Source organism: Burkholderiales bacterium, from assembly GCA_023511995.1.
In the GTDB taxonomy this organism is placed as follows: Bacteria; Pseudomonadota; Gammaproteobacteria; order Burkholderiales; family Thiobacteraceae; genus Thiobacter.
Genome location: JAIMAL010000012.1, coordinates 1 through 83,507, shown reverse-complemented (window position 1 = coordinate 83,507; position 83,507 = coordinate 1). Strand labels below are relative to the sequence as shown.

Below are 83,507 nucleotides of genomic sequence, written 5' to 3'. Positions count from 1 at the left end.
GCAGATCTGCCGCTCGAGGTAGGCGAGGGTGTCGCGGTGCTCGGTGAAGAGCACCAGCTTCTGGTGCGGCGAAGGCACGGGCCTGGGGATGGAGCCGGCGCCGTAGGGCGGCGCAGGGGGTTCTCCCGTGGTAAGCGTGCCGGGCGCGAAGAGCTCGCCGAGCAGTTGCGACAGCTCGCGCCACTTGGTGTCCTGGCCGCTGCGGCGCACGTCGGCGGCGAGCGCCTCCAGACGCGCGAGTGTCTCGATCTCGAGCTTGAGCTCGGCGATGGTGCTCGCGGCCGTGGCCTGGTCGAGGATCTCTTCCTCGGCGGCCTCGACCTCGTTCTCGGGCGCCTCCTCGAGGTCTTCCACGTCCTCCTCGTCGAGCAGCGGGCCCGCCGCCACAGGCGCCGGCGCCGTGGCACCCCGTTGCAGCAGCTCTAGCTCGCGCAGCCGCTTCTCGAGCCGCTCGCGGCGGCGGCGCAGCGACTGGTAGATCGCCTCCGGCGACGAGGCCAGCCTTCGCTGCAGGATGGTCAGCGCGAAGCCGACCGTTCTGGCGCGCTTGTCGTTGGCGAGCGCCTCGGCGCGGTTGAATTCCTCGCGCACGTAGTCGGTGACTTCCCGGTACAGGCGCGCCTCGGCCGGGGAGAGCTTGTACGGCACCGTGTAGGCGATGCGCTCCGGGAAGAGCGGCGTGCCGTCGAACTTGAGCAGGCTTTCCTTGACCATGCGTCGCATCAGGTCGCTGACGTCGACCTGGTGCACGCCGTCGCGAAAGCGCCCTTCGAAGCGGTCGCCGTCGAGCAGCGCCAGGAACAGCTGGAAGTCCTCTTCCTTGCCGTTGTGCGGCGTGGCCGTCAGCAGCAGGAAGTGGCGTGTGAGGCCCGAGACGAGCTGGCCCAGGCGGTAGCGCTTGGTGTACTTGACTTCGCCGCCGAAGAAGGTGGCCGAGAGCTTGTGCGCCTCGTCGCAGACGACGAGGTCGTAGCGGTTGTCGGGCGCGGCGAGCTTGCGCTGCACGTCCTCGTTACGCGCGAGCTTGTCCAGCCGCGCGATCACCAGGTCGTTTTCGAGAAACCAGTTGCCGGTGCGCGCGGCTTCGAGCTTGTCGTTGGTGAGGATCTCGAAGGGTAGCTGGAACTTGCGGGCAAGCTCGTCCTGCCACTGCTCGGTAAGGCTGCCGGGGCAGATGATGAGGCAGCGTTTCAAATCGCCGCGGGCGATCAGCTCCTTGATGAGGAGTCCCGCCATGATCGTCTTGCCGGCGCCTGGGTCGTCGGCGAGCAGAAAACGTAACGGCTGGCGCGGCAGCATCGCCTCATAGACGGCCGTGATCTGGTGCGGCAGCGGCTCGACGAGCGAGGTGTGCACGGCGAGCACCGGGTCGAACAGGTGCGCCAGGCGAATGCGGTGCGCCTCGGCGACCAGGCGGAACATCGCGCCGTCACCGTCGAAGCTCCACGGGCGGCCGTGCGCGGCGATCGCGAGACGCGGCTCGTCGTGGCGGTAGAGGATTTCGTCGGCCACCTTGCCTCCTGGGTCGCGGTAGACGAGCGTCAGCGCGTCCGGGCCATGCCACTCTACGCTGACCACGCTGACCGCGGCATCAGGAAGGATACCGCGCACGCTTGCACCGGGGGTGAGGTCTTCGAGTTTCATGTCTTGCCGAAAGTCCTCGCCATTCGCTCGTCACCCCGTGCCTGTCCGCACGCCGGAGGCAGGGGTGCCGGTATGAACGCCGGTATCCGTGGGCTGGGTGATGGAGCGTCCCGCTCGGGCCGGGGCTTCGCCGAAGGTCGCCATTCAGATGGCTACCTTTCGGATGGGGCGCGAATGGCGCCATATGATAGGCGGTCTCCAACACCGACGGAAGGTGGATGCCCCCTCTTTGTTTGCGGAGGATTCGCGGTCGAGGTGGGCCGCCGGCCTCGAATTGGCCAGCTCGAGTGCGTCATCCACCCGGCGCGGCAGCGTCGTCACGGCGTGCATGGGCAAGCCGTTGGTGGCGTCGAGGAGATTCTGCAAGCGCTTCAGCACGATGGGTCTGCGCCTTCGCGGCGAGGGTGAGTGTGATCTGGCAGAATAGTGGCATGACTTCAAAAAGTGTGCCCAAGATTGTGCCCATGTTCCAGACTGGAACCCGAACAACCAAGGAACGGCGCGCCTTTGCGCCTGTTCGCTAGCTTCTGTATCGGAGGAAAGCCCTCGGCGCAGCGGGGACGAAGGCCGAGGGAACGGAGGAGGCCGATGCGCGCTCACTCCAATGCAGGGTGCTGGGATGCCCGTGGCGAATCGACTGTTCCCGCGCGCTGGCGGCGTTGACGGCGTCTAGCGGCAGGGCGAGTTCGCTAAGCTTTTTTCACAGCCCGCTCCACCACGGCGCGGCGAACACCGGTTGGGTCAGCGGAAAGACTTCATCACCGCCGTACAGCAGAAGCCCGCCGTCACATCTGTCCCCCTATCCATCCAGAAAGTTTTCCAGGCCCCTGGCATCCGCCGGCTCCGCCCGGGTGGTTGTTTTGACCTCGATGGGCGGGTGCCGCCTGGGCGTCTCGGTGACGAAATCCACCTCCACCCTCCCCGCCGTTCGCCGGCCGGTCTGACGGGCGCCGAGCAACCCCACCGGCATGACACCCAGGGCCCGATCCAGCACCCGGCTGCGCGGGGGAGCCGATGCCGGCGCGGCGTCGTTTCGGCGGCAAGCCAGCCTGCAGCAGCACCTGGCCGAGGCCGAGGAGCTGGGCCGCGACATCAAGCAGCGCGAAGAGCGCATCCGCGCGGCGCTGCAGCAACTGCCGCAGGTGCAGGCGGTCAAGCAGCGCAATGGTGAGCAGCCCGAGCACGCGCGCGTGAGCACCACGGATGCCCACGCGCGGGTGATGATGAAGATGGGCGACGGCAGCTTCAGGCCGGCGTTCAACGTGCAGCTGGCCAGTACCTGCGAAGAGCAGGTCATCGAACGTACCGGCTGCACACCCGGGCAATGGCTGGTCGACGGCGGATTCCCCGCGCACGAGCAGATCGACGCGGTGCACGCGCACACCCAGGGCAACACCCAGGTCATCGCACCGGTGCCCGAGCCCCGGCGCAAGCGCGGTGATGACGACACCCCGCCCGTGGACAAGCACCAGCGCAAGGAGGGTGACAGCGAGGCGGTGGCGCAGTGGCGCAGCCGCATGGCCGGGGGCGAGATCAAGGGGCTATACAGAGCGTTTTGTGGCGCTTTTCGGCAACACCACGCGTGCGCCTCGACCGCTCTTCGGCGTATGCCGGATTTCGTGTTCCTTGGCACGGACACCCTTCGCGCCGAGGCCTGTGGCATGAGGGATGTGCAGCCTACCGGTTTTTTCGCATAATTCACGCCACGCTACGGTCGGGAGAGCCGGAACGCGTGTGCTGGCCGCCTAAAGTTTTGGGCGGCGGAAAAAGGGGAGGAACCCGATGGATAAAAGCCAACTCATCGCCACGATCCTGAGCGAAGTGAAGGATCCGGCTCTGCGCGAACGCCTGCTGCGGCAGGTTGCCGAGGAAGAGAAGACGTCTGACCACTCGCCGTCGATCGTTCTGTCCGAACTGCAAAAGCTGGGCATCGACCCGGATGCTGCGAAGTCGCTTGCGGGATTTCATCTCACGGCGGGCGTCGTCGTGGGGTATCTGGTCGGTGGGCTGTTCTTTGTCGGCGGCACGATCAGCGCGCTTGCCCAGCTATTCGGCGGCGATCTCTTTACCGCCCTGTTCGCAGGATTTTTCGCCGCCATGGGCGCCTATGCCCTGGCATCGACCCGTAAACTGTCACGTCTGAAATCGCAACGCAAGGAGAACCGATGAAGCGCTTCGCAATCGCCCTCGTTACGCTCATCCTGCCCTGGCTTGCCTGGGGTGCCAACGTCGCCCCGCTGGGACTGGAAGTCGGGGTCGCGGATTACGCCGCAGTGAAGGCGAAACTCTCCGGCCAGACGCGCCTCAAGGACGGCGGCATCAACAAATGGACGCAGGGGCCGATGCTCGAAGGCGACGGCGAGGGGCTGGATATCGACGGCCTGCAGAAGATCACCTTTATCTTCGGCCAGGACAAAAAGCTCGACGGCGTCATCATGACCCTCGACAAGGGGCGCTTGCGCGAGGTCACCGCGGCGCTGCGCCAGAAATACAAGACCGTGCGCGAGAACATCCCCTTCGTCGGCGACGCCACGGCGCTCTACCGTCAGGGCGACAGCATCGTCCGCATCGAGGCGCCGCACCTGTCGTTTTCGATGGAAGTGCTCTACCTCACCAACCGTCTGCACGAGGCGTTCAACAAAGGCTCGACGGCCGAAGAAGCCGAGCGCCGCCGCCGGCAAGCCGAAAAGTTCTGAACAGGAGGCGATGCAACCATGAAAAAGACGACCCTGGCCATGCTCATTCTGTGCGCCAGCCTGGCCCTGCCCGCGCGGGCAGGGTTCGAGGAAGGCTTGGCCGCTTACAATCGCGGCGACTATGCCACTGCCCTCAAGGAATGGCGGCCGCTGGCGGAAGCTGGCAATGCAACTGCGCAATTAGGCCTAGGCGTGATGTATGCCAACGGTCAAGGCGTGCCGCAGGACTTCAAGGAAGCGGTCAAGTGGTATCGCCTGGCCGCCGAGCAGGGGCATGCCGTTGCGCAAAACGACCTGGGCGTGATGTATGAAAGGGGCCTAGGCGTTCCGCAGGATTACAGGGAGGCGGTGAAGTGGTATCGCCTGGCCGCCGAGCAGGGGTATGCCACCGCGCAAAGCAACCTGGGCCTGAGGTATGCCACTGGCCAAGGCGTGCCGCAGGACTACAAGGAAGCGGTGAAGTGGTATCGCCTGGCCGCTGAACAGGGGTATGCCTTCGCGCAAAACGACCTGGGCGTGATGTATGAAAGGGGCCAAGGCGTGCCGCAGGATTACAAAGAAGCGGTGAAGTGGTATCGCCTGGCCGCCGAGCAGGGGGTTGTTCTTGCGCAAAACAACCTGGGCCTTATGTATGCCAAAGGCCAAGGCGTGCCGCAGGACTTCAAGGAAGCGGTGAAGTGGTTCCGCCTGGCCGCCGAGCAGGGGAATGCCTCGGCGCAATACAACCTGGGCGTGATGTATGCCAACGGCCAAGGCGTGCCGCAGGACTTCAAGGAAGCGGTCAAGTGGTATCGCCTGGCCGCCGAGCAGGGGCATGCCGACGCGCAGAACAACCTGGGCTGGATGTATGCCAACGGCCAAGGCGTGCCGCAGGACAAGGTGCTGGCCTATGCGCTCTATAACCTTTCCGCTGCCGGCGACCCTTCCTCCAACAACAAGGCGACGCGCAATCGCGACGCCATCGTGAAAGAGATGAGCCCGCGCGAGATCGAAGCCGGCCAGGCGCTGACGAGGGCGCTGGCGCAGCCGGGCAACTTCGGCAAGGCGCTCGATGCCTATCTGAAGAAAGCCGAGGCGCCCCAGCCCGCCGCGCCGACCCCGAAGGCCGACAAGGCGTCCGCGCCGAAAGCCGAGAAGGTCGCCAAGGCGCCCACCACCTCGGCTGCAGACGACCCTTTCCCGCCTGCACCCGCCAAGACGCCTGGCCGCGTGTCTTGCAGCACCCGCTGCATCAACGCCGACTGCTGGCGCACCTATGACGACGGGCGCAAGGTCAAGTTACGCGCCAAGAGCAAGTGGAACCCCTTCGAGAACCGCTTCGAATGGGACGCGGGGCCGTGTTGATTGTCATTCGAAAAAGGAGGAAACCGCATGGGAGGTTTGACATTCTGGCATTTAGGGATCGGCATCGCTCCGCTGCTCGGTCTGGCGGCGCTGGCAGGCGCTGTCTGGTTCGGGGTGCGCGCGGCGCGCAAGACGCCGCTGCTGCCGGCGTCGGAGTCCGGATCGGCCGATGCCGAGAAACTGCGTCCGCTCAAGACCATGACGCACATCGCCTATGGGCTGTATGCAGCAGCGCTGCTTTTCCCCGTGACCGCCATCGCCGCGCTCATCCTCGACTACATCAAACGCGATGAAGCGCGCGGCACCTGGCTGGAAAGCCACTTCGCCTGGCAGATTCGCACTTTCTGGTTCATGCTGCTGTGGGTCGTCGTGGGCATGGCCGCCTTTTTCATCCTGATTGGCTGGCTGGTTCTCGTCGCCGCGGGCATCTGGTTCATCTACCGGGTGGTGTTCGGCTGGGTGTCGCTCAATGACGGCCGGCCGATGCCGATGAAATCTTAAGGAGCAAACGATGCGTAAAGTGAAGACGGCGGTCGCCGTCCTTCTCGTTGCGGCCGCGGCCCCCGCTGCGGCCATCAGCGTCAAAACCACCGTGGCCAATGCCGAGGTGGTGATTCCCGACGTTCCCCCGATGCAGGCGATTGAGGTCGTGCAGGATGCGCTCTCCGGCTGGATCGGTTCGGCGCCGCTAAGCCTCAAGCCCATCCCTGAGGCATTGCCGCTCCGACCGGGCAAGCCGGGCACCCTGCGCGGCGCGCTGGCGGGGACGCCGACGGAAATCCTCGATTGCGGCGAGGCGGTGGCCGAAGTGCGCAAGGAATCGGGCGGCGTGCGCAACCAGATGGCCTTCAACGGTGATCTCTTCCAGGCCTGCGTCTATCCGTTCAGTAAAGGTGTGAAGGTTTATCTGCGCGCCGTCAACATTGACGCGGCGGAGAGTAGTTTCACGCATGGCCTTTTCTCCGGCATCGCCAAGGCCATCCGCGGCACGCCGGGCGAGTGGCTCACGCGCCGGCTCAACGACTTCATCGAGGCGATGAAGAAAAAGCTGCCTGTCGTGCTCGTCGAGCGTATCGAGGCGCCCGGGCTGCCGGTGCAATCGCCAGACAAGGAAGCCGTCGCCGCGCTGCTACCGCCTGAAGCGCCGCAGCCGGCATCGGTCGCCGCCCCGGCGCCCGCTGCTGCGAACGTGGTCGTTACGCCGCCCGCTGGCCCGGCGGACAAAACGGCGCAGATGATCGATGCGCGCAAGAACCTGACCGCGATGGGGCTGACCTACCACAATCAGACGCAGTTTTTCGATGCCGTGCGGCGCAAGGATGCGCTGGCGGTGAAGCTCTTCCTCGATGGCGGCGGTATCGATCCCGCTGCCAAGGGCGCCGACGGCAAATCCGCGCTGGAGATCGCACAAGAAGCGAATGCGGCCGAGATCATCGCACTGCTCGAAACGCAGGGGGCAAGCAAGCCTGCATCGCCAGCCGTGGCGCAACCTACGACGACAGCAGGCCCGCGCCAGCCGCCGGGTGCCCTGCCCGCCAATGCGCTGCTGCCCTTCATGACGCCCGAACAACAGGCGCAGATCCGCCAGCGCGTGCAGGAAGTCATGCAGCAGCGGCAGCAGTAAAGTCCGGCGCAAAGCGGGAAAGTGGAGCGGTCCGACGCCGGACCGGCGGGAGCCCCGATTCGCCACCCGCACCTCCGCCCTCCGACGACACGCACCATTCGTCGACCTTGCGAGGGGGATACTACGCGGCGAGCTGCTTATGGATCGTCTCGACCGCCGGCGGGTTCTTCGCATGGGGCCCGAAGCGCGCTGGGCCCAAGCCGCCGGTGGACGCCTTGCTCTACGGTCCAGTAGCACGATAAGAACGCCATCGTGACGGATGTCACGAACGGCTTCCGCGAAAGAGTTTTCACCAGGCGGTCACGGTCGTGCCGATGGCGATGATTGCCCCGACGAAGATCAGCCCCCAGCCGGCGCGGAGTTCCCGCCAGCAGGAATGGAAACGCGTCGCCCTTAGCATGGTTTTTCAGTCTTCCGGATGACTCGCAGACCGAGCGCGTTGCGCCGCGCGAGGATTTTACCGAGGCGGTCGGCTTCGCGGCGATCGCCTTCGATCACGGCCAGCAGATATTTGGCCTCGATGTTGCCGCGCGCTTTGTGACGCAGACGCACGAGCATCAAGTCGAATTCCTCCGCCCGGCTCAGGCCGCATAGACGAACCATTTCTTCAAATTCATCGAGGGTGAGCCGCCAAGGCTGGTTGAGGAGCAGCCATCGCTTGCGCGCAAAGCTTCCGCCGCCGTCGATGACGGCGAGGGTGGGGGTGTTCTCACTGGCAGTCATGGCGAGCGAAATTTTGACAGAATCAGGCTGAATCCGGTGGCCTGCATCGAAACAGTGTGGATTTGTCTTCGCCCCCGTCTTGAAGAACGTAGCGCGAATGGAGACCGAGGGAAAGGGGCAGGCCGCCCCCCTCACCAGAGGCGGAGGGGGCTGGGATAGGCGTGGCGAATCGACTTTTCTCGCGCGCTGGCGGCGTTGACGGCGTCTAGCGGCAGGGCGACTTCGCTAAGCTTTACCGCCGTACAGCAGAAGCCCGCCGTCACATCTGTCCCCCTATCCATCCAGAAAGTTTTCCAGGCCCCTGGCATCCGCCGGCTCCGCCCGGGTGGTTGTTTTGACCACGATGGGCAGGTGCCGCCTGGGCGTCTCGGTGACGAAATCCACCTCCACCCCGACCGCCGCGCGCCGGCCGGTCTGACGGGCGCCGAGCAACACCCTGGTGCACTCGCACGATCAGCCTTTACCTTGGCTCATCGGCTCGACCGAAGCTCAAGCCCCCGCCTCTTCGTCGCAGGCGATGTGTTGGACGCCGTGGCGGCCCAGCCAGGTGCGGGCTGCCTGGACAAGGAGCGGGGGCCCGGCGACGTAGGCATCCAGGGTGGGAAGCTCGGCGAGGGGCGCCAGATGCGCCTCCAGCACGCGGAAGACAGCCTCCTGCTGCCGGCTTGCGGTGGCGGTGAGATCGCCCCCGGCGATCACCGGGGTGAAGTGGACGTGATCCAGCGCGTCCGCCCAGGCCCGTCCCAGATTGGCGGCGTAGAGGGCACTTGCCCGGGGGGCGACCCAGAGGAGATGGATGGCGGGCGCGTTGTCCAAGGCGAGGGCGTGTTCCATGAGGCTCTTGATGGGGGCAAAGCCGGTGGAAAAGGCAAGGAAGAGGAGAGGCCGGGTGGAGCGGCGGTCCAGGACAAAATCGCCAAAGGGTCCTTCCACCGTCACCTCCTCGCCAGGGGCCAGGGCTTCGAAGACGTGGTCGGCAAAGGGATTGCCGTTCAGCCGGCGGACGTGAAATTCCAGATGGCGGTCCTCACAGGGGCAGCTTGCCACCGGCAACTCCGCGCCAAGGGTCTGGCCGAAGGTGAGGCGAACCCGCTGACCGGCGAGGAAGCGCAGGCGGTGCCGGCGGGGGGTGCGCAGGTGCAGCGCGGCCACCTCCGGCGTGGGGCGCTCGATGCTTCTCACCTGGGCGCGCAGGGTTTGCACGGGGATGTCGGCAGGCGACTGTGCCACCGAGGCCTCCAGCACCAGATCGGTGACCGCCGTGCAGGAGCAGAGCAGCACCTCGCCCCGCTCCCGCGCGCCGGCGGGAAAGCGGTATTGGATGGGGCGCACCTGTTTCACCTCGCCGGAGAGCACCCGCGCTCGGCAGGTGCCGCATTCCCCGCTGGAACAGCCATAGGCGAGCGGAATGCCGGCGCGCAGGGCCGATTCCAGGATAGTGTCGCCCCCTTCGACGAAAAATTCCTCGTTGGTCCCGGCGATTCTCACCTGGGCGGCCAAAACCTTGAGCAGGCTGTCCCGCAGCAGCAGTCCCCAGGCAGCGTTGTCGCTGGGGGGGCCGGCCAGCATCCGGTTGTGCAGCCACCCCTGCAGTTCCCGGGCCAATGCCCCCGCCTCCCCCGCCGCGCTGGCATGCTCGCCCAGCATCCTGTTGAGCTGCTCCAGCACCTCCGTCGTGTGGCCCAGCAGGGCCTTGGTTTCCACCAGTTCCCGGCCGATCTCCTGCAGCCTCGCCGCCAGCACCTCCGCGCTGGGCAGGACCCGCTCGGCGATGCGGCGGCCGAAGGCCTTTTCCTTGATCCCCTCGATGTTTTCGAGAACGGTGTTGTCTTCCAGTGCCGCCTGGGGAAAGACGCGCTGGAGCTCTTCCACGCTCACCTGGCCGTCGTGGGAGGTGAGCTCGCCGGACTGGATTTTCTGTTGCAGGACACCACGGGAAATGCCCACCAGCCGGGCGGCGCGGGCAAGGTTCAACAGCCTGGGCATGGGGGAACTTTCAGAAGCGACAGGGCTCAAGCTTAACCCAGCCGCAGGGTGCGGCGAAGCCCCCCGCGCGGGCTGACGGAGGCGGTGGCTTCACGTATCATAAAACCCTTTTTTGGACCCTTGGGCCATGGATTTTCCCCAGGTTTTCGGTGTAATTGTCGTCGGCGGTGGCCATGCGGGCACCGAGGCGGCGCTCGCCTCCGCCCGCATGGGGGTGGATACCCTCCTTATCACCCACAACATCGAGACCCTGGGCCAGATGTCCTGCAACCCCTCCATCGGCGGCATCGGTAAGGGACATCTGGTCAAGGAGGTGGATGCGCTGGGGGGCGCCATGGCGGCGGCCACCGACGAGGCCGGCATCCAGTTTCGCATCCTCAATTCCCGCAAGGGGCCCGCCGTGCGCGCCACCCGTGCCCAGGCCGACCGCGTGCTCTACAAGCAGGCCATCCGCCGTCGCCTGGAAAACCAGCCCCATCTGTGGCTCGTGCAGCAGGCGGTGGACGATCTGCTGCTGGACGGCGAGCACGTGGCGGGGGTGGTCACCCAACTGGGCATCCGCTACCGCGCCCGGGCGGTGGTGCTCACCACCGGTACCTTCCTCGGTGGCCTGGTGCATGTGGGACTGTCCCATTACCGCGCCGGTCGCGCCGGAGATCCGGCATCCGTAAGCCTCGCCGCCCGCCTGCGGGAGCTCAAGCTGCCGGTGGGGCGGCTTAAGACCGGCACCCCGCCCCGCATCGATGGCCGCACCATCGACTATTCGGTGATGACGGAACAGCCCGGCGATGAGCCGGTGCCTGTGTTTTCCTTCCTTGGCGAGGCGAGCCAGCATCCGCGCCAGGTCTCCTGCTGGATCACCCACACCAACCCGCGCACCCACGAGATCATCCGCGCCGGGCTCGACCGTTCGCCCCTCTATACCGGCGTCATCGAGGGCGTCGGGCCCCGCTACTGTCCCTCCATCGAGGACAAGATCCACCGCTTCGCCGACAAGGAAAGCCATCAGGTCTTCGTCGAGCCGGAGGGCCTCGGCACCCACGAAATCTATCCCAACGGTATCTCCACAAGCCTCCCCTTCGATGTGCAGCTTGCCATGGTGCGCTCCATCCGCGGCTTCGAGCGAGCCCACATCACCCGGCCGGGCTACGCCATCGAATACGATTACTTCGACCCCCGGGGCCTCAAGCGTTCCCTGGAGACCAAGGCCATCCGCGGCCTTTTCTTCGCCGGCCAGATCAACGGCACCACGGGTTACGAGGAGGCCGCCGCCCAGGGCATCCTCGCCGGCATCAATGCCGGTCTCTACGTGCAGGAAAAGGAACCCTGGTGCCCGGAACGCAGCGAGGCCTACTTGGGGGTCATGGTGGATGATCTCACCACCCGCGGCGTCATGGAGCCTTACCGCATGTTCACCAGCCGCGCGGAATACCGCCTATCGCTCCGGGAAGACAACGCCGATCTGCGCCTGACGGAGATCGGCCGCCGTCTGGGGGTGGTGGACGACGTGCGCTGGGAGCGATTCAACCGCAAGCGGGATGCCATCGCCCGCGAAGCGGAGCGCCTCAAGGATACCTGGGTGGGCCCGCGCAACGTTTCCGAGGCGGAGGCGGTGCGGGTGCTGGGCCAGCCACTGGAGCGGGAATACACCCTCTTCGATCTCCTGCGTCGTCCCGGGGTGACTTATGAAGCCCTCATGACCCTGCCCGGCGCAGCACCGGCCTCCGGCGCCGTCACCGACCGCCAGGTGGTGGAGCAGGTGGAAATCCAGGCCAAGTACCAGGGCTACATCGAGCGCCAGAAGGAAGAAGTGGAACGTCACCGGGCCACCGAGCATCTGCGGCTGCCCCCTGATCTGGACTACCGGGAGGTGCGGGGGCTTTCCATCGAGGTGCAGCAGAAGCTCAATGCCCACCGGCCGGAGACCCTGGGCCAGGCGGCGCGGATTTCGGGCGTCACCCCGGCCGCCATTTCCCTCCTCCTCGTCCACCTCAAACGGCGGGAGAAAAAGACCGCATGAAGCCCGCGCTTAAGCCGGTGGCGCTGCGCGAGCCGCTGCACGCCGGCCTCACCGCCTTGGGGCTTGAACTCGAAGCGGCGCAGGAGGAAAAACTCCTCGCCTTTCTCGCGCTCCTTTCCAAGTGGAATCGCGTCTACAATCTCACCGCGGTGCGGGAGCCGGCGGCCATGGTGACCCAGCATCTTTTGGACAGCCTCGCCGTGCTGCCTCACCTTGGGGAGGTGGGCACCCTGGTGGATGTGGGGTCCGGCGCGGGCCTGCCGGGCATTCCCCTGGCCATCGCCCGCCCGGAGCTTGCGCTCACCCTGGTGGAGGCGAGCCACAAGAAGGCGAGTTTCCTTAAGCAGGCTTGTCTCGAGCTCACGCTGCGCGGGGTCACGGTGGTCTGCGAGCGGGTGGAGCGGTTCGTGCCCGCCCAGCCGGTGGAGGCGGTGATTTCCCGTGCCTTTGCCGAGTTGCGGGAATTCGTGCGCCTGGCGCGCCATCTGGTGGCACCGGGCGGTCGGCTGTTGGCCATGAAGGGGGTCTATCCCGACGAGGAGCTGGCGCAGCTTCCCCCGGAAGTCACGGTGCGGGCGGTGGTTCCCCTCAAGGTGCCGGGTCTTCCCGCGCAACGGCATCTGGTGGTGATGGAGGTGGCGTAGTGGCAAGGATACTGGCGATCGCAAACCAAAAGGGGGGTGTGGGCAAAACCACCACCAGTGTCAACCTCGCCGCTGGCCTTGCGGCGGCAAGGCGCCGAGTGTTGCTGGTGGACCTCGATCCCCAGGGCAATGCCACCACCGGTAGCGGGTTCACCAAGACGGGGCTGACGAAGACCGTCTATCACGTGCTCCTTGGCGAGTCCCCTGTGGCGCAGGCGCGCCTCCATGCCCCGCAGGCGAAATACGATCTTCTGCCCGCCAACCGGGAGCTTGCCGGCGCCGAGGTGGAGCTCGTCGATGAGCCCAGGCGGGAGCGGCGACTGCGGGATGCCCTGGCGGCGGTTGCCGGCGAATACGATTACATCTTCATCGACTGTCCGCCGGCGCTCAACCTGCTTACCCTGAACGGCCTGGTCGCCGCCCATTCCGTGATGATTCCCATGCAGTGTGAGTATTACGCGCTGGAGGGCCTCACCGATCTGGTGAACACGGTGAAGAAGGTTCGCGCCCACCTCAACCCCGAGCTGGAAATCGAAGGCCTGCTGCGCACGATGTTCGACCCCCGCAATGCCTTGGCGCAGCAGGTCTCCCAGCAGTTGCAGCAGCACTTTGGGGAGAAGGTCTACAGCACCATCATCCCCCGTAATGTGCGTCTGGCCGAAGCGCCCAGTTACGGCCTGCCGGTGATGTACCACGACCGCAGTTCCAAAGGGGCGCTCGCCTATCTCGCCCTCACCGGCGAATTTCTGCGCCGGCGGGAGGGGGTGGGGGTGCCCGCATGAAAGGGGAGCCGCGATGGCAAAGATGAAAGGCCTGGGGCGGGGGCTGGATGCCCTGCTGGGAGCCGATCTGCCCACCACCGCGGACCGGCCCGATGAGCTCGAGGTGGGCCTGCTGCAACCCGGCCGCTACCAGCCCCGGGCGAAGATGGATGCGGCATCGCTGGCGGAGCTTGCCGCTTCCATCAAGGCGCAGGGCATCATGCAGCCCATCCTGGTGCGGCCCCTTAGCTCGGGCCGTTACGAAATCATCGCCGGTGAGCGCCGCTGGCGGGCGGCGCAGCTGGCGGGGCTCGAGCGGGTGCCGGTGCTGGTGCGCGAGGTGCCGGATCAGGCGGCGCTTGCCATGGCCCTCATCGAAAACATCCAGCGGGAGGACCTCAACCCCATCGAGGAGGCCCATGGCATCCAGCGCCTCATCGACGAATTCGGCATGACCCACGAGGGAGCCGCGGAGGCGGTGGGGCGCTCCCGTTCCGCGGTGACCAATCTCCTCCGCCTGCGCCAACTGCCGCAGCAGGTGCAGGACATGGTGCTCGCCGGACAACTGGATATGGGCCATGCGCGCGCCCTTCTGGCCCTTTCCCCCGCCCAGCAGCTCACCGTCGCCCACGAGGTGGCGGCAAGGCAACTTTCGGTGCGGGAGACGGAGCGCCTGGTGGCGCGCCTGAACCGCCCGCCGGCACCGTCGAAACGCCAGACCGACCGCGACACGGAACGGCTGGCCGAGGAGCTCTCCCAAGTTTTGGGCACCCGGGTGCGCATCCGTCACACGCGCAAAGGCTCGGGAAGCCTCATCATCGATTACGCCAATCTGGAAGCGCTCGACGCGCTGCTGGCGCGCCTTGCCGGCAAAAGGGACACAAAGGGCGGCATTTGACGCTTTTATGGGCGCATCGGTATAATCGCGGTCATTTCTCGGTCAGCCGCCCATGAACCACGTCGGGGAAGGGACGACCCGCTCCCTGGAATATCCGGGGCAGGTCATGCGGGTGCAGCTTGCCCTGCTCGTCCCGGTCGTGGCGGTGGCGTATGCCTGGGGAGGCGGGGCGGCGGCCGGGGCGGCCTTGTACGGCGTGCTGATCGCCCTCGCGAACACCGGTTTGCTGATGTGGCGGCTGCGCCGGGGCGCAGGGGAGGCCCGGGGTGAGGGTGCGGTCGCGCCGCGCCGACTGCCCGCGGGGGCGTTGCGGTCGAGTCTGGAGCGTTTCCTGCTCGTCATCCTCCTCTTTGGTCTGGGCCTGGGGGTGATGGCTTTGCATCCCCTTGCCCTGACCCTGGCTTTCGTGGTTGGCCAGTTGGGCTGGTTTCTCGCCCCGCTGCTGCCCGCAATGTAGCTCGGCAAGAAAGCGAACATGTCCTCGGAAAACCTGACCTCGTCGGCTTACATCAAGCATCACCTGCAGAACCTCACCTTCGGCAAACTGCCCGCCGGCACCGAACGGCACCTCGAGGGGCAGACGGTGGTGTTGCAGGAGGACACCTGGACCTTCGCCCGCTCCGCGGAAGAAGCCAAGCAGATGGGCTTCTGGGCGATCCATGTGGATTCCATGTTCTGGTCCCTCAGCCTGGGGCTCCTCTTCCTCTGGTTTTTCCGCAGGGTGGCGCGCCGCGTCACCTCCGGCGTGCCCGGGGCGGCGCAGAACTTCGCCGAGTGGATTTGCGAATTCGTGGATACCAACGTGCGCGGCTCCTTTGCCGGCCGCAATGATCTGGTGGCACCGCTTGCCATCACCATTTTCGTCTGGGTTTTCCTCCTCAACCTCATGGACCTGTTACCGGTGGACTGGCTGCCCTTCCTCGCCGGCCAGCTCGGACAGGCGCTTTTGGGTGTGGACCCGCACCATGTGTATTTCAAGGTGGTCCCCACCACCGACCCCAACATCACCTTCGGCTTGTCCCTGGCCGTCTTCGTTCTGATGCTCTTCTACAGCATCAAGATCAAGGGCGTGGGCGGTTTCGTCGGTGAGCTTACCCTGCACCCTTTCAGCGCCAGGAATCCGCTTCTGCAGGCGCTGTTCATCCCCATCAACTTCCTGCTGGAATTCGTCTCGCTTTTGGCCAAACCCTTATCCCTTTCGCTGCGGCTTTACGGCAACATGTATGCGGGGGAGATGATCTTCATCCTCATTGCGCTGATGTACGGTGGCTTTGTGCTTGGCCTCTTCGGGGGTCTGCTGCAACTGGGGTGGGCCATCTTCCACATCCTCATCATCACGCTGCAGGCGTTCATCTTCATGACCCTGACCATCGTCTACATGGACATGGCGCACACCGTGCCGGAGCACCACTGAAAGTTTCTGGTTTGATTTTTTGATTCTGCAAACAGGAGAGTGCAATGACTGAAATCCAAGCAATGCTGATCATCGCCGGTGCCATCATGATGGGCCTGGGCGCGTTGGGTGCGGCCATCGGTATCGGTGTGCTGGGCGGGCGTTTCCTCGAGGGGGCGGCCCGGCAGCCGGAGCTGATCCCCATGCTGCGCACCCAGTTCTTCATCATGATGGGTCTGACCGACGCGGTGCCCATGATCGCGGTGGGTGTGTCCTTCTACGTCATCTTCGCCCTGGCCGGCTAAGCCTGTTTGCCCCAGGCCCTCTCAAAGGGTAGACGCATGAACATCAATCTCACCTTGATCGGGCAGTCGATCACGTTCGCCGTCTTCGTCTGGTTCTGCATGAAGTACGTGTGGCCGCCCATCATGGCTGCGCTGGCCGAGCGGAAAAAGACCATCGCCGACGGCCTGGCCGCCGGTGAGCGGGGCCGGCACGAGCTGGAGCTTGCCGCCAAGCGGGCCGCCGACGTGCTGCGGGAGGCCAAGCAGCAGGCGGCGGAGGTGATCGCCCAGGCCGAGAAGCGCGGCGTGGAGATCGTCGAGGAGGCGAAGAACGCTGCCAAGCTGGAGGGGGAGCGCATGCTCGCCGCCGCCCGTGCTGAGATCGAACAGGAAGCCAACCGCGCCCGGGAAATGCTGCGGGAACAGGTGGCGGCGCTGGCGGTGGCCGGCGCCGAGCGCATCCTGCGCCGTGAGATCGACGCCAAAGCCCACGCCGACCTCCTGGAAGCCCTCAAGAAGGAACTCTGATGGCCGAACCCGTCACCATCGCCCGACCCTATGCCGAGGCGGTGTTTCGCGTCGCCCGGGATACCCATGCCTTCGGCGAATGGTCGGACCTGCTTGCACTTTGTTCCGCGGTGGCGCAGGAACCGCAGGTGGCGGCCCTGATCAATGATCCCAATGTCAAGCCGGCCGATCTTGCCCGCGTCTTCTTCGGCGTGTGTGGTGACAGGCTGAGTGATGCCGGGCGGAAGTTCATCGAACTTCTCATCGAAAACGACCGCGTAAGCCTCCTGCCCAACATCCATGCCCTCTACGAGGGCTTGCGCCGGGATCATGAAAACGAACTGGAAGCGGTGATCACCTCCGCCTATCCCTTGAGCGAAGAGCAGGTGCGCGACCTCGTCGCCCGGCTGGAAAAACGCTTCGCGCGGCGCGTCAAGGCCAGCGTCGAGGTGGACCCGACCCTGATCGGTGGCGCCCGCATCCGCGTCGGGGATGTGGTGATCGATGGCTCGGTCGCCGGCCAGCTCGGCAAGATGGCATCCGCGCTCAAATCTTAGGAGTAGCTATGCAACTCAATCCTTCCGAAATCAGCGAACTGATCAAGAACAAGATCCAGGGCCTGGAAACCGGCGCGGATACCCGTACCCAGGGCACGGTGGTGTCCGTGACCGATGGCATCGTGCGCATCCACGGCCTGTCGGACGTCATGGCCATGGAGATGCTGGAGTTTCCCGGCAACACCTATGGCCTGGCCCTTAACCTGGAGCGGGACTCCGTGGGTGCGGTGGTGTTGGGGGATTACGAGCACATCACCGAAGGCGATACCGTCAAGTGCACCGGGCGCATCCTGGAAGTCCCGGTGGGCCCCGAGCTCCTGGGCCGGGTGGTGAACGCCCTGGGACAGCCCATCGACGGCAAGGGCCCCATCAATGCCAAACTCACTTCGCCCGTGGAAAAGATCGCCCCTGGCGTCATCTCCCGCAAATCGGTGTCGCAGCCGGTGCAGACGGGCCTGAAAGCCATTGACTCCATGGTGCCCATCGGCCGCGGCCAGCGGGAGCTCATCATCGGCGACCGCCAGACCGGCAAGACCGCGGTGGCGGTGGACACCATCATCAACCAGAAGGGTCAGAACATGACCTGCATCTACGTGGCGATCGGCCAGAAGGCCTCCACCATCGCCAACGTGGTGCGCAAACTGGAGCAGTACGGGGCCATGGAATACACCATCGTGGTGGCGGCCTCGGCGTCCGATTCGGCGGCCATGCAGTACATCGCCCCCTATGCCGGCTGTGCCATGGGCGAGTATTTCCGCGACCGCGGCCAGGATGCGCTGATCGTCTATGACGACCTCACCAAGCAGGCCTGGGCCTATCGGCAGATTTCCCTGCTGCTGCGCCGTCCCCCCGGCCGCGAAGCCTATCCCGGCGACGTCTTCTACCTGCACAGCCGGCTTCTGGAGCGGGCGGCGCGGGTGAACGAGGAATACGTGGAGAAGTTCACCAACGGTGAGGTCAAGGGCCGCACCGGCTCCCTCACCGCGCTTCCCATCATCGAAACCCAGGCCGGTGACGTCACCGCCTTCGTGCCCACCAACGTGATTTCCATCACCGACGGCCAGATTTTCCTGGAGACCGACCTCTTCAACGCCGGCATCCGGCCGGCCATCAACGCCGGTATTTCCGTCTCCCGCGTCGGTGGAGCGGCCCAGACCAAGGTGATCAAGAAGCTGGGGGGCGGCGTGCGGCTGGCCCTTGCCCAATACCGTGAGCTGGCGGCGTTCGCCCAGTTCGCCTCCGATCTGGACGAAGCCACGCGCAAACAGCTCGAGCGGGGCAAGCGCGTCACCGAGCTCATGAAACAACCCCAGTTCAGCCCGATGAGTGTGGCGCAGATGGCGGTCTCCCTCTTCGCTGTCAACCGGGGCTATCTGGACGACGTGGAGGTGAACAAGGTGCTGGCTTTTGAGGCGGCGCTGCAGGCCCACATCAAGAGCAAGTATCCCCACATCCTGGACAGAATCAGTGCCACCCTCGACCTCGACGAGGCGACGGAGAAGGAACTCGCCGCCGCCTGCGAGGATTTCAAGAAGACGGGTACCTATTGACGTGGCAACAGGAAAGCCCCCGAGCTTTCCACCCTTTGAGGATAGACGATGGCTAGCAGCCGCGAAATTCGGGCCAAGATCAACAGCGTCAAGAACACGCGCAAGATCACCAAGGCCATGGAAATGGTGGCCGCCTCCAAGATGCGCAAGGCGCAGGAACGCATGCGCGCCGCCCGCCCCTATGGCGCGAAAATCCGTGCCGTCATGCGCCGCATGAGCTATGCGCGGACCGAGTACCGGCATCCCCTGCTTTCCAAGCGGGAACAGGTGAGGGCCGTGGGCCTCATCGTCGTCACCTCGGACAAGGGCTTGTGCGGCGGCCTCAACACCAACGTCCTGCGTCTTGCCGTGGCCAGGATGCGCGAGTGGGATGCCGAGGGCAAGCGGGTGGAGGTGTGCGCCATCGGCAACAAGGGCTTTGGCTTCATGCAGCGCATGAATGCCAACATCGTCTCCTATCTCACCCACATGGGGGATACGCCCCACCTGGAAAAGCTCCTGCCACCCGTGACGGTGATGCTGGACAAATACATCGCCGGCGAGATCGATGAAATCCACCTCTGCTCCACGGTGTTCATCAACACCATGAAGCAGGAGCCGGTCATGATGCAGCTCGCCCCCATCGTCGATCAGCCGGATCAGCTCTCCCGCCTGGAGGGGGGCGAGGACCGGGGCATCTTCGAGCACCATTGGGACTACATCTATGAGCCGGATGCCAAGTTGGTGGTGGACACCCTGCTCAAGCGCTATGTGGAGTACACGGTCTATCAGGCCGTCGCCGAACACATGGCTTCCGAGCAGAGCGCGCGCATGGTGGCGATGAAGGCGGCGAGCGACAATGCCGGCAACCTCATCGACGAGCTCACGCTGGTGTACAACAAAACCCGGCAGGCGGCCATCACCAAGGAGCTGTCGGAAATCGTGGGCGGCGCATCGGCGGTGTAGGAGCGATTGAAGCCAAAGGCGCAAGGCGCAAATTCCGCCGCTGCCGCCTTTGCCGGGAAAGACACGAAAAGATTTTGAATCTGACCATCAGGAAACGACCATGAGCCAAGGAACTATCGTTCAGTGTATCGGCGCGGTGATCGACGTTCAGTTCGATCGCGCCTCGATGCCCAAGGTTTACGATGCGCTGAAGGTGACGGGTACCGACCTCACCCTCGAGGTGCAGCAGCAGCTGGGTGACGGTGTGGTGCGCACCATCGCCCTCGGTTCCACCGACGGCCTGCGCCGCGGCCTCAAGGTGGAGAACACCGGCGCCCCCATTTCCGTGCCCGTCGGTCCCAAGACCCTGGGCCGCATCATGGACGTGCTGGGCCGGCCCATCGACGAGAAGGGGCCCATCGGCGCCGAGGAGACCCGCTCCATCCACCGTCATGCACCCAAGTTCGATGAGCTCACTGCCTCCACTGAATTGCTGGAGACCGGGATCAAGGTGATCGACCTCATCTGCCCCTTCGCCAAGGGGGGCAAGGTGGGCCTGTTCGGCGGCGCCGGCGTGGGCAAGACCGTGAACATGATGGAGCTCATCCGCAACATCGCCGTGGAGCATTCCGGCTATTCCGTGTTCGCCGGCGTCGGGGAGCGCACCCGTGAGGGCAACGACTTCTATCACGAGATGAAGGAAGGGGGCGTGCTGGACAAGGTGGCCCTGGTCTATGGCCAGATGAACGAGCCGCCGGGCAACCGCCTGCGGGTGGCGCTGACCGGCCTCACCATCGCCGAGTACTTCCGCGACGAAGGGCGCGACGTGCTGCTCTTCATCGACAACATTTACCGCTACACCCTGGCGGGGACCGAGGTCTCGGCGCTTTTGGGCCGCATGCCCTCGGCGGTGGGTTATCAGCCCACCCTGGCGGAAGAGATGGGCAAACTCCAGGAACGCATCACCTCCACCAAGGTGGGCTCCATCACTTCCATCCAGGCCGTGTACGTGCCCGCCGACGACCTGACCGACCCCAGCCCCGCCACCACCTTCGGCCATCTGGACGCCACCGTGGTGCTGTCGCGGGACATCGCCGCGCTGGGTATCTATCCCGCGGTGGACCCGCTGGATTCCACCTCCCGCCAGCTGGATCCCCTGGTGGTGGGTGAGGAACACTACACCGTGGCCCGGCAGGTGCAGGCCACCCTGCAGCGATACAAGGAATTGCGCGACATCATCGCCATTCTCGGCATGGACGAGCTCTCTCCCGAGGACAAGCTGGTGGTGGCACGGGCGCGCAAGATCCAGCGTTTCCTCTCCCAGCCCTTCTTCGTGGCGGAGGTGTTCACTGGCCAGCCGGGCAAGTACGTGCCCCTCAAGGAGACCATCAAGGGCTTCAAGGCCATCGTCAACGGCGAGTACGATCATCTGCCGGAGCAGGCCTTCTACATGGTGGGCACCATCGAGGAAGCGGTGGAGAAAGCCAAGACCATGCAATAAGCGCCGGCCTTTGGGGGTGACGAAGTCGCACCCCCAGCGGAAACCCGGATTGCAACCCCAGATTGGGATCAAGGTATGGCGATGACGATTCATGTGGATGTGGTGAGCGCCGAGCAGCTCCTTTATTCCGGCCCAGCGGAGTATGTCATCCTGCCGGGCGAGGCGGGGGAGCTGGGCGTCTATCCCCGCCATGCGCCGCTGCTCACCCGGCTGAAACCGGGTTCCGTGCGGGTGAAGGTGCCGGATCAGGAAGAGGAAGAGCTGATCTGGGTCAACGGCGGGCTGCTCGAAGTGCAACCCGACGTCGTCACCGTGCTCTCCGACACCGCGGTGCGGGGCAAGGATCTGGACGAGGCCAAGGCCCTGGAGGCCAAGCGCGCCGCGGAAGAGGCGATGAAGAATCGCACCGGCGCCATGGAAATCGCCAAGGCCCAGGCGGAACTCGCCGAGGCGGTGGCGCAGCTGGCGGCCATCCAGAAGTTGCGCCGGCGCAAGTAGGCCGGCCCCCTTTCCGTCCCCACGCCTGCGGGGCGGCCTTTGGCGTCTACCCCTCATCGTCGCAAAGCCCCTTGGCTCCCCTGCCAGGTGCCTCCTGCCTTAAGAGAGCGCAAAGACGCGGGATCGCTGGGGGTTTATAATCCCGGGGCATGGCTTTGCCTTTGAACATCGTCATCCTCGCCGCGGGCAAGGGCACCCGCATGCTCTCCGAGCGGCCCAAGGTCCTCCACCGTCTGGCGGGCAAACCTTTGCTCGAGCACGTGGTGGCCACCGCGCGGCAGCTGGCGCCGGCGCGCCTTGTCGTGGTCTATGGCCATGGCGGCGAGGCGGTGCCGGCCGCCATCCCCGGTGACGACATCCAGTGGGTGTTGCAGGCGCAGCAACTTGGCACCGGCCACGCCGTCGCCCAGGCGCTGCCGGCGCTCCCCTCTGAAGGGCTCACCCTGGTGCTCTATGGGGATGTGCCCCTCACCCCGCCGGCTACGCTCACGCGGCTTTTGCAGCACGCCGGTGCCGATCGCCTCGCCCTCGTCACCGTCCATTTGCCGAACCCCACCGGCTACGGCCGCATCCTGCGGGATGAGGCCGGACGGGTCGTGCGCATCGTGGAAGAGAAAGATGCGAGCAGCCGGGAGAAGGCCATCACCGAGGTCAACACCGGCATCCTGGTGGCGCCCACCCCGCGCCTGCAGGCCTGGCTTGGGCGTCTATCCAATGCCAATGCACAGGGCGAATACTACCTGACCGATGTCATCGCCATGGCGGTGGCGGAGGGCCTGCCGGTGGTGACCGTGCATCCCCACCACGAATGGGAGGTGCAGGGGGTGAACAGCAAGCTGGAACTCGCCACCCTGGAACGCATTTACCAACGCAACCACGCCCGCGCGCTGGCCGGCACCGGCACCCAGATCATGGACCTCGATCGCATCGATGTGCGCGGCGAGCTCACCTGCGGTCGGGATGTCGTCATCGATGTCAATTGCGTCTTCGAAGGCCGCGTCCACCTGGAGGATGGCGTCGAGGTGGGGCCGCACTGCGTGCTGAAGGAGGTCACCGTGGGAAAAGGCACGCGCATTCATGCCTTTAGCCACATCGAGGGAGCCCGCATCGGCCCCGGCTGCCGGGTGGGGCCCTTCGCCCGCATCCGCCCTGGCACGGTTCTCGCTCAGGAAGTCCACGTGGGCAACTTCGTCGAAGTGAAGGCCAGCGAGATCGGCGAAGGCAGCAAGGTGAATCACTTGAGCTACGTGGGCGATGCCACCGTGGGCCGGCGGGTGAACATCGGCGCGGGGACCATCACCTGCAATTACGATGGTGCCAATAAACACCGCACGGTGATTGAGGACGATGCCTTCATCGGCTCCGACAGCCAGCTGGTGGCGCCGGTGACCGTGGGGGCGGGGGCCACGCTGGGCGCCGGCACTACCCTCACCCGGGATGCGCCGCCGGGCCAGCTCACCCTGTCACGGGTGAGGCAGACCACCATCCCCGGCTGGCAGCGGCCCCGGAAGAAAGCCAACCCCGATGCCTGAAGGCCTCCCCCGGAAAAGAACACAAGGCGGCCCCGCCCCTTTTTCCGCTTGCCAGGGGGGAAACTGACCATGTGTGGCATCGTCGGCGCCATCGCAGGGCGCAACGTCGTGCCCCTCCTCATCGAGGGTTTGACGCGTCTGGAATACCGCGGCTACGACTCCGCCGGGCTGGCGGTGGTCAACGGGGAAATCCGCCGGGTGCGGCGGGTGGGACGGGTGGCGCAGTTGGAAGCGGCCGCCCGGGAAAGCGGGCTGGCCGGCAACCTCGGCATCGGCCACACCCGCTGGGCGACCCACGGCGGGGTGACCGAACCCAATGCCCATCCCCATGTTTCCCACGGCCTCATCGCCGTGGTGCACAACGGTATCATCGAGAATCACGAAGCCAAGCGCGCGGAGCTGTCGGCGCTGGGCTACACCTTCGAGTCCCAGACCGATACCGAGGTCATCGCCCACCTCGTTCACCATCACTATCTGCGGGAACGCAACCTCTATCGCGCCGTGCGCGCGGCGGTGGCCGAGCTCACGGGCGCCTACGCCATCGCCGTGGTGGCGCTCGACGATGCGGATGAAATGGTGGTGGCCCGCATGGGCTGCCCCCTTCTCATCGGCCTGGGCGAGGGGGAGAACTTCATCGCCTCCGATGTCTCCGCCGTACTCGCCCAGACCCGCCGGGTGATTTATCTCGAGGAGGGGGATGTAGCCATCGTGCGCCGGGACGGCGTGGAGATTTACGATCGCGCCGGGCGGCTGGTGGAGCCCAAAATCCACGTCAGCGACGTCTCCCTGGCCTCGCTGGAGCTGGGGCCCTACAGCCACTTCATGCAGAAGGAAATCCACGAGCAGCCCAAGGCCCTGGCCGATACCATCGAGCCGGTGCTGGAAGCGGGCTTCACCCCGGCCCTCTTTGGCGCCGAGGCGGAGGACCTTGCCGCCGTGGAAGGGGTGCAAATCCTCGCCTGTGGCACCAGCTTCTATGCCGGTTGTGTGGCCCGCTACTGGCTGGAGGCCATCGCGGGTCTCCCTTGTGCGGTGGAGATTGCCAGCGAATACCGCTACCGCCCGGTGGTGGCCCATCCCCGCAACCTGGTGGTGACCATCTCCCAGTCCGGGGAGACCCTGGATACCTTGGAAGCCCTCAAATATGCCCAGTCCCTGGGCCAGGAGATGACCCTTGCCATCTGCAACGTCCGGGAATCGGCGATCCCCCGCGCCTCGCGCATGGTCTTCTACACCCGCGCCGGCGCCGAGATCGGGGTGGCCTCCACCAAGGCCTTCACCACCCAGCTCGTCGCCCTTTTTGCCCTGACCGTGACCCTGGCCCGCCTGCGGGGGCGCGTGGGGGCAAAGGAGGAAGCGGCCTATCTGGAAGCCCTGCGCCAATTGCCGGCAAGTGTGCAGCATGCCCTCAATCTCGAGCCGCAAATCCAGGTCTGGGGGGAGCGCTTCGCCAGCCGGCAGCATGCCCTTTTCCTCGGCCGCGGCGTGCACTATCCCATTGCCCTCGAAGGCGCCCTCAAGCTCAAGGAAATCTCCTATATCCACGCCGAGGCTTATCCGGCGGGGGAACTCAAGCACGGGCCGTTGGCCCTCGTGGATCGGGAAATGCCGGTGGTGGTCATCGCCCCCAACGATGCGCTGCTGGAAAAACTCAAATCCAATATGCAGGAAGTGCGCGCCCGGGGCGGCGAGCTTTATGTCTTTGCCGATCTGGACAGCCATTTCACGGAATCGGAGGGTGTGCACGTGATTCGCACACCGCGCCACGTGGGCGTGCTTTCCCCCGTCATGCACGCCATTCCGGTGCAATTGCTCGCCTATCACGCCGCGCTCGCGCGGGGCACCGACGTCGATAAACCGCGCAATCTGGCCAAATCCGTCACCGTGGAATGAGGGCTGCAGCCCTTGGTTGGGCGCGGTACAATGGCGCCTTGCAAGCAAGCAAAAGCCCGCCACGTTTTTGCCGAAAGGAGCAAAAAATGGATTTGAAAACACTTTCCCTGAAGGAATTGAAATCCCTAAAAACCCGGGTGGAAAAGGAAATTGCCCGGCGGGCGGTGACGGAAAAGAAAAAAGCGCTCAAGGAATTGCAGGCCATTGCCCAGGCGCGGGGTTTCCAGCTCGAGGAATTGCTGGGCGCAGGCGGCAGGCGCAAAGCGCGGGTGGTGCGCCGCCGCCCGGCGCGGGGCAAGACGGTGGTCAAATACCGCGATCCCCAGGATCCGAAACGCACCTGGAGCGGCCGCGGCCGCAAGCCGAAATGGGTGCAGGATTGGCTTGCCGCGGGCAATTCCCTGGACGCCCTCAAGGCCTGAATTTCCGGCCCCTTTTCTGGTGAGCCGTCCGGCAAAAGGGGAAGGCGGCGCCGCGGCTTTGGCGTTTCTCCTGGTTTAGGAGTGGGGTTTGGCGGTCATCGCCGTGTTCAATCAGAAAGGGGGGGTGGGCAAGACCACCACCACCCTGAACGTGGCCGCGGCGCTTGCCCGCATGGGCAAGGACCCCATCGCCATCGATCTCGATCCCCAAGCCCATCTCACCCTTGCCCTGGGCCTCAATGGGGTGGCGGCGCATGATTCGGTGGCGGCTTTTTTCCGCGAGGAAAAACCCCTTGCCGCCCTGGTGCGGGAAATGCCCAACGGCGTGCGCCTCATTCCCGCGCACATGGAGCTCGCCAAGATCGAGGCCCTGCATGGGCGCAGCGCGGCGGCGGCCCGCCGCCTGCAACAGGGTCTTGGCGAAACCCTGGCGGGGGAGGGTGCCCCCATCCTCATCGACTGCTGTCCCATGCTGGGGGTGCTCTCCCTCAACGCCATCCTCGCCGCCGACCGCGTGCTGGTGCCGGTTTCCGCCGATTTCCTCTCCCTGCAGGGCGTGCACCGACTGGATCTCGCCTTGCGCGCGCTGGAGGGGCCCCTCAACCGCCGCATCGCCAAACGCATCGTACTTACCCGCTTCGATGCCCGCCGCAAGCTTGCCTTCGAGATTTACGACAAGCTGCAAGAGCGCTTCGGCGAGGAACTGTGTGATACCCGCATCGCGGAGAACGTGGCCCTTGCCGCCAGCCCCACGGTGGGCAAGGACGTGCTGGCCTTCGCCCCGGCAAGCCCCGGGGCGCGGGACTACATGCGCCTTGCGCTGGAGCTCTTGGACAAGGGGTTCTTCACCTGAGGGACGGCAGCCTCAGATGGGGCAGACCATCTCCCCCAGTTTCTGGGTAAGGCGCAGGTTCTCTCGGTAATCCACCGGACAGTCGATGATGGCCACGGTATCGAGGGCAAGCGCCTCCCGCAGGGTGGGCAGCAGTTCCTCGGTGTGGCGGATGCGATAGCCCCTGGCGCCGAAGGCGTCGGCAAGGCGCACGAAATCCGGATTGGTGAATTTCACGTGAGCGGTGCGCCCGAACTGGATCTGCTGCTTCCATTCGATGAGCCCGTAGGAGGCGTCATTCCAGACGAGGATCACCAGGGGCAGCGCGAGACGCACGGCGGTTTCGATTTCCTGGCAATTCATGAGGAAGCCGCCATCACCGGTGACCGCCACCACCTTTTGCCGGGGGAAATTGAGTTTCGCCGCCACCGCCCCCGGCACGGCGATGCCCATGCTGGCAAAGCCATTGGAAATGATGCAGGTGTTGGGCCGCTCGCAGGGATACATGCGCGCCATCCACATTTTGTGTGCCCCCACATCGCAAATGACGATGTCATCACGAGCCAGGGCGCGGCGCAGGTCGGCGACGATGCGCTGGGGCTTGAGGGGGAAGGCGAGGTCGTCGTCCTCCGCGTGCAGCTCGCGCAGGATGGCCTCGTGCAGCCGCTCGTGCAGATGGCCGTGGTGGGGGCGGGCGCGTCCCGCGACCTCGGCCAGGGTGACGCGGAAATCCCCCAGGGCGCCGTCGGTTACCGGGTAGAAGGCATCCACCTCGGCGGGGTGGGTGTCGATGTGGATGATTTTGCGATCCCCCGAGCGGTGCCAAAGCCGCGGCGGGTATTCCACCAGGTCGTAACCCACGCAGATGATCACGTCCGCCCGATCGAAGCCGCAGGACACATAGTCGTGGGCCTGCAGCCCCACGGTGCCCAGGGAAAGGGGGTGGGTGTCGGGAATGGCCCCCTTGGCCATGAAGGTGGTGGCCACGGGGATGTTGAGCTTCTCGGCGAAGGCCACCAGCGCATCGCAGCAGCCCGCGCGCACCAGGCCGTTGCCGGCCAGGATCAGGGGGAATTCCGCCTCGCTGATGATCTCTGCCACCGCCGCGACCCGCTCCGGCGAGGGGTGGGGGATGGTCACCGGCACGGGCTTGAGGGGCCGTGCCTGCACGTCCGCCATGCGCGCGATGTTCTCCGGAAACTCGATGAAACAGGCCCCCTGTTTTGGGCTTTGGGCGGTCTTGAAGGCCTTGCGCACCACTTCCGGGATGATCTCCGGATTGAGAATCTGCGTGGCGTATTTGGTGATGGGCTGGAAGAGGTTGGTGAGGTCCAGCACCTGGTGGGATTCCTTGTGCAGGCGGTTGGTGGCGGCCTGGCCGGCGATGGCCACCAGCGGGGCGTGATCCAGGTTGGCGTCGGCCACGCCGGTGACCAGATTGGTGGCGCCAGGGCCGAGGGTGGCGAGACACACCCCGGCGCGCCCGGTGAGGCGTCCCTCCACATCGGCCATGAAGGCTGCGCCCTGTTCGTGGCGGGTGGTGATGAAACGGATGGAGGAATCGAGCAGGGCATCCATGATGTCCAGGTTTTCCTCCCCCGGCACGCCGTAGATGAAGCGCACGCCTTCGGCTTCAAGACACCGGACGAAAAGCTCGGCGGCCTTCATGACAGCGCCTCCCCGGCGGGCAAAAAAAAGCCCCGAGGGGTCTCGGGGCCGAACAGCACTAGTTGAACAGAAACAAGCATCACACTTGCCCTTTCACTATAACACACAGACCAGGAATGTCTAGTCCTTTTCGACCAACCCGTGCTCAGGACTTCTTCGCGTCGCCTTCCGCCCGCCGGACGAGACCCAATTCCAGGGCCAGGGTGGCCACCTGCACCCGGTTGGCCAGCTTGAGCTTATCGAGGATGTTGCGCAGGTGGTTGCGCACGGTGTTCTCGGAAAGATTCAGGGCCTGGCCGATGGCGCGGTTGCTCATGCCCCGGGCGACGTGGGCGACGATTTCCAGCTCCCGTGGGGAGAGCTTGTCAAAGGGGCTGCCGGCGAGCTCCCCCCGTGCCATTTTCTGCATGATCTCGGCGGGCAGCATGCTGTTGCCCGCATGGACGGAGCGGATGGCCTGCAGGATCTGCTCCGGCTCGCTGGACTTGAGGATGTAGCCGTCCACCCCGCGCTCGATGGCATCGCGGATTTCATACTCCGCATCGGCGATGGTGAGCATGACCACCCGGATGTTGGCCTGTTTGAGGTCCGGCACCAGGGACAGGCCCTCCTCCCCCGGCAGTCGCCGGTCGAGGAGGGCGACGTCGGCGGTTCCCCCCGCCTTCAGCCACGCCCGCGTTTCCTCGACGCTGGCAAACTGGCCGACCAGGGCAAGACCCGGCTCGTTGGCGACGAGATGCTCCAGGCCCTTACGGAAGAGGGGGTGATCGTCCACGAGAATGACGCGGATGGTCATGGGCTTGGCCTCAGGAAGCGCGTTTGCCCGACCGCTCCCGCCAGGCCAGGGCGATGAGCTCGTCCAGCACGGGGAAGAGTCTTTCGTGGCCTCCGGTCTGGCTGCTCGAGGTGCGGTAACGGCCATCGACGATCATCGAGGGTACACCCTGGATGCCATAGGCGCTGGTGAGCTCCCTCGCCTGCTGGACCTTGGTCTGCACGGCAAAGGAGTCGTAGGCGGCGCCGAAGCGGGCCGCATCCACACCCTGCGCGGCGATGAAGCGCAGCAGATTCTCCCGCTTGTTGAGGTTTGCCCCCTGGAGGTGGATGGCATCGAAGATCGCAGCATGGAGTTTGTCCACAAGCCCCAGCGCTTCCAGCGCATAGTAGGCCTTGGCCAGGGGCACCCAGCCGTCGTGAAAGACCGCCGGCATGCGGCGGAAATAGGCATGCCGCGGCAGGGTCTTCAGCCATTTGGTGAGCAGCGGCTCCAACTCGAAACAATGGGGGCAGCCGTAAAAGAAGAGCTCCAGCACCTCCACCCGCTTCGGATCGAGGGTGGGCTGGGGAAATTCCACCAGCGCATAGTCGCGGCCCGCGACCAGGGCGGCGCGGGACAAGGCGAAGGGTGAAAGCGCCAGGGTGGCGGCGGCAAGGCCCAGGAAGCGGCGGCGTGTCGGCATGGAAGATCCCTATTCCTTGACTTTGATCAGCGTTGCCTGGATGCCGTTCTGCGCCAGGGTTGCCCGCACCCGGGACATTTCGTCCACACTGGCGAAAGGCCCGATGCGCACCCGGTGCCACACCCCCTTGTCCCCCAGGCTTGCGCTCTGCACGGTGGCTTCCACGCCCATCAGGGCGAGCTGGGCTTTCAGGTTGTCGGCATCGGCCTGGTTCTGGAAGGCTCCTGCCTGGAGGAAGAACTGCTCTTTGCTGCCGGCGGCGGGTTCCTTGATGGCGCGATCCGGTACCGCCTCCTCCGTGCCGGGCAGGATGTTGTAGAAATCGAAGCGGGGCTTCTTCGCTTCCGCGCCGGCGGCAGGCGGGCTGGGCGGCTTTTCTGCGGCCTCCTTGGGCGCGGGCGGCGGTTCCGGCTGGCGCAGACCCCGGGTGAGCGAAGGCACATACCAGGCCACGGCGATGGCGGCGGCAAGGCCGATGATGATGCCGATGAGGATGCCGGTGAGCATGGGATTGCCAGCCGGCGAACGGGGGGCGGTGCGGGGTTTGTAGTCCTTGCTCATGGGCTGATTCGGGTCAAAGGCGGGGTCACATTTTCTCCGGCGCGGAAACGCCCAGCAAAGCGAGGCCATTGCGGATCACCTGGCCGGTGGCGGCCACCAGCGCCAGGCGTGCCAGGCGCACCGATTCCTCCTCCACCAGGAACTGTTCCGCATTGTAGTAGGTGTGGAAGTCGCCGGCGAGATCGCGCAGATAATGGGCAATGTGGTGGGGCGCGAGTTCCCGCGCGGCGGTTTCCACCATCTCGGGGTAGGCCGCGAGCGTCTTGAGGAGTGCCAGCTCCGGCTCCTTCACCAGCGGCGAGACATCCACCTCGCGCAGCATGGCCGCATCCCCGCCCCATTTCGCCAGCACGCTGGCACAGCGCGCGTGGGCGTACTGGATGTAATAGACCGGGTTTTCGTTGCTCTGCGCCTTGGCGAGTTCCAGGTCGAATTCCAGATGCTGGTCCGACTTGCGCAGCACGTAGAAAAACCGCGCCGCATCATTGCCCACCTCGTTGCGCAGCTCCCGCAGGGTGACGAATTCGCCGGCGCGGGTGGACATGGGCACCTTCTCCTTGCCGCGGTAGAGGACGGCGAACTGTACCAGCGCCACGGTGAGCCGCTCCGCATCGAGCCCCAGGGCGCTCAAGGCGCCCTTGACGCGGGCGATGTAGCCGTGATGGTCGGCCCCCCAGACATCGATGACGCGGTCGAAGCCCCGTTCGAATTTGTTCAGGTGGTAGGCGATGTCGGAGGCGAAATAGGTGTACTGGCCGTTTTCCCGCTGCACCACGCGGTCCTTTTCGTCACCGAAGGCGGTGGAGCGGAACCACAGCGCGCCGTCCTGGCGGTAGAGGTGGCCGCGCTCATCGAGGAGGCCTACAGCCCGTTCCACCAGACCGTTTTCGTACAGGGAGCGCTCGGAAAACCAGTTGTCGAACACCACACCGAACTCGGTGAGATCATTGCGGCAGTCCCCGAGCTGCTCGGTGAGGGCGAGGTCATGCACATAGGCGTAGTCTTCGCCCAGAAGCCGCTTGGCGTTGAGGATGAGCTGGTCGAGATGGCCCTCCGGGTCCTCCTCCACGGAGGGTGCGCCATCGAGCACCCGCCACGGCTCGTGGACATAGCGGTCCCCGTGCTGCGTGTAGATGATGCGCGCCATGTCGCGCACGTATTCGCCCTGATAGGCGTTGGGGGGGAAGGGCACGTTGATGCCGTTGAGCTCCAGATAGCGCAGCCACGTGGACAGGGCAAGGATGTCCATCTGCCGCCCTGCATCGTTGACGTAGAACTCGCGGGTGACCTCGTGTCCCGCCGCCGCCAGCACGTTGGCGAGCGACGCCCCGTAGGCCGCACCGCGCCCATGGCCCACGTGCAACGGCCCGGTGGGATTGGCGGAGACGAATTCCACCTGCACCTTGAGCCCCGTGGGCCGGCCACGGCCGAAGGCCTCGCCCTCGCTGAGGATCAAGGGCACGATGCGCTGTTTGGCGGCGTGGTTGAAAAAGAAATTGATGAAACCGGCACCGGCGATTTCCACTTTTTCCAGCCAGGGGGAGAGGGGCAGCGCATCGACGATGTCCCGCGCCACCTCCCGCGGCGGGCGCTTGAGGGCGCGGGCAAGCTGGAGGGCCACGTTGCAGGCGATATCGCCATGGGCACTCTGGCGGGTGGGCAGCAGTTCAAGGGTGACCTGCGCCTCGGGCGCCACCACGGCGACGGCGTCGGACAAAAGTTCGGTCAAATGGGATTTCAGGAAGGACATGGTGAGCGAGAAGAAAACGTGATTATAGCGGCACAGCGGCAATTTGCCCGTGTCATTGTCAGGGTTCCACAGGATCCACATCCAGCGCCCAGCGCACCTGCCGCGCCCGCAGGGCGTTGAGGCTTACCAGCCACGGCCCGAGGAAAGCCTGCAGGGCGCTGCGCGAGTCGGCTTCCACGAGAAGCTGCGCGCGCGCCTTGCCGGCCTTGCGGGCAAGGGGCGCGGGCACGGGATCATAAAGGGTGACCCCCTCGGGCCTGGCGCAGGCGCGGGCGGCGCGGAGGAACGCCATCACCGCTTCCATGCTGTGGGCCTCGGCGCGCAGCCACGCCTGGAAGGAGAAGGGCGGAAGATGAAGCGCTTCCCGCTCCGCAGCCAAGGTGGTGGCGAACGCCTCGTAATCCCCCTGCGCCAGAGCGGCGAAGAGGGGGTGGCCCGGCAGGCTGGTCTGGATCAGCACCTCGCCGTCGGCGCTCGCGCGCCCGGCGCGGCCGGCCACCTGCAGGAGCTGGGCAAAGAGCCGCTCCGAGGCGCGGAAATCGGCACTGTAGAGGCCGCCATCTGCATTGAGGATGCCCACCAGGGTGAGTCGCGGAAAGTCGTGCCCCTTGGTCAGCATCTGGGTGCCCAGCAGGATGTCCACCTCGCCGGCGGCCACTTTCTCCAGCATGTCCGGCAGGGCAGCGCGGCGGCGGGTGCTGTCGCGGTCGATGCGCAGCAGGCGCGCCTCTGGCAGCAGCCGGCGCAGGGCCTGTTCCACCCGCTGCGTGCCCTGGCCGAGGGGGTTGAGTTCCAGGGCACCGCAGTCGGGGCAGTGGCGGGGGATGGCTTCCTCATGGCCGCAGTGGTGGCAGCGCAGGCGCCGGTCGGCAAGGTGCACCACCAGTTTCACCGCGCAGCGGGGGCAGCCGGCAAGCCAACCGCAGGCGCTGCAGTGGAGCACGGGGGCAAAGCCCCGGCGGTTGAGGAAGAGCAGGCTCTGCTCGCCGCGGCGCAGCCGCTCCTTGAGGGCAAGGATGAGGCGGGCGCTGAGTCCCTCGGTGAGGGCTTCGCGCCGGATGTCGATGAGGCCGAGGCGCGGCGGTCGGGCCCCCTCCACTGCGCGACGGGGCAGCCGCAGCAGATGGTAGCGGTTAAGGCAGGCGTTGTGCCAGCTTTCCAGGGAAGGGGTGGCGGAGCCCAGGACGATGGGCACGCCCCGCTGCCGGGCGCGATAGACGGCGAGGTCGCGGGCGGAGTAGCGCAGCCCCTCCTGCTGCTTGAAGGAGATGTCGTGTTCCTCGTCGACGACGATGAGCCCTAGGCGGGGCAGCGGGGTGAATACCGCAAGCCGCGTGCCGAGGACGATGTCCGCCTTTGCCTCCTGCGCCAGGCGCCAGCGCTTCAAGCGCTCCCCCTCGGCCAGATGGCTGTGCAGGCTGATGATGGTCGCCTGGGGGAAGCGGCGGCGGAAGCGGGCCTCGGTCTGCGGCGTGAGGTTGATTTCCGGCACCAGCACCAGGCTCTGGCGGCCCTTTGCCAGGGTGTGGGCGATCAGGCGGGAATAGACCTCGGTCTTGCCGCTGCCCGTCACCCCCAGAAGGAGCCAGGCGCTGAAACCCTCCCCGGCTGCGCATACCGCCGCCACCGCCGCCTCCTGGTCGGGATTGAGAACCGGCGGCGTTTCCAGGGGATAGGGCGTGGCGGGGGCTTCCACCCGTGGGGTAGCCGTGCCCCGTTCCACCCAACCCAGGGCCAGGAATTCCTGCATCACCCGGCCGGCGCCGGGAAAGACAGCGCGCAACTCCTCTGCGCTCAATTCGCCCCGCTCCTTGAGGGTGGCCAGCAGCCGCCGACGCCGGACCGCCCGCTGCGGCAGGCTGCCTGGTTCGACTGCGCGTCCCGCGGAAGAGAGTCGCCACACCGGCTCTTCGGCGCGGGCGGGGGGCATGCGGCGCAGGCGTTGGGGCAGCAGGGTGGCGAGCACCTGGCCCAGGGGATGGTGGTAGTAGGTGGCGCAGAAGCGGGCGAGTTCCAGGATGTCCGCCGGCAGCGCCGGCAGCTCCCGCAGAACGCGGGTCACGGGCTTGAGCCGGCCCGCTTCCACCGTGGGCGTCTCGGCGAAGCCCACGATCACCCCCACCCGCCTGCCGCGGCCGAAGGGCACCAGGGCAAGCCGCCCCACGTCTTCTGCCTGCGCCCCCACGGCCGTGTACTCAAAGAGGGTGTCCAGGGGAACGTCGAGGGCGATGTGCGCAATGGGCATGGCTTCTCACGGGCGGCAAGGGCCTATTTTAGCGGCGGGACGGCCTGTGGATAACTCTGTGCATAGTCACCGGCCGTGGAGCGCGCATTCACCCCATTGTCAACGGAGAGTGGCACGCGACCGCCGGCGGTCCGGTAAAACTTTGGCCAAATCAGTGCCTTGCAAGCCAATCTTGAAGCCGCTTCCAGCCTGGGCCGCTGGCCCGCTTCTCCGTCCCGGCTGTGTATAAGTCAGTCCTGAAATAGCCGCGAAGGAGCCTTGTTGCGGGCTTTACGGGCCGGGGAAAAGGGGCTATAAGGGCGCATTGACTTTGTCATTTTCCGCCCATGTCCCCCGACCCCATCGCCCGGCGTTGCCAAGCCGTCGTTGAAGCCTGGGCGCGCTACCGGGCCGCGCCCAGCATGGAATCCTTCGTGGAGCTGGCCGTCTCCGTCAACAGCTTCACCGAATTCCTGCGGGAGACGAAGAACGTGGGCCTTGCCCATGCGAGTCACGACCTGGAACAGGCGATCCTCGCCCTCTTCCAGCCCGAGCTCGCCCATCCCCTGCCGGAGGCGACCGTAAACGCCCTCGATGGGCGCATCCAAACCCTCTGCGCCATGGTCAAGGCCCAGACCGCCCTGGCGGCGGCCCGCTTCGACCGCCGCCAGGGGGTGGCTCGGCTTCCGGCGGCTGCCACCGCGCCCCGCGGCTTTCTCATCGGCCATGAGGCGGAGCGTTGGCGGGCGCTTACTGACCAGCTTGCCCATTTCGGCGCGCCCGTGCGCTTTTTGACCTGGGACGAGGCGGTGCCGGAGACGGTGGCCGCGCCGCTTTTGCTTCTGGATTTACGCAGCCTCCCCTGGGGTGAGTGGCGCGCCCGGGTGCAGGGGCTGCGCGCCCGCCATGGCCTGGCCCAGATTTTCTGTTTGGGCCTGCGCTCGGATTTCGACGAGCTCTACGAACCCCTGGCGGGGGGCGCCGATCACTGTCTGCTGGAAGGGACGCCGGTGCACGCCCTGGTGGAGCGCATCCTGGAGCTCACCCAGAGCCAGGAGCCCGAGCCCGGCCGGGTGCTCATCGTGGAGGATTCCAAGACCGCAAGCCACCTCATCCGGCGCACCCTGGAGGAGAACCAGATCGCCTGCGAGATTGTCAACGACCCGCGCCAGGCCCTCGCCGCGGTGAAGCAGTTCCACCCGGACCTGGTGTTGATGGACATGTACATGCCCGGCTGCACGGGCGTGGAGCTCACCCGCCTTCTCCGCCAGCACCCCGAGTTCATCAGCGTGCCCATCGTCTATCTCTCGGCGGAGACCGATGTGGCCCTGCAGGTGGACGCCATGCGCCTCGGCGGGGACCATTTCCTCACCAAGCCCTTCAACCCGGTCTATCTCAACGCCGTGGTGCGCACCAAGATCGAGCGCTACCGGGCACTTCGCCGCACCATGTACCACGACAGCCTCACCGGGCTGCTCAACCACACCAGCGGCAAGAACACCCTCGACCTCCTCCTGGAAAGTCTGCGGGCGGAAGGGGGCCAGGCGGCAGTGGTGATGATGGACATCGACCGCTTCAAACAGGTGAACGACACCTACGGCCATCCGGTGGGGGATCAGGTGATCCGCAGCCTCTCCTGGCTTCTGAAACAGCGGCTACGCCGCGGTGATCTCCTTTGCCGTTACGGGGGCGAGGAGTTTCTCATCGCCCTGCCCCACGTGGACGGCGAGCAGGCGCTCGCCATCATCGACCGCATCCGCGACGATTTCAGCGGTGTGTGCCATCCCACTGGCGAAGGCGGGTTTTACGCCACCGCCAGCGCCGGCATTGCCCTCTTTCCCCACCATGGCACCAGCCAGGCCCTGATCGAGGCGGCCGATGCGGCCCTCTACGAGGCCAAGCGCACCGGGCGCAACCGGGTGTGTGTCGCGCCTTAGTGAAAGGCGCGGGAGAGCTCGTGCACGGCCTCCACCAGGGCGGCCACGCTCTCCGGGGGCGTGAACTGGGACACGCCATGGCCCAGGTTGAAAACGTGGCCGGAGCCCTGGCCGTAGGCTTGCAGGATACGCTTCGCCTCCTCCCGCACGACCTCCGGGCCGGCAAAGAGCACCATGGGGTCCATGTTGCCCTGCAGGGCGACCCGGTCCCCCACCCGCCGGCGTGCCTCGCCGATGTCGCAGGTCCAGTCCAGGCCCACCGCTTCGCAGCCGATGCCGGCGATTTTCTCCAGCCACACCCCGCCGCCCTTGGTGAAGACAATGGAGGGCACCCGCATGCCCTCGTGTTCCTTGATGAGCCCGGCGACCACCTGGCGGAGATAGGCCAGGGAGAATTCCTCGTAGGCGCGGGCGGAGAGCATGCCGCCCCAGGTGTCGAAAATCTGCACCGCCTGGGCGCCGGCGCGGATCTGGGCGTTGAGATAGTCGGTGACCGCCCGGGTGTTCACCTCCAGAATGCGGTGTAGGAGGTCGGGCCGGCGGTAGAGCATCGTCTTCGTGGTGCGGAAATCGTCCGAACCGCCCCCCTCCACCATATAGCAGGCCAGGGTGAAGGGGCTGCCGGAAAAACCGATGAGGGGCACTTCATTGTCCAGGGCCTTGCGAATCTGGCGCACGGCATCCAGCACATAGCCCAGGTGGAGTTCCGGATCGGGGGGGGTGAGATCCCGGATTTCCCATTCCTCGCGCAGGGGACGCTCGAATTTCGGGCCTTCCCCGTCGGCGAAGTACAACCCCAGCCCCATGGCATCGGGGATGGTGAGGATGTCGGAGAAGAGGATGGCGGCATCCAGTCCGAAGCGGGCGATGGGTTGCAGGGTGACCTCGGTGCAGTAGTCCGGGTTTTTGCACAGGTCGAGGAAGGAGCCGGCGCGCGCCCGGGTTTCGTTGTATTCCGGCAAGTAGCGCCCCGCTTGGCGCATGATCCAGATGGGGGTGTAGGGCACCGGCTCCTTGAAAAGGGCGCGCAGGAAAGTGTCGTTTTTGGGTTTCATCCGGGCACCGTTGCCACCGGCTTAGGCGAGGGGTGACGGGGTTCTTCGGCGTGCTAGACGTTGAGATAGGCGAGGATGCCTTCCGCCGCCTGGCGGCCCTCCCACACCGCGGTCACCACCAGATCGGAGCCGCGCACCATGTCGCCCCCGGCAAACACCTTGGGGTTCGCCGTCTGGTAAGGGTACTGATGGCCCCGCGCCACCACCCGGCCCATCTGGTCGGTGGTGATGCCATACTCGGCAAACCAGGGTTGCGGGTTGGGGCGGAAGCCGAAGGCGATGATCACCCGATCGCAGGGGACGATTTCCTCGGAACCCGGCACCACCTGGGGGATGCGCCGCCCGCGGGCATCGGGGGCGCCCAGCTCCGTGGTGACGAGCTTCACCCCTTCCACCCTGCCGTTGCCGACGATTTCCACCGGCTGGCGGTTCCAGAGGAACTGCACGCCCTCCTCCTTGGCGTTGGCCACTTCCCGCCGGGAGCCCGGCATGTTGACCTCATCCCGGCGATAGGCGCAGGTCACGGATTTCGCGCCCTGGCGAATGGCGGTGCGGTTACAGTCCATGGCGGTATCGCCCCCGCCCAGGACCACCACCCGCTGGCCCTCCATGGAAATGTAGCCGGGGGGCCTCGGCGGCAGCCCCAGACAGTGGCGCACGTTGGAGATGAGGAAGGGCAGGGCCTCGTAAACGCCGGGCAGGTCCTCACCGGGGAAGCCGCCTTTCATGTAGGTGTAGGTGCCCATGCCGAGGAAGACCGCATCGTACTCGGCAAGCAGGCGCTCGAAGGGCAGGTCGCGGCCGATCTCCGTGTTGAGGCGGAACTCGATCCCCATTTCCTCCATGATCTTGCGGCGCCGGCGCACCACTTCCTTTTCTAGCTTGAACTCGGGGATGCCGAACGTGAGCAGGCCGCCGATTTCATCGTAGCGGTCGAAGACCACGGGGCTGACCCCATTGCGCACCAGGACGTCGGCGCAGGCAAGCCCCGCCGGCCCCGCGCCCACCACCGCCACCCGCCGGCCGGTGGGGCGCACGTCCGACAGATCGGGCCGCCAGCCCAGCCGGAAGGCTTCATCGGAGATGTATTTTTCCACCGCGCCGATGGTCACCGCGCCAAAGCCCCCTTGGTTCAGGGTGCAGGCGCCTTCACACAGACGGTCCTGGGGACAGACGCGGCCGCAGATTTCCGGCAGGGAGTTGGTCTTGTGGGACAGCTCCGCCGCCTCCAAGAGATTGCCCTCCGCCACCAGCTTGAGCCAGTTGGGGATGTAGTTGTGCACCGGGCATTTCCACTCGCAGTATGGATTACCGCAGCCCAGGCAGCGCGCCGACTGCTCCGCCGCCTGGTTTGCATCGAAGGGCGCATAGATTTCCCGGAACTGCCGGATGCGTACTTCCACCGGCGTCTTGTTGCCGTCCCGGCGCGGAACGTTGAGAAACTGAAAAACGTCACCCATTGTCTTCTTTCGTAGCCGTATGCCGCCCGATTTCAGTCCTTGAGCAGGCTGTCCAGCGTGAGGGCCTTGGGCTTGACCAGGTAGAACCGGGCCACCGCGCTGTCGAAATCGGCAAGCAGCGCCTTACCCCGGGGGCTGTCGGTGAGCCGCACGTGCTCCTCGATCTGCTCCCGCAGGAACTGCCGGTATTCCTCCGTGGATTCATTGGTGATGCGGTGGATGTCGATGAGCTCGTTGTTGTAGCGGCGGCTGAAACCACCATCCTCGTCATAGACGAGGGCGAACCCACCGGTCATGCCGGCACCGAAATTGAGGCCGGTGTTGCCCAAAACGATGATGCAGCCGCCTGTCATGTATTCACAGCAGTGGTCCCCGGCGCCTTCCACCACGGCGATGGCGCCGGAATTGCGCACACCGAAGCGCTCGCCGGCAATCCCGGCGGCGTTCAACCGGCCGCCGGTGGCGCCATAAAGGCAGGTATTGCCCATGATGGCCGCCTCGTGGGGCAGGAAGGTGGAATTGCGCGGCGGATAGATGATGATGCGGCCGCCCGCCATGCCCTTGCCCACATAGTCGTTGGCCTCGCCCTCCAGCTCCAGGGTGAGGCCCTTGTGGTTCCAGACACCGAAGCTTTGCCCTGCCGCCCCCGTGAGCTTGATGTGCACGCAGTCATCGGGCAGCCCCTCCGCGCCATGGATGCGGGCGATCTCCCCGGAAAGCCGGGCGCCGATGGAACGGTGGGTGTTCTGGATGGGGTAGGCAAGGCGGATCGGCTTTTTGTGGAGGATGGCCTCGCGGGCATCGCAGAGCATGCGTTCCGCAAGTTCGCCCTTGTCGAAGGAAGGATTGCGTTCCGCCACGCAGAACTGGGGCTCCTCGGGCGGAATGTTGCCTTGGCTCAGGAGGATGTTGAGCTTGAGCCGTTTCTGTTTCGTCGTCTCCCCTTCCAGCAGTTCGATGAGGTCGACGCGGCCGATCAGCTCCTCCAGGGTGCGCACCCCCAGCGCCGCCATCAGTTCCCGCGTTTCCATGGCGATGAAGGTGAAGTAATTCATGACCATCTGCGGCAGGCCGATGAAATATTTCTGCCGCAGACGCGCATCCTGGGTCGCCACGCCGGTGGCGCAGTTGTTGAGGTGGCAGATGCGCAGATATTTGCAGCCCAGGGCCACCATGGGGCCGGTGCCGAAGCCGAAGGATTCGGCACCGAGAATGGCGGCCTTCACCACATCCATGCCGGTCTTGAGGCCACCATCGGTCTGGATGCGCACCCGTCCGCGCAGGCCGTTGGCGCGCAGCACCTGTTGCGTTTCGGTAAGCCCCAGCTCCCAGGGAGTGCCGGCATATTTCACGCTGGTCAAGGGGCTTGCACCGGTGCCGCCATCGTAGCCGGAGATGGTGATGATGTCGGCATAGGCCTTGGCCACGCCGGCAGCGACAGTGCCCACTCCCGGTTCCGCCACCAGCTTCACCGATACCAGCGCCTCCGGATTCACCTGCTTGAGGTCGAAGATGAGCTGCGCCAGGTCCTCGATGGAATAGATGTCGTGATGGGGCGGAGGCGAGATGAGGGAGATGCCGGGCTTGGAGCAGCGCAGCTTCGCGATCATGGGCGAGACTTTGTCCCCCGGTAACTGGCCGCCTTCGCCGGGTTTTGCGCCCTGGGCGATCTTGATCTGCAGCACCTCCGCATTCACCAGGTAATGGGGCGTGACACCGAAGCGTCCGGAGGCCACCTGCTTGATCTTGGACATCTTGATGGTGCCGTAGCGGGCGGGATCCTCGCCGCCCTCGCCGGAATTGGAACGTCCACCCAGCCGGTTCATGCCCTCGGCCAGGGCCTCGTGCGCCTCCGGCGACAGGGCACCCAGGGACATGCCAGCCGAGTCGAAACGCTTGAGAATTTTCTCGATGGGCTCGACCTCTTCCAGCGGAATGGGGTTGATGCCGGTCTTCAGCTTCATGAGATCGCGCAGCATCGCCACCGGGCGGTTGTTCACCAGCTCGGCGTATTTCTTGTATTCCTCATAATCACCGTTTTGCACCGCTTTCTGCAGTTGCATGACCACGTCCGGGTTGTAGGCGTGGTACTCGCCGCCAAAAATGAACTTGAGCAGTCCACCCTGGGCGAGCGGCTTGCGCGGATCGAAGGCATGACGGGCGAGCTGCTTCTGGTCCGCTTCGAAATCCTCGAAGTTGGCGCCGGAGATGCGGCTCACCGTGCCGGTAAGACAGAGGTCCACCACTTCCTCGTGCATTCCCACCGCCTCGAAGAGCTGGGCGCCGCGGTAGCTGGCAATGGTGGAGATGCCCATCTTGGAGATGATCTTCAGCAGCCCCTTGTTGATGCCCTTCACGTAATGGGCGATCGCCTTCTCCAGGGGCAGCTTGATCTCCTGGCTTCGGATCAGGTCATGGATCACCTGATAGGCGAGGTAAGGGTAGACGGCGGTGGCGCCGTAGCCGATGAGGCAGCCGAAATGATGGGGATCGCGCGCGGTGCCGGTCTCGACGATGATGTTGCAGTCGCAGCGCAGACCAGCGCGGATCAGCGCATGGTGCACCGCCCCCACGGCGAAGAGGGCGTGGATGGGAAGCTTATCCTGGGCGATGCGGCGGTCGGAGAGCACCACGATCACGGCGCCGGCTTTCACTTCCTCCACTGCCCGTTGCGCCAGCTGCTCGATCGCCGCTTTCAGATGCGTCTGCGTCGGATCGTAGTTGAGATCGAGGGTCACCGCGCGGTATTCCGGCCCCGCCTGCTCGGTGAGATAGACGAATTTCTCGTGGGTGAGCACCGGTGAATGCACCTCGATGCGGCGCGCGTGTTCCGCCGTTTCCTCGAAGAGATTGCGCTCGGGACCGAAGCAGGTCTTGAGCGACATGACGATGGCTTCGCGGATGGGATCGATGGGCGGATTGGTCACCTGCGCAAACTGCTGACGCAGATAGTCGAAAGGCGAGCGCACCATGCGCGACAGCACCGCCATCGGCGTGTCATCGCCCATGGACCCCACCGCCTCCTGGGCGTCCTCGGCCAGCACGCGGATCACCTGATCGCGCTCCTCGAAGGTGACGTTGAACAGCTTCTGGTGGACGAGCACCTCATGGGCGTCCATGAGGGGCATGGTCTGCGGCTGATCGAGGGCGGATTCCAGGTAGCGGACGTTTTCCTTCAGCCACTGGCGGTAGGGCCGTGCCCCCTTGAGGGTCTCGTCGATGTCCCGGGGCGTAAGCAGGCGCCCGTCAGCGAGGTCCACGGCGACGATTTCGCCCGGCTTGATGCGTCCCTTGATGGCGACATTCTCCGGCGCATAGCCCCATACCCCCACTTCGGAGGCGATGGTGAGGTAACGGTCCTTGGTCACGATGTAGCGCGCGGGGCGCAGACCGTTGCGGTCCAGGGCGCAGACGCCGAAGCGGCCGTCGGTGAGGACGATGCCGGCGGGACCGTCCCACGGCTCCATGTGCATGGAGTTGTACTCGTAGAAGGCGCGCAGGTCTGCATCCATGTCGTCCACGTTCTGCCAGGCCGGGGGAATGAGCAGGCGCAGGGCGCGGAACAGGGGCACGCCGCCCATGACCAACCCTTCCAGCATGTTGTCGAGGCTCATGGAGTCGGAGCCGGTGGTGCTCACCAGGGGGCGCACGTCGTCCATGTTGGGAATGAGGGGCGAGGCAAGCTTCATCTCGCGGGCGCGCGACCAGTTGCGGTTACCCTGCAGGGTGTTGATCTCGCCGTTGTGGGCGAGGTAGCGGAAGGGCTGGGCAAGCCGCCACTCGGGCCAGGTGTTGGTGGAAAAGCGCTGGTGATAGACGGCGAGACTGGAAGCGAAGCGCTCATCCCGCAGATCGGGGTAGAACACCGGCAGGTTGGCGGGCATGACCAGGCCCTTGTAAGCGATCACCCGCGAGGACAGGGTGGGCACGTAAAAGGTCGGGTCGGCCTGAAGCGACTTCTCCGCCCGCCGGCGGGCGATGAAGAGGCGGCGCTCGAAGGTGTCCTCGTCCATGCCGTCGGGGCAGTTGACGAACACCTGCTCGATCAGGGGCAGGGTGGCAAGGGCATAGTCGCCGCAGGCTTCGGGGTTGACGGGCACCCTGCGCAAACCCGCCACCTCCAGACCCTGCTCCACAAGTTCCCGCCGCAGGGTGTCGCGGGCGCGGGCGGCGAGCCCCGCATCGGTGTTGAGAAACACAAGCCCCGCCGCATAGCGGGGCTTGAGGGCAAAACCCGCCTCCTCCGCCACCGCGCGCAGGAAGGCATCCGGCTTCTTGAAGAGCAGACCACAGCCATCGCCGGATTTGCCGTCAGCGGCCACGGCGCCGCGATGGGTGAGGCGAGCGAGGGAATCGATCGCGGTTTGCACCAGCCAATGGCTTGGCTTATCATCCATTTGCGCCATCAAGCCGAAACCGCAGCTATCCTGCTCGAATTCCGGGCGGTAGAGGGTGCCGTCAAGAAAGCCCTGGTCGCTCATTGCCAAACCCTGCAAAATTCAGTGAAAAGTTCACGATTCTAACCGGGAAACGCGCCCCCGGGCAATGCGGCGCAGGCAGTGCCAAGACCCTTTCGACGCAAAGGCTGTAGGAAACCACCCCACCGCAACAACGCTTTCCCGCAAGGGGTGGGGAAGGGACACCGGCGCCGGCCTTTGCGGTTTGTCCGGCACAAGTTTGAGGTTCCCCCATGACCGACAAAACCAACCCTGCCGCCCCCCAGCGGGGTGCCGCCAAGACCGCCCGCATCCCGGTCAGGATCGTGCCCGCGCCGGTGGCGCGCAAACCGGCCTGGATCCGCGCCAAATCCCCCAACAGCCCCCGCTTCTTCGAGATGAAGGCGATCCTGCGCCGGCAGCGTCTGCACACGGTGTGCGAGGAAGCCTCCTGTCCCAACATCGGCGAGTGTTTCTCCCATGGCACGGCCACTTTCATGATTCTGGGTGAGGTGTGCACCCGGCGCTGTCCCTTCTGCGACGTGGCCCATGGCCGGCCGCAGCCCCCCGACCCCGAGGAGCCCCAGCACCTTGCGCAAACCGTCGCCGCCCTCGGCCTGCGTTACGTGGTCATCACCAGCGTGGACCGGGATGATCTGCGGGATGGCGGCGCGCAGCATTTCGTCGATTGTATCCGCGCCGTGCGGCAGATCTCGCCGCAGACCCGCATCGAAATCCTGGTGCCGGATTTCCGCGGCCGGCTGGAAACCGCCTTGGACATTCTCGATGCGGCACCGCCGGATGTGTTCAACCACAACCTGGAGACCGTGCCGCGGCTATACCGCGCGGCGCGCCCGGGGGCCGACTACGCCCATTCGCTTAGGTTGCTGCAAGCCTTCAAGGTTCGCCATCCCGGTGTGCCCACCAAGTCCGGCCTGATGCTGGGTCTGGGCGAGACCGATGAGGAAATCCTCGAAGTCATGCGGGATCTGCGCGCCCACGACGTGGACATGCTCACCCTCGGCCAGTATCTGCAACCCTCGCCGCATCACCTGCCCGTGCAGCGCTTCGTCACCCCCGAAGCCTTCGAGGCCTTCGCCGAGGTGGCGCAGCAGATGGGCTTCAGCAATGCCGCCTGCGGGCCCATGGTGCGCAGCTCCTACCACGCCGACAGCCAGGCGGCGGGGCTTACGGGCTGAATCAAAGCGAAAAGCGCTGCGGTTTGCCGGCGCGGCGCCGTGGTGGCTTTCGACTGACCTTCAGCGCAGCAGCCGTCGGCGGGTGAGGCCAAGCCCCAGCCAGAATCCCACGCTCCCATAGGCGATCAGCACCAGCACGTGCAGGAGGATGTCCTCCGGGAGCCGGCCCAGCACCAGCGGCCGCACCAGGTCGATGGCGTGGGAAAGGGGCAGGAAGCGGGAAACCCTCTGCAGCGCCGCGGGCAGTTGGGAGACGGGATAGAACACCCCGCACAACAGCACCATGGGGGTGATGACCAGGGTGAAGTAGTAGAGAAAGAAATCATAGTTGGGGGAGACCGCGTTCATCACCAGCCCCATGCCGGCAAAACACAGGCCGGTGAGGATCACCACCGGGATGATCCAGAGGGAAAGCCAGAAGGAAGCCTCCAGGTCCAGCACCCAGATGATGGCAAGAATCGCCAGCCCCGACAGCAGGGCCTTGGAGGCCGCCCAAACCCATTCGCCCAGGAGCACATCGTCCAGGGTGAGGGGGGTGTTGAGGATGGCATCCCAGGTCTTCTGCACATGCATGCGGGAAAAGCCTGAGTAGAGGGTCTCGAAGGTGGCGCTGTTCATGGTGGAATAGGCCACCGTGCCGGCGGCAAGAAAGGTGAGATAGGGCACCCCCGCGACGTCGGGCAGCAGGGCCCCGAGCCCAAAGCCCAGGCCCAGCATGTAGAGCATGGGATCGGCGAGATTCCCCAGCATCGAGGGAATGGCCAGTTTCCGCCACACCAGGAAATTGCGCCGCCAGACCGGCACGAAGCGCAGGCTCAGACGGGGAGGCGTGAAATACCGCATCAGTCGCGCAGCTCCCGGCCGGTGAGTTTGAGGAACACGTCTTCCAGGTTGGCGGGCCGGTGGGTGACCTTGAGCGCAGGCTGTGCCCGCAGGTTGTTGAGGAGCGCCTCGCCATCGTCCGTGTAGCAAAAGACGCTCTCGCCGGCCTTTTCCACACGCCGGCAGAGCAAGGCGCCGAAGGCGTCCGCCCAGCGGCCCGCCTCCTCGCCATAGATTTCCACCACGAAGGGTTCGATGTGCTCCGCGATGAGGGCGCGGGGATTGCCCTCGGCGATGATGCGACCCTGGTCCATGATGGCCAGACGATCACACAGCCGTTCCGCCTCCTCCATGAAGTGGGTGGTGAGGATCAAAGTCTTGCCCTGGCTGGTGAGGCGGCGCAGCCCCTGCCACAGCAGATGTCGCGCCTGGGGATCCAGCCCCGTGGTGGGCTCGTCGAGGAAAATGAGTTCGGGATCGTTGACCAACGCCCGCGCTAGGGTCAACCGCCTTTTCATGCCGCCAGAGAGGGTGGGGATGCGCGCTTCGGCGCGATGGGCAAGCCCGGCGAAGGCGAGCAGCCCAGGGATACGCGCCCGGATCTCGCCATCGCGCAGGCCGAAATAACGGCCATAGACGAGGAGGTTTTCCTCCACGGTGAAATCGGGATCGAGATTGTCCACCTGGGGCACCACCCCCACCCGCTGCCGGGCATGGCGGGCGCGACGCGGCACCGGCTCGCCGAGAAGCTCGATTTGGCCGTCATCCGGCTCGACGAGCCCCAGCAGCAGACGCAGGGTGGTGGTCTTGCCCGCGCCATTGGGGCCCAGCAGGCCGAAGCACTCGCCGCGGGCCACCGCCAGGCTGACGCCCGCCACCACCTCCACGCCCCCATAGCGCTTGATAAGCCCGCTTGCCTTCAGCACGGACATAGCGCTTCGATGTGTTCCCGCAGCGCGGAAAGCTTCCTGTGGAAGAAATGATCCGCCCCGGCCACCAGGGCGAAAGTGGCGCCGTGGCTTTGCGCCCACTGGCGCGCCGCCTCCGCCGGCACCAGCTCATCCCGTTCGCCGTGAATGACGATGGTTCCGGGCACCGCGCGGCCCATGCGGAAGAGGTTCACCGCCGGGCCGACCAGCAGAACATGCGCGGGGGAAACCCGCTCGGCCACCACGCTCTGCACATAGGCACCGAAGGAAAAACCGGCCAGAATCACGGGGCACTCGGGATAGCGGGGCCGCACGAAATCGTGCACCGCCAGCATATCCTCCACCTCGCCGCGGCCGCCGTCGTACTCGCCGCTGCTCGCCCCCACGCCACGGAAATTGGGCCGCACCGCCACATAGCCCAGATCGAAAAGCGCAGTGGCGATGGTCTTGACTACCTTGTTCTCGAAACTCCCGCCATGCAGCGGATGGGGATGGGCAATAAAGGCAAGGCCCTTGCGCGGGGTACCCGGATCGTCGATGACGGTCTCGATGCGGCCCGCCGGACCCGCTATGCGAAGCTTGAACCGGGGCACGCCGTTATATCCGCAGCCGCTCCACCACGCGGCCGTGCATCAGATGTTCGTCGATGATCTCGTCGATGTCCGCCTGGTCCACATAGGTGTACCAGACCCCTTCGGGATAGACCACCACCACCGGCCCTTCGGCGCAGCGGTCCATGCACCCGGCGCTGTTGATGCGGCACTTGCCCGGCCCGTTGAGTCCCAGCGCCTTGATGCGGCCTTTGGCGTAATCGCGCAGGGCCTGGGCGTCGTGGTCGCCGCAGCAGGCGCCGCCGTCCTCGCGTTGATTGGTGCAGAAAAAGACGTGGTAGCGATAGTATTGCGCCATGGGGTGATTATACCGTGCGCGCAGTTTCCCGCCGCAGTGGCCGCGCGCTACAAGCGGTCGTATTTGCGGCTTGTGCCCCGCGCTTTGTCCACCGGGTATTTGCGCGCATTGATTTCCAGTTTGGCGGCGGCGGCCTGCAGGGGGTCGATGCCCAGCACGTCGGCCAGGCGGGTGAGGTAGATCAGCACATCACCGATTTCCTCCGCCACCGCCTGGCGGCTGGCTTCAGTAAGCGCCCGGCTTTCCGCTTCGCTCAACCACTGGAAGGGCTCCACCAGTTCCGCGGCCTCGACGATCAGGGCCATGGCCAGGTTCTTCGGGCTGTGGAACTGTTCCCAGTCACGTTCCCGGGCGAAGGCGCGCACGCGCTCGCGCAGGATGTCAAGGCTTACGGTCTCGCTCACGGGCATCTCCTGTAGAAGGGGAAGGCTCCATTTTGTCAGAAGCTCGTCATAAGCGTCGGCGGCCAGGGCTTCCTTCCCCCCCCGGCGGAGGCGGCCGCTGCCATCGGACGGTCATTTGCGGCCTATAACCTTTGGCCGATTGTATGGCCCGAAACTTGCATGTTTCCATAAGCGTTTGCGCAGGGGCGCCAAAATGCGCCCCGCCAGCCGAAAACCCTTTCAAAAAACGGGGTTGCGTGCCATAGTTGAAGCCAAAAACGACGTCGGCAGGGCCCGCCCGTCGCGGCAAAAGGGAGAGATACGCCCCTGGCGGGCCCGGATTTCACAGGCGGATATCACGACCAAGACCATTCAGGAGGGGAAAATGAAGCGATCCATCACCCTTGTTCCGGCTGCCTTCCGGGGCGTTGTCGCGGGCGCGCTGGTGCTTTTTGCCGGTTGCGCAAGCCACGGCGATTTTCCGCCGGCGCCCGCCAGGGCTGACATCAGCGGTGCGCCGGATTATCTGATCGGCCCGGGGGATGGGCTCAACATCCAGGTCTGGCGCAATCCCGAGGTTTCCACCAGCGTGACCGTGCGGCCCGACGGCAAGATCAACACGCCGCTCGTGGATGACATGGTGGCCGCCAACAAGACCCCCACCCAGCTTGAGCGGGACCTGGAAAAACATCTGGCCAAATTCATCCAGGATCCCATCGTCACCGTCATCGTCACCGGCTTCAACGGCCCCTACAGCCAGCAGGTGCGCGTCATCGGCCAGGCGGCCAAACCCCAGGCCCTCCAGTATCGCGAGAAGATGACCCTGATGGACGTGATGATCGCGGTGGGGGGCATCACCGATTTCGCCGCCGGCAACAAGGCCACCATCGTGCGCACCTGGGGCGGCAAACAGCAGCAGTTCAGCGTGCGTCTGGAGGACCTCATGCGCGGCGGCGATATCTCCGCCAATGTGGAAATGATGCCCGGCGATGTGCTGATCATTCCCGAAAGCTTCTTCTGATGACGGCTTCCGGCAGCCGCCGGGACGGAAAGAGGGTGCGCCATGCATGAGGTCCTCGCCAAACTGATGTCTTATCTGCGTGCCATGTGGCTGCGCCGCTGGTACGCCGTCATCGTCGCCTGGCTGGTGGCCATCGCCGGCTGGACCTGGGTCTATCTGACCCCTAACCGCTACGAGGCGACGGCGCGGGTATATATCGACACCCAGTCCATCCTCAAGCCCCTCATGTCCGGGCTCACCGTCGCGCCCAACATGGACCAGATCGTCACCATGATGACGCGCACCCTCATTTCCCGGCCCAACATGGAAAAGGTGGCGCGCATGACCGACCTCGACGTCACCGCCAAGACGCCCAAGGAACTGGAGGTCCTCCTCGACGGGCTGGCCAGCGACATCAAGCTCGAGGCGGCGCGGGGCGACAATCTCTACGTCATCCGCTACCAGCACCGGGATCCGGAGACCGCCAAACGGGTCGTGCAGTCCCTGCTCACCATCCTGGTGGAAAGCAGTCTGGGCACCAAGCGCAAGGACACCGACACCGCCAAGCGCTTCATCGAGGATCAACTCAAAAGCTACGAGGAGAAACTCCTGGCCGCGGAGCAGGCGCTCAAGGAATTCAAACAGAAACACGTGGGGCTGATGCCGGGCGAAGGCGGGGATTACTTCACCAAACTCGCGGCGGCCCAGCAGGCTCTGGCCGAGGCCCAGCTTGCCCTGCGCGAGGCGGAATCCCGGCGCGACCAGCTCAAGCGGCAGCTCGCCGACGAGCGGCCGGAACTGGACAAGGAGGCGCCCGCAGCAGCGCTGAGCAATCCCGAGCTGGATGCCCGCATCCAGGAACAGCAGCGCCGCCTGGATCAGCTGCGCCTCGTCTATACCGAACAGCACCCTGACGTGGTGGCGACCAAGCGGCTCATCGAGAAACTGGAACAGCAGAAGCTCGCCGAGGCGAAAAACCGCAAACCCACCGCTGCCTCCGCCGGCAGCGTGGTGAACCCCTACTACCAGCAGCTTGCCATTTCCCTTTCCGAGGCGGAAGCCAACGTGGCTTCCCTACGGGCGCGGGTGAATGAGCTTGCCGCCCGTCATGCCCAGCTCAAGCATGCGGTGAACATGGTGCCGGAGGTGGAAGCCCAGCTCACCCAGCTCACCCGCGATTACGAAGTGAACAAGGCCAACTACGAGGCGCTCCTCAAGCGGCGCGAATCTGCGGAAATCTCCGAGCAGATGGAAGCGAAGACGGAGGTCATCGACTTCCGGGTGGTGGATCCGCCACGGGTGCCTTCCAAGCCCGTCTTCCCCAACCGACCCCTCCTCGTTTCCCTGGTGCTGCTGGTGGCGCTGGGGGCGGGCGTGGCGGTGGCCTTCCTCATCAGCCAGATCATCCCCGTCATTCCCGACCGCACTGCGCTGCGGGAAGTGGCGCCCTATCCGATTCTCGGCTCGGTCTCCATGGTCTGGAACCCCGCCCAGAAAAGACAGCGGCGGCGCGGCCTGGCGGCCTTCGCCGCTTCCGTGGCCGGCCTCGTTGGCGCCTATGGCGTACTCATTTCCGCACTGGCCCTGCTTGGCCGCAGCGCCTGACCCTGAAGGGAGTCACCCATGAGTCTCATCGAAAAAGCCGTGGACAAGCTGAGCCGCAGTGACACGGCCAGCCCGCCCTCCGCCGAGCCGGGGGCCGCGGCGGACAGCGGCGCCGGCCTGATCGCAAAGGCGATGGAGAAAAAGGCGGAGCCGCCCGCCGCGCCGGCCACGGCGGAAGCCCCGGCGGTCACCACCCACAGCGTCACCATCAACCTGGCCCGCCTCAAGGCCACCGGTTTCGTCACCCCGGATGCGGACCGCACCGAGATCGCCGAAGAGTTCCGCCTCATCAAGCGGCCGCTTCTCATCAATGCCACGGGGCAGGGGGGCGAGGCGGTGCCCCGGGGCAACATGATCATGGTGACAAGCGCCCTGCCCGGCGAGGGCAAGACCTTCTGCGCCGTCAACCTGGCCATCTCCATCGCCATGGAGCTCGACCGTACCGTATTGCTGGTGGATGCAGACGTGGCCAAGCCCAAGCTTCTCGAATACCTGGGCGTCAAAGCGGAGCATGGGCTGCTCGACGTGCTGCGGGACCCGCGGCTGTCGCTGGCCGACGTCCTGCTCAAGACCAACGTGGAAAAGCTCACCCTGTTGCCGGCGGGGACGCCCTACAAACGGGCCACGGAACTGCTCGCCAGTGAGGTGATGAACCGTCTCGTCGATGACATGGCAAGTCGCTATGCCGACCGGATCGTCATCTTCGATTCGCCGCCGCTGTTGTCCACCTCCGAGGCCAGCGTGCTCGCCGCCCACATGGGGCAGATCGTGATGGTGGTGGAGGCGGACCATACGCCGCAAAGCGCGGTGCGGGAGGCGCTCGCCCTCATCGAGGATTGCGGTGCGGCCATCAGCATGGTGCTCAACAAAACCACCAGTCCCCAGAGCGCGGGGGGCTATTACGGCTACGGCTATGGCTATGGCCGCTATGGAACCTGAGGGGTGGCCAAGGGGAGGAAGCAAGCAACCATGGGGGGAAGATTCCACAAGGCCGCCTTCGCGGTGCTGAGCGTGCTGGGTATCGCCATGCCCGCGGCGCAGGCCGCGGACTGGAAACTTTCCGCAGGACTCACCGCCAAGGAAACCTACACCGACAACGCCCGCCTTTCGGCGACCGACCGCAAAAGCGACCTCATCACTGAACTGACGCCCTACTTCTCCGCGCAGAAGAAAGGCGCGCGGCTGGAGGTGGATTTCACCTACCGGATGCAAAACCTCTTCTATGCGGACGACTCCAGCCGCAGCCGCACCTATCACCACCTTGCCGCGCGCAGCAAGGCAGAGCTCATCGAGGATGAGGTGTTTGTCGATGCCACGGCCGCCATCAGCCAGCAGATCACTTCCCTGCTTGGGCCTGTCGGCGCCGATACGGCCACCACCGCCGGCAATCTCACCAACGTGAGCCAGATCACCATCAGCCCCTACTGGCAGCACCGCTTCGGTTCCACCGCCAACGGACTTTTGCGTTACACCCACAGCGAGGTACGCTCCGGCAGTGGCGTTGCCGACAGCAGCACCGATGGCGTGCAGTTGAGCCTCACCAGCGGCAGCGCCTTCCGCGACTTGAACTGGGGGCTTTCCTACACGAGCAGCGCCATCGATTACCAGACGCGCCCCGATGTGCGCCTATCCACGGTGTCGGGGACAGTGGGTTACCGCATCCTGCCCCGGCTGCGGCTCTATGGCACGGCGGGTTTCGATGACAACAACTACGTGGCCCTCACCGGCCGGAAAAACAGCGGCAGCTTCTGGCAGTTCGGGGCCACCTGGACCCCCACCGTGCGCACCCAGCTCGATGCCTTCACCGGCGAGCGCTATTTCGGCAAAACCTACGGCCTGAAACTGGACCACCGCATGCGCCGTACCAACTGGCACCTGGGATACGGCCGCAACGTGACCACCTTCGTCTCCCAGTTTACCGTGCCAGCCACGTTGTCGACGGCGGCCTTCCTCGATGCGCTGTACAGGGACAGCATCCCCGATGCCGCCACCCGCGCCCAGTTCGTGCAGGCCTTGATGACACTCCTCAATCTGCCGGCGACGGTGACCGATCCCTTGCACGTCCTCTCCCAGCTCGTCTACTTGGAAAAACGTTTCGATGCCTCGGTGGCCTTCAGCACCGCCAAGACCACCAGCGTGCTGGCCTTCTATGATCTGTCGCGGGAAGCCCTGGAATCGGGCACGGCGGCGGGGGCGCTCATCAACGCCGGGCCTTTCGCCAGTACCAACGTGGTCAAGCAGCGGGGCCTCAATCTGGGCATCGCCTGGCGGCTTTCGCCACGGCTCACCGCCACCGGCAATCTCGGCTGGACACGCATCCGCTTCGTGGCGCTCGACCGCACGGACGAGCTCAAGCTCATCAACCTCGGCATCACCCGGGCCTTCAGCCCCCAGCTCACCGGCAGCCTGAATCTGCGCCATCAGCAGCGTGACAGCGACGTCTCTGCCGCGGGTTTCCGCGAAAACGCCCTCATCGGCACCGTCAACTATCAGTTCTGACGAGGACTGCTGTGTACGAAGCGTTTTACCACCTGCGTGCCAAACCTTTCTCCCTCAATCCCGATCCCCGCTTCTTCTTCGCCAGCAAGGTGCACAAGCGGGCCATGGCCTACCTGGAATATGGCTTGAGCCTCAAGGAGGGCTTCATCGTCATCACCGGCGAGATCGGTGCCGGCAAGACCATGCTGGTGCGCAATCTCTTCAAAAAACTGGAACACGAGGACGTGGTCGCGGCGCAGATCGTCTCCACCCAGCTCGACGCCGACGACATGCTGCGCGCGGTGGCGGCGGCCTTCGGCCTGGAACAGGAGGGCTTGAGCAAGGCCTCCCTCCTCAAGAAACTGGAAAGCTATCTCCTTTCCGTGCACCGCCAGGGCAAGCGGGCGCTGTTGGTGGTGGACGAGGCGCAGAATCTTTCGCCGCGGGCGGTGGAGGAATTGCGTATGCTGTCCAACTTCCAGCATGGCAATGAACCCCTTTTGCAAAGCTTTCTGCTGGGGCAGCCGGAATTCCGCATCACCCTGCAAAGCGAGGAGCTGCAACAGCTCAAGCAGCGGGTGATTGCCTCCTATCATCTCTCCGCCATGGACGCGGCGGAGACCCGCGCCTACATCCAGCACCGGCTGGAGTTGGTGGGCTGGCAGAACGACCCCTCCATCAGCGATGGCGCCTTTGCCCTGATCCATGAATTCACGGGCGGCATCCCGCGGCGCATCAACACCCTCTGCGACCGCCTCATGCTCCTTGGCTTTCTCGCCGAGAAACACCACTTCGAACGCGCCGATGTGGAGGAGGTCATTGCCGATCTCTCCCAGGAGGTGGCCTACAGCGGGGCGCCGACGAAGACGAAGACAGCGGCCGCCCCCGCCCCCGATGCGGCGCTGCTGGTGGAACGCCTGGAGGGCATCGAGCGTTCCCTCAACCGGCTGCTTGCCATGATGCGCAAACTCCTCTACGTCCAGGGTGGCGAGCGGGGCGAGGAGAAGGTCTCCCATGGCTGAAGCGCTCACCGGTGGCGTGCTCTGTGTAGTGGGGGCGCGTCCCAATTTCATGAAAATCGCTCCCATCATGGCGGCGCTGGCGGAAGCCGCGATCCCCGCCCGGCTGCTCCATACCGGGCAGCACTACGACGAGGCGATGAACCGCCGTTTCTTCGCCGAGCTGGGCATTCCCGAGCCCGACATCAACCTGGAGGTGGGCTCCGCCAGCCACGCAGTGCAGACGGCGGAAATCATGCGCCGCTTCGAGCCCGTGCTGGATGCCCTCACGCCGGCGGCGGTGCTGGTGGTGGGGGATGTGAATTCCACCATCGCCTGCGCCCTGGTGGCGGCAAAAAAAGGCGTGGGGGTGATCCACGTGGAGGCGGGTCTGCGCAGTTTCGATCGCAGCATGCCGGAGGAGATCAACCGGGTGCTCACCGACCAGATTTCCGATCTCCTCTACACCACCGAGCGGCAGGCGGAAGCCAATCTGCGACGCGAAGGCATCGATTCCGGGCGCATTCACTTCGTCGGCAACGTGATGATCGACACCCTGCGCCACAATCTGCCCCGTGCCGTGCCCGCGGCGCACACCCTCGTTCGCGCCGGCCTTGTCGCCGAGGCCGCGCGGGAAGGGTTTGCCGTGCTGACTCTGCACCGGCCTTCCAATGTGGACGAGCCGGCGGTGCTGGATGGGCTGCTCGCCACCGTGGGCGAGGTGGCGCAGCGTCTGCCGGTGGTGTTTCCCCTCCACCCGCGCACGCTGGGTCGCATCGAGGCCTTCGGTCTCAAATCGCGGCTGGGCTTGCCGGGGCTTTACCTCTTGCCGCCCTTGGGTTATCTGGAGATGCTGGGGCTTTTGCGCGAGGCGCGCCTGGTGCTCACCGATTCCGGCGGCATCCAGGAGGAGACCACCGCCCTGGGTGTGCCCTGTCTCACCTTGCGCGAAAACACCGAGCGGCCCATCACCATCGAGGAAGGCACCAATACCCTGGTGGGCCGGTCGCGGGAAGCGATTCTCGCCGCGGTGGACGACATCCTCGCCACCGGCGGCAAGGCGGGACGCATCCCCGAATACTGGGATGGCCAGGCCGCGCGGCGCATCGCCCGCCACCTGGCCGGCTGGCTCGGTGTGGGCGTAACAAGGACGGTGGCGGCATGAAAAACGCCATGACCATCGACGTGGAGGATTATTTCCACGTCTCCGCCTTTGCCCACCACATCCCGCGGGAGCATTGGGATCATCTGCCCTGCCGCGTGGAGCGCAACGTGGAGCGTATCCTCGAGCTGCTTGCCCGCTACGGGGCGCGGGCGACCTTCTTCACCCTGGGCTGGGTGGCGGAGCGTTATCCCCGCATCGTGCGCGCCATCGTGGAGAACGGTCATGAGCTCGCCAGCCATGGCTACGGCCACCGGCGCGTCGCCGAGCAGTCCCCCGCCGAATTCCGCGCCGATGTGACGCGCGCCAAGGCCATCCTGGAGGACATTGCCGGCGTGGCGGTGAAGGGCTATCGCGCCCCCAGCTTTTCCATCAACGGTGACAATCTGTGGGCGCTGGAGGCGCTGGCGGAAGCCGGCTATCGCTACAGCTCCAGCATCTATCCCGTGCGCCACGATCACTACGGCATGCCGGAGGCGCCCCGCTTTGCCCATCGTCCCCGCCAGGGGGGCGTGTTGGAGCTTCCGGCCACGACGGTGCAATTGTTCGGGCGCAATCTTCCCGCGGCGGGGGGCGGTTATTTCCGTCTGCTGCCCTATGCCGTGTCCCGCTGGATGCTGGCCCGGGTCAACCGCCATGACGGCCAGCCCGGCATTTTCTATTTCCACCCCTGGGAAATCGACCCGCAGCAGCCGCGACAGAAGGGGGTGGGGGCGAAGGCCCGTTTCCGGCATTACCTCAACCTGTCGCGCATGGAAGGACGACTGATCCGCCTGCTCGAGGATTTCCAATGGGACCGGATGGACCGCATCTTCTTGAACGAAACCCGGTGATCCGCGTGCGCCCCATGGCGTCCGACGACCGGGCACGCTGGGATGCCTTCGTCGCCGCCTGTCCCGAGGCCACCTTCTTCCACCGCGCCGGCTGGCGGGAGGTGCTGGAACGCGCCTTCGGCCACCGCACCCATTATCTGCTGGCGGAGCGGGGCGGCGAAATCGTTGGCGTGCTGCCCCTTACCGAAATCCGCAGCCGTCTTTTCGGTCATGCCCTGATCAGCAACGCTTTCTGTGTCTATGGCGGCATCGCCACCACCGACGAGGCCGCCCGCGCCGCCCTCGACAGCGAGGCGCGCAAGCTCGCCCGTGCGCTCCAAGTGGGGTACCTCGAATACCGAAACCTGCGGCCCCGGCATCCCGACTGGCCAACCCAGGACCTCTACTGCACCTTCCGCAAGCCGCTGGAGCTCGACGTGGAGGCGAACCTCAAAGCCATTCCCCGCAAGCAGCGCGCCATGGTGCGCAAGGGGATGAAAAACGGTCTGAAGGCGGAATTCGACGCCGATGTGGACCGCTTCTATGCCCTTTTTGCCGATAACGTGCACCGCCATGGCACGCCGGTGTTGCCCCGCCATTATTTCGTCCTGCTCAAGGAGGTGTTCGGTGCCGATTGTGATGTGCTCACCGTCACCCACCAGGGGCGAGCGGTGAGCAGTGTGCTCACCTTCTGGTTCCGCGACGAGGTGCTCCCCTATTACGCGGGAGATGTGCCGGCGGCACGGGAGCTTGCGGCAAACGATTTCAAGTACTGGGAGCTCATGCGCCATGCCTGCGAGCGGGGCTGCCGCGTCTTCGACTACGGGCGTAGCAAGCGTGGCACCGGGCAGTTCGATTTCAAGAAAAACTGGGGCTTCACGCCGCAGCCCCTCTATTACGAATACGACCTGGTGCGCTTGTCCCACATCCCCCAGCACAATCCCGCCAATCCCAAATACCGGCTTTTCATCGCCCTGTGGAAACGCCTGCCGCGGGCGGTGGTGAACACCCTGGGGCCGCATCTGGTGAAGTCTCTCGGATGAGGAACCCGGACGCGCCGTTGCTTTCCCCCTCCCCCTTGGGGTCCCGCGCCACGCGGCCGGAGCTGCTCTACCTCGTGCACCGCATTCCCTACCCCCCCAACAAGGGCGACAAAATCCGCTCCTTCCATCTGTTGCGCCATCTGGCCCAACGCTACCGCATCCACCTCGGCGCCTTCGTCGACGATCCCGCGGATTGGGCCCATGGGGAAACCCTGCGCCGCTGGGTGGAGGGGGAGATTTGTCTGCTGCCGCTCTCCCGCCGCCGTGCGCTTTTGCGCAGTCTCACCGGCCTGGTGACCGGCCGCCCCCTCACCCTACCCTATTACCGCGACCGGCGCATGGAGCGCTGGGTGAAGGCGCGCCTTTCCCAGGGGGTGCGGCGGGCCCTCGTCTATTCCTCGTCGATGGCGCAATACCTGCTTCCCTACCAGGAGGTGCACCGCATCATCGACTTCGTGGACATGGATTCGGACAAGTGGCGCCAGTATGCGGGCAGCCACCCTTTTCCCCTCTCCCTCCTCTACCGGCGGGAGGCAGCGCGCCTCTTCGCCTTCGAGCGCAGTGTGGCGCGGGCCTTTGCCGCTTCCCTTTTCGTCTCCCCGGCGGAAGCCGAGCTCTTCCGCCGTCAGGCCCCGGAGAGTGCGGCGCGGATCTTCGCCATCAGCAACGGCGTGGATACGGAATATTTCTCGCCGCAGGCCAGCCTTCCCAGTCCCTACCCGCCGGGGGAGCAGGCCGTGGTCTTCACCGGCGCCATGGATTACTGGGCCAATGTGGATGCCGTGTGCTGGTTTGCCGAGGCGGTGTGGCCGGCCCTCTCGGCGGCCCATCCGGCAGCGGTGTTCTACATCGTCGGTGCCCGTCCCGAGGCGCGGGTGCGGGCCCTGGCTGGGCTTCCCCGCGTGGTGGTCACCGGCGCCGTCGCCGACGTGCGCCCCTATCTCGCCCATGCCCGCCTGGCGGTTGCCCCCTTGCGCATCGCCCGGGGCATCCAGAACAAGGTGCTGGAGGCCATGGCCATGGCGCGCGCCACGGTGGTCTCGCCCCAGGCGTTGGAAGGCATTGCCGCCCGCCCCGGGGAGGAGGTGGCGGTGGCCGATGGCGCGGGGGAATTCTTAAGCCGCTGCGCCGCGCTGCTTGCTGACCCCGCGCGGGCGGAAGTCCTGGGCCGGCGCGCCCGGGCCCGGGTGCTGGCCGATTACGGCTGGGATGCTCACCTCGCCCGGCTCGATGGTCTCCTCGAACCGGCGCCCTCCCCGGGGGTGGAGCCATGAATCGCCTGTCCTGGCCCCGCGCCGCCTGGCTCACCATCGCCGGCGTGGTGGCGCTCCTTGCCCTCTACTGGCCCACGGTGTCCTCCACCGTCGCCATCTGGAGCCGCTCCGAGACCTTCGCCCATGGCTTTCTCATCTTTCCCATTTCCGCCTGGCTGATCTGGACGCGGCGCAAGAACCTCGCCACCCTGCCACCGGTGCCCGACTGGCGGGGCTTGGTGGTGCTTGTCCTGTTGGGGCTTATCTGGCTTGCGGCGGAGCTCGCGCGGGTGTTGGTGGTCAAGCAGCTCGCCTTGGTGGCCATGATCCCCGCTTTGGTGTTCACCGTGCTGGGCGGGCAGGTGGTGCGGGCCATGGCCTTCCCCCTGGCCTTTCTGCTCCTGGCCGTGCCCATGGGGGAATTCCTCATCCCGCCCCTCATGAACTTCACCGCCGACTTCACCGTCGCCGCCCTGCGCCTGACCGGCATTCCCGTCTACCGGGAAGGTACCTTCTTTTCCATCCCCAGCGGCAACTGGTCGGTGGTGGAGGGCTGCAGCGGGCTGCGTTACCTCATCGCCTCCTTCACCCTGGGTACCCTCTACGGGTACCTCACCTACCGCAGCCTGAAAAAGCGCCTGCTATTCGCCGCTGCCTCCATCGTCGTGCCCATCATCGCCAACGGCCTGCGCGCCTACATGATCGTCATGATCGCCCATCTTTCCGACATGAAGCTTGCTCTGGGCGTGGATCACTACATCTACGGCTGGGTGTTCTTTGGCCTCGTGATGCTGCTCCTCTTCTGGATCGGCGCCTTCTTCCGGGAGGACGGGGAAGGCGTTCCGGCAAACCTGCCCAGCGGGCAGACTGCGGTGGCTTCAGTGCCCGGTGCCGCGGCGTTTCTGCTGGCGGGGCTCGCGGTGGCGGCAATCTGGCCGGCTTATGCGGCTTATCTGGAAACCCTCGCCCCCAACGGCTTTGCGGTGAATCTGGTGCCGCCGGCGGGACGCAACGGCTGGCAGCAGGATGTCGCCTTCACCGACTGGCAGCCGGAATACAAGGGCATGGATGCAAAGCTTTCCGCAGCCTATCGCAAGGAGGGCCGCAGCGTGGGCGTGTTCATCGCCTATTACCGTTACCAGCGGCAGGATGCGGAGCTCATCAACAGCCAGAACGTGATGGTGCGGCAGAAACACCCGGTGTGGCGCAACGTGGGTGAGGCATTACGGGAAGTGGCCCTTGCCGGGCAAAGGGTGACGGTGCAGGAAACGCGCCTGAGCTCCACGCCCCAGCGGCTTCTCGTCTGGCATTGGAACTGGCTCAACGGTCCCTTCACCATCAATCCCTACTGGGCCAAGTTCTACGAGGCCCGCGGCCGCCTGTTGGGGCACTGGGACGACGCGGCGGCGGTCATCGTCTATACCCCCTACGACGAACGGCCGGAGGAAGCCGCTTCCATCCTCGAGGCCTTCCTGCGGGACATGCTGCCCGCCCTCACGGCCACCCTGGAACAGGCGGCGGAAACGTGAGCGCCCCTCCCCTCATCGCCCACGTGGTGCACCACTTCGACACCGGCGGGCTGGAAAACGGCATGGTCAACCTCTTGAACCGCATCCCGCCGGAACGCTACCGGCATGCCGTGATCTGTCTCGACGGCTTCAGCGACTACCGGTTGCGCATCACCAATCCGGCGGTGGAATTTTTCGCCCTGGGCAAGCGCCCCGGCCAGGATTTTGGCCTCTACCTGCGCCTGGCGCGTCTTTTGCGCCGTCTTCAACCCGACCTCGTGCACACTCGCAACCTCTCCGCACTGGAGGGCCAGTTCATCGCCGCCGCCTGTGGCGTCCGTGCCCGGGTGCATGGCGAGCATGGCCGGGATGTTTTCGACCTCGCCGGGCGCAACCGCAAGTACAATTTGCTGCGCCGCCTGGCGCGGCCCTTCGTTGACCGCTACATCACCGTCTCCCGGGACCTCGCCCGCTGGCTTGTCGACACCATTGGCGTGGCGCCGGCGCGCATCCGGCAAATCTACAACGGCGTGGATGTGGAACGTTTCCAGCCCCGCCTGGGGGCGCGGCCCGTCATCGGCCCGGCGGCCATTGCGCCGGAGGATCTCGTGGTGGGCAGTCTCGGCCGCATGGCGGAGGTGAAGGATTTTCCAAGCCTCATCAAGGCGTTCGCCCAGGTGCTCGCGCTCCGTCCCCCACTGCGGGGGCGTCTTTGGCTTTTCCTCATCGGTGAAGGTCCCACCCGGCAGACCTGCGCGCGGCTGGCGGCGGAGCTGGGTGTGGCCGACCGGGTCTGGCTGCCCGGCAACCGGACCGACACCCCCACCCTGCTCAAGGCCATGGATGTCTTCGTCCTGCCCTCCCTGGGCGAGGGCATTTCCAACACCATCCTCGAAGCCATGGCCAGCGCGCTGCCGGTGATCGCCACCCGCGTCGGCGGCAATCCGGAGCTGGTGGAGGAAGGTTTAACGGGCCGCCTGGTGGCCCCCGGCCGGCCGGAGGAATTGGCACGGGCATTGCTTGAATACCTCGACGATCCGGCACGCCGGGCGCGGGAGGGCGCCCAGGCACGGGCGCGGGTGCAGGCGCACTTCAGCCTGGAGGCGATGGTGCGCGGATATCTTGGCGTCTATGACGAGGTGCTGGCACGGCGTGCCTTCCTGCCCGCCGCCCGGGAGGCGGGTCGCGGCTGATCCCGTTTCCATTCATGTGTGGCATTGCAGGCATTTTCGATCTCCAGGGCAGCCGTCCCATCGACCGCGCGCTGCTTGAGCGCATGAACGAGCGCCAGCACCATCGTGGGCCCGATGAGACGGGGCTTCACCTGGAGCCGGGTCTGGGCCTTGCCCACAAGCGGCTTGCCATCATCGATCTCGCCGGGGGGCAGCAGCCCCTGTTCAACGAGGACGGCAGCGTGGTGGTGGTGTTTAACGGCGAGATTTACAACTTCAACGAACTTGCGCGGGCGCTTACCGCAGCGGGACATGTGTTCCGCACCCATTGCGACACCGAAGTCATCGTTCACGCCTGGGAGGAGTGGGGCGAGCAGTGCGTGGAGCGTTTCCGCGGCATGTTCGCCTTCGCCCTCTGGGATCGCAATCGACAGACCCTGTTCCTCGCCCGCGACCGGTTCGGGGTGAAGCCGCTCTTCTACGCCTTGCTTGCCGATGGTTGGTTTCTCTTCGGCTCCGAGCTCAAGGTGCTCACCGCCCACCCCGGGCTTGGGCGGCAGATGGACCCTTTCGCCGTCGAGGAGTATTTCGCCTACGGCTACATCCCCGAGCCGCGTACCATCTACAAAAGCGCGCGGAAACTGCCGCCCGGCCACACGCTCACTTTGAAGCGGGGAAGCCCGCTGCCCGCGCCACGCCAGTATTGGGACATGCCCTTCACACCGGTGGGGCCCATCACCCTGGCCGAAGCGCAGGAGGAACTCGTCGCGCGCCTGCGCGAAGCGGTGCGCATCCGCCTCGTTGCCGAAGTGCCCCTGGGCGCTTTCCTGTCTGGTGGCGTTGACTCGAGCGCCGTGGTGGCCATGATGGCGGAGCTGCAGAATGATCCGGTCAACACCTGTTCCATCGCCTTCGACGACCCCGCCTACAACGAGGCCGCGTTCGCCCATCAGGTGGCCCAACGTTACCGCACCCGCCATCACGTGGAGACGGTGGTCACCGACGATTACGATCTCATCGACCGTCTCGCCGCTGTCTATGACGAGCCCTTCGCCGACTCCTCCGCCCTGCCCACCTACCGGTTGTGCGAGCTGGCGCGCAAACATGTCACCGTGGCCCTCTCCGGCGACGGAGGCGATGAGAACTTCGCCGGCTACCGCCGTTACCGCTGGCATCTTTACGAAGAACGCCTGCGCGCCCTGTTGCCGGATGCGCTGCGCCGCCCCCTCTTCGGCTGGCTTGGGCGTGTCTATCCCAAGCTGGACTGGGCGCCCCGGGTGTTGCGCGCCAAGTCCACCTTTGAGGCGTTGGGGCGGGATGCGGTGGCGGGTTATTTCCATGGCGTTTCCGTCCTCGGTGATCCGTTGCGCTGCAGATTGTATAGCGACACTTTCAAGCGCGAGTTGCAGGGCTACGAGGCCGTCGAAGTGCTGCGCCGGCACGATGCCAGCGCACCGAAGGAAGATCCCGTCTCCCGCGTGCAGTACCTGGACATGAAGACCTATCTGGTGGGCGACATCAACACCAAGGTGGACCGTGCCAGCATGGCCCATGCGCTGGAAGTGCGCGAGCCCCTCATGGATCACGTGCTCATGGAATGGGTCTCCGGACTGCCGCGGGAATTCAAGCTGCACGGGCGCGAGGGCAAATACCTGCTGAAGAAGGCGATGGAACCCTATCTTCCGGCGGAGGTGCTCTACCGGCCGAAGATGGGGTTTTCCGTGCCCCTGGCGAGCTGGTTCCGCGGGCCGCTGCGGGAGCGGGTGCGGCAGGCGGTGCTGGGCGAACGGCTGGCGGACACCGGCTGGTTCGATCAGGGCTTCCTGCGCGAGATGGTAAAGGCCCACGAAAGCGGGCGGCGCGACTACAGCGCGCCCCTGTGGTCGCTGCTCATGTTCGAGGCTTTCCTGCGCTGCAATGATTCAGCCGGCGTGGCTACTGCGCCCTTGCCGCTCAAGGAATAGGGAAAGCGCATGCGCATCCTCCACGTCTTCGACCATTCCCTTCCCCTGCACAGCGGCTACACCTTCCGCAGTGCCGCCATTCTGCGGGAACAGCGGGCGCTGGGGTGGGAAACCTTCCACCTCACCGGGCCGCGGCAGACCGGCTGCACGTTGAGCGAGGAGGAGGTGGAGGGGCTGCATTTCTTCCGTACCGTGCCGCCGCGCGGAGTGCTGGGTCGCCTGCCCGTCTTCTGCCAGCTCGCCGACATGCAGGCCTTGGCGCGCCGGCTGGAGGAGGTGGTGGAGGCAGTGCGGCCGGATGTGGTGCACGCCCACTCGCCCCAGCTCAATGTTCTTCCCGCGCTGCGGGTGGCCCATCGGCGGGGACTCCCGGTGGTGTATGAAGTCCGCGCCTTCTGGGAAGACGCGGCAGTGGACCACGGTACCACCCGTGAGGGGAGCCTGCGTTATCGCCTTTCCCGCGCCCTGGATACCTATGCCTTCCGCCATGCGGATGCCATCACCTGCATTTGCGAAGGTTTGCGGGGCGACATCCTCCGCCGTGGCATTCCCGCGGAAAAAGTCACCGTCATCCCCAACGCCGTGGATATCCACCGCTTCCCCCTGGGCGGGCCGCCCGACGAGACGCTGAAAGCGCGGCTGGGGCTTGCCGGCAGCCAGGTGCTGGGTTTCATCGGCTCCTTCTACGCCTACGAGGGCTTGGACCTGTTGCTTGCCGCGCTGCCCCGCATCCTCGCGGAGGCGCCGGAGGTCAAGGTGCTCCTGGTGGGGGGTGGGCCCCAGGAGGCCAGACTGCGTGCCCAGGCAAAAAGCCTCGGGCTTTCGGAGCGCGTCGTCTTCGCCGGCCGCGTGCCCCACGATGAGGTCAACCGCTATTACGATCTCATCGATCTCCTCGTCTATGCGCGTCACCGCATGCGGCTGACCGAACTGGTCACCCCCCTCAAACCTTTGGAGGCCATGGCCCAGGGGCATCTTTTCGTCGCCTCCGACGTGGGCGGACACCGGGAATTGATCCGCCATGGGGAGACCGGCTGGCTGTTTCCCGCCGACGACGCAGACGCCCTCGCCCGCACCGTGCTTCACGCCCTTGCCCACCGCCACCGTTGGCACGAGATGCGCGCGCGGGGTCGCCGCTTCGTCGAGGAGGAACGCAACTGGAAAACCAGCGTGGCCCGCTATGCGGCGGTGTACGAACGGCTAGTCGGGCGGGGCCATGGCTGAAGGGCCGCGTCTTCTCGTGTTTTCCTCGCTGTTTCCCAGCGCGGTGCAGCCGGCGGCGGGGCTCTTCATCCGGGAGCGCATGTTCCGCGTCGCCCGGCATCTGCCCCTCACCGTGGTCGCGCCCGTACCCTGGTTTCCCCTGCAGAGTCTGATCCGCCTGTTTCGGCCGGGCTATCGGCCCATGCCGCCACGACGGGAAGTGCAGGATGGCATCGTCGTCTGGCATCCCCGTTTTCTTGCCGTGCCCGGTGTGCTGCGCACATTGGACGGTTTCGCCATGGCGGCAGGCTCGGTGCTGCTTCTTCGGCGGCTCAAGCGCGAATTCGGTTTTGAGGTGATCGATGCCCATTTCGCCTATCCCGATGGTTATGCCGCAAGCCTTCTCGGCCGTTGGTTCAAGGTGCCGGTCACCATCACCCTGCGCGGCACCGAAGTGCCCCACGCGCGGCATCCCGGCAAGCGACGCCGTATGCTGCGGGCGCTCGCCTCTGCGGCACGGGTGTTCAGTGTGGCCGAAGCCCTCAAACGTCACCTCGTAAGCCTCGGTGCCGAGGCCGGCAAAATCGAAGTGGTGGGCAATGGCGTGGATACGGAAATCTTCCGGCCCGAGGACAAACAGCAGGCCCGCGCGCGGCTGGGCATCCCCGCTGGGGCCAAGGTCCTCATTTCCGTGGGCGGCCTGGTGGAGCGCAAGGGGTTCCATCGCGTGATCGACGTGCTGCCCCGGCTTTGCCGGGAGTTTTCCGAACTTGTCTATCTCATCGTCGGCGGACCCTCACCGGAGGGTGACATGCGTGAGGCGCTGGAGCACCAGGTGGAGCGGCTGGGACTGGGTGGCCATGTCCGCTTTCTCGGTGTCGTAGCGCCGGCGGAGCTGCGCTGGCCCCTTTCCGCGGCCGACGTGTTCGTGCTCGCCACCCGCAACGAGGGCTGGGCGAATGTCTTTCTCGAGGCCATGGCCTGCGGTCTGCCCGTGATCACCACCGACGTGGGCGGCAACCGCGAGGTGGTGGCGCAGGATCACCTAGGCGAGATCGTTCCCTTCGGCGATGGGGCGGCCTTGGAGGCGGCGCTACGGCGCGGGCTCACGCGCCCATGGGACCGCGACCGGATCCGCCAATACGCGGTGCAGAATGGGTGGCAGGGCCGCATCGATCGCCTGGTGGAGGTTTACCGCGAGCTGACCGCATGACCGACCTCTACACCGCCTTCGCCTCCCGCGTCCTCTTCCCCCTCCACGAGCGGCTCAAGGGACATAACACCGTCGCCGTGCGGCGTGAACTGGAAAAGACCCAGTGGTGGTCCCGCGAGCAGCTGGAATCGCTGCGGCTTGCTCGTCTGCACCGGCTGCTTGATCGAGCCGCCCGCAGCGTGCCGTACTACCGCGACCTGTTCCGAAGAGAGGGCTTCGATCCCGGCGCTGTAAAGAGCCTCACGGATCTGGCACGGCTGCCGCTCCTCACCAAGGCGGACATCCGCGCCCATTCCGAGGCGCTGAAGGCCAGCGATGCGCAGCGACTTTCCCGCTTCAACACCGGCGGCTCCAGCGGTGAGCCGTTGATCTTCTACGTGGGCAGGGAAAGGATTTCCCACGATGTGGCGGCGAAATGGCGTGCCACCCGCTGGTGGGGGGTGGACATCGGTGATCCGGAGATCGTCGTCTGGGGGTCGCCCATCGAGCTCACCCGGCAGGACCGGCTGCGCGCCCTGCGCGACCGCCTGCTGCGCACCCATCTTCTGCCGGCCTTCGAAATGTCGGAAACGCGGCTCGACGAATTCCTTGTCACCATCCGCAGGGTGAGGCCGCGCATGCTCTTTGGCTATCCTTCTTCGCTTGCCCTCATCGCCCGCCATGCGGAGAAGCGGAAAGTGGCGATGGATGACCTGGGCATCCGGGTGGCCTTCGTTACTTCGGAACGTCTCTATGACGAGCAGCGGGCGATCATCTCCCGCGTCTTCGGCTGTCCCGTGGCCAATGGCTATGGCGGGCGCGATGCGGGGTTCATTGCCCACGAATGCCCGCAGGGCGGCATGCACATCATGGTGGAGGACATCATCGTGGAGATCGTATCCCCCGACGGGCGCGTGCTGCCGGCGGGAGAGGCGGGGGAGATCGTGGTCACGCATCTGGCCACCGGCGATTTCCCCTTCATCCGCTACCGCACCGGCGACGTCGGGGTGCTGGACGACCGGCCTTGCCCCTGTGGGCGGGGCCTGCCCCTCCTCCGGGAAATTCAGGGCCGCACCACCGACTTCGTCGTGGCACGGGATGGCACGGTGATGCACGGCCTTGCCCTCATCTATGTGGTGCGGGACGTGCCGGGGGTGGAGCAGTTCAAGATCGTCCAGGAAAGCCGTGAGCTTACCCGGGTGTTTCTCGTCACCGGTCCCAACTTCGCCGAAGGCGCGCTGGACACGATCCGCGCGGGCCTCGTGCGGCGGCTGGGCGAAGGGGTGACCATCGAAATCGAGCGGGTGCAGGAGATTCCCCGGGAAGCCTCGGGCAAATACCGTTACATCGTGAGCAAGGTGGCGCCATGAGGGATTTGTTGCTGGCGGGGGTGTTCTTTGGCGTGCTGCCTTTTGCCCTGTCGCGGCCCCACTGGGGCCTGTACCTCTATTCCTGGATCAGCTACATGAACCCCCACCGGCTGGCCTATGGCTTTGCCTTTTCCTTCCCCTGGGCCTATCTCGCCGCCCTGGCCACCCTCACCGGGGTGCTGTTCTCGAAGGAGCCCAAGCGCATGCCCTGGACGCGGGAGATGACCGTCCTGCTGCTGCTTGTCTTATGGATGACCTTCACCACCTTTTTCGCCTTCTATCCCCAGCTCGCCTGGACGCAGTGGGAGAAGGTGATGAAAATCATGCTGATGGTCTTCATCACGCCGCTCGTGATCAACGACCGGCACAAGCTGCGCCTGCTCGTCTGGGTGATCGTGCTCTCCTTGGGTTTCTACGGCATCAAGGGCGGCATTTTCACCATCCTCCATGGCGGCGTGTACCGGGTGCAGGGACCGGAGGGGTCCTTCATCGGTGGCAACAACGAGCTGGCCCTGGCCCTCCTCATGACCATCCCCCTGATGCGTTACCTGCAGCTCACCGAGCCGCGCCGCATCCTCCGCCTGGGTCTTGCGACGGGCATGGCTCTCACCGCACTGGCGGCGATCGGCAGCCAGTCCCGCGGGGCGTTGGTGGGGGCGGCGGTGATGGGCACCATTTTCTGGTGGAAGAGCCGCAACAAGTTCACCACGGCCTTCCTCGTGGTGCTGGCCGCCGGCCTTGTCTATCTCATCATGCCGCCCCAGTGGTACGAGCGCATGCAGACCATCCAAACCTATGAGGAGGATGCCTCCGCCCAGGGGCGCATCAATGCCTGGTGGACTGCCTACAACGTGGCCAAGGCCCGGCTGACCGGCGGCGGTTTCGAGATGTTTCAGCGCCCCACCTTCGCCCTTTACGCGCCGGAGCCGGACAACGTGCACGACGTGCACAGCATCTATTTCGAGCAACTGGGCGAGCATGGCTTCCCCGGCTTGGCGTTGTGGCTGCTGCTCGGGTTTCTTACCTGGCGGACGGGGTCATGGGTGATCCGGCGCGCAAAAAAAGATCCGCAAAGGAAATGGGCTGCCGATCTTGCCGCCATGGGCCAGGTGACCCTCATGGCCTACTATGCGGCGGGCGCCTTCCTGGGCTTGAGTTACTTCGACCTCTACTACCACGTGCTGATGCTCATCATCCTGAGCAAGGTGATCCTACTCAAGGAGGAGCATGCCACGGCGCCGGCCCCCGTGGCTCCTAGAGGGAGACAGGGTGCGCCTGCAGCCACTGTTCCAGCATCATGACCACCCAGATCATCACACCGTAATAGCCCGCGTGTTCGCTTTCATGCGCTGCAATCAGTCTGTCGAGATAAGCTTCGCGCAGAATGCCCCGCGCACGGAAGGCGTGCAGGCTGGCGAGCGCGAGCGCGTGGAGTTCCGGGTCTTCCCTCATCCACACGCCGAAGGGCAGGCCAAAGCCGTGTTTGGGCTTGGTGATGATCCCCGCGGGCAGGAAATCCCGCAGCGCCTCCTTGAAAAACCAGCGCAGGGTCTGGCCGCGCACCTTGTAGGCAGGGGGCAGGCTCGCGGCAAACTCCACCAGGCGTTCGTCCAGCATGGGATAGCGCACCTCCACGCCGGCCAGTTCCGTCATCCGGCCCACCTTGCGCAGATCGTTGTCGGCAAGGGTCTGCTTCCAGTCCAGATACAGCATGCGGTCGATGGGGTGGCGCGCAGGCGTGCGGAAATAGACCTCGCGCTGGATGGCAAGCGGCCGTTCCGCATCCACCCGGCGCAGGAAGTCGGGATCGAAGATTTCCGCGATGGGGTCCCGGTGCAGAAAATTGTAGGTCTCCAGCCGATCCGGCAGGGGCACCCGCGCCTGGGCCACATAGCTTTTGAGTTTGCGCAGGAGCGGGATGCCCTCCGGCAGGCGCTGCGCCAGGGGTTCGATGACACCCGCGCGCAGAGGGCGGGGCAGGTCCTGGTAGAGTTCGAATACCATCTGCTTGGCATAGCGCGCGTTGCCGCCGAAGATTTCATCGCCGCCATCACCGGCAAGCAGTACCGGCAGCCCCGCCTCCCGCGCGCGCAGGGCGCAGTAATAGGTGGGCACGGCGGAAGCGTTGCCGAAAGGCTCGTCATAGGCGCGGGCGATGAGGGGGATGGCGGCCACCACATCGGCCGGCGTGACGTAATATTCGTGGGCGCTCAGGCCGAAATGCCGCACCGCCAGGCGCGCATATTCCATCTCGTCGTAGCCCTCGGCGGCAAAGCCGATGGAAAAGGTCTCCGCCCGACCGGTGAGTCGGGCCAGCATGCCGGAGACGGTGGAGCTGTCGAGGCCACCGGAAAGGAAGGCCCCGGCGCGATCCTCCCCCAGCGCCGTCTTCACGCTCTCCTCGAGCAGCGCCTGCAGCGTCTGCGCCAGGGCGGTGAACGCTTCGGTTTTTTCGTCATCGCCGAAGCGGGGCTGCCAGTAAAACCCCTGCTCTACCCGTCCCGCCCGCCAAAGCAGATACTGCGCCGGCAGAAGTTTCTGCACGCCCTGGTAGATGCTGTCGGGGGAAGGCACCATGTGGGCGTAGAGATAGTCGAACAGACCCTGGGGCGCGAGCCGGCGCCCCACCTTGGGGTGGGCGGTCACCGCCTGCAGGCTGCGCCCGAAGACGATGCCGTCTTCCACCAAAGCAAAGCCCATGGGTTCGATGCCCATGCGATCGACGGCAAGGAGCAGTGTCTTCTCCGCCGTATCCATGAGGGCGAGGGCAAAGGGCCCGCGCAGGCCTTGCAGCATGGCGGTGCCGCGCTGGCGGTAGAGCGCGGCCACGGTGGCCGCCACATCCTGCGGGCGGGGGCCGGCTGCCGGCGTGCCTTCGGCAATGCGGGGCCGGCCCAGCAGTGCCACGGCGAGGTTTCCCTCGCAATGGGTGAAGAGGCGAGCGAAAGGCGACTGGGCGGCGATGGCCGCCTGGGGTTCGCACACCAGCGGCGTGGTGGCACCCATCTGCGCCAGCAATGCCGCCGCATCGGGCGCCCCGGTGCCCAGCCAGCCGCAAAGGAGGGAATCTTCCCGGAGGTGGGTCATGGGTCGATGGACCGCCTGGGGTGTGGATGAGAGGACTGGATTTTGAGTGAATTCTGGTTGAAAGTCGATAAAACCCTGCGCCATCACGGGCGCGCGGCGGTGCGCGCCCTGCGCGGGGTATGGTGGGACCTGGTGCGGCCGCCGGCAATCCGGCCGGTGATCGTCATCGGCTGCAGTCGCGCCGGCACCACCCTGGTGTACAAGACCTTTTCCGAGTCCCGCGAACTGGGCACGCTGCAGCGGGAGACCCACGACTTCTGGATGGAGCTGCACCATCCGCGGGAACGGGGCTGGGACACCCATGCCCTTGATGCGCGGCATGCCTCGGCCTCCGACCGGGACTTCGTCACCCGCTATTTCTATGCCTGGACCGGACGCAGCCGCTGGGTGGACAAGAACAACCAGAACGGCCTCTGCGTGCCCTATCTCGCGGCCCTGTTTCCCGATGCCCATTTCCTCTTCGTCAAAAGGAGCCCGGGGGACAATCTGCATAGCCTCATCGAGGGCTGGGGCAAACCGGAGGAATTCGCCACCTGGTCGGCCGCTCTGCCCGAGGCCGTGGCCATCGACGGCGGCCGCTACACCCGCTGGTGTTTCTTCCTCGCCGAGGGCTGGCGGGCCTACACCCGCGCCACCATCGAAGAGGTGTGCGCCTTCCAGTACGTTGCCATCAACAGCGCTATCCTCGAGGCCAAAGCCGCCGTGCCCGGCGCGCAGTGGTCGGAGGTCTTCTACGAGGATCTGGTGCGCGATCCGGTGGGGGAATTCCGGCGGCTCTTCACCGAGGCGGACCTTAGCTTCACCCCCGCGCTGGAAGACCACTGCGCGAACGTGCTCGCCACCCCCTACAATGCCTTTTCCGAAATCCGCCTCGACAAGTGGAAGGATGGCCGCAACCGGCAACGCATCGAACGGGTCATGGACAGGGTGGAGCCGGTGGCGCGCCGCATGGGGTATGCCCTGTGAGATGGCCTGATCTCCTAGCCTTGCGGGAACCTGCTTTGCGCCATCCCGTGCTCATCCTGGAAAGCGACGACTGGGGGGCGGATGCGCCGGCCCGGGTGAACGCGCAGGCGGAAGCCCTGGTGCAGCTTGCTGGCTTGCTCGGCAGCCTGCGCGACGGCGCGGGGAGAAAAGCGGTGATGACCATCGGGCTGGTCTCCGGCATCCTCGATCGCCAGCGCCTGGGCGAAGGGGGGGCTGGCGGAAGGTTGACCCTCGACCATCCTTCCCAGGCGCCGGTGCTCGCGGCTTTGCGTCTCGGCGTGACCGAGGGTGTGTTCGCCATCCAGTGGCATGGGCTGGAACATTACTGGCCGCAGGCGCTCCTTACCCGCCGCAGTGACCCGGAAATCGCTGCCTGGCTTGCCGGGGAGGCGCCCACCGAAAGCCTGCCGGTGAGCCTGCAAAGCCGCTGGGTGGATGCCGCGGCGCTGCCGACGCGGCCCCTGCCGGCGGCCGCCATCCGCCGCGCGGTGCAGGAAGAGGCGGCGCTCCTCAAAAAACTTTTCGGATTGGTGCCGGCGGTGGCGGTGCCCAACACTTTCGTCTGGAACGACGAGGTGGAACGGGCCTGGTTCGAGGCGGGTGTGCGCTTCGTCGTCACCCCCGGCGCCCGCTACATCGGGCGCGATGACGCGGGCCGGCTGGTGGCCGACCGGCAGGGTATCCGCGCCGGCGAGGCCGCCCCTACTGGCGTGCATTACCTGGTGCGGGATGTCTATTTCGAACCGGCGCGGGGCCACGAACCGGAGCGCCTGCTGGCGGGGCTAGCCGCCCGCGCCCGCGCCGGTCGCGCCTGTCTGGTGGAAACCCACCGTTTCAACTATCTCGGGGAGGGCGCGGCGGCAGCGCGCCAGGCCTTGCGGTGCGCTTTAGAGGCGGCGTTGGAACGTCACCCGGACCTTCGCTTTGCTTCCAGCGCCGAACTGGGGGAAGCGCTGCTGCGGCGCGACCCCGCCTGGGTGCGCACCCCCTCCCTTGCCCAGGGTTGGGCGCGGCTTGTGGCATGAAGGCGCCGCGTTTTTCCGTCATCATCCCCGTCTTCAACGGTGCGGCATATCTTGCCCGCGCCATCGAATCCGTGCTGGCGCAGACCTGGCCGGCGGAGGAGATCATCGTCGTCGATGATGGCTCCGTGGATGCCAGCGCCGACATCGCCCAGAGCTTCGGCCCGCGCGTGCGCTACGTGCGCCAGGAGAATGCGGGGGTCTCCGCCGCCCGCAACCGGGGGGCGGCGCTTGCCCGCGGGGACTGGCTTGTCTTCCTCGACGCGGACGACTGGTACTACCCCGACCGGCTGCGCCTGCATGGGGAGTGGATCGCCGCCGAGCCCGGCCTCGACTTCCTCACCGGCGACTACGATTACGTCAACGCCCAGGGCGCCCCCCTGGGCCGCTCCATGGAACGGCAGCCTTCCGGCCGCGCCATGCTGGCCAAGGCACAGGGTGCACCGCGGGTGGTCATGGAGGCGAGCGAATTCGAGCCCTTCGTCGCCGCCCACTTCGGCGACACCCATACCCTTTCCGTGCCGCGGCAGACCTTCCTGCGCCTGGGGGGCTATCCGGTGGGCTATCGCGTGTGCGAGGACGTTTTTTTTCTCACCCGGCTGGTGGCCGCCAGCCGGCGGGTGGGCGTGGTCTGCGTGCCCCTTGCCGCCTATGTGATCCATGGGGCGAGTGCCACCCGCCGCGACCCCCTGCGGGCGCAACAGGACAACGTGCGCACCCTGGAGGCCCTCGCCCGCGAGGCGGTGGCTTTTCCGGAAGGGGTGCGGCGGGGCGTGGCCGCGCGCCTGCGCCAGGGCCGGCTCGACCTGGGCTACGCCCTGGCCCGGGCCGGCCGCCGTTGGGCGGCCGTGCGGGCCGTGCTGCCCAACCTTGCCCACACGCCCGCGGCGCTGCGCGACGTGATTTCGATGGTGCGCGGATGAACAGAAAGACTTCCATCGTGGCCTTATCCGGGCAGCGAGCGCAATCCCGGCCTTCGGGAGTAGAGGCCATTTCCCTTCCCGCCCTCATGGAGGAGGTGCGGGCGATGTCCCCAGCCTGACCCCGCGGAGGGAGGTGCCGTGCGGCTGCTGGTGATCACGGAACTCTTCCTGCCCACCAAGGGCGGCACCGCCGTCTGGGCGGCGGAGGTGTACAAGCGCCTGGGTGGCCGGGAAATCCACATCGTCACCGCCGACGTGCCCGGTGCGCCGGGATTCGACGCCACCCATCCCAACACCGTGCACCGTCTGAAACTCGAGCGGGTGCCGTGGCTCAAGCCCGAGTCGCTGCTCATGTACGGGCGACTCTTCGGCCGCAGCCTGCGCCTGGCGCTCACCCACCGCTTCGAGGCCATCCACGCTTTTCGCGCCCTGCCGGAGGGCCTGGTGGCCTGGTTGGTGGCGCGGCTCACTGGGCATCCCGTGGTCATCTACGCCCACGGCGAGGAACTCACTACCTGGAGGGGGCGCAAGCACACGGCCATGGTCTTCGCCCTGCGCCACGCCGACGCCGTGATCGCCAACAGCGAATTCACCCGCGACCAGCTCATCGCCCGCGGCGTGGCGCCGGAGAAAATCCGTCTCATCCATCCCGGCGTGGATACGGAGCGCTTCCGTCCCGGCCTGCCCTGCGACGATCTCAAGGCGCGCATCGGGCTTGCGCCGCAGCAGAGGCTGATTCTGTCCGTGGGCCGCTTGAGCCGCCGCAAGGGCTTCGACATGGTGATCCGCGCGCTACCCGAACTGCTGCGCCAGGGGTTGGATGTGCGCTATGCCGTCATCGGCATCGGCGAGGACTGGGACTATCTCCATGCCCTGGCGCAGGAATGCGGGGTGGCTCAGCGGGTGCATTTCCTCGGCCACGTCCCGGCGGAGGAGCTGCCCCGTTGGTACAATGCCTGTGATGTATTCGTCATGCCCAACCGCGAGATCGAGGGCGATACGGAAGGTTTCGGCATGGTCTTTGTTGAAGCCGCGGCCTGCGGCATGCCCGCCATTGCCGGGAAGGCCGGCGGCACCGGCGCCGCGGTGGTGGACGGGGTGACGGGGTTCAGGGTGGACGGCAGTCGCGTGGAGGCGGTGGCGGCGGTGTTGGGGCGGGTCCTCGCCGATGATGCGCTTGCCCGGCGCCTGGGAGAGGCGGGATACGAAAGGGTGGGCGCGCGGTTTTCTTGGCCTTCGGTGGCGGATGCGACCCGTGCCGTCATCCGCAATCCCGGAAGACAGCCATGACGATCATGGAAACCGAGCGTCCCTGGCCCGTCGCGGTCTTCGCCCACAACGAAGAACGCAACATCCTTGCCTGCCTGGAAAGCCTAAAAGAGGCATCGTCGCATCCCCTTGCCTGTTACGTACTGGCCAACGCCTGTACTGACCGCACCGAGGCCCTCGTGGCAGAACATGCCCGCAGCCATCCCAATGTCCATCTGGTCTCCATACAATTGGGAGACAAAGCGAACGCGTGGAACGTCTTCGTCCACGAGCTTGCACCTGCGCACGCGCCGTTTTATTTCTTCATCGATGGTGACGTTCGGGCGAGCCCAGCGGCCATCGATTTGCTCGTCGCGGGTCTGGAGCAGACGCCCCATGCCAACGCGGCTTCTGCGCTTCCGAGAAGCGGGCGGAACGTGAAGCGATTCCGCCAGGACATGCTCACCGAGAAGGGGGTTGCCGGCAATCTGTATGCGCTGCGGGGAAGCTTCGTTGAGCGCATCCGTGACCGGGGTGTGCGTATGCCCGTCGGTATCATCGGCGAGGATGCTTTGGTCGGCGCCATGGTGAAATGGGACCTGCGTGGGGATACGCGGTGGGACAATGAACGGGTAAAAGTGGTAGCGCAGGCCGGCTTCGAGTTCGAGCCGATGTCCTACCGGCACCCGTGGGCGTGGAAAAAATATCTCCGCCGTCGGGTCCGCTACAGCATCCGCGGCTTCCAAAACAGGATGTTGGGGAGAATCATCCAGCCGGAGGGTTTCGAGGCTCTGCCCCACCATGTGAAAACGCTGTACCGGCGCCACCCCGAGGTGCTCCGGCTGCGTTGGCGGGGGCTGGATACGTTGTTTGACTGGCTCGCCCTCCGAGAAATCGAGCGGGTGCGGGCCGACGAGACCGATTAAGCGGCCCCGCCGGGACACGGCGCGCTTCGATGAGGCGGCGGGTTCCTTGTCAGATGTTCACCGGAGGACGAATCATGCAACCTGCCGTTGGCCACTCCGCCCGCCGCCCGAAAGCACGGCGCAGGCTCATCTATGTCGCTTTTCTGCTTGGCTTGACCTCGACCGGAAGCGGCACCGCACGGGCGCAATGGGTGCCCACGGCGCAGGAGATGGCCATGCTCCCACCCTACTGTGCGGCGCGCTTCAATGAGAAATCGCCGGAGTTTGCCAGGTGGAGAGGCATCCTGGGCGAGGATTTCATTCATGTTCACCACTATTGCGCCGGCCTCAATTTCCTGTCGCGGGCAAGAAGGCAGGCCTCTAGCCAAGAGAGAAAAGATACCCTCTCCGCCGCGGTCAGGGAGATGGATTACGTCCTGACCCACGCCAGGCCGGAGTTCAGTCTGAGGGCGGAAATCCTGACCAACCGCGCCGTTGCGTTGTCGATGTTGGGCAGGGACGGTGAGGCTGCCGCCGATCTGGAAACGGCCATCCGCCTCAATCCCAGGTTTGCCGAGGCGTACCGCGCCCTGGCCGATCTTCAGGCAAAGCTGAACCAGAAACAGAAGGCACTGGAGACGGTCACCGTCGGCTTGCAGCATGTTCCCAACGACCGTGGGCTTCAGCGCCGCTATGACGAACTGGGGGGGAAGAAACCCTATCCCACGCCGGTGGAAGCCACGGCTCCCGCAACCGCCCCCGAACGCCCCGCATCGCCCAAGAACATGGGCGACCAGGCCGCGGCGGAAGGGCAGCCGCCTGCGGCCAAGGAAGCAGGTGATGGGGTGGCGGACAGGGCCGTTTCCGCTGGAGCGCCCACTACGCAGGCGAAGAAGACCAATCCCTGGTGTCGCTTCTGTCCGGATGAGGATGCCCCACCCCCTCCGGCCTCATCCACGCCGCCAGCCGGGTCCACAGGGCCTCGGTGATATCGGGGTGCTGTGCCGCCACATCCCATTGGCAGGCGGGGTCGCTGGAAAGATCGTAGAGGCGCAGCAGAAAGCCTTCGCTGAGTGGCTGGTAGACAAGCTTCCACTGCCCGTGGCGGATCATACGATCCTTGGCCCGGATGATTGTGTCCCGGTACTGTCTCTTGATGGCGAGGGTACCGCTGCTGGGATCGGGCACGTCCAGAAGCTCGAAAAGGTCCGGATAGCGCAGGTGCCCAGCCGGCAGGCCAGGAATCTCGGTGATCCAGATTCCGGTTTCGTTGAAAGCATCGAGCGTGGGGATGGCTTCGTCACCCCGGAGGAAAGGGGCAAGGGAGACACCCTCCATCGTGGGTGTCAGGGCCAGATCCACCATCTCCAGCAGTGTCGGCGCAAGGTCGATGGAGCGTACCACTTCCTCGACCCGTCCCCGTCCGGGCGTGCGGGGGTCGCGAATCACCAGCGGCACCCGTGGGCTTGCCTCGCCCACTGCCGAATTGCCCTGGCCCCAGGTGTCGTGTTCGAAGAATTCCATGCCGTGGTCCGAATAGACGACCACGATGGTGTTCTCCGCCAGACCGCAGGCCTCGAGGTGTTGCAGCATCCTGCCCACCTCATCGTCGAATTCCGCCACACAGGCATCATAGAGGTCGATGATCTGATCGAGATCGAATTCCTCTTTCGGTGCTCCCTGGCGCCGGATGATGTCAAAAGGATCGGCGAGCCTCGCCATGGCGAATTTCGAGGGACCCCGGTATGCCGGATCGGCAAAGCGTGTGTACCAGGGCCATTCTGAGGCGAAGGGCGGATGGGTCGTGGAATAGAACACGTTGAGGAAAAAAGGCTCGCCCGTGGCCGCCAGCCGGCTCAAAAGCCGCCTCGCCCGCCTGCCCAGCGGCTGGGTCAGGGGCACGCCGCCCAGGTAGTAAATCTCGGGCAAAAGCAGGCGACCCAAACGGTTGTGGAGGAACAGGGAAAGGAAAAGGCGCAGATCCTTGGGCCCCTGCCGGATCAGATATTTCAGGTTCCATTGGTCCTTTGGCAACTCCGTGTGCTGGAAGCCGAAGCTCAGCTTGCCCATGTCCGCGCCGCACCAGTCTGAAATCGCCACCGTGCGGTAGCCCTGCGCGCGCAAGAGTTGCGGCAGGGCATCCACCGCGAGTTTCGTTTCATCGTCCGCGACGAAGTTGTCGCGGATGCCATGGGTGTGGGGCCACGTGCCGGTGAGGAGGGACACGAGACTGGGCGCCGTGCGGGCGCAGGGGACGTAGCAGTTGGCAAACAGCGTGCCGGTTTCGGCGAGTCGGTCGAGATGGGGGGTGAGCAAGCGGGGGTAACCCAGGGCGCCAAGACGGTCCGCGCGCAGGGTGTCGGAGCCAATCAGGAGCAGGTTGGGTCGAGCAGTCCGTCGGCGCGGGATGCGGCGCGGGGGGCGGGCATCGGGTTCCCACGAGGCCCAGGCCACCGTGCTGGCCAGGAACGCGGCGATTGCCCACAGTGCCGCTAAATCCGGCATGCGGCCCCCTTGCACAAGCCGCCACGAGGCCGCGACCAACAGCACGGCGAAAAGACCAAGCCCGCCGACTTTGAGGGTCATGATCCGGCCTGGCGTCATCCATTCCCACAACGGGTAAAGCCGGCTCATGCGGTAGTGCATGGAAGCCACCAAGAGCCCCGGGTTGAAACGCAGCTTGCGGACGAACTGGAACGCCAAGGCGCCAAGGATCCCCAGCGCGGCGGCGAGGGTGGCCCCAGGCATCGACCCCTTCGCTCCTACCGCCGTAATGACGAGGAGGTAGGCGAATGCCCCGATGCAGCCGGTGAAAAGCATCAGCGCAAACACCCAGAGGCTGAGCCGCGCCAGCGCGTAAAGGGTGTAGAAGCGGTAGCGTCGGAGGATCTCCTGCCGCAGACGCGGGCCGGTCTGGGAGAAGTCCAAAACGGATTTCGCTAGCAGCAGCAGGGTTGCCGCTATGGCGACCCAGGCTGCAGGCGCAAGTAACATTGGCAGGATGCTGGTGCCGCCGCTGATGAGGGCAGCCGCCGCCGAGACGACCACGGTGGCCGCAAGCAGCCAGGCTCCACGCAGCCCGTGATCGACAGGCAGCCTCAGGCCGTTTCCAAAATGACCGGATTCGCGCCGGCCGTGCACCTCGCCCAGGGCCGCCGCCGTGCGTACGAGAAAAAACCGGCGCCTTGCCCAGGACAGCGAGAACACACTGTGGTAAGCGTATTCCCCCACCTTGCGCCACATGTAGAGCGGAACCCGCCCATTTCCCCGTATGCGCGCGGTGGAGCGGCTGCGCTGATACGCCTTGCGCATGAGATAACCGAGCCGGAAGCGTGCCACGTCCACGTGGTGGTATTGCACCATGGCCGGCACATACTGGCAGCGCACCCCGCGCGCCATGGCCCGGAGAACGAACTCGCTGTCCTCGCCTCCGCCGAGATCGTGACCGCGCGGTCCCAGTTCGGTGGAAAAACGCCCGGCAATGGCGAACACCTCACGCCGGACCACAAGGTTGCCGCCGCCGGGAATGGGCCCCTCCTCCGCGGTCATGGTTTTGGGTTGCTCCCCCTGGTCGTAGCGGGGTACCGGCAGGGGATAGATGCGGTAGGGCCCCTCGTCGTGCACCCAGGCGGGCTCGCGACCGTCCCAGTCGGGCAGGATGCGGCCGCAGTAAAGCCCCGCGGTGGGCCAGGCGCGTGCCGCTTCCTCGATGGCCCTCAGATAGCCAGGATCGACCCGGTGGTCGTCATCGACGAAGGCCGTCAGTTCCGTGTCGATTTCCAGGATCGCAGCATTGAGCGCATGGGACTTGCCGGGGATCGGCACTTCGAGGAACCTCAGCGGCAGCCAACCCATGGCCTCCTGCCGTGCCTGGTAGGCGCGCAGGCAGCCGATGGTGTCGTCGGTGCAGGCATTGGCGACCACCAGAATCTGCACCCCCATGGCTGGCCGTAGCGCTGCGTTGAGGGAGGCCAGCGTCTGCTCAAGCAGCGCCGCGCGGTTGTGGGTGCAGATGAGGATGGTGAGTGTCACCGGTGCTGGCGCCAGTAAGCCGTGGCGATCCGGTTGTGCAGGCGGTAAGCGGTGGCAAGCCCAGGAAACAATGGCCCTTCATGGGTGGCGAGCTCGTAGCCGAAGCGGGAAAGCGTGTCACCGGCAGCCGCCTCGAAGGCGCGGACCTGCAAGCTTGTCATTTTCTGCCTCCACTTGCCTGCGTTGTCCGGCTTGATGGGCTGGTGGACCAGTGGCGTCTTCCCGGGCGCATCCACGGTTTCCACGTCAAGCAGTTTGTCCAGGTATTCCTCGCCGAGGAACTCACATATCCGGCGCAGCGTGCCTTCCGGGTCGGCCAGCAATGCTTCATAGCGGACCTCGAGATATTGGTCCGGCCGTAGTGGGCTCCCGTGGGCATGACCTTTTTCCACATAGCGTTTCCAATACTCGCCTGCGGTGAAGAAGTTGTAGACTCGGAAATCGTGACGACGCCCAAGCAGGGAAAGTGCGACATCCCGCCCATCGCGGATGATGTGGATGAACTGGGCGTCGGGCCACCACCGCAGCAAAGTGGGGAGATGGAGGACGTAGTAGGGGGTCTTGTCACCCCAGCGCATCTTTCCCTCGCCCAGGGCGTTTTTTTCGAAAATGCCGGATATGATCGCCGCCACGCTGTGCCTGCCCTCTGCGGCCAGCTCCATCGCCAACCGCCCGATGTCGAACTTCATGCCGTGCAGGTCTGTTTCCAGGAATTCCTGGCTCTGCCGGTGCATCGCCTGCAGGACCCGGGCGATGTTCTGCGCGTCCCGCAGATCCCCGAATTCCGCCTCACGCGCCAGAAGCGGGATGAAAAAGTGTGACTCGCCGGTGGGCAGCGAAATGCGCGGATGATTGCGCAGCCGGTATTGCAGCAGCGTCGTCCCGGAACGAGGGGCGCCGACGATGAAGACCGGGCCCTTGGGGGGCGAGGGGGTGGTGGAGGGCTGCGTCACGTTTGTGCTTCCTTTCGTCGGGGGGAGAGAAACAGCGGTTGCAACATCAGGCAGTGGGTCGGGAAAAGGGACTGGATTCGTGGCGGTATCCATGGCTCGGCGATTTCCACCGTGCCGGCGCGCGCCGCCTCCGGGCGGCCATCGTCCGCGCGCAGCGCACCCCCTCCCGCATGGGGGACCACGGCGAAGCTGGCCCGCATGCCATGCCGGCCGACTCGCGCCAGCAATCTGCGCTCCAGCGTGGGATCGCTGATGGCGGAGGTGTCATGGAAACGGATGGCGATGTCGATCATGGCTCATCCCCTCGCGCGCTTTCTGTAGCCGCGCAGGCTGCCCAGCGTATGGGCGGCAGTCATGGCCTGCCGCAAAAGGCCTGGCCGGCCGCCGAGGGCCCTGCCCACCGTTTTGACCGCCTGCCTGAGAAACTGGGCAATCAGGAACGGCGGCATTCCCCAGACAGTCCGCGGAAAATCGGGCAGGATGTGCTGGCCCTGTCTAAGCCCCGCCCGGTAATGGAGCCTGAGGAAATAGGATCGCTTCAGCCGCCACGGCTCGACGGCATGGAGAACAGCCATGTCGGGGCGGTAACGGATTCTTGCGCCACGTTCCAGGAGGGCATGGAACATCATCGCATCCTCACCGCCGCCGATGCCATGCCCGACCCGGTCAAACCGTTTGTCGAAGCGCAAGCTGGGATCGTCACGGAAGAGCCTCGTGGCGTAGGCGACGATGCCGCTCCAGACCGGGGTGGCTTCGGTGCTTATCCAGAACGGCTTTTCGCCGTAGTCCAGGCGTCCCAAAAAGCCTGCCAGTTCCTCATCCAGCCACGGGGGTCGCGGTGTTTCACTGAAATCCAGTTCGATGCGCCCACCGGCGCATTCCGCGCCTTCATTGAAAATCGCGTCGCAAGCCGCCTCGAGCAGCCCCGGCAGGGGAATCTCGTCGTCATCGATGAAGACCAGGATGTCACTTGCCAGCGCCTCCTCGATCGCCCGATTGCGCGCAGCGACGATGCCCTGCACCGGCTCGGTGACCCAGCGCAGGGGCGGCCCCGGCTGTTTGCTGAGCTCGGCGAGAATCTCGGGCGTGGCGTCCGAACTGTTGTTGTTCACCACCAGAATCTCGAAGGGAACCGGGCAGCTTTGCGCACGCATGGCGGCCACGAGTCTTTTCAGCCGGGCCGCGCGGTTGTAGGTACAGAATGCGAACGAGACCTTCATGTCAGCACCTCTTTTCTTCGGCAAGACGCAGCAGCCACCGGTGCACTGCCTCCGGCAGCAGCGCGGGCAGCATGTATTGCCAGTCCCGCAGCGTGCCGTAGCCGTGCCTCATCACCGTGCGGAAGATGGTCCGCGCCGCCGGCAGGTTTCGCTGCCAGTAACACTCGAACCCTTTTTGGAGAAGTTCGCCCATCATCAAAGTGCGTGCACGCTTTTTGCCAAGCTTGGTGTGGAATGCACGGTTCTGCCGCAGGAACTGTTGTTGCGCCCGCAGGTGCTGCAATGCGGCTCGTGCTCTGTCCGAGGACGCCTGGCCCCCGCCATGGAAGTGATAATAGGCCAGCACTTCCGGCACTCTGATGATGGGCGAGGCGAGGGCGACACGCAGCCAGAGGGCGTAGTCCTCCGCGCTGTTGAGCCCAGGGTCAAAACCGCCGGCAGCCTGCACGGCCCGAAGCTGCGTCAGGGCAGCGTGGATGGGCCACCGGCAGCCTCTGAACAGCGTCTCGCCCTTCGCCTCGTTTTCATAATCCGGCGGGACAAATGGCTTGCCCCGTGGCCCAGGAAGACCGACATTCTGCCAGCCGCAGTATGCCAGAACAGCCTCGGGACGAGCGCGCAGCGCCGCCAGCATTCTGTCCATAAACCTCGGTGACCAGGTATCGTCGGCATCAAGAAAGGCCACGTACCTACCCTGTGCCACTTGGAGGCCAGCATTTCTGGCGGCGGATACGCCACGGTTGGGTTGGCGGATCACGCTTATGCGTGGGTCCTGCTGCGTGGACAACCATTGGCGGGTGCCGTCGGTGGATCCGTCGTCGACGATGATGAGCTCCCAATCCGTGAACGTCTGCGCCAGCACGCTGCCCACGCTGGTGGGCAGGAAGCGTGCGGCGTTGTAGCAGGGCATGATCACGGAGACGGTGGGCATGGTTCACATTCTCGCCGCAATGCGTGACAGCGCATAGCGCGCCACGTCACGCCAGGAGACGTCGTGGCTCGCCCAAGCCAGCTTGCGCACGAAGCGGCCCAGGGTGTCGGTGTTGAAAACGGCGAGGCGCCGCAGGCGGAAGGGATCGTTGTCCCGCAGGGCCCAGCCGGCGCGGGTGTGGCAGGCGGAGGTGTAGCCGGCCGCCTTGACCATGGCCTCGCAGCGTTCGTCCCAGGCGCCGAAAGGATAGGCGAAACTTTCGACGGGCCGGCTGAGCACCTCCTCCAGGGTGGCCTTTGCCTGAATGAGCTCGCGGCGGATCATGTCATCGGGAAGTTCCGGCAGGCGCGGGTGGGTCACGGTGTGGGAGCCGATTTCCATGCCCGAGGCCGCCATGGCCCGCAGTTCCTCCGCCGCGAGCATTCTGCCCTGCGGATGGTCATCCCCCCACGGATGCGTGCTGCCCAGATAGCCCGTGGTGACATACCAGGTGGCCTTCATCCCCCGCCGGACCAGCTCCTCCCACGCGGCGAGGTTGTCCCCATAACCGTCATCGAAAGTGATGACGGCGGTGCGGGCGCCGAAGCGGGCAGGTTCCCGCAACAGCTCGGTGACCGTCGGCGTGGCATAGCCCGCCTCCGCCAGCCAGTCGAGCTGCGCCCGGAAGCGCTTGAGCGAGACCGCCCACCGCCAGGCAGGCACCCGGTCCCCCGGTTGGATGGAGTGATACATCAGGATGATCGGGCCGTGCCCTGCTGAGCGGCGATGGAGAAGAAGGGTAAGGGGATCGGGCTTCATTTTGCTCCTGGCGCGAGCCGCAGACGGACCTTCCAGCGCTGAGCTTCGGTTGCCAGCGCGGGAAGGGGCAGATAAAGAAAGCACACACCATAGACGGTGCCGCCCACCATCGTCATGATGAGAACGTAGAGCCAGTCGGTCGAGCGCACCGTGTCTGGAAGCGCCGTTTCCGTGGCGATCAGGGCCGCAACTAAGGCGAAGTTCAACACGAAGGCAGGGTGGAACGCCCGGGCAAGGTCGCTCCAGCGGGCTTTGAGGGCCGTTTTGGCCAGCCAGAACATGTGGATGGACATGTAGAGACGAGCCAGCACCAGACCTGCCGCCACGCCGGGCAGGCCATACGGCAGGCCAAGGAGAATGGCCGCGCTGACTGCGCCCACCATGGTGACCTGGGGAAAGAGTTCACGGTCGAGCCAGTTGCGTGCAGCCAGCACCGCGCCCGACAAACTCTCAATGATCGCGAATGCGCTCCCGAAGGCCAGAATTCCCAGCGCTCCTCCAGCCGGCGCCCAGTTCTCGCCATAGACCGTGACGACGAGCGGCCGAGCGAGCCACACCATGCCCACGTAGAAAGGGAGGGAATAGACCGCCACCAGGCTGAGGCTTCGGAAAAACAGATAGCGTGATCGGTCCAGGTTGTCCTGCTCCTTGGCCAGGGCGCGAAACAGCACCTCGTACACGGAGCCCGTGATGAAATCGTGGGGCCGTGAGGCCAGGCTCTGGGCTTTGTCGAAGAGACCGACCGAGGCCGGGCCCAGGCTGCGCGACAGAAAGAAAGCGGGCGCATGCTGCCGCAGATAGAGGATCAGGTTGTTGGTGGAAACGAGGGAACCGTAGCGAACGAGCTCACGGGCGCGGGAGAAGTCCAGGCAGAAGCCCGGCAGCCAACGGGCGGCACGGGCAAACAGTGCGGCCCCGATCACAGAACTGACGAGGCCCGCGATGATCAGGCTCCAGGGGCCGTAGCCCAGAAATGCCATGCTCAGGCTGACGGCATTGTAGGCCAGCATGTTCGCAAGCTGCACCAAGGTCTTTGCCTTGAAGCGCATCTCCCGAAAGAGCATATTCGCCGGCACATTGAAAAAAGGCCGGATCAGGAAGGAGATGGCGGCAACCCTCAGCAGGTCTGCATAAAGGGGCTGTTGATACCATTGGGCGAACCACGGGGCCACGAGAAAGAATCCTGCGAAGATCAGCCAGCCGATGAGAAGCTGCAGGGTGAAAAGCAGGTCATAGTCCCGCTTGCTGGCTTCCTTGGCGCGCACCAAGGCCTGGCCCATGCCACCGGCAGCGATGAACCCCGCGAGCCCCGTGAAGATCTGGATCGTGGCGACCATGCCGAAATCGGCTGGCACCAGTAGCCGTGCGAGGATCAGGCCCAGCGCGAAGTTGACGATCTGGGAACCGGTGTTGCCCACGAACACCCACTTCGCGCCGTGGCGGATGGTATCGCCCAAGCTCACTGTTTCGCCTCCTGGCGTCCCTTCCCTGGCAGGCCGCGGGCGAGAACGGGAGGGATCGGGTAGCGCATCGCTTTTGGTGGATTCAATCTCGAAGTGCAACGCGGCTGTATGATTGCATAAATACCTGATGAGGTGTTTTCCAGTTCAGGCGT

75 protein-coding genes and 1 pseudogene are annotated in these 83,507 nt (G+C 65.6%); 47 read left to right on the top strand and 29 right to left on the bottom strand.

All coding sequences use genetic code 11. The features are described from left to right. The 3 genes from K6T56_07950 to K6T56_07940 form a co-directional block, all read right to left on the bottom strand. Positions 1–1,644, bottom strand: a 1,644-nt coding sequence (locus K6T56_07950) for a DEAD/DEAH box helicase (protein MCL6556275.1), incomplete at its 3' end; no start/stop codon positions are given. 520 nt (positions 1,645–2,164) lie between these two features. Beyond that, the gene (locus K6T56_07945; protein MCL6556274.1) at positions 2,165–2,323 is read right to left on the bottom strand and encodes a DUF1156 domain-containing protein; all 159 of its coding nucleotides are present in this window, start codon (positions 2,321–2,323) and stop codon (positions 2,165–2,167) included. A gap of 120 nt (positions 2,324–2,443) precedes the next feature. Beyond that, positions 2,444–2,614: a hypothetical protein gene (locus K6T56_07940; GenBank protein MCL6556273.1), complete on the bottom strand. Its 171-nt coding sequence runs from the start codon at positions 2,612–2,614 to the stop codon at positions 2,444–2,446. A 25-nt stretch (positions 2,615–2,639) separates the two neighbouring features. On the opposite strand from K6T56_07940, the pseudogene K6T56_07935 reads away from it, so the two are divergent. The 6 genes and pseudogenes from K6T56_07935 (at position 2,640) to K6T56_07910 (ending at position 7,308) form a co-directional block, all read left to right on the top strand. After that, positions 2,640–3,194, top strand: a pseudogene (locus tag K6T56_07935) (IS5/IS1182 family transposase). A gap of 232 nt (positions 3,195–3,426) precedes the next feature. Then, a complete protein-coding gene (locus tag K6T56_07930) occupies positions 3,427–3,813 on the top strand; it encodes a hypothetical protein (GenBank protein MCL6556272.1) in 387 nt (128 codons plus the stop codon). After that, complete coding sequence (locus tag K6T56_07925) at positions 3,810–4,340, top strand: hypothetical protein (GenBank protein ID MCL6556271.1); 531 nt, start codon at positions 3,810–3,812, stop codon at positions 4,338–4,340. Before K6T56_07930 ends, K6T56_07925 begins: the two co-directional genes overlap by 4 nt. A gap of 18 nt (positions 4,341–4,358) precedes the next feature. Then, positions 4,359–5,684 carry a sel1 repeat family protein gene (locus tag K6T56_07920; protein ID MCL6556270.1) on the top strand — a complete coding sequence of 442 codons (1,326 nt, stop codon included), beginning with the start codon at positions 4,359–4,361 and terminating at the stop codon, positions 5,682–5,684. Positions 5,685–5,822: 138 nt separating this feature from the next. Continuing rightward, positions 5,823–6,185 (top strand): hypothetical protein, encoded by a 363-nt coding sequence (locus K6T56_07915; GenBank protein MCL6556269.1) that lies wholly within the window; start codon positions 5,823–5,825, stop codon positions 6,183–6,185. A gap of 10 nt (positions 6,186–6,195) precedes the next feature. Then, entirely contained in the window at positions 6,196–7,308 is a 1,113-nt protein-coding gene (locus K6T56_07910; protein MCL6556268.1) for a hypothetical protein, read from the top strand. Between the two features lie 393 nt (positions 7,309–7,701). On the opposite strand, the gene K6T56_07905 is transcribed toward K6T56_07910, so the two are convergent. From K6T56_07905 to K6T56_07890, 4 genes are all read right to left on the bottom strand, one after another. Continuing rightward, positions 7,702–8,031: a hypothetical protein gene (locus K6T56_07905; GenBank protein MCL6556267.1), complete on the bottom strand. Its 330-nt coding sequence runs from the start codon at positions 8,029–8,031 to the stop codon at positions 7,702–7,704. Between the two features lie 131 nt (positions 8,032–8,162). Continuing rightward, complete coding sequence (locus tag K6T56_07900) at positions 8,163–8,312, bottom strand: DUF1156 domain-containing protein (protein ID MCL6556266.1); 150 nt, start codon at positions 8,310–8,312, stop codon at positions 8,163–8,165. Further along, positions 8,305–8,466, bottom strand: coding sequence for a hypothetical protein (locus tag K6T56_07895; protein MCL6556265.1), 162 nt, complete (start codon positions 8,464–8,466; stop codon positions 8,305–8,307). Before K6T56_07895 ends, K6T56_07900 begins: the two co-directional genes overlap by 8 nt. A gap of 54 nt (positions 8,467–8,520) precedes the next feature. Continuing rightward, positions 8,521–10,017: a 2Fe-2S iron-sulfur cluster binding domain-containing protein gene (locus K6T56_07890; GenBank protein MCL6556264.1), complete on the bottom strand. Its 1,497-nt coding sequence runs from the start codon at positions 10,015–10,017 to the stop codon at positions 8,521–8,523. Between the two features lie 127 nt (positions 10,018–10,144). Between K6T56_07890 and mnmG the strand changes: the two genes are divergently transcribed. The 17 genes from mnmG (at position 10,145) to K6T56_07805 (ending at position 26,254) form a co-directional block, all read left to right on the top strand. After that, the gene (mnmG, locus tag K6T56_07885) at positions 10,145–12,037 is read left to right on the top strand and encodes a tRNA uridine-5-carboxymethylaminomethyl(34) synthesis enzyme MnmG (protein ID MCL6556263.1); all 1,893 of its coding nucleotides are present in this window, start codon (positions 10,145–10,147) and stop codon (positions 12,035–12,037) included. Beyond that, positions 12,034–12,681, top strand: a complete 648-nt coding sequence (gene rsmG / locus K6T56_07880) for a 16S rRNA (guanine(527)-N(7))-methyltransferase RsmG (GenBank protein ID MCL6556262.1) — start codon at positions 12,034–12,036, stop codon at positions 12,679–12,681. Before mnmG ends, rsmG begins: the two co-directional genes overlap by 4 nt. Then, positions 12,681–13,463 carry an AAA family ATPase gene (locus K6T56_07875; protein ID MCL6556261.1) on the top strand — a complete coding sequence of 261 codons (783 nt, stop codon included), beginning with the start codon at positions 12,681–12,683 and terminating at the stop codon, positions 13,461–13,463. The genes rsmG and K6T56_07875 overlap by 1 nt, the downstream gene beginning before the upstream one ends. Positions 13,464–13,476: 13 nt before the next feature. After that, positions 13,477–14,340, top strand: a complete 864-nt coding sequence (locus K6T56_07870; protein ID MCL6556260.1) for a ParB/RepB/Spo0J family partition protein — start codon at positions 13,477–13,479, stop codon at positions 14,338–14,340. 52 nt (positions 14,341–14,392) lie between these two features. Then, positions 14,393–14,797 carry an ATP synthase subunit I gene (locus K6T56_07865; protein MCL6556259.1) on the top strand — a complete coding sequence of 135 codons (405 nt, stop codon included), beginning with the start codon at positions 14,393–14,395 and terminating at the stop codon, positions 14,795–14,797. An 18-nt stretch (positions 14,798–14,815) separates the two neighbouring features. Next, positions 14,816–15,754, top strand: coding sequence for a F0F1 ATP synthase subunit A (atpB, locus tag K6T56_07860; protein MCL6556258.1), 939 nt, complete (start codon positions 14,816–14,818; stop codon positions 15,752–15,754). Between the two features lie 44 nt (positions 15,755–15,798). After that, positions 15,799–16,038: a F0F1 ATP synthase subunit C gene (gene atpE / locus K6T56_07855; GenBank protein MCL6556257.1), complete on the top strand. Its 240-nt coding sequence runs from the start codon at positions 15,799–15,801 to the stop codon at positions 16,036–16,038. 36 nt (positions 16,039–16,074) lie between these two features. Further along, positions 16,075–16,545: a F0F1 ATP synthase subunit B gene (locus K6T56_07850; GenBank protein ID MCL6556256.1), complete on the top strand. Its 471-nt coding sequence runs from the start codon at positions 16,075–16,077 to the stop codon at positions 16,543–16,545. Then, positions 16,545–17,081, top strand: coding sequence for a F0F1 ATP synthase subunit delta (locus tag K6T56_07845; GenBank protein MCL6556255.1), 537 nt, complete (start codon positions 16,545–16,547; stop codon positions 17,079–17,081). The genes K6T56_07850 and K6T56_07845 overlap by 1 nt, the downstream gene beginning before the upstream one ends. A gap of 8 nt (positions 17,082–17,089) precedes the next feature. Beyond that, positions 17,090–18,631, top strand: coding sequence for a F0F1 ATP synthase subunit alpha (gene atpA / locus K6T56_07840; GenBank protein MCL6556254.1), 1,542 nt, complete (start codon positions 17,090–17,092; stop codon positions 18,629–18,631). 48 nt (positions 18,632–18,679) lie between these two features. Next, a complete protein-coding gene (gene atpG, locus K6T56_07835) occupies positions 18,680–19,576 on the top strand; it encodes a F0F1 ATP synthase subunit gamma (GenBank protein ID MCL6556253.1) in 897 nt (298 codons plus the stop codon). Between the two features lie 100 nt (positions 19,577–19,676). After that, on the top strand, positions 19,677–21,056 hold the full coding sequence (gene atpD, locus K6T56_07830; GenBank protein MCL6556252.1) for a F0F1 ATP synthase subunit beta: 1,380 nt from the start codon (positions 19,677–19,679) through the stop codon (positions 21,054–21,056). A gap of 75 nt (positions 21,057–21,131) precedes the next feature. After that, the gene (locus K6T56_07825) at positions 21,132–21,554 is read left to right on the top strand and encodes a F0F1 ATP synthase subunit epsilon (protein MCL6556251.1); all 423 of its coding nucleotides are present in this window, start codon (positions 21,132–21,134) and stop codon (positions 21,552–21,554) included. 161 nt (positions 21,555–21,715) lie between these two features. Beyond that, a complete protein-coding gene (glmU, locus tag K6T56_07820; protein MCL6556250.1) occupies positions 21,716–23,086 on the top strand; it encodes a bifunctional UDP-N-acetylglucosamine diphosphorylase/glucosamine-1-phosphate N-acetyltransferase GlmU in 1,371 nt (456 codons plus the stop codon). Between the two features lie 69 nt (positions 23,087–23,155). Beyond that, positions 23,156–24,979, top strand: a complete 1,824-nt coding sequence (gene glmS / locus K6T56_07815) for a glutamine--fructose-6-phosphate transaminase (isomerizing) (GenBank protein ID MCL6556249.1) — start codon at positions 23,156–23,158, stop codon at positions 24,977–24,979. An 86-nt stretch (positions 24,980–25,065) separates the two neighbouring features. Further along, entirely contained in the window at positions 25,066–25,401 is a 336-nt protein-coding gene (locus K6T56_07810) for an H-NS histone family protein (protein ID MCL6556248.1), read from the top strand. Positions 25,402–25,489: 88 nt separating this feature from the next. Further along, on the top strand, positions 25,490–26,254 hold the full coding sequence (locus K6T56_07805; GenBank protein MCL6556247.1) for a ParA family protein: 765 nt from the start codon (positions 25,490–25,492) through the stop codon (positions 26,252–26,254). 12 nt (positions 26,255–26,266) lie between these two features. On the opposite strand, the gene K6T56_07800 is transcribed toward K6T56_07805, so the two are convergent. From K6T56_07800 to K6T56_07775, 6 genes are all read right to left on the bottom strand, one after another. Further along, positions 26,267–27,901 (bottom strand): acetolactate synthase large subunit, encoded by a 1,635-nt coding sequence (locus tag K6T56_07800; protein ID MCL6556246.1) that lies wholly within the window; start codon positions 27,899–27,901, stop codon positions 26,267–26,269. Positions 27,902–28,046: 145 nt separating this feature from the next. Continuing rightward, positions 28,047–28,697 (bottom strand): response regulator transcription factor, encoded by a 651-nt coding sequence (locus tag K6T56_07795; GenBank protein ID MCL6556245.1) that lies wholly within the window; start codon positions 28,695–28,697, stop codon positions 28,047–28,049. Between the two features lie 10 nt (positions 28,698–28,707). Next, positions 28,708–29,361: a thiol:disulfide interchange protein DsbA/DsbL gene (locus K6T56_07790; protein ID MCL6556244.1), complete on the bottom strand. Its 654-nt coding sequence runs from the start codon at positions 29,359–29,361 to the stop codon at positions 28,708–28,710. A 9-nt stretch (positions 29,362–29,370) separates the two neighbouring features. Then, the gene (locus tag K6T56_07785; GenBank protein MCL6556243.1) at positions 29,371–29,922 is read right to left on the bottom strand and encodes an SPOR domain-containing protein; all 552 of its coding nucleotides are present in this window, start codon (positions 29,920–29,922) and stop codon (positions 29,371–29,373) included. 25 nt (positions 29,923–29,947) lie between these two features. After that, on the bottom strand, positions 29,948–31,672 hold the full coding sequence (argS, locus tag K6T56_07780; GenBank protein MCL6556242.1) for an arginine--tRNA ligase: 1,725 nt from the start codon (positions 31,670–31,672) through the stop codon (positions 29,948–29,950). Positions 31,673–31,730: 58 nt separating this feature from the next. Further along, positions 31,731–33,917 carry a primosomal protein N' gene (locus K6T56_07775; protein MCL6556241.1) on the bottom strand — a complete coding sequence of 729 codons (2,187 nt, stop codon included), beginning with the start codon at positions 33,915–33,917 and terminating at the stop codon, positions 31,731–31,733. 326 nt (positions 33,918–34,243) lie between these two features. Between K6T56_07775 and K6T56_07770 the strand changes: the two genes are divergently transcribed. Continuing rightward, a complete protein-coding gene (locus tag K6T56_07770; GenBank protein ID MCL6556240.1) occupies positions 34,244–35,833 on the top strand; it encodes a diguanylate cyclase in 1,590 nt (529 codons plus the stop codon). On the opposite strand, the gene hemE is transcribed toward K6T56_07770, so the two are convergent. The 3 genes from hemE to gltB are packed head-to-tail and all read right to left on the bottom strand — an operon-like array spanning position 35,830 to position 42,829. Next, positions 35,830–36,888, bottom strand: a complete 1,059-nt coding sequence (gene hemE / locus K6T56_07765; GenBank protein ID MCL6556239.1) for a uroporphyrinogen decarboxylase — start codon at positions 36,886–36,888, stop codon at positions 35,830–35,832. The genes K6T56_07770 and hemE overlap by 4 nt on opposite strands. Before the next feature lie 53 nt (positions 36,889–36,941). Beyond that, complete coding sequence (locus tag K6T56_07760) at positions 36,942–38,348, bottom strand: glutamate synthase subunit beta (GenBank protein MCL6556238.1); 1,407 nt, start codon at positions 38,346–38,348, stop codon at positions 36,942–36,944. A gap of 32 nt (positions 38,349–38,380) precedes the next feature. Then, complete coding sequence (gene gltB / locus K6T56_07755) at positions 38,381–42,829, bottom strand: glutamate synthase large subunit (protein MCL6556237.1); 4,449 nt, start codon at positions 42,827–42,829, stop codon at positions 38,381–38,383. 209 nt (positions 42,830–43,038) lie between these two features. Here gltB and lipA point away from each other — a divergent pair, with 209 nt between their 5' ends. Then, positions 43,039–43,983, top strand: a complete 945-nt coding sequence (gene lipA / locus K6T56_07750; GenBank protein MCL6556236.1) for a lipoyl synthase — start codon at positions 43,039–43,041, stop codon at positions 43,981–43,983. A gap of 60 nt (positions 43,984–44,043) precedes the next feature. Here the strand turns inward: lipA and K6T56_07745 are convergent, their stop codons facing one another. From K6T56_07745 to K6T56_07725, 5 genes are read right to left on the bottom strand one after another with little or no spacing between them, the layout of a single operon-like run. Further along, positions 44,044–44,826: an ABC transporter permease gene (locus tag K6T56_07745; GenBank protein ID MCL6556235.1), complete on the bottom strand. Its 783-nt coding sequence runs from the start codon at positions 44,824–44,826 to the stop codon at positions 44,044–44,046. Then, a complete protein-coding gene (locus K6T56_07740) occupies positions 44,826–45,737 on the bottom strand; it encodes an ATP-binding cassette domain-containing protein (GenBank protein MCL6556234.1) in 912 nt (303 codons plus the stop codon). The genes K6T56_07745 and K6T56_07740 overlap by 1 nt, the downstream gene beginning before the upstream one ends. Next, positions 45,725–46,327: an alpha/beta hydrolase gene (locus K6T56_07735; GenBank protein ID MCL6556233.1), complete on the bottom strand. Its 603-nt coding sequence runs from the start codon at positions 46,325–46,327 to the stop codon at positions 45,725–45,727. Before K6T56_07735 ends, K6T56_07740 begins: the two co-directional genes overlap by 13 nt. A 4-nt stretch (positions 46,328–46,331) precedes the next feature. Beyond that, entirely contained in the window at positions 46,332–46,643 is a 312-nt protein-coding gene (locus tag K6T56_07730; GenBank protein ID MCL6556232.1) for a (2Fe-2S) ferredoxin domain-containing protein, read from the bottom strand. Between the two features lie 47 nt (positions 46,644–46,690). Then, complete coding sequence (locus K6T56_07725; protein MCL6556231.1) at positions 46,691–47,053, bottom strand: nucleotide pyrophosphohydrolase; 363 nt, start codon at positions 47,051–47,053, stop codon at positions 46,691–46,693. 358 nt (positions 47,054–47,411) lie between these two features. Between K6T56_07725 and K6T56_07720 the strand changes: the two genes are divergently transcribed. From K6T56_07720 to K6T56_07645, 16 genes are read left to right on the top strand one after another with little or no spacing between them, the layout of a single operon-like run. After that, complete coding sequence (locus K6T56_07720; GenBank protein ID MCL6556230.1) at positions 47,412–48,047, top strand: polysaccharide export protein; 636 nt, start codon at positions 47,412–47,414, stop codon at positions 48,045–48,047. A 42-nt stretch (positions 48,048–48,089) separates the two neighbouring features. Further along, positions 48,090–49,631 (top strand): chain length-determining protein, encoded by a 1,542-nt coding sequence (locus K6T56_07715; GenBank protein MCL6556229.1) that lies wholly within the window; start codon positions 48,090–48,092, stop codon positions 49,629–49,631. Positions 49,632–49,649: 18 nt separating this feature from the next. After that, complete coding sequence (locus K6T56_07710) at positions 49,650–50,570, top strand: XrtA-associated tyrosine autokinase (protein ID MCL6556228.1); 921 nt, start codon at positions 49,650–49,652, stop codon at positions 50,568–50,570. A gap of 30 nt (positions 50,571–50,600) precedes the next feature. Beyond that, positions 50,601–52,130: a TIGR03016 family PEP-CTERM system-associated outer membrane protein gene (locus tag K6T56_07705; protein ID MCL6556227.1), complete on the top strand. Its 1,530-nt coding sequence runs from the start codon at positions 50,601–50,603 to the stop codon at positions 52,128–52,130. Between the two features lie 11 nt (positions 52,131–52,141). Further along, complete coding sequence (locus tag K6T56_07700; protein ID MCL6556226.1) at positions 52,142–53,131, top strand: XrtA-associated ATPase; 990 nt, start codon at positions 52,142–52,144, stop codon at positions 53,129–53,131. Continuing rightward, positions 53,124–54,272: a UDP-N-acetylglucosamine 2-epimerase (non-hydrolyzing) gene (wecB, locus tag K6T56_07695; protein ID MCL6556225.1), complete on the top strand. Its 1,149-nt coding sequence runs from the start codon at positions 53,124–53,126 to the stop codon at positions 54,270–54,272. Before K6T56_07700 ends, wecB begins: the two co-directional genes overlap by 8 nt. After that, positions 54,269–55,102, top strand: coding sequence for a DUF3473 domain-containing protein (locus K6T56_07690; protein ID MCL6556224.1), 834 nt, complete (start codon positions 54,269–54,271; stop codon positions 55,100–55,102). The genes wecB and K6T56_07690 overlap by 4 nt, the downstream gene beginning before the upstream one ends. Before the next feature lie 14 nt (positions 55,103–55,116). After that, positions 55,117–56,124: a FemAB family PEP-CTERM system-associated protein gene (locus tag K6T56_07685; GenBank protein ID MCL6556223.1), complete on the top strand. Its 1,008-nt coding sequence runs from the start codon at positions 55,117–55,119 to the stop codon at positions 56,122–56,124. After that, a complete protein-coding gene (locus tag K6T56_07680; GenBank protein ID MCL6556222.1) occupies positions 56,121–57,398 on the top strand; it encodes a TIGR03087 family PEP-CTERM/XrtA system glycosyltransferase in 1,278 nt (425 codons plus the stop codon). The genes K6T56_07685 and K6T56_07680 overlap by 4 nt, the downstream gene beginning before the upstream one ends. Then, positions 57,395–58,906 carry an exosortase A gene (gene xrtA / locus K6T56_07675; protein ID MCL6556221.1) on the top strand — a complete coding sequence of 504 codons (1,512 nt, stop codon included), beginning with the start codon at positions 57,395–57,397 and terminating at the stop codon, positions 58,904–58,906. The genes K6T56_07680 and xrtA overlap by 4 nt, the downstream gene beginning before the upstream one ends. Continuing rightward, positions 58,903–60,078 (top strand): TIGR03088 family PEP-CTERM/XrtA system glycosyltransferase, encoded by a 1,176-nt coding sequence (locus K6T56_07670; protein ID MCL6556220.1) that lies wholly within the window; start codon positions 58,903–58,905, stop codon positions 60,076–60,078. Before xrtA ends, K6T56_07670 begins: the two co-directional genes overlap by 4 nt. A gap of 14 nt (positions 60,079–60,092) precedes the next feature. Further along, on the top strand, positions 60,093–62,021 hold the full coding sequence (locus tag K6T56_07665) for an amidotransferase 1, exosortase A system-associated (protein ID MCL6556219.1): 1,929 nt from the start codon (positions 60,093–60,095) through the stop codon (positions 62,019–62,021). A 9-nt stretch (positions 62,022–62,030) separates the two neighbouring features. Beyond that, positions 62,031–63,245, top strand: coding sequence for a glycosyltransferase, exosortase A system-associated (locus tag K6T56_07660; protein MCL6556218.1), 1,215 nt, complete (start codon positions 62,031–62,033; stop codon positions 63,243–63,245). Further along, complete coding sequence (locus K6T56_07655) at positions 63,238–64,437, top strand: glycosyltransferase (GenBank protein ID MCL6556217.1); 1,200 nt, start codon at positions 63,238–63,240, stop codon at positions 64,435–64,437. Before K6T56_07660 ends, K6T56_07655 begins: the two co-directional genes overlap by 8 nt. Continuing rightward, complete coding sequence (locus K6T56_07650) at positions 64,434–65,786, top strand: AMP-binding protein (protein MCL6556216.1); 1,353 nt, start codon at positions 64,434–64,436, stop codon at positions 65,784–65,786. The genes K6T56_07655 and K6T56_07650 overlap by 4 nt, the downstream gene beginning before the upstream one ends. Continuing rightward, a complete protein-coding gene (locus K6T56_07645) occupies positions 65,783–67,087 on the top strand; it encodes a putative O-glycosylation ligase, exosortase A system-associated (GenBank protein ID MCL6556215.1) in 1,305 nt (434 codons plus the stop codon). The genes K6T56_07650 and K6T56_07645 overlap by 4 nt, the downstream gene beginning before the upstream one ends. Here the strand turns inward: K6T56_07645 and K6T56_07640 are convergent. Then, on the bottom strand, positions 67,041–68,873 hold the full coding sequence (locus tag K6T56_07640; GenBank protein MCL6556214.1) for an asparagine synthase C-terminal domain-containing protein: 1,833 nt from the start codon (positions 68,871–68,873) through the stop codon (positions 67,041–67,043). The two genes, K6T56_07645 and K6T56_07640, sit on opposite strands and share 47 nt — an antisense overlap. 57 nt (positions 68,874–68,930) lie before the next feature. On the opposite strand from K6T56_07640, the gene K6T56_07635 reads away from it, so the two are divergent. From K6T56_07635 to K6T56_07610, 6 genes are all read left to right on the top strand, one after another. Continuing rightward, positions 68,931–69,839: a sulfotransferase gene (locus K6T56_07635; protein MCL6556213.1), complete on the top strand. Its 909-nt coding sequence runs from the start codon at positions 68,931–68,933 to the stop codon at positions 69,837–69,839. 35 nt (positions 69,840–69,874) lie between these two features. After that, positions 69,875–70,885, top strand: a complete 1,011-nt coding sequence (locus K6T56_07630; GenBank protein MCL6556212.1) for a hypothetical protein — start codon at positions 69,875–69,877, stop codon at positions 70,883–70,885. Further along, on the top strand, positions 70,882–71,805 hold the full coding sequence (locus K6T56_07625; protein ID MCL6556211.1) for a glycosyltransferase: 924 nt from the start codon (positions 70,882–70,884) through the stop codon (positions 71,803–71,805). Before K6T56_07630 ends, K6T56_07625 begins: the two co-directional genes overlap by 4 nt. A gap of 138 nt (positions 71,806–71,943) precedes the next feature. Further along, a complete protein-coding gene (locus tag K6T56_07620; GenBank protein ID MCL6556210.1) occupies positions 71,944–73,095 on the top strand; it encodes a glycosyltransferase family 4 protein in 1,152 nt (383 codons plus the stop codon). Beyond that, the gene (locus tag K6T56_07615; GenBank protein MCL6556209.1) at positions 73,092–73,979 is read left to right on the top strand and encodes a glycosyltransferase family 2 protein; all 888 of its coding nucleotides are present in this window, start codon (positions 73,092–73,094) and stop codon (positions 73,977–73,979) included. The genes K6T56_07620 and K6T56_07615 overlap by 4 nt, the downstream gene beginning before the upstream one ends. Before the next feature lie 74 nt (positions 73,980–74,053). Beyond that, positions 74,054–74,947: a tetratricopeptide repeat protein gene (locus K6T56_07610; protein MCL6556208.1), complete on the top strand. Its 894-nt coding sequence runs from the start codon at positions 74,054–74,056 to the stop codon at positions 74,945–74,947. Here K6T56_07610 and K6T56_07605 read toward each other — a convergent pair. From K6T56_07605 to K6T56_07575, 7 genes are all read right to left on the bottom strand, one after another. Next, entirely contained in the window at positions 74,838–77,990 is a 3,153-nt protein-coding gene (locus K6T56_07605) for a sulfatase-like hydrolase/transferase (protein MCL6556207.1), read from the bottom strand. The genes K6T56_07610 and K6T56_07605 overlap by 110 nt on opposite strands. Further along, positions 77,987–78,943, bottom strand: a complete 957-nt coding sequence (locus tag K6T56_07600) for a sulfotransferase (protein ID MCL6556206.1) — start codon at positions 78,941–78,943, stop codon at positions 77,987–77,989. Before K6T56_07600 ends, K6T56_07605 begins: the two co-directional genes overlap by 4 nt. Then, positions 78,940–79,236, bottom strand: a complete 297-nt coding sequence (locus K6T56_07595) for a hypothetical protein (protein ID MCL6556205.1) — start codon at positions 79,234–79,236, stop codon at positions 78,940–78,942. Before K6T56_07595 ends, K6T56_07600 begins: the two co-directional genes overlap by 4 nt. A 3-nt stretch (positions 79,237–79,239) precedes the next feature. Beyond that, a complete protein-coding gene (locus K6T56_07590) occupies positions 79,240–80,163 on the bottom strand; it encodes a glycosyltransferase family 2 protein (GenBank protein MCL6556204.1) in 924 nt (307 codons plus the stop codon). A gap of 1 nt (position 80,164) precedes the next feature. Then, positions 80,165–81,094, bottom strand: a complete 930-nt coding sequence (locus K6T56_07585) for a glycosyltransferase (protein ID MCL6556203.1) — start codon at positions 81,092–81,094, stop codon at positions 80,165–80,167. A 3-nt stretch (positions 81,095–81,097) separates the two neighbouring features. Next, entirely contained in the window at positions 81,098–81,826 is a 729-nt protein-coding gene (locus K6T56_07580) for a polysaccharide deacetylase family protein (GenBank protein MCL6556202.1), read from the bottom strand. Between the two features lie 62 nt (positions 81,827–81,888). Continuing rightward, entirely contained in the window at positions 81,889–83,355 is a 1,467-nt protein-coding gene (locus K6T56_07575) for a lipopolysaccharide biosynthesis protein (GenBank protein MCL6556201.1), read from the bottom strand. Positions 83,356–83,507: the final 152 nt, after the last annotated feature.

What these genes read in the sequence shown, in the direction of transcription:
- K6T56_07940 (MCL6556273.1), bottom strand. Translation starts at nt 2,614, where the DNA reads ATGCCGGTGGGGTTGCTCGGCGCCCGTCAGACCGGCCGGCGAACGGCG.
- K6T56_07930 (MCL6556272.1), top strand. Translation starts at nt 3,427, where the DNA reads ATGGATAAAAGCCAACTCATCGCCACGATCCTGAGCGAAGTGAAGGAT.
- K6T56_07925 (MCL6556271.1), top strand. Translation starts at nt 3,810, where the DNA reads ATGAAGCGCTTCGCAATCGCCCTCGTTACGCTCATCCTGCCCTGGCTT.
- K6T56_07920 (MCL6556270.1), top strand. Translation starts at nt 4,359, where the DNA reads ATGAAAAAGACGACCCTGGCCATGCTCATTCTGTGCGCCAGCCTGGCC.
- K6T56_07910 (MCL6556268.1), top strand. Translation starts at nt 6,196, where the DNA reads ATGCGTAAAGTGAAGACGGCGGTCGCCGTCCTTCTCGTTGCGGCCGCG.
- K6T56_07905 (MCL6556267.1), bottom strand. Translation starts at nt 8,031, where the DNA reads ATGACTGCCAGTGAGAACACCCCCACCCTCGCCGTCATCGACGGCGGC.
- K6T56_07900 (MCL6556266.1), bottom strand. Translation starts at nt 8,312, where the DNA reads ATGGATAGGGGGACAGATGTGACGGCGGGCTTCTGCTGTACGGCGGTA.
- K6T56_07890 (MCL6556264.1), bottom strand. Translation starts at nt 10,017, where the DNA reads ATGCCCAGGCTGTTGAACCTTGCCCGCGCCGCCCGGCTGGTGGGCATT.
- mnmG (MCL6556263.1), top strand. Translation starts at nt 10,145, where the DNA reads ATGGATTTTCCCCAGGTTTTCGGTGTAATTGTCGTCGGCGGTGGCCAT.
- rsmG (MCL6556262.1), top strand. Translation starts at nt 12,034, where the DNA reads ATGAAGCCCGCGCTTAAGCCGGTGGCGCTGCGCGAGCCGCTGCACGCC.
- K6T56_07870 (MCL6556260.1), top strand. Translation starts at nt 13,477, where the DNA reads ATGGCAAAGATGAAAGGCCTGGGGCGGGGGCTGGATGCCCTGCTGGGA.
- K6T56_07865 (MCL6556259.1), top strand. Translation starts at nt 14,393, where the DNA reads ATGAACCACGTCGGGGAAGGGACGACCCGCTCCCTGGAATATCCGGGG.
- atpB (MCL6556258.1), top strand. Translation starts at nt 14,816, where the DNA reads ATGTCCTCGGAAAACCTGACCTCGTCGGCTTACATCAAGCATCACCTG.
- atpE (MCL6556257.1), top strand. Translation starts at nt 15,799, where the DNA reads ATGACTGAAATCCAAGCAATGCTGATCATCGCCGGTGCCATCATGATG.
- K6T56_07850 (MCL6556256.1), top strand. Translation starts at nt 16,075, where the DNA reads ATGAACATCAATCTCACCTTGATCGGGCAGTCGATCACGTTCGCCGTC.
- K6T56_07845 (MCL6556255.1), top strand. Translation starts at nt 16,545, where the DNA reads ATGGCCGAACCCGTCACCATCGCCCGACCCTATGCCGAGGCGGTGTTT.
- atpA (MCL6556254.1), top strand. Translation starts at nt 17,090, where the DNA reads ATGCAACTCAATCCTTCCGAAATCAGCGAACTGATCAAGAACAAGATC.
- atpG (MCL6556253.1), top strand. Translation starts at nt 18,680, where the DNA reads ATGGCTAGCAGCCGCGAAATTCGGGCCAAGATCAACAGCGTCAAGAAC.
- atpD (MCL6556252.1), top strand. Translation starts at nt 19,677, where the DNA reads ATGAGCCAAGGAACTATCGTTCAGTGTATCGGCGCGGTGATCGACGTT.
- K6T56_07825 (MCL6556251.1), top strand. Translation starts at nt 21,132, where the DNA reads ATGGCGATGACGATTCATGTGGATGTGGTGAGCGCCGAGCAGCTCCTT.
- glmS (MCL6556249.1), top strand. Translation starts at nt 23,156, where the DNA reads ATGTGTGGCATCGTCGGCGCCATCGCAGGGCGCAACGTCGTGCCCCTC.
- K6T56_07810 (MCL6556248.1), top strand. Translation starts at nt 25,066, where the DNA reads ATGGATTTGAAAACACTTTCCCTGAAGGAATTGAAATCCCTAAAAACC.
- K6T56_07800 (MCL6556246.1), bottom strand. Translation starts at nt 27,901, where the DNA reads ATGAAGGCCGCCGAGCTTTTCGTCCGGTGTCTTGAAGCCGAAGGCGTG.
- K6T56_07795 (MCL6556245.1), bottom strand. Translation starts at nt 28,697, where the DNA reads ATGACCATCCGCGTCATTCTCGTGGACGATCACCCCCTCTTCCGTAAG.
- K6T56_07790 (MCL6556244.1), bottom strand. Translation starts at nt 29,361, where the DNA reads ATGCCGACACGCCGCCGCTTCCTGGGCCTTGCCGCCGCCACCCTGGCG.
- K6T56_07785 (MCL6556243.1), bottom strand. Translation starts at nt 29,922, where the DNA reads ATGAGCAAGGACTACAAACCCCGCACCGCCCCCCGTTCGCCGGCTGGC.
- argS (MCL6556242.1), bottom strand. Translation starts at nt 31,672, where the DNA reads ATGTCCTTCCTGAAATCCCATTTGACCGAACTTTTGTCCGACGCCGTC.
- K6T56_07775 (MCL6556241.1), bottom strand. Translation starts at nt 33,917, where the DNA reads ATGCCCATTGCGCACATCGCCCTCGACGTTCCCCTGGACACCCTCTTT.
- K6T56_07770 (MCL6556240.1), top strand. Translation starts at nt 34,244, where the DNA reads ATGTCCCCCGACCCCATCGCCCGGCGTTGCCAAGCCGTCGTTGAAGCC.
- hemE (MCL6556239.1), bottom strand. Translation starts at nt 36,888, where the DNA reads ATGAAACCCAAAAACGACACTTTCCTGCGCGCCCTTTTCAAGGAGCCG.
- K6T56_07760 (MCL6556238.1), bottom strand. Translation starts at nt 38,348, where the DNA reads ATGGGTGACGTTTTTCAGTTTCTCAACGTTCCGCGCCGGGACGGCAAC.
- gltB (MCL6556237.1), bottom strand. Translation starts at nt 42,829, where the DNA reads ATGAGCGACCAGGGCTTTCTTGACGGCACCCTCTACCGCCCGGAATTC.
- lipA (MCL6556236.1), top strand. Translation starts at nt 43,039, where the DNA reads ATGACCGACAAAACCAACCCTGCCGCCCCCCAGCGGGGTGCCGCCAAG.
- K6T56_07745 (MCL6556235.1), bottom strand. Translation starts at nt 44,826, where the DNA reads ATGCGGTATTTCACGCCTCCCCGTCTGAGCCTGCGCTTCGTGCCGGTC.
- K6T56_07740 (MCL6556234.1), bottom strand. Translation starts at nt 45,737, where the DNA reads ATGTCCGTGCTGAAGGCAAGCGGGCTTATCAAGCGCTATGGGGGCGTG.
- K6T56_07730 (MCL6556232.1), bottom strand. Translation starts at nt 46,643, where the DNA reads ATGGCGCAATACTATCGCTACCACGTCTTTTTCTGCACCAATCAACGC.
- K6T56_07725 (MCL6556231.1), bottom strand. Translation starts at nt 47,053, where the DNA reads ATGCCCGTGAGCGAGACCGTAAGCCTTGACATCCTGCGCGAGCGCGTG.
- K6T56_07720 (MCL6556230.1), top strand. Translation starts at nt 47,412, where the DNA reads ATGAAGCGATCCATCACCCTTGTTCCGGCTGCCTTCCGGGGCGTTGTC.
- K6T56_07715 (MCL6556229.1), top strand. Translation starts at nt 48,090, where the DNA reads ATGCATGAGGTCCTCGCCAAACTGATGTCTTATCTGCGTGCCATGTGG.
- K6T56_07710 (MCL6556228.1), top strand. Translation starts at nt 49,650, where the DNA reads ATGAGTCTCATCGAAAAAGCCGTGGACAAGCTGAGCCGCAGTGACACG.
- K6T56_07705 (MCL6556227.1), top strand. Translation starts at nt 50,601, where the DNA reads ATGGGGGGAAGATTCCACAAGGCCGCCTTCGCGGTGCTGAGCGTGCTG.
- wecB (MCL6556225.1), top strand. Translation starts at nt 53,124, where the DNA reads ATGGCTGAAGCGCTCACCGGTGGCGTGCTCTGTGTAGTGGGGGCGCGT.
- K6T56_07690 (MCL6556224.1), top strand. Translation starts at nt 54,269, where the DNA reads ATGAAAAACGCCATGACCATCGACGTGGAGGATTATTTCCACGTCTCC.
- K6T56_07685 (MCL6556223.1), top strand. Translation starts at nt 55,117, where the DNA reads ATGGCGTCCGACGACCGGGCACGCTGGGATGCCTTCGTCGCCGCCTGT.
- K6T56_07680 (MCL6556222.1), top strand. Translation starts at nt 56,121, where the DNA reads ATGAGGAACCCGGACGCGCCGTTGCTTTCCCCCTCCCCCTTGGGGTCC.
- xrtA (MCL6556221.1), top strand. Translation starts at nt 57,395, where the DNA reads ATGAATCGCCTGTCCTGGCCCCGCGCCGCCTGGCTCACCATCGCCGGC.
- K6T56_07665 (MCL6556219.1), top strand. Translation starts at nt 60,093, where the DNA reads ATGTGTGGCATTGCAGGCATTTTCGATCTCCAGGGCAGCCGTCCCATC.
- K6T56_07660 (MCL6556218.1), top strand. Translation starts at nt 62,031, where the DNA reads ATGCGCATCCTCCACGTCTTCGACCATTCCCTTCCCCTGCACAGCGGC.
- K6T56_07655 (MCL6556217.1), top strand. Translation starts at nt 63,238, where the DNA reads ATGGCTGAAGGGCCGCGTCTTCTCGTGTTTTCCTCGCTGTTTCCCAGC.
- K6T56_07650 (MCL6556216.1), top strand. Translation starts at nt 64,434, where the DNA reads ATGACCGACCTCTACACCGCCTTCGCCTCCCGCGTCCTCTTCCCCCTC.
- K6T56_07645 (MCL6556215.1), top strand. Translation starts at nt 65,783, where the DNA reads ATGAGGGATTTGTTGCTGGCGGGGGTGTTCTTTGGCGTGCTGCCTTTT.
- K6T56_07640 (MCL6556214.1), bottom strand. Translation starts at nt 68,873, where the DNA reads ATGACCCACCTCCGGGAAGATTCCCTCCTTTGCGGCTGGCTGGGCACC.
- K6T56_07625 (MCL6556211.1), top strand. Translation starts at nt 70,882, where the DNA reads ATGAAGGCGCCGCGTTTTTCCGTCATCATCCCCGTCTTCAACGGTGCG.
- K6T56_07615 (MCL6556209.1), top strand. Translation starts at nt 73,092, where the DNA reads ATGACGATCATGGAAACCGAGCGTCCCTGGCCCGTCGCGGTCTTCGCC.
- K6T56_07610 (MCL6556208.1), top strand. Translation starts at nt 74,054, where the DNA reads ATGCAACCTGCCGTTGGCCACTCCGCCCGCCGCCCGAAAGCACGGCGC.
- K6T56_07595 (MCL6556205.1), bottom strand. Translation starts at nt 79,236, where the DNA reads ATGATCGACATCGCCATCCGTTTCCATGACACCTCCGCCATCAGCGAT.
- K6T56_07590 (MCL6556204.1), bottom strand. Translation starts at nt 80,163, where the DNA reads ATGAAGGTCTCGTTCGCATTCTGTACCTACAACCGCGCGGCCCGGCTG.
- K6T56_07585 (MCL6556203.1), bottom strand. Translation starts at nt 81,094, where the DNA reads ATGCCCACCGTCTCCGTGATCATGCCCTGCTACAACGCCGCACGCTTC.
- K6T56_07580 (MCL6556202.1), bottom strand. Translation starts at nt 81,826, where the DNA reads ATGTATCACTCCATCCAACCGGGGGACCGGGTGCCTGCCTGGCGGTGG.